General features: G+C 55.0%; 101 protein-coding genes and 3 tRNA genes (2 of these 104 only partly in view). 55 read left to right on the top strand and 49 right to left on the bottom strand.

What is annotated here, in order from left to right; all coding sequences use genetic code 11:
* A protein-coding gene (locus tag JRC49_04660) for a hypothetical protein (GenBank protein ID QTE72117.1) crosses the window boundary here: on the bottom strand, positions 1–794 show its start. It extends 1,885 nt beyond the left edge of the window; only the first 794 of its 2,679 coding nucleotides appear in the window; the start codon lies at positions 792–794; its stop codon lies beyond the left edge, outside the window.
* Between the two features lie 243 nt (positions 795–1,037).
* Here JRC49_04660 and JRC49_04655 point away from each other — a divergent pair, with 243 nt between their 5' ends.
* Complete coding sequence (locus tag JRC49_04655) at positions 1,038–2,393, top strand: polysaccharide deacetylase family protein (GenBank protein ID QTE72116.1); 1,356 nt, start codon at positions 1,038–1,040, stop codon at positions 2,391–2,393.
* On the opposite strand, the gene JRC49_04650 is transcribed toward JRC49_04655, so the two are convergent.
* Entirely contained in the window at positions 2,384–3,349 is a 966-nt protein-coding gene (locus JRC49_04650) for a hypothetical protein (protein QTE72115.1), read from the bottom strand. The two genes, JRC49_04655 and JRC49_04650, sit on opposite strands and share 10 nt — an antisense overlap.
* On the opposite strand from JRC49_04650, the gene JRC49_04645 reads away from it, so the two are divergent.
* A complete protein-coding gene (locus tag JRC49_04645; GenBank protein ID QTE72114.1) occupies positions 3,348–4,013 on the top strand; it encodes a hypothetical protein in 666 nt (221 codons plus the stop codon). The genes JRC49_04650 and JRC49_04645 overlap by 2 nt on opposite strands.
* A 92-nt stretch (positions 4,014–4,105) precedes the next feature.
* On the opposite strand, the gene JRC49_04640 is transcribed toward JRC49_04645, so the two are convergent.
* A complete protein-coding gene (locus JRC49_04640; protein ID QTE72113.1) occupies positions 4,106–4,816 on the bottom strand; it encodes an MgtC/SapB family protein in 711 nt (236 codons plus the stop codon).
* Positions 4,817–5,117: 301 nt separating this feature from the next.
* On the opposite strand from JRC49_04640, the gene JRC49_04635 reads away from it, so the two are divergent.
* Complete coding sequence (locus JRC49_04635) at positions 5,118–5,759, top strand: orotate phosphoribosyltransferase (GenBank protein QTE72112.1); 642 nt, start codon at positions 5,118–5,120, stop codon at positions 5,757–5,759.
* Between the two features lie 218 nt (positions 5,760–5,977).
* On the opposite strand, the gene JRC49_04630 is transcribed toward JRC49_04635, so the two are convergent.
* Positions 5,978–7,009 (bottom strand): LacI family DNA-binding transcriptional regulator, encoded by a 1,032-nt coding sequence (locus JRC49_04630; protein QTE72111.1) that lies wholly within the window; start codon positions 7,007–7,009, stop codon positions 5,978–5,980.
* Positions 7,010–7,409: 400 nt separating this feature from the next.
* Here JRC49_04630 and JRC49_04625 point away from each other — a divergent pair, with 400 nt between their 5' ends.
* From JRC49_04625 to JRC49_04595, 7 genes are all read left to right on the top strand, one after another.
* On the top strand, positions 7,410–8,273 hold the full coding sequence (locus JRC49_04625) for a sugar ABC transporter permease (GenBank protein ID QTE72793.1): 864 nt from the start codon (positions 7,410–7,412) through the stop codon (positions 8,271–8,273).
* A 14-nt stretch (positions 8,274–8,287) separates the two neighbouring features.
* Positions 8,288–9,205, top strand: coding sequence for a carbohydrate ABC transporter permease (locus JRC49_04620; protein ID QTE72110.1), 918 nt, complete (start codon positions 8,288–8,290; stop codon positions 9,203–9,205).
* A gap of 17 nt (positions 9,206–9,222) precedes the next feature.
* Positions 9,223–10,986 carry a hypothetical protein gene (locus JRC49_04615; GenBank protein ID QTE72109.1) on the top strand — a complete coding sequence of 588 codons (1,764 nt, stop codon included), beginning with the start codon at positions 9,223–9,225 and terminating at the stop codon, positions 10,984–10,986.
* 17 nt (positions 10,987–11,003) lie between these two features.
* A complete protein-coding gene (locus JRC49_04610; GenBank protein QTE72108.1) occupies positions 11,004–12,833 on the top strand; it encodes a hypothetical protein in 1,830 nt (609 codons plus the stop codon).
* 67 nt (positions 12,834–12,900) lie between these two features.
* Positions 12,901–14,481 (top strand): hypothetical protein, encoded by a 1,581-nt coding sequence (locus JRC49_04605; protein QTE72107.1) that lies wholly within the window; start codon positions 12,901–12,903, stop codon positions 14,479–14,481.
* 4 nt (positions 14,482–14,485) lie between these two features.
* A complete protein-coding gene (locus JRC49_04600; protein ID QTE72106.1) occupies positions 14,486–15,979 on the top strand; it encodes a glycoside hydrolase family 32 protein in 1,494 nt (497 codons plus the stop codon).
* A gap of 5 nt (positions 15,980–15,984) precedes the next feature.
* Positions 15,985–16,947: a carbohydrate kinase gene (locus JRC49_04595; protein ID QTE72105.1), complete on the top strand. Its 963-nt coding sequence runs from the start codon at positions 15,985–15,987 to the stop codon at positions 16,945–16,947.
* Positions 16,948–17,221: 274 nt separating this feature from the next.
* Here JRC49_04595 and guaA read toward each other — a convergent pair whose 3' ends face one another.
* A complete protein-coding gene (gene guaA / locus JRC49_04590; GenBank protein QTE72104.1) occupies positions 17,222–18,208 on the bottom strand; it encodes a glutamine-hydrolyzing GMP synthase in 987 nt (328 codons plus the stop codon).
* A 582-nt stretch (positions 18,209–18,790) separates the two neighbouring features.
* On the opposite strand from guaA, the gene JRC49_04585 reads away from it, so the two are divergent.
* From JRC49_04585 to JRC49_04575, 3 genes are all read left to right on the top strand, one after another.
* The gene (locus JRC49_04585; GenBank protein ID QTE72792.1) at positions 18,791–21,079 is read left to right on the top strand and encodes an AMP-binding protein; all 2,289 of its coding nucleotides are present in this window, start codon (positions 18,791–18,793) and stop codon (positions 21,077–21,079) included.
* Positions 21,076–21,549 carry an 8-oxo-dGTP diphosphatase gene (locus tag JRC49_04580; GenBank protein QTE72103.1) on the top strand — a complete coding sequence of 158 codons (474 nt, stop codon included), beginning with the start codon at positions 21,076–21,078 and terminating at the stop codon, positions 21,547–21,549. The genes JRC49_04585 and JRC49_04580 overlap by 4 nt, the downstream gene beginning before the upstream one ends.
* Positions 21,550–21,681: 132 nt before the next feature.
* Entirely contained in the window at positions 21,682–22,992 is a 1,311-nt protein-coding gene (locus JRC49_04575) for a glycosyltransferase family 2 protein (protein QTE72102.1), read from the top strand.
* A gap of 56 nt (positions 22,993–23,048) precedes the next feature.
* Here JRC49_04575 and JRC49_04570 read toward each other — a convergent pair whose 3' ends face one another.
* The 3 genes from JRC49_04570 to JRC49_04560 form a co-directional block, all read right to left on the bottom strand.
* Positions 23,049–23,759, bottom strand: coding sequence for a UMP kinase (locus tag JRC49_04570; protein QTE72101.1), 711 nt, complete (start codon positions 23,757–23,759; stop codon positions 23,049–23,051).
* An 85-nt stretch (positions 23,760–23,844) separates the two neighbouring features.
* The gene (locus tag JRC49_04565) at positions 23,845–24,345 is read right to left on the bottom strand and encodes an NUDIX hydrolase (GenBank protein QTE72100.1); all 501 of its coding nucleotides are present in this window, start codon (positions 24,343–24,345) and stop codon (positions 23,845–23,847) included.
* A 16-nt stretch (positions 24,346–24,361) separates the two neighbouring features.
* Entirely contained in the window at positions 24,362–25,132 is a 771-nt protein-coding gene (locus tag JRC49_04560) for a protein-ADP-ribose hydrolase (GenBank protein QTE72099.1), read from the bottom strand.
* 226 nt (positions 25,133–25,358) lie between these two features.
* Between JRC49_04560 and JRC49_04555 the strand changes: the two genes are divergently transcribed.
* The 8 genes from JRC49_04555 to typA all read left to right on the top strand — a co-directional run bounded on the left by JRC49_04555 (position 25,359) and on the right by typA (position 35,648).
* On the top strand, positions 25,359–25,673 hold the full coding sequence (locus JRC49_04555; protein QTE72098.1) for a TfoX/Sxy family protein: 315 nt from the start codon (positions 25,359–25,361) through the stop codon (positions 25,671–25,673).
* Positions 25,674–25,814: 141 nt separating this feature from the next.
* Positions 25,815–26,429: a helix-turn-helix domain-containing protein gene (locus JRC49_04550; GenBank protein ID QTE72097.1), complete on the top strand. Its 615-nt coding sequence runs from the start codon at positions 25,815–25,817 to the stop codon at positions 26,427–26,429.
* Positions 26,430–26,431: 2 nt separating this feature from the next.
* Positions 26,432–27,154 carry a GNAT family N-acetyltransferase gene (locus JRC49_04545; GenBank protein QTE72096.1) on the top strand — a complete coding sequence of 241 codons (723 nt, stop codon included), beginning with the start codon at positions 26,432–26,434 and terminating at the stop codon, positions 27,152–27,154.
* 41 nt (positions 27,155–27,195) lie between these two features.
* On the top strand, positions 27,196–27,726 hold the full coding sequence (locus JRC49_04540) for a GNAT family N-acetyltransferase (protein ID QTE72095.1): 531 nt from the start codon (positions 27,196–27,198) through the stop codon (positions 27,724–27,726).
* Between the two features lie 43 nt (positions 27,727–27,769).
* A complete protein-coding gene (locus tag JRC49_04535; GenBank protein QTE72094.1) occupies positions 27,770–29,317 on the top strand; it encodes a GNAT family N-acetyltransferase in 1,548 nt (515 codons plus the stop codon).
* A 310-nt stretch (positions 29,318–29,627) separates the two neighbouring features.
* Positions 29,628–31,952 (top strand): hypothetical protein, encoded by a 2,325-nt coding sequence (locus tag JRC49_04530; GenBank protein QTE72093.1) that lies wholly within the window; start codon positions 29,628–29,630, stop codon positions 31,950–31,952.
* 184 nt (positions 31,953–32,136) lie between these two features.
* Positions 32,137–33,753: a peptide chain release factor 3 gene (locus tag JRC49_04525; protein ID QTE72092.1), complete on the top strand. Its 1,617-nt coding sequence runs from the start codon at positions 32,137–32,139 to the stop codon at positions 33,751–33,753.
* 68 nt (positions 33,754–33,821) lie between these two features.
* Positions 33,822–35,648 carry a translational GTPase TypA gene (gene typA, locus JRC49_04520; protein ID QTE72091.1) on the top strand — a complete coding sequence of 609 codons (1,827 nt, stop codon included), beginning with the start codon at positions 33,822–33,824 and terminating at the stop codon, positions 35,646–35,648.
* 83 nt (positions 35,649–35,731) lie between these two features.
* Here the strand turns inward: typA and JRC49_04515 are convergent, their stop codons facing one another.
* From JRC49_04515 to JRC49_04490, 6 genes are all read right to left on the bottom strand, one after another.
* Positions 35,732–37,180, bottom strand: a complete 1,449-nt coding sequence (locus JRC49_04515) for a peptidylprolyl isomerase (protein QTE72090.1) — start codon at positions 37,178–37,180, stop codon at positions 35,732–35,734.
* A gap of 254 nt (positions 37,181–37,434) precedes the next feature.
* A complete protein-coding gene (locus tag JRC49_04510) occupies positions 37,435–38,106 on the bottom strand; it encodes a hypothetical protein (protein ID QTE72089.1) in 672 nt (223 codons plus the stop codon).
* Positions 38,107–38,339: 233 nt separating this feature from the next.
* Positions 38,340–38,412 (bottom strand) — tRNA-Glu (locus JRC49_04505).
* A gap of 14 nt (positions 38,413–38,426) precedes the next feature.
* Positions 38,427–38,497: transfer RNA gene (locus JRC49_04500), tRNA-Gln, on the bottom strand.
* Positions 38,498–38,661: 164 nt separating this feature from the next.
* A complete protein-coding gene (locus tag JRC49_04495; protein ID QTE72088.1) occupies positions 38,662–40,107 on the bottom strand; it encodes a glutamate--tRNA ligase in 1,446 nt (481 codons plus the stop codon).
* A gap of 77 nt (positions 40,108–40,184) precedes the next feature.
* Positions 40,185–41,873, bottom strand: a complete 1,689-nt coding sequence (locus JRC49_04490; protein ID QTE72087.1) for a glutamine--tRNA ligase/YqeY domain fusion protein — start codon at positions 41,871–41,873, stop codon at positions 40,185–40,187.
* A gap of 231 nt (positions 41,874–42,104) precedes the next feature.
* On the opposite strand from JRC49_04490, the gene JRC49_04485 reads away from it, so the two are divergent.
* The 3 genes from JRC49_04485 (at position 42,105) to mnmG (ending at position 46,446) form a co-directional block, all read left to right on the top strand.
* Positions 42,105–42,359: an IreB family regulatory phosphoprotein gene (locus tag JRC49_04485; GenBank protein QTE72086.1), complete on the top strand. Its 255-nt coding sequence runs from the start codon at positions 42,105–42,107 to the stop codon at positions 42,357–42,359.
* 145 nt (positions 42,360–42,504) lie between these two features.
* Positions 42,505–44,577: an Ig-like domain-containing protein gene (locus tag JRC49_04480; GenBank protein ID QTE72085.1), complete on the top strand. Its 2,073-nt coding sequence runs from the start codon at positions 42,505–42,507 to the stop codon at positions 44,575–44,577.
* 3 nt (positions 44,578–44,580) lie between these two features.
* Positions 44,581–46,446: a tRNA uridine-5-carboxymethylaminomethyl(34) synthesis enzyme MnmG gene (gene mnmG / locus JRC49_04475; protein QTE72084.1), complete on the top strand. Its 1,866-nt coding sequence runs from the start codon at positions 44,581–44,583 to the stop codon at positions 46,444–46,446.
* 54 nt (positions 46,447–46,500) lie between these two features.
* Here mnmG and JRC49_04470 read toward each other — a convergent pair whose 3' ends face one another.
* Positions 46,501–49,797 (bottom strand): aminotransferase class I/II-fold pyridoxal phosphate-dependent enzyme, encoded by a 3,297-nt coding sequence (locus JRC49_04470; GenBank protein QTE72083.1) that lies wholly within the window; start codon positions 49,795–49,797, stop codon positions 46,501–46,503.
* 327 nt (positions 49,798–50,124) lie between these two features.
* Here JRC49_04470 and JRC49_04465 point away from each other — a divergent pair, with 327 nt between their 5' ends.
* The 7 genes from JRC49_04465 (at position 50,125) to JRC49_04435 (ending at position 60,699) form a co-directional block, all read left to right on the top strand.
* A complete protein-coding gene (locus tag JRC49_04465; GenBank protein ID QTE72082.1) occupies positions 50,125–51,975 on the top strand; it encodes an alpha-amylase family protein in 1,851 nt (616 codons plus the stop codon).
* A 164-nt stretch (positions 51,976–52,139) separates the two neighbouring features.
* Entirely contained in the window at positions 52,140–53,408 is a 1,269-nt protein-coding gene (locus tag JRC49_04460) for a hypothetical protein (GenBank protein ID QTE72081.1), read from the top strand.
* A gap of 90 nt (positions 53,409–53,498) precedes the next feature.
* Complete coding sequence (locus JRC49_04455; GenBank protein ID QTE72080.1) at positions 53,499–54,191, top strand: hypothetical protein; 693 nt, start codon at positions 53,499–53,501, stop codon at positions 54,189–54,191.
* 200 nt (positions 54,192–54,391) lie between these two features.
* Entirely contained in the window at positions 54,392–56,758 is a 2,367-nt protein-coding gene (locus JRC49_04450; protein QTE72079.1) for a hypothetical protein, read from the top strand.
* Positions 56,724–57,530: a hypothetical protein gene (locus JRC49_04445; protein ID QTE72078.1), complete on the top strand. Its 807-nt coding sequence runs from the start codon at positions 56,724–56,726 to the stop codon at positions 57,528–57,530. The genes JRC49_04450 and JRC49_04445 overlap by 35 nt, the downstream gene beginning before the upstream one ends.
* Positions 57,531–57,548: 18 nt before the next feature.
* Positions 57,549–59,753: a DUF2142 domain-containing protein gene (locus tag JRC49_04440; GenBank protein ID QTE72077.1), complete on the top strand. Its 2,205-nt coding sequence runs from the start codon at positions 57,549–57,551 to the stop codon at positions 59,751–59,753.
* A gap of 142 nt (positions 59,754–59,895) precedes the next feature.
* Positions 59,896–60,699 carry a MerR family transcriptional regulator gene (locus JRC49_04435; protein QTE72076.1) on the top strand — a complete coding sequence of 268 codons (804 nt, stop codon included), beginning with the start codon at positions 59,896–59,898 and terminating at the stop codon, positions 60,697–60,699.
* 62 nt (positions 60,700–60,761) lie between these two features.
* Here JRC49_04435 and JRC49_04430 read toward each other — a convergent pair whose 3' ends face one another.
* Together JRC49_04430 and JRC49_04425 are read right to left on the bottom strand one after the other, a co-directional pair.
* Entirely contained in the window at positions 60,762–61,232 is a 471-nt protein-coding gene (locus tag JRC49_04430; protein ID QTE72075.1) for a YbaK/EbsC family protein, read from the bottom strand.
* Between the two features lie 26 nt (positions 61,233–61,258).
* Complete coding sequence (locus tag JRC49_04425) at positions 61,259–61,765, bottom strand: 2'-5' RNA ligase family protein (protein ID QTE72074.1); 507 nt, start codon at positions 61,763–61,765, stop codon at positions 61,259–61,261.
* 398 nt (positions 61,766–62,163) lie between these two features.
* Between JRC49_04425 and JRC49_04420 the strand changes: the two genes are divergently transcribed.
* The 6 genes from JRC49_04420 (at position 62,164) to JRC49_04395 (ending at position 68,460) form a co-directional block, all read left to right on the top strand.
* Positions 62,164–63,072, top strand: a complete 909-nt coding sequence (locus JRC49_04420) for a substrate-binding domain-containing protein (GenBank protein QTE72073.1) — start codon at positions 62,164–62,166, stop codon at positions 63,070–63,072.
* 174 nt (positions 63,073–63,246) lie between these two features.
* Positions 63,247–64,743, top strand: a complete 1,497-nt coding sequence (locus JRC49_04415) for a sugar ABC transporter ATP-binding protein (protein QTE72791.1) — start codon at positions 63,247–63,249, stop codon at positions 64,741–64,743.
* Complete coding sequence (locus JRC49_04410) at positions 64,740–65,696, top strand: ABC transporter permease (protein ID QTE72072.1); 957 nt, start codon at positions 64,740–64,742, stop codon at positions 65,694–65,696. Before JRC49_04415 ends, JRC49_04410 begins: the two co-directional genes overlap by 4 nt.
* Positions 65,697–65,791: 95 nt before the next feature.
* The gene (locus JRC49_04405) at positions 65,792–66,475 is read left to right on the top strand and encodes a D-lyxose/D-mannose family sugar isomerase (protein ID QTE72071.1); all 684 of its coding nucleotides are present in this window, start codon (positions 65,792–65,794) and stop codon (positions 66,473–66,475) included.
* A gap of 19 nt (positions 66,476–66,494) precedes the next feature.
* Positions 66,495–67,595 carry a carbohydrate kinase family protein gene (locus JRC49_04400; GenBank protein ID QTE72070.1) on the top strand — a complete coding sequence of 367 codons (1,101 nt, stop codon included), beginning with the start codon at positions 66,495–66,497 and terminating at the stop codon, positions 67,593–67,595.
* A gap of 13 nt (positions 67,596–67,608) precedes the next feature.
* Positions 67,609–68,460: a class II fructose-bisphosphate aldolase gene (locus tag JRC49_04395; protein QTE72069.1), complete on the top strand. Its 852-nt coding sequence runs from the start codon at positions 67,609–67,611 to the stop codon at positions 68,458–68,460.
* A 72-nt stretch (positions 68,461–68,532) separates the two neighbouring features.
* Here the strand turns inward: JRC49_04395 and JRC49_04390 are convergent, their stop codons facing one another.
* Entirely contained in the window at positions 68,533–70,995 is a 2,463-nt protein-coding gene (locus JRC49_04390) for a DUF4982 domain-containing protein (protein QTE72068.1), read from the bottom strand.
* A 191-nt stretch (positions 70,996–71,186) separates the two neighbouring features.
* Between JRC49_04390 and JRC49_04385 the strand changes: the two genes are divergently transcribed.
* Together JRC49_04385 and JRC49_04380 are read left to right on the top strand one after the other, a co-directional pair.
* Positions 71,187–71,263: transfer RNA gene (locus tag JRC49_04385), tRNA-Arg, on the top strand.
* A gap of 324 nt (positions 71,264–71,587) precedes the next feature.
* Positions 71,588–72,736 (top strand): DUF4317 domain-containing protein, encoded by a 1,149-nt coding sequence (locus tag JRC49_04380; protein QTE72067.1) that lies wholly within the window; start codon positions 71,588–71,590, stop codon positions 72,734–72,736.
* Between the two features lie 51 nt (positions 72,737–72,787).
* Here the strand turns inward: JRC49_04380 and JRC49_04375 are convergent, their stop codons facing one another.
* From JRC49_04375 to JRC49_04300, 16 genes are all read right to left on the bottom strand, one after another.
* Positions 72,788–73,537, bottom strand: coding sequence for a hypothetical protein (locus tag JRC49_04375; protein QTE72066.1), 750 nt, complete (start codon positions 73,535–73,537; stop codon positions 72,788–72,790).
* A gap of 2 nt (positions 73,538–73,539) precedes the next feature.
* A complete protein-coding gene (locus JRC49_04370) occupies positions 73,540–74,025 on the bottom strand; it encodes a GtrA family protein (GenBank protein QTE72065.1) in 486 nt (161 codons plus the stop codon).
* Between the two features lie 5 nt (positions 74,026–74,030).
* A complete protein-coding gene (locus JRC49_04365; GenBank protein QTE72064.1) occupies positions 74,031–75,203 on the bottom strand; it encodes a glycosyltransferase in 1,173 nt (390 codons plus the stop codon).
* The gene (locus tag JRC49_04360) at positions 75,196–76,245 is read right to left on the bottom strand and encodes a flippase-like domain-containing protein (GenBank protein QTE72063.1); all 1,050 of its coding nucleotides are present in this window, start codon (positions 76,243–76,245) and stop codon (positions 75,196–75,198) included. The genes JRC49_04365 and JRC49_04360 overlap by 8 nt, the downstream gene beginning before the upstream one ends.
* A gap of 10 nt (positions 76,246–76,255) precedes the next feature.
* On the bottom strand, positions 76,256–77,149 hold the full coding sequence (locus tag JRC49_04355) for a 2-oxo acid dehydrogenase subunit E2 (protein ID QTE72062.1): 894 nt from the start codon (positions 77,147–77,149) through the stop codon (positions 76,256–76,258).
* A gap of 217 nt (positions 77,150–77,366) precedes the next feature.
* Positions 77,367–78,536, bottom strand: a complete 1,170-nt coding sequence (locus tag JRC49_04350; GenBank protein ID QTE72061.1) for an aminotransferase class I/II-fold pyridoxal phosphate-dependent enzyme — start codon at positions 78,534–78,536, stop codon at positions 77,367–77,369.
* Positions 78,537–78,554: 18 nt separating this feature from the next.
* Positions 78,555–79,895 carry a phenylacetate--CoA ligase gene (locus tag JRC49_04345; GenBank protein ID QTE72060.1) on the bottom strand — a complete coding sequence of 447 codons (1,341 nt, stop codon included), beginning with the start codon at positions 79,893–79,895 and terminating at the stop codon, positions 78,555–78,557.
* Positions 79,896–79,897: 2 nt separating this feature from the next.
* A complete protein-coding gene (locus JRC49_04340) occupies positions 79,898–80,803 on the bottom strand; it encodes a pyruvate synthase subunit beta (protein ID QTE72059.1) in 906 nt (301 codons plus the stop codon).
* Entirely contained in the window at positions 80,800–81,969 is a 1,170-nt protein-coding gene (gene porA, locus JRC49_04335) for a pyruvate ferredoxin oxidoreductase (protein QTE72790.1), read from the bottom strand. Before porA ends, JRC49_04340 begins: the two co-directional genes overlap by 4 nt.
* Positions 81,966–82,256, bottom strand: coding sequence for a 4Fe-4S binding protein (locus tag JRC49_04330; GenBank protein QTE72058.1), 291 nt, complete (start codon positions 82,254–82,256; stop codon positions 81,966–81,968). Before JRC49_04330 ends, porA begins: the two co-directional genes overlap by 4 nt.
* On the bottom strand, positions 82,253–82,777 hold the full coding sequence (locus tag JRC49_04325; GenBank protein ID QTE72057.1) for a 2-oxoacid:acceptor oxidoreductase family protein: 525 nt from the start codon (positions 82,775–82,777) through the stop codon (positions 82,253–82,255). Before JRC49_04325 ends, JRC49_04330 begins: the two co-directional genes overlap by 4 nt.
* A gap of 11 nt (positions 82,778–82,788) precedes the next feature.
* Positions 82,789–83,709, bottom strand: a complete 921-nt coding sequence (locus tag JRC49_04320) for an ABC transporter permease subunit (protein ID QTE72056.1) — start codon at positions 83,707–83,709, stop codon at positions 82,789–82,791.
* Positions 83,709–84,521, bottom strand: a complete 813-nt coding sequence (locus tag JRC49_04315) for an ABC transporter ATP-binding protein (protein QTE72055.1) — start codon at positions 84,519–84,521, stop codon at positions 83,709–83,711. Before JRC49_04315 ends, JRC49_04320 begins: the two co-directional genes overlap by 1 nt.
* Positions 84,522–84,609: 88 nt before the next feature.
* On the bottom strand, positions 84,610–85,665 hold the full coding sequence (locus JRC49_04310; GenBank protein ID QTE72054.1) for an ABC transporter substrate-binding protein: 1,056 nt from the start codon (positions 85,663–85,665) through the stop codon (positions 84,610–84,612).
* A gap of 49 nt (positions 85,666–85,714) precedes the next feature.
* Positions 85,715–86,023 (bottom strand): hypothetical protein, encoded by a 309-nt coding sequence (locus JRC49_04305; GenBank protein ID QTE72053.1) that lies wholly within the window; start codon positions 86,021–86,023, stop codon positions 85,715–85,717.
* Between the two features lie 294 nt (positions 86,024–86,317).
* Complete coding sequence (locus tag JRC49_04300) at positions 86,318–87,262, bottom strand: LysR family transcriptional regulator (protein ID QTE72052.1); 945 nt, start codon at positions 87,260–87,262, stop codon at positions 86,318–86,320.
* An 85-nt stretch (positions 87,263–87,347) separates the two neighbouring features.
* On the opposite strand from JRC49_04300, the gene JRC49_04295 reads away from it, so the two are divergent.
* Positions 87,348–87,785, top strand: a complete 438-nt coding sequence (locus JRC49_04295; GenBank protein QTE72051.1) for an Rrf2 family transcriptional regulator — start codon at positions 87,348–87,350, stop codon at positions 87,783–87,785.
* A gap of 56 nt (positions 87,786–87,841) precedes the next feature.
* Here JRC49_04295 and JRC49_04290 read toward each other — a convergent pair whose 3' ends face one another.
* The 7 genes from JRC49_04290 to JRC49_04260 all read right to left on the bottom strand — a co-directional run bounded on the left by JRC49_04290 (position 87,842) and on the right by JRC49_04260 (position 94,336).
* Positions 87,842–88,753, bottom strand: coding sequence for a cysteine synthase family protein (locus tag JRC49_04290; protein ID QTE72050.1), 912 nt, complete (start codon positions 88,751–88,753; stop codon positions 87,842–87,844).
* Between the two features lie 2 nt (positions 88,754–88,755).
* Positions 88,756–89,913 (bottom strand): aminotransferase class V-fold PLP-dependent enzyme, encoded by a 1,158-nt coding sequence (locus tag JRC49_04285; GenBank protein QTE72049.1) that lies wholly within the window; start codon positions 89,911–89,913, stop codon positions 88,756–88,758.
* Between the two features lie 28 nt (positions 89,914–89,941).
* Positions 89,942–90,397 carry an S-ribosylhomocysteine lyase gene (locus JRC49_04280; GenBank protein QTE72048.1) on the bottom strand — a complete coding sequence of 152 codons (456 nt, stop codon included), beginning with the start codon at positions 90,395–90,397 and terminating at the stop codon, positions 89,942–89,944.
* A 48-nt stretch (positions 90,398–90,445) separates the two neighbouring features.
* Positions 90,446–91,381 (bottom strand): class I SAM-dependent methyltransferase, encoded by a 936-nt coding sequence (locus tag JRC49_04275; protein ID QTE72047.1) that lies wholly within the window; start codon positions 91,379–91,381, stop codon positions 90,446–90,448.
* A gap of 257 nt (positions 91,382–91,638) precedes the next feature.
* Entirely contained in the window at positions 91,639–92,568 is a 930-nt protein-coding gene (gene cysK / locus JRC49_04270; GenBank protein ID QTE72046.1) for a cysteine synthase A, read from the bottom strand.
* Positions 92,569–92,837: 269 nt separating this feature from the next.
* On the bottom strand, positions 92,838–93,728 hold the full coding sequence (locus tag JRC49_04265) for an AraC family transcriptional regulator (protein ID QTE72045.1): 891 nt from the start codon (positions 93,726–93,728) through the stop codon (positions 92,838–92,840).
* Between the two features lie 95 nt (positions 93,729–93,823).
* Positions 93,824–94,336: a GNAT family N-acetyltransferase gene (locus JRC49_04260; protein QTE72044.1), complete on the bottom strand. Its 513-nt coding sequence runs from the start codon at positions 94,334–94,336 to the stop codon at positions 93,824–93,826.
* Positions 94,337–94,551: 215 nt separating this feature from the next.
* Between JRC49_04260 and JRC49_04255 the strand changes: the two genes are divergently transcribed.
* The 5 genes from JRC49_04255 to JRC49_04235 all read left to right on the top strand — a co-directional run bounded on the left by JRC49_04255 (position 94,552) and on the right by JRC49_04235 (position 99,930).
* Complete coding sequence (locus JRC49_04255; protein ID QTE72043.1) at positions 94,552–95,538, top strand: ABC transporter substrate-binding protein; 987 nt, start codon at positions 94,552–94,554, stop codon at positions 95,536–95,538.
* A 109-nt stretch (positions 95,539–95,647) separates the two neighbouring features.
* A complete protein-coding gene (locus JRC49_04250; GenBank protein ID QTE72042.1) occupies positions 95,648–96,733 on the top strand; it encodes an ABC transporter ATP-binding protein in 1,086 nt (361 codons plus the stop codon).
* Positions 96,730–98,457 carry an iron ABC transporter permease gene (locus JRC49_04245; protein ID QTE72041.1) on the top strand — a complete coding sequence of 576 codons (1,728 nt, stop codon included), beginning with the start codon at positions 96,730–96,732 and terminating at the stop codon, positions 98,455–98,457. Before JRC49_04250 ends, JRC49_04245 begins: the two co-directional genes overlap by 4 nt.
* Before the next feature lie 57 nt (positions 98,458–98,514).
* Positions 98,515–99,573: an ABC transporter ATP-binding protein gene (locus JRC49_04240; GenBank protein QTE72789.1), complete on the top strand. Its 1,059-nt coding sequence runs from the start codon at positions 98,515–98,517 to the stop codon at positions 99,571–99,573.
* Between the two features lie 126 nt (positions 99,574–99,699).
* Positions 99,700–99,930, top strand: a complete 231-nt coding sequence (locus JRC49_04235) for a hypothetical protein (GenBank protein ID QTE72040.1) — start codon at positions 99,700–99,702, stop codon at positions 99,928–99,930.
* On the opposite strand, the gene JRC49_04230 is transcribed toward JRC49_04235, so the two are convergent.
* Positions 99,894–100,343, bottom strand: coding sequence for a VOC family protein (locus JRC49_04230; GenBank protein ID QTE72039.1), 450 nt, complete (start codon positions 100,341–100,343; stop codon positions 99,894–99,896). The genes JRC49_04235 and JRC49_04230 overlap by 37 nt on opposite strands.
* Before the next feature lie 15 nt (positions 100,344–100,358).
* A complete protein-coding gene (locus tag JRC49_04225; protein QTE72788.1) occupies positions 100,359–101,252 on the bottom strand; it encodes a ribokinase in 894 nt (297 codons plus the stop codon).
* A gap of 178 nt (positions 101,253–101,430) precedes the next feature.
* Here JRC49_04225 and JRC49_04220 point away from each other — a divergent pair, with 178 nt between their 5' ends.
* On the top strand, positions 101,431–103,596 hold the full coding sequence (locus JRC49_04220) for a family 78 glycoside hydrolase catalytic domain (GenBank protein ID QTE72038.1): 2,166 nt from the start codon (positions 101,431–101,433) through the stop codon (positions 103,594–103,596).
* A 31-nt stretch (positions 103,597–103,627) separates the two neighbouring features.
* Here the strand turns inward: JRC49_04220 and JRC49_04215 are convergent, their stop codons facing one another.
* Genes JRC49_04215 through JRC49_04205 form a run of 3 tightly spaced genes read right to left on the bottom strand, consistent with a single transcriptional unit; the run spans position 103,628 to position 106,230 of the window.
* The gene (locus JRC49_04215) at positions 103,628–104,260 is read right to left on the bottom strand and encodes a flavodoxin family protein (GenBank protein QTE72037.1); all 633 of its coding nucleotides are present in this window, start codon (positions 104,258–104,260) and stop codon (positions 103,628–103,630) included.
* Positions 104,261–104,282: 22 nt separating this feature from the next.
* On the bottom strand, positions 104,283–105,035 hold the full coding sequence (locus JRC49_04210) for an SDR family oxidoreductase (protein ID QTE72036.1): 753 nt from the start codon (positions 105,033–105,035) through the stop codon (positions 104,283–104,285).
* Positions 105,036–105,051: 16 nt separating this feature from the next.
* Entirely contained in the window at positions 105,052–106,230 is a 1,179-nt protein-coding gene (locus tag JRC49_04205) for an iron-containing alcohol dehydrogenase (GenBank protein QTE72035.1), read from the bottom strand.
* Positions 106,231–106,420: 190 nt separating this feature from the next.
* Between JRC49_04205 and JRC49_04200 the strand changes: the two genes are divergently transcribed.
* Genes JRC49_04200 through JRC49_04160 form a run of 9 tightly spaced genes read left to right on the top strand, consistent with a single transcriptional unit; the run spans position 106,421 to position 113,295 of the window.
* Complete coding sequence (locus tag JRC49_04200; protein ID QTE72034.1) at positions 106,421–107,407, top strand: histidinol-phosphate aminotransferase family protein; 987 nt, start codon at positions 106,421–106,423, stop codon at positions 107,405–107,407.
* A 7-nt stretch (positions 107,408–107,414) separates the two neighbouring features.
* Positions 107,415–108,905, top strand: a complete 1,491-nt coding sequence (locus tag JRC49_04195) for a cobyric acid synthase (GenBank protein ID QTE72033.1) — start codon at positions 107,415–107,417, stop codon at positions 108,903–108,905.
* Positions 108,902–109,843, top strand: coding sequence for a cobalamin biosynthesis protein CobD (gene cobD, locus JRC49_04190; protein ID QTE72032.1), 942 nt, complete (start codon positions 108,902–108,904; stop codon positions 109,841–109,843). Before JRC49_04195 ends, cobD begins: the two co-directional genes overlap by 4 nt.
* A gap of 10 nt (positions 109,844–109,853) precedes the next feature.
* Positions 109,854–110,138: a cysteine-rich small domain-containing protein gene (locus JRC49_04185; GenBank protein ID QTE72031.1), complete on the top strand. Its 285-nt coding sequence runs from the start codon at positions 109,854–109,856 to the stop codon at positions 110,136–110,138.
* Positions 110,135–111,154, top strand: a complete 1,020-nt coding sequence (gene cobT / locus JRC49_04180) for a nicotinate-nucleotide--dimethylbenzimidazole phosphoribosyltransferase (protein ID QTE72030.1) — start codon at positions 110,135–110,137, stop codon at positions 111,152–111,154. Before JRC49_04185 ends, cobT begins: the two co-directional genes overlap by 4 nt.
* Positions 111,151–111,666, top strand: a complete 516-nt coding sequence (locus JRC49_04175) for a bifunctional adenosylcobinamide kinase/adenosylcobinamide-phosphate guanylyltransferase (protein QTE72029.1) — start codon at positions 111,151–111,153, stop codon at positions 111,664–111,666. The genes cobT and JRC49_04175 overlap by 4 nt, the downstream gene beginning before the upstream one ends.
* Positions 111,657–112,418 (top strand): adenosylcobinamide-GDP ribazoletransferase, encoded by a 762-nt coding sequence (locus tag JRC49_04170; protein ID QTE72028.1) that lies wholly within the window; start codon positions 111,657–111,659, stop codon positions 112,416–112,418. Before JRC49_04175 ends, JRC49_04170 begins: the two co-directional genes overlap by 10 nt.
* On the top strand, positions 112,415–112,744 hold the full coding sequence (locus JRC49_04165; protein ID QTE72027.1) for a bifunctional adenosylcobinamide kinase/adenosylcobinamide-phosphate guanylyltransferase: 330 nt from the start codon (positions 112,415–112,417) through the stop codon (positions 112,742–112,744). Before JRC49_04170 ends, JRC49_04165 begins: the two co-directional genes overlap by 4 nt.
* Entirely contained in the window at positions 112,741–113,295 is a 555-nt protein-coding gene (locus tag JRC49_04160; GenBank protein ID QTE72026.1) for a histidine phosphatase family protein, read from the top strand. Before JRC49_04165 ends, JRC49_04160 begins: the two co-directional genes overlap by 4 nt.
* On the opposite strand, the gene JRC49_04155 is transcribed toward JRC49_04160, so the two are convergent.
* From JRC49_04155 to JRC49_04145, 3 genes are all read right to left on the bottom strand, one after another.
* Positions 113,272–114,054, bottom strand: a complete 783-nt coding sequence (locus JRC49_04155; GenBank protein QTE72025.1) for an ABC transporter ATP-binding protein — start codon at positions 114,052–114,054, stop codon at positions 113,272–113,274. The genes JRC49_04160 and JRC49_04155 overlap by 24 nt on opposite strands.
* A 5-nt stretch (positions 114,055–114,059) precedes the next feature.
* Positions 114,060–115,103 (bottom strand): iron ABC transporter permease, encoded by a 1,044-nt coding sequence (locus tag JRC49_04150; protein QTE72024.1) that lies wholly within the window; start codon positions 115,101–115,103, stop codon positions 114,060–114,062.
* Between the two features lie 62 nt (positions 115,104–115,165).
* Positions 115,166–115,343, bottom strand: the 3' portion of a protein-coding gene (locus tag JRC49_04145; GenBank protein QTE72023.1) for an ABC transporter substrate-binding protein. The gene runs 734 nt beyond the window's last position; 178 of the gene's 912 nt are visible here — the last part of the coding sequence; its start codon lies beyond the right edge, outside the window; it ends in the stop codon at positions 115,166–115,168.

Genomic DNA, 115,343 nt, shown 5'->3' with positions numbered 1-115,343 from the left:
CTCTCCAGTCCTTCTCCACTGACGGTCAGGGGATACAGGTTTCCTTCCTCCAGATCCCAGAAGCGGATCTCCGGGCGCAGCCGGGCAGTACATGCGACTTCAAAGGTTCCGACCCTGGACGGGAGAAGTATCTCCGGTTCTTCCTGCAGGGCCGGGGAGACGATATGAAGCGGGCCGTCCACGGGACGGGACAGGTTCAGCCCGATCCGGATGTCCACCCGGCCGTCCCCGGGATAAACACGGATTCCGGCAATATAATCCGGCTTCTCAATCCTCAGGCGGAGATACCCGGTGATGCCGTTCCAGTTTGTCTGGGTTTCATCTGAAGCGGCGGAAGCATATACGATGGCATCCCGGGGCCAGCCGGGATAGCTGTTGTCTGAAAGCAGGGTAAATTCATCCTCGCCTGTGACCAGGCCGGTTACTTCAAAAACAGCAGGGGCGGAAAGACAGACCGGCTCCACGGCAGGGACTTCCTGACCGTTGACGATGAGCCGCAGACGGCGGGCTCGTTCACATTCCAGAAAGACGCGGCAGTCAGCAGAGCAGCCCCAGGAGACTTTCCGGCTGAACTTTGCCTGGCCTTCGAAGGAATACCTGCGGGTCAGGCGCGTGACAATAGGATCGCCTTCCTGCCAGAAGCCAAGCTTTTTGACTTCCTCTGCCTGCCATTGTTTATGGGGATCATCCGGCAGGCCGAAGCCGCCCTCATCCAGTGTTCCGGGCAGACGGATTTCTCCGGACTGCCCCGGGATGGAGCATTCCCAGATACCCGACAGATCAACGGTTCTCATGGCCATTTACCTCAGATTTTTACTGCCCTTATCATACCCCGGACCGGCCGCTTCAGCAAGGCAATTTATCTGATATTGCCGATATCATAAGATGTTTTTGACGGCAATTCGGTATACTTCATATGATTTGTCAGTATTTTTTTGAAAAACGGGTACAAATTTGCGTTTTTCTGGTATAATCCTTGACAAAAGGCAATGAGACCCGGTTCTATAAGCTGATTGAGGAAGTAACGTGATATGCAAATGAAAAAGATCCGATGGCTTTTACTGTGCATTTTGGCTTTATCTGTTTTTGTATCCGCAGCCGCAGCAGAACGGACGATCCCGGATGTGCTGAAGGTGACGCAGGAGGTCAAAAGCTACAGGGCAAAGGGCTATCGGATCGTTACCTATTCAGAACTGCAGTCCGCCAGGGAAGACGTGAATGACGTGATCAATGGCAGGGTGGCGGCACTGAAAGAAGAAGCAGAAGCGATGGTACCGGAGGGACAGGATTTCAACAAGAGATGTGCCCATGCGGATATCTATACACAGATTACCCGGACCGGTGACCGCTGGCTGAGCTTCCATGTATGCGCACAGACCTCGGCAAAGAGCAACCAGAACTGGGTGAAATGTGAAGATTATACCTACGATATGGAATCCGGCCGGCTGATCCGGCTGGGAGATATTATCCGTGAGGAGGGCTGGGAGAAACTGCTGGATGAAATCCGGAAGCAGGTAGAGGAAAGCTTTCCTGAAGACAAACCAAATGAGAAAGCGCTGAACGCGATTTGCAGCCGTGAAAGCCTGACGGAGGCCGGGTTCATCGTGACTCCCGGGCATCTGGCACTGTTTTTCCCCGCGGCAGACGTGTATCCTGCCCATGCCGAGGCGCTCCTGCGGGTGGAAATCTATGTGCCGGAGCTGCGTGAAATCCTGACGGAAGAGGCACGGAAAGAAACAGACTGCACCGGCTACAAGCTGGTTGCACTGACCTATGACGACGGCCCCGGAAAGGGGACAACCAGGGGCGTGCTGAGTTCATCCGTCCGCCATCCCGGGCAGGTGACCTTCTTTACGACAGGGCACCGCCTGGAGGGCAATGCCGAGATGCTTCATATGGAGTTTGACGCCGGTCACAGCGTGCAAAGCCATACCTGGGCACATGCCACCAAAGGCGTGACAACGGAAAAGGTGACTGACTGGGAAACGCAGTATAACGAGACTATGGGCAGCATCATCGGCAGGCTCCCGATCATGATGCGTCCTCCGGGAGGAAACTGGAAGGGATACGTCAATTCAGGCACCGAGCTGGCCCAGATCCTGTGGGATACCAATTCCACGGATTCGTCCGCCGGTGAAGGAAAACAGGACATGCTGGGCTGCTGCGGCCGCGCCAGCATTGCCTGTGACGGAAGTATCGTGCTTTTCCACGATGTCAAAATCTATGCCGGGGATCTGGCGGAACGATCCATGCGGTTCTTTGAGCAGGAAAACATGCTGCTTGTGACCGTCAATGACCTGTGTGCGCTGCGCGGCGTTTCGCTGAAAGCCGGGACCGTATTGCAAAACTGCCCGCCGGAAGGAACGGAAGTAAGCATTCAGGCTCACCGGTAAGCGTACATACCGTCGCTTCCGACAATCAGGCCGCGGTACATCTCAATGGACAGGAGATGTTTTCCGCCGGGTGTTTCAAAAGAGTATATCCAGGTGCCGCCGGTGACAGAAGTGTCATCGGCTTTTTCCATGACCCTGCTGTTCATGGCGATGCAACGGACCCACTCTGCTTCTTCAGGAGAGACCTCTGCCAGCTCAGCACCTGTCTCGCAGTCTGTGAAATACGCTGTGATGACAGCGGTATCGAGACCGTCGCGCAGACCGTGACAGAACTTCCAGACCGGAGGCTGCTCTTCATCATTATCCGGGCCGTTTGGATAGGAGGCATGGGTGATGGAGACCAGGTTTCCGTTCTCGAAAATGCCGGAAGTGTTATAAGCATTGAAAGGGTTTTCATCCGCCTGCAGCGAATTAAGGAATTCTTCAGCGCTTAAAGGCATATCTTCTTCACCTGAAACGACGGGGGTGTACCTGAAACTGTCCGGCAGGGGAAGAAGAACCTTTGCAAAGCCCACAGACGTGACAGGAATCCAGTCGTTGACAACGGCGATAAAGGAGCCATCTTTGCAGGACTCGAAAACTATATAACCGTCGAAGACTTCTTCGGGACAGATTTCAAAGGCAGTGACGGAGCCTGGTGAATCCGGATCCGTATGCGGAATGATTTCCTTTACGGTCCAGGACCGGTCATTGACCAGAATCCGGTTTCCGGGCTTGAGTGTACGGATCTGTTTCGCATCGTAATGATCCTGCAGATACAGAACAGCAATGAAGTATCCGCCGTTACCGATCCGGTCTGTGCTCCGGAAGGAGAGCCGGAATTCGCCGTTGCCCTGGTCGAGACTGTCATGATCAACCGGGATGGGACGGATTTCCGCGGCACAGGCACAGGCGACGAAGCAGAGCGTGAGCAGCAGGACCAGCAGGATTGCGGTCAGGATCTGATTGCGTTTCATGGGGATTCCTCCTTACGGGTCGGTGGAGATGGTTTTCAGTGCTTTCACTCTGTATGACGCATGGGAGCAGGAAAAGTTCCACAAAAAGCAGTTGAAGAACGTGTATGTTTTATGGGTAAAAGGAGGATTCAGTTTGATACCGGAAAATGCTTTTTTCCACGGTACGGTAATCGGCGGACTGGACACGATCCTCGCCAACGCAAAATCCCATGTTGACGGGAGCAAAGTCGCGTACTTTACGACGGACAGGGTATACGCGCTTGTCTGCTGCAGAAGCAGGCAGGAGAACTTTGTCACCATGGGACTGAGGGATGGAATCCAAACTTATTTTGAACGGTTTCCCGATCAGCTGAAGGTCCTGTATGACGGAAAAGAAGGCTTTATTTACAGGCCTGTATCTGCGGAGACACTGAAAAACACCAGAGGTCATAGCTGGGAGAGCTCCGTGGACGTTCCGGTCGTCCTTCTGGAACATATCCACAACGTCTATGCAGAGATCCTGAAGGAGGAAGCGGCCGGGAATGTGATGATCCGCCGCTATGCCGATATTGATCCGGATGAACAGAAGGAAGTTGCCAACTGTTTCCGTGATGATCTGAACGATCCTCTTTTCGCTGAATACCGTGATTTCATCTATGAGCATTTTTCACCCTTGTGGGATTGATCTGCGTATATGAAAAGCCCGATCCTCGTTGTAAAAGGATCGGGCTTTTTGAACATTGCTGAAGCTGCGCATCTGTATGCGCCTGATTCCGTTTATACGTTCCGGGTTCTGACGGTTCTGATGTTCGGATGCTCGGACAGGATCGTAATCAAATCCTGGTATTCCGTTTTGCCGGGCATGGACAGCGTATATACGTTTGTATAAATATTCTGTCCATCCTGTGTATTTTCCGCGTGAAAATCCTGATCAAGGATTTTGACTTCCATCTGGTCAAACGTGTCCCGGATGTATTTCAGCGTTTCATTCCGATGAATAAACTGGATTTCAAGCCGCTTGTAGGTATTCACATGTACGATCTGCTGCATCATCTTCAGCACGGCCATGACCACCAGACAGGCTACCAGCGCCATGGTGGTGAATCCGGCACCGACAGCCAGGCCCAGGCAGGCGGCGCACCACAGGGAGGCCGCGGTGGTGAGGCCGGAGATCCGACGGTCGGCAATGATGATTGTTCCGGCACCCAGGAAACCGACGCCTGATACAATCTGTGCTGTCAGACGCCCTACGCTGACATTGATTTGAGATGCACCAAGCGCTACCACATGGGCAATGGTCTGCTGTTCCACCAGACCGATCAGCGCGGCACCCAGGCAGACCAGCACATGCGTCCGCATGCCTGCCGGCCTGTTTTTCATTTCCCGTTCGACACCGATAATGGCTCCGAAGATGACCGCGGCCACGATTCTGAGAACCATCTGCCAGAAAGAAAGCGGTTCTCCAAAAGTTACCCAGTCAAAAACCATACTATACCTCCGGTTGCTTCTGTGTAAGATTAACAGACGGATTTAATTGTCTGCTCTTGATACAACATATTACCACACCGGGCTGATTTCAGGCAATAAAAACCCGGCTGTTTTTTGCAGCCGGGCTTCCTTTTTTTGCCAAAATGTGATTATTCGAACCCGATGGTTGCGACGGGCGGTTTTTATCCAAACTGTTTTACCGTATGTCCGCCGGCCCACTTGCTCTCAAGAGGGAAATGGTTTATAGTAGATTCACAGAAATACCGTTTTACAGAATTTCATACAGGAGGAGGAACGAATCATGTCTATCCAGATTGTTGAGATTCCGAATCACCAGAACAAGGTACGTCTGCGCGTCGCCCATGGGCATTTCGCCACAAGCCACAGCCATATCAATTACTACATTGACCTGACTATGACCAAGCACCGGCTGTCAGAAGCCCGGATTGCCGCAGAAGAATTGTGCGGCATGTACAAGAATTCCACGATCGTGGACTCCATCCTCTGCCTGGACGGAACGGAGGTGCTGGGCGCCTGCATGGCTTCAGCACTGTCCGAGGCCGGGTTCCGGAGCATGAATGCACACCAGACGATTTACGTTGTGACTCCGGAACATACCTCCGGAAGCCAGCTGATCTTCCGGGACAATATTGCCCCGATGATTGTGGGCAAGCATGTGCTGGTGCTGGCAGCCTCCCTGGCCACCGGCTTTACCGCCCGCTCCGCCATCGAGGCTATCAGGTATTACAGCGGTGTTCCCGCAGGTGTTGCAGCCATCTTCTCCGCGATTGATGAATGTGAAGGCTTCCCGGTCAAGAGTGTTTTCACCGTAAAGGAGAACCTCCCCGATTATGTCAGCTGCTCCTCCCACAACTGCCCGATGTGCAAGGCAGGGGAAAAGCTGACGGGACTGGTCAACAGCCACGGCGTTTCTTCCTTCTGAGGACGCACTTTTTGGAAAAACGTAAGCCGGGCATCATGCCCGGCTTACGCTGTATTTCAATGCCATTTGTCTTACTGACCTGCCGCAAGATAAAAAATATCCCGGGGACCTTTGTAAATAAGGTCCCCGGGATATTGATATTATTCGAACTCGATGGTCGCCACGGGTTTCTCCGGGATGCCCGGAACTTCCCGCTGAAGAAAACGATACGCAAAGCGTCAGGTTTTACGGATGCTTTCCCGCCAGATCGGGGTTGATTTCACATGGGTCCAACTGTATGGGAAGGAAGGAATACGGATCCGGTTGAGCAGCGATTCAGCCGCCAGGCGTCCGATTTCCGTACCACAGATCTTGACCGTGGTCAACGGGGGATCGGTGAAGGCAGACTGCATTGTTCCGTCAAAACCGGTAATCATGATATCCTCCGGGATTGACAGGTCCTTTTTTTTCAGAGCCTGTATCAGTGAAATCGCCAGGTAATCGTTGGCACAGACAAAAGCATCGGGCAGAGACGGCATCTGATTGATCCTCGACAGCAGCCAGGCGGAATCATCATAGGGTGAGGAGTCGGGTTCACAGATACAGAATCGCTTATCGTACTGAAGTCCGTTTACCATCAGCCCCTGCTGATAGCCGTACCACCGTTCCCGGAAAGAGCCGCAGTGGTTATAATCCCCGACGAATCCGATCTGCCGGGCACCTGCCCTCACAAGACGCCGGATGACTGCCATAATTCCGGCAATGTTTTCCATAGTCACATAGTCGCACTCAATCAGCGAGGTGATTGTTTCAGCCGAACTGTCCGTCAGAACCATCGGAATGCCAAGATGACAGAGCGTGCTTACATAATCGGGATCAAAAAGCTCGATTCCGACGATCCCGGCAATCTGCTCCGGAACAAAATGAGGGGGAAGTTGCCTTTTTTCCAGCTCCTCCTGTGAAATTTCATAAATTTTCAGCGCATAGCCTTCCCGGCTGATCATATCTGTAAAAGAAGAAAGGAACAGGGTGCCAAAATGGAGCTGGCTGGGGAGGTGGCAGGTCAGCAGGGCGATATTCCCGACAGACGGGGGAGAAGCGAAGACTTTTTCCGCGGGGGACCCGTATCCCAGTTCCTTTGCTTTTTGTAAAACAAGATTCCGGGTGTTCTGGGGAACAGAACCGCGGCCATTGTAAACTTTGGAAACTGTATTTCGGGAAAGACCGCAGGCATCCGCGATGTCCTGCATAGTGATTCTTTTGGAAGGCATCGTTTCCGACCTTTCTGTTTTTTTGTGACATTATGCCTGTTTTGTTTACATATTGTAACACAACGGAACGATCAAAACAAGTTTACATAATGTAAACATATCACGTCCTGACATCGAAATAGATTGTTAAAAATGGCAATAAAACGAACATAATAAAATAAAAATATACAAACTGCACAAAAACAATTGACAATATGTAAATCAATGTGTAAAATACAATTGAAATCCGGGAAGCCGGATAACGGATGTTACAACTGCATAAACGACGCGACATTGCAAACTGGCGAGGAGGGGAAAAATGCAAGGCGTGAAGCAACTGCCTGCCGCTTCAAAGCGGCAGAAAAACGTGACCCCCGGATACCGGCTGCGGAATTTCAGGGAGAACTTTCCGTATCTCACGATGATTCTGCCGGCCGTTCTGGTGGTATTCCTGTTTAACTATCTTCCGATCTATGGCGTCCTGATTGCGTTCCAGGATTTTATGCCGGGAGATAAAATTCTCTCTGACACCACGATCTGGGTCGGCTTTGAAAACTTTGCGAGATTCTTCAACGATGTACAGTTCTGGCCGCTGATGAAGAACACATTCATCCTGTGTATTGTCGGATTTGTCATCGGTTTCCCGCTTCCGATCATCGTATCCCTCGCACTCAACGCGCTGAAACGGAAGAAGACGGGGAAGGTTTTCCAGACTATCTATACCGCTCCCCATTTTATCTCGCTGGTTGTTCTGGTCGGTATGCTGCAGCTGTTCTTCGGGCGTTACGGCCTGGTGAACAACATTGCCGCAAGCCTGGGCGCGGAGCGGGTATCCTATTTCCTGGAAAGCTCCGCCTTCCGCCCGCTGTATATCCTGTCCAGCAACTGGCAGGACTTCGGCTGGAGCGCGGTTATCTACATCGCCGCCCTGAGCAACGTGGATCCTGTACAGCATGAAGCGGCCATGATCGACGGCGCAAGCCGGTTCCAGCGGGTGCTCCATGTGGACATTCCCGCAATCATGCCGATGATCAGCGTGATGCTGATCATGTCCATCGGCGGCCTGATGGGCGTGGGTTATGAAAAGGCCCTGCTGATGCAGACCGACGGAAACCTGGCTGTCAGTGAACTGATCGCCACATACGTGTACAAACGCGGTCTGACAGGCGTTCCGGATCAGGCTTACGCAACGGCCATCGGTCTGTTCAACTCCGTGATCAACGTTGTGCTGCTGATCATTGCCAACACGACATCCAAACGGTTCTCCGAGAACTCGCTGTGGTAAGGAGGGGAACGAAGATGACTCAGAAAGCACCCGCAATCAATATCAGGAACAACGCACTGAAGGATACAAAGGGCGACAAGATATTCTTTGTGATCAACGCCTGTATCCTCGGCCTGCTTGCACTGATCATTCTGTATCCCCTTTACTTTATCGTGATTGCCTCCATCTCCGACCCGGACGCGGTGCTGGGCGGACAGGTGGTGCTGGCTCCCGTGAATATCACCTTTGAAGGCTATGAGAAAGTATTCCAGCGGGGTGATATCTGGAGGGGATACCTCAACACCATTATCTATACCGTGGTGACGGTAGTTCTTTCGCTGGTGGTGACGATTCCCGCCGGCTGGGGACTGAGCCGCAGAACCACCCCCGGGAAAAAGTTCTGGATGATTTACTTCATTATCCCGATGTTCTTCGGCGGCGGCCTGATCCCGTTCTATAACGTGATGAGCAGCCTGAAGCTGATCAACTCCGCCTGGTCGGTGATCCTTCCGGCAATCCTGAGCGTCTGGAACCTGTTCATGAGCAAGACGTTCTTTGAATCGTCCATTCCGGAGGGCATGCTGGAAGCAGCACGGATTGACGGCGCCGGAAAATTCCGGACCTTCTTCTCCATTGTGCTGCCGCTGTCCAAGGCAATCATTGCCGTTATGGCGCTATATTATGCGGTCGGACAGTGGAACAGCTACTTCAACGCCATGATTTTCCTGCAGGATGAAAACAAGTATCCGCTGCAGCTGGTGCTGAAGGAAATCCTGATTGCAAGTGAGAGCACCGTGGGCGGAAGCGGCGAAACGATTCTGCAGCAGTACCGCCTGGCAAACCAGCTGAAGTATGTATCCGTGATCGTCTCCAGCCTGCCGGTGCTGTGCCTGTATCCGTTTGTCCAGAAATACTTTGCACAAGGTGTCATGATTGGCTCCCTGAAGGGATAAAGAAGGAGGAAAACAACATGAAAAACCTGAAAAAATGGCTGCTTGTCCTGATGATGATCGTTCTGGCGGTTACACTGACTGCCTGCAGCGGCGGAGACAAGAAGGACGCCGCAGCACCGGCAGAAAAGAAGGAAGAAACCGCAGCAGCGCCGGCTGAAGAGAAGAAGGATGATACCGCTGCGGCACCCGCGACCGGCAACGCACTGACCGATACCTACGGATTCCAGTGGAAGGATCCTTCCGCCCCGATCCTGAATGAGCAGGGCGCAAAGGAGATTTCCTTCAAGGTGTATTCCTCCAAAAATGCCAGCGCGAAGGATTACAACGACATGAAGATCATGACTGACCTGTTCGCCCAGACGAACGTGCAGGTCAACTGGGAAAATGTATCCGAGTCTGTATATTCCCAGCAGAAAAACCTGATCTTCGGCAACAAGGACAACCGTCCGGATGCGATTTACCACGCTGGTATGGGCGCCGGAGAAATCATCAAATACGCCAAGCGCAAGGTGCTGGTGCCGATCAGCGATTACCTGGAGTATATGCCGAATTTCTCCAAATTGCTGGAAGAACGGCCTGACATCAAGAACCAGCTGCTGAACGTGGAAAACGGAAAGATTTATTCTCTCCCCCGCATTGAAGAAATGGGCCTGCTGCAGAGCCCGAACCTGCTGTTCCTGAATATTGCCTGGACGAAGGAAGCCATCGAAGCCGGCGCAGTCAGCGACCTGACGGCAGACCAGCTGAAGGACGGCCTGGCGCTGAAGAGCAGCCAGATGGAAGAAATCCTGACCTATTTCCGGGATCATGACATGAACGGAAACGGCAAGACTGACGATGAGCGGCCCCTGAGCTTCGTTTACAACAACTGGCAGGGCAACCAGTGCGATCTGTACGGCATGTTCGGCCTGAACGACAACCTGGAGCACCGGGTGATTGTGGACGGCAAAGCCACTTACACGATTCAGGACGACCGCTTCAAGGAAGCGACGAACTTCATTGCCAAGTGGGTGGACGCGGGCCTGATCGACAAGGTCAGCTTTGAACAGAGCCAGGACAACTTCCTGGCCAACGGCAAGGGCCTGGAGACCTACGGCGCCTTCTACTGGTGGGAAAGCGAAACGGTGGTTTCCAATCCCGAAAACTATATTGTGTGCAGTCCGCTGATCGGACCGAACGGGGATCAGACCATCTGCGTTTCCAACAATCCGGAGGTCAGCACCGGCGAAGTGATCCTGTTCTCCGACTGCAAGTATCCTGAGATCCTGCTTGCTTATTTTGACCGGTATTACGATCCCGTGATTTCCGCCCAGATCAACTACGGCCCCATCGGCATCGTCTATGAGGAAGAGCGGGATGAGAAGGGCATGCTGATGCAGAAGCCGCTGCCGGAAGGCGTGACCACGGACGAGCTGCGGCTGCAGAATGCACCGCTGGGTATCATTTATCTGGGCGAATACGCCTGGAACAATGTGGTTCATATGGAACCCCGCGCCCAGCTGCGCCTGGAACGCCTGCAGCAGTGCGCCAAGCCCTTCGTACCGGAAAATGTGATTCCGTTCCCGAACCTCCAGTTTACCCTGGAAGAACTGAACACGCTGAGCAACTATGAGACGAACCTGAATGACTATATCCGGACCAACCTGATCAGCTGGCTGATGAAGGGCGGCGTGAGCGACGATGCCTGGACAGCATTCCAGAACGACCTGAACGGTAAGGTCAACCTGGCCGGCATCCAGAAAGTATACCAGGACGCCTATGACCGCTTTGCCGCGAAATAATGAAGGAGGATATTATAATGAGGAACAGGCTGCATATCATTCTTTCCCTGCTGCTGGCTGTATGCATGCTGGCCGCGGCCGGACCTGCTTTCGCGGACGGCGCGCCGACGCTGGACGGGGTGCATGACCAGAGCGTGATGGCCGGAACTGAGTTTGATGCCCTGGCAGGCGTTACCGCAACCGACGGCGCGGGCGGCGATCTGACGGATCTGATCGAGATAGACGCCATGCCGGCTCTGGATTTCAGAAACGGAAAAGCAACCCCTGAAAATCCGGGTGACTATGAACTGACTTATACCGTAACAGACGCGAACGGCGAGACAGCTGAGGATTACGCGACCCTGACGGTTACCAAGAAAACCAGCGAAGAGACGGTTTACAAAACCTTTGATTTCAGCACTGCCGCTGTGACGGACAACCGCGGCTGGGAAGCAAAGATCAATACCGAGGTTGCCGAAGCCACAGCAGAGCTGAAAGAAGGCGCTTACGTTATTGAAATCAAGAATCCGGGTGACGGAGACGGCGCCGTGCAGCTGGCCAAGGCGGGATATCCGCTGAAAGCGGCGGACTACAGGATTAAGATCTGGGCGAAATCCACCAAGAAGACCTATGCGCATATCCTTGCCCGGAACGAACAGGCGGAGGGCTGGGAAACCTTCGGCGGCGCGTTCAATGTGGAGATCGGTCCGGAGATCGCTCCGCTGGAGCTGAACTTCACTTCTCCCGGCGAAGGCAGCGCAGAACTGCTGTTCAACCTGGGCAAGATTACCCCGAATCCGGACAACGCGGAAGATACCACACCGGAAGATTTCAAAGTGACGATTGATAAGATCGAACTGTATGAGATTTCCGGTGAAGAGACCCAGGTTCCGGTCTACACATCCGAATTCGCTGCCGGCGAAGGCGTGGCAGTTACAACCAGTGAAGAAGCAACGGGAAGCGTCGGCTTCGCGGACGGCAAAGCGACGGTGACCATCGACACCTATCCCAACGCGGACGGCGGCGTATGGAGCGTCAAGGCAGACATCCTGCTGGGCGACACGAAGGTCGAGAAGGGCAAGAAGTACTTCTACAGCTTCAAGATGACGGCGGCCAACGGCCAGGGCGGTGAAGCACTGGTGGAAAGCGCGGAAAAAGGATGGGAAAACCGGGCAAACTTCAACGGCATCAGTGCCGGTGCCGGGGAAGAAACTGTCGTCTCCAGCGTCTTCACCGCGGAAGCGGATGTGGATGATCCCGTGATCCGCCTGCAGATTGGCAATCCTCCGGAAGGCGTGACGTCCAACAGCATTGTGATCAGCGACGTCGTCTTCGGCAATGTGGAAGGAGACAAGGAAACCCACAAGACGATTGACGCGTTCATGCCATTCGGATCGAATACGGCCAATGCGACAAATCCAGACTGCCCGTGGGCAACCTTCAACGGAACGGATGAAGACAACGAGCGCGGCGTCGGCACCATCTGGGCGCAGGACGGCAGCTTCTTCTACCGGATTGACAACGGTGGCACCGTCGACTGGCACAACAAGCTGATCTGCGGTATCGGCGGCAATCCCCTGACGCTGGCTTCCGACAGCTACTATACCGTGGAAATCACCGCGAGAGCGACGCAGCCGGTATCCTGCGGCGTGTTCCTGAACCCGATGGGAGGCTGGGATCCCCGCTTCTCTGAAGGCATGGACCTGACGACGGAATTCCAGACCTTCCGTTTCTCCACAAAGGATACGTTTGTGGTGGACATGGATTTCGAACTGCTGTTCCAGTTCGGCTCGGAAGCCCTGTCCAAGATGGGTGAGGTCACGATAGAGTTCCAGAATATGACAATTTACCAGATGACCGTCCAGTAAACAGCAGACGAACCGCAGGGAGGATGGATCAGTTCATCCTCCCTGTCCTTCTGTCAGGAGGTTAATGATGAACAAGAAAAGACTGGCCCTTCTCCTGGCCCTTCTCCTGGCCTGCGCGATGCTGCTGGCCGGATGCCAGAACAACGGGAACACACAGAACACTGTGACAGAGGCTCCTGCAGCAGCTGCCCCGATAGCTCCGGAAAGCGGGGAACCGTTTGCCGCTGTTGAGAATGACAAGGATTTTTCCGCACTGCGGACACCGGGAAGCCAGGAGGAAGCCTATGAGTACAGAACCTTTTTCAGGCCGGCCATTGACGGCATCAACCAGCCCTATGTGGGCGACACGATGCCTTATTATGAGGACGGCACCTGGTATATCTATTACCTGAAAGAGGGCGGCGATTCCTACAACCACTCTATTTACCTGGCGACAACAAAGGACTTCGTAACCTATACCGAATACGACAATCCCATCCTGGAGAGCAGCCGCAGCGGCGGACAGGACGGATGGGCAGGCACGGGTTCTGTTGTAAAAGTAAAGGATACCTATTATTTCTTCTACACCGGCCATGCTTCTTACGATATCTATGAGTATATGGAAAAAATCATGGTAGCGAAGGGAACTGCTCCGGATCAGTTTGAGAAGGTGGAAGGCTGGGAAATCACACCGCCGGCCGAACTGGGACAGAAACGGGATTTCCGGGATCCGCAGGCGTATTACGACGCGGAAAACGACGTGATCCATATGACTGTGACCGCTGCACAGGACGGTAAGGCCAGGATCCTCAAATATACCCTGAGCGGAGACCTGCAGAAGGCTGATTACGACGGGATCATTTTTACAAATACAGCGAAGGAAAACTTCTGGAACCTGGAATGCAGCGACACTTTCCGGATCGGGGACAGGTATTACCTGACGTATTCCGCCCAGGACGATACCCTCTGGTACGCAATGTCAGATACTCCGTATGGCCCCTACGGGGAAGCAAAACGGCTGGACGGCAAGCTTTTCTATGCTGCAAAGCATGTGGAAAACCAGGACGGTTCCTATATGGTCGGCTGGGCGCGCCGGAGCGAATCCCCCTCCTCCACCTCGGAGGTTTCCGGCTGGGCCGGCAATCTGGCAGTACAGCAGCTGGCGCAGAAAGAAAACGGCGAGCTGGCGCTGATTCCGGTAAAAGCGGTTGAGGCCCAGTTTGACAAACGGCGGGAGCTGCTGATTGAACAGGATCAGATTGAAATCCGCGCAGGATCCCGTTACAGTTATACGGATGCTTTTACCGCCTATGAGAGTTTCATGCTGAAGGGAAAAGTGACGTATACGGGGAAAGGAAGCTTCGGGCTGGCTTTTGACTATAACGGACAGGATGAAAAAACAAAGATTATCTGCCTGAATCCGAAAGAACAGAAGCTGCAGCTGACATTCAATGAGGGCGGTACCCTGATTACTGAAACAGCCGCGGCGCTGGAAGCCGGAAAGGAATACAGCTTTACCTATATCCAGGAAGGTTCCGCCGGAATCTTCTGGCTGGGAGACGAGGCATCCCTGACCGTGCGGCTGTACGGCGTCAGCGGGAAGCCTATCCGCCTGTTCACGGAGAGCAATACGGTTACATGGACTGACCTGAGAGAGTATACGAGGTAAAACGATGAAGAAAACGGTAAACCACAGCCTGCTGTTTGCCAGGGCGTATGAGCAGGCTGAAGGCGGAAAAATCCCGCGGGAAAGCCGTCCGGTTTTCCACCTGACGCCTTTGACCGGATGGATGAACGATCCCAACGGTTTCTGCTATTACCACGGCCAGTATCACCTGTTCTACCAGTACAATCCGTATGATACGGAATGGGATGCCATGCACTGGGGACATGCAGTCAGCCATGACCTGCTTCACTGGACTTATCTGCCTGCCGCATTGGCTCCGGACGCTCCGTATGATTCCTTCGGATGCTTTTCGGGCAGCGCGACGGAATTGCCGGACGGCAGGCAACTGCTGATGTATACGGGCGTGCGGCAGGAGGGCGGGGATAAGTCCAGAGAGTTTCAGACCCAGTGCATTGCAGTCGGCGACGGAACAGATTACCAAAAGTATGAAAAGAACCCGGTTCTCGGCAGCAATGCACTTCCGGAAGACCTGAGTCCCTACGATTTCAGGGATCCGAAGATCTGGCGGACAGAGAACGGGGCATACCGCTGCGTGGTGGGTGCACGCCGGGAGGACAAACGGGGCGTTCTGCTCCAGTATGAAAGCCGGGACGGATTTGAATGGCGGTATGTCGGAGTACTGGCAGAGAATGACGGACGGTTCGGCCTCATGTGGGAATGCCCTGATTTCTTCCCACTGGACGGAAAACATGTACTGTTTGTCAGCCCGCAGGATATGCTTCCGGAAGACTTTGAATACCATAACGGTAACGGTACCGTCTGCCTCACAGGGCGAATGGACGGAGACCGGTTCGTCGAGGAGAATAACCAGGCGATCGATTACGGGATTGACTTTTACGCTCCGCAGACCATTCTGACTCCTGACGGAAGGCGTGTGATGATCGGCTGGATGCAAAACTGGGACACCTGCAAAACAACCGGTTATGAAGAACGGCCCTGGTTTGGCCAGATGAGCCTGCCGCGGGAACTGTTCTTCAGGAATGGCCGTCTTTACCAGCAGCCGGTCCGGGAATTGGCGCAGTACAGAAGCGGGAAAGTGGAGTATCGGGATGTCCTTTTGGACGGAGAAAAGAGCCTGGAAGGAATCGAAGGGCGGGTTGTTGAACTGGATATCCATCTGCGATGCGCTGATCCGGATACCCCCTACCAGAAGTTCATCATGAAGTTTGCCCAGAATGAGAAATACCATTCAGTTCTCAGCTACCGGCCTTATGAGTCATGGCTGCAGATTGACCGCAAATTCTCAGGATCCAGGCGAGCATATATCCATCAGCGCCGATGCCTGGTATCCGATCAGCGGGGTGAAATCCGGCTGCATGTGATTCTGGACCGCTTCAGTATGGAGGTTTTTATCAATGACGGGGAACAGGTGATGACCGCCACCATCCTCACAGGGTCCGATGCACGGAAGATCTCGTTTGAAGCCGATGGCCAAGTGATGATGGATGTCACAAAATACTCGCTGATTGAAAAGGAATGACACGGATGAAACATTATGACGTGGTTGCGCTCGGTGAACTGCTGATCGATTTTGCCCCACATTCCGTCAATGAGGCAGGATACCCGGTCCTGTCCGCCAACCCGGGCGGAGCGCCGGGCAATTTCCTGGCAGCGCTGACAAAGTACGGCTGCAGGACTGCCATGATCGGAAAAGTCGGCGATGACGCCTTCGGGAAAGCGCTGGTGAAAACACTGGAGGATGCCGGGATAGATGCCCGGGGGATCCGGATTGACCCGAACATTTTTACAACGCTGGCCTTTGTTTCCCTGGACGCGTCCGGGAACCGGGATTTCAGCTTCGCTCGTAAACCGGGCGCCGATACCTGTCTGACCCCGGAAGAAGTGGATGAAGAGCTCATCGCGGACGCGAAAGTTTTCCACTTCGGCACGCTCTCTCTGACGGATGAGCCTGCCGCCGGGGCTACCCGACATGCCATTGAACTGGCAAAGCGCCACGGTGCGCTGATCAGCCTGGATCCCAATCTGCGCAAGCCACTGTGGAAGCGGGAGGAGGATGCCAGGGAAGCGATTGAGTGGAGCCTGCATCAGGCGGATATTGTCAAGATCAGTGATGAGGAGATTGACTGGCTGTGGGGCTTTTCCCCGGAAGAAGGCGCTGAAAAGCTGCTGCGGGAATACGGCGTCTCACTGGTGTATGCCACGCTGGGACCCAAGGGCTGCTATGCTGCAAATGGCACGAATCGCGTGACAGTGCAAAGTCCGTCCGGTATTCATGTTGTCGACACAACCGGCGCCGGCGATATATTCGGCGGCAGCGCAATGAGTCAGTTTATCAGGTGCAAAAAAACGCCGGCAGATCTGACAGAAACAGAACTCCGCCGGATTGTCAGTTTTGCCTGTACCGCTGCAAGCCTTTCAACGCAGACGCACGGTGGAATCGCAAGCGTTCCGGAGTATTCGGATGTTACCCGGAAAATGGAAGAGTGACCGCTTCTGAGGTGCGGGATGACAATGGATGTCTCTCACAGTAAGGAAAAAGTACTGAAATGAACGATATATGCTTTCCCGGGAATTCATCCCGGGATTTTTTAATTCGAGAAGGGCGGTTGTCTTTCCGTATAGAGTGCCGATAAAAGAAGGACGGTTCATTGTTTCCGGAATGAGCACTTTGCCCGGGAAAAAGGACGCAGCAAAGTTGTCCGGAATACAAAAAAATACCCGGGCACCTTGAAGAACAAGGATACCCGGGAAGATTATGCGCTTATTCGAACTCGATGGTGGCGACGGGCTTTTCGCTGATATCCCACAGAACGCGGTTGACACCGTCGACGGTGGAGATGATCCGGTCACGCATGGTGCACAGCACGCTGAAGGGAATCTCCGGCACGGTGGCGGTGACGGCGTCCACGGTGTTGACTGCGCGGATGATCACTGCCCAGCCCATGTAGCGCTGGCCCTTGCCGTCCACATACTTGATACCGGTGGACTGGAAATCGGGAATGGTGCAGAAGTACTGCCACGGAACCTCGGGCAGCTTGCCGATCTCCTCACGGACGATGGCATCGGCTTCACGGAGCGCTTCCAGGCGGTCACGGGTGATGGCGCCGACGCAGCGCACGCCCAGGCCGGGGCCGGGGAAGGGCTGACGGTAAACCATGCCGTCCGGCAGTCCCAGTTCTTTACCGACAACGCGGACTTCGTCCTTGTAGAGCAGTTTGACGGGCTCGACCAGTTCAAACTGGAGGTCGTCCGGCAGGCCGCCGACATTGTGGTGAGCCTTGACGCCGACGCTCTCTGTAATATCAGGATAGATGGTACCCTGTGCCAGGAAAGCGATGCCATCCTGTTTGCGGGCTTCTTCCTCAAAGACACGGATAAACTCGGCACCGATGATCTTGCGCTTCTGTTCGGGATCGCTGACGCCAGCCAGCTTGTCCAGGAAGCGGTCGACTGCATCCACGTACACCAGGTTGGCTTTCATCTGGTTGCGGAAAACTTCGATAACCTGTTCGGGTTCACCTTTGCGGAGCAGGCCATGATTGACATGCACGCATACCAGCTGCTGGCCGATGGCCTTGATCAGCAGGGCAGCGACAACGGAGCTGTCCACACCGCCGGAAAGAGCCAGCAGAACCTTTTTGTCACCCACCTGTTTGCGGACTGCTTCCACCTGCTCGGCAATGAATGCCTGTGCGAGGGCGGGAGTCGTAATCCGTTCCATGCTTTCGGGCCGTTTGTTGCTATCCATTTCTTATCCTCCAATCGATCCGTTTATTCCATAGGGGAATACATGCACAAGCATAGGAAAAGAGAGGAGAAGTGTCAATCGGAAAACATGACAAAAGCATGAAGCAATTCTTATAAAAGAATGATTTTTTTCGGGGAATGCCATTGACAGAAGGCAAAAAGGTCCTGAAGACATGCTTTTTTTGCCTGAAAGACGAACTTTTTTGACGGGGAAACAGAAGACGTACATTATTTTTTGTTGACAAGACAGGGGGAAGAGCGTAAACTTCCGATAAAGGCCTTGAAGGAGAGGGCAACGGGTATCGGCTTTCAGAGACACGGCGGTTGGTGCAAGCCGTGGGAAGAGCCCGCGAGCTGTAGCTCCAGAGCCGGAAGGAAGAAAGCGAAGGCGCAAGTAGAACCTTCCCGTGACTGCCGCGTAAGGGCATAGAACCTGTTGGGGTTCAAGAGTGGCGGTGATGAGCCGCAATTTGAGTGGTACCGCGGGCTATTCAAGCTCGTCTCAAAGTCTAAACTTTGGGACGGGCTTTTTCATTATCTTCACTTTGTTCAGGATGACACGGGAGGTAAGATCATGGCACAGATGACGGGACTGAATTACAAGATTCAGGAGATGGCTCACCGGATCCGGGAGCTGCGGGAAATTGAAAACTTCACGATTGCTGAAATGGCAATGAAGACCGGCGTGACCGAGCAGGAGTATATCGACTGCGAACTGGGCCGCTCCGACCTGAACTTTGCGTTTCTGTATCGCTGCGCGCTTGCCTTCGGCGTCGACGTCGGAGACATTATCGAAGGTTCCAGCCCGAACCTGAACTCCTTTACCGTGACCCGGCGGGGCGAAGGCCAGCGGATTGAGGAAGCCCATGACATGATTTACTACAACATGGCGGCTTCCTTCCGGAACAGGATTGCTGAGCCGCTGTACGTGCAGGCCGCCTATAGCGCGGAAGCCGAAAAGGAAGACATCAAGCTGACCACCCATGAAGGCCAGGAGTGCGATATCGTCATCGAAGGCCAGCTGAAGGTGCAGGTGGGCGAGCATATCAGCGTGCTGAATCCCGGCGATTCCATCTACTACGATTCCGGTACGCCTCACGGTATGATTGCCGTGGGCGGCCAGGACTGCCTCTTCTATGCCATCGTCCTGAATCCCACCGGCGCCCCGATTCCGGAACTGACGCCGGAAAAGGCTGTGCCCGGTACCGCCCTGCAGGAGTTCCCGGCGGAAAACGGCCGTACCCGTGTGTGGCACCGCTATGCGGACGTGGAAAAGGACGAGAACGGTACGCCCGTGAAGATTGCCTTCAAGAACACCGAAAAGTTCAACTTCGCCTTTGACGTGATCGACGCCATTGCGGACGAAGTGCCGAACAAGCTGGCGATGCTTCACCTGGACAAGGATAAGAACGAGCACCGCTTCACCTTCAACGACCTGAAGCGCGCTTCCAACCGTTGCGCGAACTATTTCAAATCCCTGGGTATCAAAAAGGGTGACCGGGTGCTGCTGGTGCTGAAGCGGCACTACCAGTTCTGGTTCTCGATCCTGGCCCTGGAGAAGATCGGCGCCATCGGTATTCCGGCGGTGGCCCAGCTCCAGGAGCATGATTTTGAATACCGGTTCAACGCGGCCGGCATCAAGGCCATCATCTGCACCGCGGACGGGGATACCGCCCACCAGGCAGACCTGGCCGCCAAGAACGCGCCGAGCCTGGAGCTGAAGCTGATCGTGAACGGAACACGGGAAGGCTGGCATAACTTTGACGAAGAATACCAGATGTATTCCACCCACTTCCACCGTACGGACGATACGCCCTGCGGCGACGACCTGATGCTGATGTACTTCACCTCCGGCACCACCGGCTATCCGAAGATTGCCGCCCACAGCTACAAGCATCCCCTGGGACATCTGCATACCGCCAAGTACTGGCACTGTGTGAACCCGAACGGCCTGCACCTGACGATCTCCGATACAGGCTGGGCAAAGGCCGGCTGGGGCAAAATCTACGGCCAGTGGCTGTGCGAGGCTGCCATCTTCGTGTATGACTTTGACCGCTTTGACGCAGCGGATATCCTGCCGCTGTTTGCGAAGTACCATATCACTACTTTCTGCGCGCCGCCCACCATGTGGCGGATGCTGATCAAGCAGGACCTGAGCAAGTATGACCTGTCCTCTGTGACGCATGCGTCCAGCGCCGGTGAAGCGCTGAACCCGGAAGTGTTCCGGCAGATTGAGAAGCAGACGGGCCTGCAGGTTATGGAGGGCTTCGGCCAGACGGAGAGCACGATGATCATCGGCAACCTGGCGGGTGCGGATCACAAGCTGGGTTCCATGGGCAAGGTGGTGCCGATCTACAAGGTGGCGCTGCTGGATCCGGAAGGAAAAGAAGTCCCCGTCGGTACCTCCGGCGAGATCTGTGTGGATATCTCCAACGGCATTCCGATCGGCCTGTTCCGGGAGTATTACCGGGACGAGGAAAAGACCAAGGAAGTTATGCACGACGGCTGGTACCATACCGGTGACGTGGCATGGTGCGATGAAGACGGCTTCTACTGGTATGTGGGCCGCGCGGACGACGTGATCAAGTCCAGCGGCTACCGCATCGGACCGTTCGAAATCGAGAGCGTGATCATGGAACTGCCTTACGTGCTGGAGTGCGGCGTCAGCGCTGCGCCTGACGAAGTCCGCGGCCAGGTAGTCAAGGCCAGCATCGTGCTGACCAAGGGTACTGAGCCCACGGAAGAACTGAAAAAGGAAATCCAGAACTACGTCAAGCAGCATACCGCTCCCTACAAGTATCCCCGGATTGTTGTGTTCCGTGATGAACTGCCCAAGACGGTTTCCGGAAAGATCCAGAGGGCACTGCTGTGATTGATTCCACGCTGTGCTATCTTTACCGCGGGGATGAGGTGCTGATGATGCACCGGACGCGGAAAAAGAATGATATGAACCACGACAAGTGGGTTGCCATCGGCGGCCGCTTTGAGGACAAGGAAAGCCCGGAGGACTGCGCTCTCCGCGAGGTGTGGGAGGAGACCGGGCTGACCATGACCTCCTGGCGCTACCGGGGGATCGTGACCTTCGTCAGCGATCAGTATGAAACGGAACGGATGCATCTGTTTACTTCCGATGAATACACGGGCGAACTGACGGACTGCGACGAGGGCGAGCTGGTCTGGATGAAGAAGAAGGACCTGGATGCCCTGCCCCAGTGGGAAGGCGACCGGATCTTTCACAGGCTGCTGGATGAAGAGATCCCGTTTTTCTCCCTGAAACTTGTATACAACGGCGAGAAACTGCTGTCCGCAGTGCTGAACGGGAAACAAAATCTGTACAAATAATACAGGCACTTCTAACCTGATAAAAGATTGCAAGGCTTGACAAATAACGGATTGTGATGTTAAATTAGCCCGTTACGTGTTTTTGTGTGTGACAGGGCCGGTGCCCTGTGGGTTTGTAGGAGGAAAAGGAAAGTGGAGTTCATCAGGATACTCCTTGAAACACTGGCGGGGGTATGCAGCTTCTTTCTGACATTCATCATGGTCTATCAGATCGTGATTGGTTTTTTCGGTTTCAAAAAAGCAAAGAAAGATTATGCTGATCATGATCCGGAATCCCGGTTCCTGGTTTTGGTTCCCGCTCATAATGAGGAGAAAGTCATCGGGGATATCATCCAGAATCTGAATGATATGGACTACCCCAAAGAATTGTACGATTTTTATATTATTGCCGATAACTGCACGGATAACACAGCCGAAGTGGCCCGGAATCTCGGTGCGAACGTGATCGAGACCTGCAAGGAATCCCCGGACGCTCCGACCGGTAAGCCTATTGCCCTGAAGAAGGCGCTGCAGGCTATCGGCGACTATCAGGACCGCTATGATCTGATGATGATCTTTGACGCGGACAACCTGATGGATACCAATATGTTCCGTGAAGTGAACAGCCAGTACCTGGACAAGGGTAAGCCGGATTTCATCCAGTGCTACCTGGGCGCCAAGAACAAGAAGGGCGTCGTGGCCTGGTTCTACTACACCGGATATACGCTGACCAACCGCTTCTTCGACCTGGCCAAATACCGGCTGGGCCTGAACTGCGCCATCGGCGGTACGGGATTTGCGATGACCACGTCCTACCTGTATAAGCGGGGCGGCTGGACCACCATGTCCCTGACAGAGGACTTTGAAATCCAGGTGGAAGCGACGCTGGAAGGCCGCCGGATCCTGTGGAACCATCATACCCGGGTGTATGACGAAAAGCCCACCTCCCTGCTGGCCTCCATCCGGCAGAAGATCCGCTGGGGACAGGGTCACTGGTATGTGGCGCTGCACAACACCGGCAAGACGTTCCGTGCGCTTTCTGACGGAAGAATCAGCTTCTGGGAGTTCCTGAGTCTGCTGACCTATATGTACAGCATCGCGGCTTACGTGGTGGCGGCTGTGCAGCTGGTGGTGACCACCGCGCTTTGCCTGGTGGTGCCCGGTAGACCATTCTTCGATATTTCCCTGAGCGGCCTGATGGTTGGCGGCCTCCTTTTCGGCTATACCTACCTGTTCCTGTTCTATGTGGCCGACTGGATGGATAACAAGATTCCCTTCAGCATCCGGACTATTCCGGTAATGATCGGCGGTTTCTTCGCCAACCTGATCGTGGGTATCTTCAATGAGATTGTGGGCCTGATCCGCTGCGGCGATCAGCAGCACTGGGTGAAGACCGAGCATGCCATCGAAGCGAAGACCGTGGAAGAGCGGCAGCAGATCCAGCTGCGCGGCAAGGCTGCATAAGAAAGACATCATAAAACCGGGATGCGAATGCATCCCGGTTTTTGTATGCGGTTGAATCAGGGATGAACGAAGGTGCCGATATCGCTGCCTTCCAGGACCCTGAGCAGGTTTTCCGGATCATCCAGGCCGAAGACCCGAACCATGGGGACCTTGTTCTCCGCGCAGAGCGCGAAGGCGGAAGCATCCATGACCTTGAGGCCTTTAGCCAGGGCGTCGGTGTAGGTGATGTCCTTGATCAGGGTGGCGGTGGGATCCTTCATCGGGTCGGCGGTGTAGACACCGTCGATATTCTTGGCCATCAGGACCGCGTCCACTTCCATTTCAATGGCACGGAGCGCCACGCCGGAGTCGGTGGAGAAGAAGGGGTTGCCGGTACCGCAGGCGAAGAGCACCACCCGGCCTTCGGACAGGTGACGGCGGGCAGCCATGGCATTGAAGGGCTCGGCAAAGCGGTTCATATCCACGGCGGACTGCACGATGGCATCCAGGCCGGCTTTGCGCAGTGCGTCCGCCACGCACAGGCAGTTGATGACCGTGCCCAGCATACCCATCTGATCGGCGGTTACCGCGTCCATATTTGCCGCGGGGCCCTGACGGCCGCGCCAGATGTTGCCGGCGCCGATGACGATGCCGACTTCCACACCCATATCATGCATCCTGCGAACGATGGATGCGACTTCGTTAACTTTTTCAAAATCAAAGAGATCGGAGCCGGATTTGAGCGCTTCACCGCTGAGCTTCAGCAGGATCCGGTGATATACAGCCATATAATGCCTCCCAAATGTATTTTTAACAGTATAACATGATTTCGGCCCCGGGAAAAGAGGCGAATGCCACGGATCATCCAGGGGGTCAGACCCATTCTTCCGTATTGCTTGCTTCTGTGATGCCATACCGGCGGTATATCACTTCTTTTGCCTTCATGACCTGGCTGTATCCCACATCGCCCCAGTTCAGGAGGGCGGCGGCTTTTTCCGGGGCAACCAGCAGGCGGTCGTAGGTTTTGCCGTTATCAGGATCCGGCTGCTTTTTGCCGATCTTCCGGATCAATGCCGCCATCCTGACCTGGGCATATGCGGGTGTGCCGTTTCCTTCGTTCACCAGCTGGTAACCGATATATACGGGCGTTTCGATCTCTGTATTCACTTCTTCCAGAAGCTCGCGGCGGCAGGTGCCTTCTATTCCGTTATCATAGACCTCGGGACGGCCGCCGGCCAGCGAGTATTTGATTCTGTCCGGTTTCTTTTCAACACGCAGCATGACGCGGCCTTTCCGGTCCAGCATGATGCAGTATACCTGCCGGACTGCCATTTCCGCCGGTACAGCTTCCGCGACCCAGTCGATTTTTGTCATGCGTACTTCTTCTCCCTTACGCGAGCAGATCCTGCCATACAGCCAGGCTGCTGCCTTTCGGCACAGTAAAGATGACCCGCCGGATACAGGTTTCCTTCTGCAGGAATGCAGCCGCCGTCCGAAAGGTAATTTCAGCTGCGCGATCCTGCGGAAAACGGGAACCGTCGGAGAGACTGCAGAAGGCAATGGAGTGCAGATCATTGTTTTCAGCAAGCTCCAGGCAGGAGCGACAGCAGGAGGCCAGCAAGGCTTCTGCTTCTGCAGTAATATCGCCCTCAATAACCGGTGCAACTGTATGCAGCACATATCTGGCGGGAAGATTGAAGCCGGGAGTGATTTCTGCCCGTCCTGCAGGCTCTTCCCGGTCCTGCATCAGCTCATGACAGGCCAGGCGCAGCTGAACACCGCTCATGGTATGGATGATATTGTCAATGCAGTCGTGGCAGGGCTGAAAGCATCCCAGAAGCCGGCTGCTGGCCGCATTGACGATGGCGTCGCATCTGAGGGCTGTGATATCTCCCTGCCAGAGGACAAGCCGGCTGTCTTTCGCACAGGGCAGCAGGCTTTCCGCCTCCACAATCCCTTTTTCTTCTGTCATTTCCCGCAGGAAAGCGTCCTGAACCTGAAGGAATTCCTCTGTAACAGGTACCGGCGGGCGGACATTCATCAGGCTGCGTAAAAGCCGCCACTGGCGATCCGGCGTATAAGGAAACACAGGGTACTGATACTGCGGCATTTCCTCCAGCAGCGCACGGATCAGCCAGACCCGTCTTTGCTTCTGATTCATTCGCTTTCACGCACCCTTTGCAGATGTTTTGATGAACACTCCATTCATATTAGCATGTTACCCGGGACAGGACAAGAATCCGGCAGAAGATTGGCGGATCACATACTGTATATATCAGTCGTATCCGGCTTTTTTCATACTTTCGGTAGGTTCCTGTTCTCCTGAGTTTATGATATGATGAAATATAACTGATTCAGCGCATGAAAGTGAACAGGGGAGACATGATATGGCATCGAGCAGGGAATACCTGGATTTTATCCTGGAGCAGCTTTCGGGTCTGGAGAATGTGACCTGGAAGACAATGATGGGGGAGTACATCATTTACTGGCGTGGAAAGATCGTCGGGGGGATCTATGACGACCGGTTCCTGGTGAAGCCCACAAAATCCGCCGTCGCGATGATGCCGGACGCTGAACGGGAGCTTCCCTATGAGGGGGCAAAAGAAATGCTGCTGGCAGACGTGGACAACCGGGAGTTCCTGGAAGAACTGCTGGAAGCCATGTATGATGAGCTTCCGGCACCGAAACAAAAGAAGAAGTGAACCCAGGGGAGGAGAGCAAAAAGAAACCGCATAAATCGACTCTACGGATCGTGGATTCCGCCATTTCCACCAGATTCTACGATTCGTGGGTGTAAATGAGAGAAAGACAGCAGGATAATCAATCCCGGAAGGAGGAAGATCATGGACCAGGTCAGAAGCGGACGCTTTATTGCCGAAGAACGGAAAAAGAAAGGCTATACCCAGAAACAGCTGGCAGAGAAGCTGAATATCAGCGACAAGACAATTTCCAAATGGGAGTGCGGCAACGGATTCCCGGAAGTATCCCTGCTGCTTCCGCTGTGCGGGGAGCTGGGTATTACCGTTAATGATCTGCTGTCCGGAGAACTTGTTTCGGGAGAAGATTATCAGAAAAAGGCGGAGGATAATATGGTGGAAATGATCAAGGAAAGAGAAGCAAACAAAAAACAGTTTGTGTTAACGCTTATCCTGGGCGGCGTATCGCTGGTTTCCTTCATTACGCTGCTGATTGTGGTGTGCGTGTATACGAATGTGATCCCACTGAACGTAAAACTGATTCTGATTGCCATTGCGTGCGTGATCTTTGCGGTTGGCTGCGTGGCCGTTATGGAAGGACAGCGGAAGATCGGGTATTATCAGTGCGCAAAATGCGGGGAGGCCTTTGTGCCTAAGTTCTGGGCGCACATGTCCGGATTCAACATGATTTCAAAGAGGCACCTGAAGTGTCCGCACTGCGGGGAAAAGTCCTGGTGCCGTAAAGTGATGGGAAGAGAGTAAAGATGGCAACTGAACCGAAGACAGAGATCTGGAACAAAACCGGCAGCGGCGTGCTGACGGAAATACCGCTTTTACTGACAGCCTGCATGGAAGGAAAATTCGGCACTGCCTTTTCCTATCCGGGCGGATGCGTGTATCAAGCCCTGTTTACCTACCTGACCGGGAAACCGGACGAAGGTTTTTTCTCAGCACATCCGGAGCTGTTTTATGGAAGCTGGCTGGTGTGCTTGAGCGCTGAATGGGAAAACTATCTCCGGAAGCTGCCGATGCAGGCCGTATTCCGGCGGGAAGTGATGGAGCCGCTTTGTGCGGAATCTGTAAAGCCTTTGAAGCCGCTGCCGGAAGGATACATCTTAACTCCGTTTACCCCGGCCATTTTTGAAGCGCATCCCTTTGGCCACGGGGGAAACTATGCCGGTTTTGAAGACTTTTCGGAACGGGGCGCAGGAGCAGCCGTGCTGTACAACGGACAGGTCGTTGCAGCCGCGTCAAGTTTTCTGACGTTTGAAGACCAGGCGGAGCTGGATATCTGTACTGATCCCGGACACCGGAAGCGGGGGCTTGCGGATCATTGCACGACGGAAATAATGAGCCAGTGCAGCAGGAAGGGACTGACCATCCACTGGGACGCACAGAACAGGATATCGGCAGAGCTGGCAAAAGGCCATGGCTTCCGGTCCCTGACTGAATATGCTGTTTATTGTTTACGGGATATGGCTGAGTGAGCCAACGAACGGAATGATCAATATGAATCAGGGAGAAAAGTATGATTTATTATAAAGATGACGGACTGGTTATCCGCAATATGGAAGAGGCAGACGGGCAGGTTTTTGTAGAAGAATTTACTGCCCAGGGCTGGCATCCGGATATTGCCGTATACCAGAAGAGAATACAGGATCAGGCAGAAGGCAGATGCGTTGCGCTGACAGCTGAGTATCAGGGGCAACCTGCCGGCTCAGTGTATGTTTACCTGACCCCGCATAATGGTCCTTTCAAAGAAAAAGGCTGGCCGGAAATCCATGATTTCAGTGTGCTGCAGAAATACCAGAGAAAAGGAATCGGCAGCAAACTGATGGACGCGGCGGAACAGATTGCGGGACTGTATGCGGACACCGTATGTCTGGCTGTGGGACTGCATGACGGATATGGCGCTGCCCAGCGGATGTATATCAAGCGCGGATATATTCCGGACGGAACCGGCGTATGGTATCAGGGTAAACAATGTGAACAGTATGAAACGGTCTGCACCGTTGACGACGATCTCGTCCTGTTCCTGTCCAAGAAGCTGCGCGGCTGAGTGCTTCAGCCGCCGGTTTCTGAACTAAAAGGAAGTGGTAAAGATGAAAGAACTGGAAATCAGGAACCAGAAGATTATTGACGCTGTCATTGAAAAAGAACAAGCATTGTGCCCGGGTTCGGTAGCATTGATCGGAATATACGGATCCTTTCAGACGGGGGATATTCACCCGCTGTCGGACCTGGATCTGCTGATCCTCATCAATGACGACCGGGGCTGGCAGCTTGGAAAAGCCTTTATCCAGGATGACCTGGGCGTAGGGCATGACATTTACTGCACGAACTGGGAAGGATTGCGGCAGGACGCCCGTTATGAACATCCCCATATCGGCAAGCTGATGGATTCCCGGATTGTATACTGTGCTGACGAAAAGTACAGGGTGGAACTGGAGAAGCTGCGGGATGAAGTGCGGAAGACGATGTCGGAGCCCTTTGGGGAGGCAGACTGCGAAAAGGCGGAAAAAGAACTGAAAGAGGCACAGTGCTGCTTCGCAGAAGCCATGACTGAGGAAGGCCTGAACGAGGTGCGCAGACGGGCAGGCGGCGCGATCTATTACGCGGAAAACGCGGTTGCCCTGCTGAACAAAACATATTTCCGGCTGGGCGTCAAACGGCGCTATGAAGAACTGAATGCCATGAAAAAAAGGCCGGAAAACCTGTGCGGCATGATCGAGGATATTCTGGCAGCGGAAACCGCGGGCAGTGTGAAAGAACGGCTGACATGGCTGATGAAAGAGCTGACAGCCTGTTTCCGGACGGCGAGGCAGTCTCTTCAGCCGGAGAAAAAACCCGCCTGCGCGGATACACTGTCCGGAACCTATGAGGAGATGTTCTCCAACTGGCACGGAAAGATGGTGCAGGCTGCCGAGAACGGTGACCGCCATCTGGCTTTTATGAGCCTTGAAAGCCTGAACGAAATGCTGGCCGATATCAGCAATGCGGTCGAAATCGGAACACATGACGTACTCCAGACTTATGATCCGAATGACCTGAAGAAGACCGCGGCAGGTTTTGACAAAGTGCTGGAACAGTATCTGCAGGAATATGAAAAAGCCGGGATGAAAGCAGAACACTATGCGGATATTGACGCTTTTACCGCTGCATACCTGAACAAAGGGAAAACCGAATCGGGGAAGGCAGCCTGCCGGATCAGGACGGCCGTTCCGGAAGACGCGGAAAAAATAGACGCACTGTTCCGGGAAATGCTGCAGACCATCTATCATAAAGATGATGTGAAGGGATATGAAGCCGGTTATCTGGATTCATTCTGGAACGGCGGAGAAAACCGGATCTATGTCGCGGAAGATGATGCCGTCAGAGCGTTCCTGTCCATTGAAGTGTATCGTGAAGAGCAGGCCTATCTCTATCTTGACGATTTCTCGGTGACGGCCGCTTACAGAGGCAGCGGAATCGGAACGAAGCTGATGGAGACAGCTGAGGCTTACGCGATGGAGATCGGTATTCCGGCCATTGTCCTGCACGTTGAAAAGAGCAATGAATCCGCTTTCCGCTTCTATGAAAGGCTGGGTTATACAATCTTCAGGGACGACGGGGACCGTTACCTGCTGAGCAAGGAACTTGACCGGGACTGAGGAAAATGCAGAGTTCTCCCGGATGCAGGGAAGAAAGAACGGGCAAGGATCGTTCTATCAGTATCACAGAGAAGGAGTATGCAACCGGGAATGAAGAAGTTTTCCGTGATCATCCTGCCATGCGGACGGTACTTTTTGACATGGCGGAAAAAATGAATCAGAAATCAGGAAAGGCATCATACAATCTGCCCGTTAAGGGTACGCTGCGGCGTACCCTTTTTTGCGGGAAAATGACCGATTCCGGTCAGTTGTCAGCGGCGGAGACCTGTGGTAACATAATTGACCGTACGATTGAAAGGGGGAGCAGCACGTGAAAATATGGACAATGCTGGGGACACTGACGGTGAAACCCGTGCAGCTGCTCCTTGAAGTGCTCTGCTCCCTTTTTACCCGGATGTCCATGAGCCCGGGTATGGCAATCATCTGCCTGAGCCTGGTATTCTGCCTGATCACCTCCCCGCTGAAACCGAAGCATAAGCCGGATTTCCGGAAGGAAGCCGGAAGAACGATCATGCTCTGGGGCGTCCAGCTGCTGTGCCTGTATGCCACCTACCGCTGGTTTACCGGACTGCGGGCTTTCCGCGGCGCATCCTTCGGTCCCATCAAAGACCTGGGACAATACGGCGGACTGATTCTGTTCTGGATCGGATACGCTGTGTTCGCCCTGCTGCGGCAGCTGACGAAGCTGGGATACCAGCCCATGGAACTGAACAAACGGCAGCGGAAAACGGATAAGAACAATAAAATCCTGCTGATCCTCTGCTGCCTGTATATGGCCATCCTGACGGGTGTGTTTGTTCCTTCCGCCCTGATCGGGGCATCCCCGGCAGAGTTTGTGGATGCCCATTACTACCAGAACCCGGCCCAGTACCTGCTTTCTTCCTCCCTGCTGGCGGCGGGCACATTCCTGTTCTGGGGAATCCTGTACGGTATGCTGCTTGCGCCCAAGGCGCGTAAGCGGTTTACGCTGTTTATGGCGATCTGCGCGGTTTCCGCGGCAGTGAACTATATGTTCTTCGGCAAAGACTACGGATTCATCTCGTCCGCATTGCAGTATGAGACAAATATCTCCAACCAGCTCTGGAAAGTGCTGCTGAACACGGGCTGTGTGCTTGCCGCAATTGCGGGAGTATGCCTTCTGCGCAGGAAGCATTCTGTGATCCTGCGGATTGTGAGCCTGTATGGCTGTATTGCCCTGGTGGTGATGTCCGTGATCAACATCAACGGCATGGAGAAAAAAGCAGTGGAGGTCCGGGATATTACTGCCAGGATCAAGGCGGAGGACGTTACCTTCCGGCTGGACAGGGAAGGCAAAAATGTGGTCGTGATCATGGTTGACCGGGCTATCAGCGGATTTGTTCCCTATCTTCTGAATGAAAAGCCTGAACTGAAGGAACAGTTTGACGGCTTCACATATTATCCGAATACGCTTTCCTACGGCTATCATACCAATATAGCGTCCCCGGCACTCTTCGGGGGATATGAGTATACCCCGGATGGCCTGGAGGAACGGGATGAGCTTTCCCTGAAGGACAAGCAGAACGAGGCGCTGAAGATCATGCCGGTCAACTTTATGAACGCGGGTTATGAAGTGACGGTATGTGACGCGCCCTATGCCAATTACCAGTGGATTTCGGATATGAGCATCTACGATGAGTATCCGGAAATCCGCACCTATAACACCATCGGCATGTTTGACGAATACAAGGTGCAGATGCTGGAGAACCTGGACCGGAACCGCAACCGGAATATCTTCTTCTACAGCCTGTTCCGCTCTGCCCCCCTGGTGCTCCAGGAGACCCTGTATGACCAGGGCCGGTACCTGGAGATGGACGTGAAAGCGGATGAAGGAGAAGGGTCCGAACTGATCGGCGTATCCCCGGACTTCCTGAACAACTATATGGTGATGAAGAACCTCCACACCATGACCCGGGTGACGGATGAGGGAACCAACACCTTCCTGATGCTGACCAATGAAATGACCCATGACGTTATCGAACTGCAGGAGCCGGATTATACGCCAACCAACAGTGTTGACAACACCGCCTATGAAGCGGAGCATGGCATCCGCCGTACCGAAGACGGAAAGGAACTGGACCTGACCCAGGCGGATGAGAACGTGCGGATCCATTATCAGTCCGACATGGCCGCGTTTATCCAGCTTGGCAGCTGGTTTGACGAGCTGCGGGAACAGGGTGTGTATGACAATACCCGGATCATTGTGGTATCCGACCATGGCTGTTACCTGGGACTGACCGGGATAGATTTGCGGGACCGCCTGACGAACGAAGGAACCGCAGGTCGGTACCTGGCGGACGAATGGGCGGACACCACCTGCTATAATCCGCTGCTGATGGTCAAGGACTTCGGGGCACAGGGCTTCACCACGGATACAACTTTCATGACCAACGCGGAAACACCTGCCCTGGCCTTCGAGAATACCGTTACGGATCCTGTGAATCCGTTTACCGGCAAGGCAGTGAAGAGCGAGGTTCAGACGATCCCGGAACACCATATCGTGGAATCCGACTGGCATATTGTGACCAATTGCGGCAACACCTTCTCAGATCCGCTGAAGATTACCTTCCGTAATCAGGATATCTTCAACGCGGAGAACTGGAGCGTAGAAGAATAATTCAGAATTATGAATTCAGAATTCAGAATTACATGGTTTAACATCGATAAGATTTCAGGATTGCTGTGAGCGGCATCCCTTGACAATTCAAGCCTACAAGGTATAAAATACAGTGTTTTGTGCCACGCGGGCCGGAAGGTCCGTGCTGGTTACCTTTTTTCAGTCTGTTCAGGGGGAGAAAGTTATGCTGCCAGAGAGAGATTCCCGGGAGTTCCGGACGCTTCTGCACGAAGAGGTGGAGAAGCGGCGTACCTTTGCCATTATCTCCCATCCTGACGCGGGTAAAACCACGCTGACTGAAAAGCTGCTGCTGTACGGCGGAGCAATTCGCAGCGCGGGCAGCGTTAAAGCCCGGAAGACGGACAAGCACGCCACTTCGGACTGGATGGAGATTGAGAAGCAGCGCGGTATTTCCGTGACAAGCTCCGCCATGCAGTTCGTGTATGACGGATACAGGATCAACATCCTGGACACCCCCGGCCACCAGGACTTCTCGGAAGATACCTACCGGGTACTGGTTGCCGCGGACGCAGCGGTTATGCTGCTGGACGCCGCAAAGGGCGTCGAAGCACAGACCATCAAGCTGTTCAAGGTCTGCCGGATGCGGAACATCCCGATTTTCACCTTTGTAAACAAGATGGACCGGGCCGCGAAGGATCCCTTCTCCCTGATGGAAGAGCTGGAGCAGGTGCTGGGCATCCGTTCCTGCCCCATCAACTGGCCCATCGGCGTAGACGGAGACTTCCAGGGCGTATATCACCGGGATACCCGGATGGTGGAACTGTACACCGGCGGTGATCACGGTAAAAAGATGGTTGAAAAGACGGACATCAGCATTGATGATCCGGAACTGGAAAAGGTGCTGGAGAAGCATTACCGCGACCGGCTGGCGGAGGAAGTGGAACTGCTGGATGAAGCAGGAGACTCCTTTGACCTGGAAAAGGTGCGGGCGGGCGAACTGACGCCCATGTTCTTTGGTTCCGCTGTTACCAACTTCGGTGTGGAGCCGTTCCTGGACAGGTTCCTGTCCTTCACGCCCCCGCCGCTGCCCCGGGAAAGCGACACCGGAATCATCGGGCCGGAAGAACCGTATTTTTCCGGTTTCATCTTCAAGATCCAGGCGAACATGAACCCGGCTCACCGGGATCGGCTCGCCTTTATGCGGATTGTTTCCGGTGCCTTTGAAAAGGGCATGGAAGTGTGGCATTCCGGCACTAACAAGATCGTGGCGCTCAAGCAGCCCCAGCAGTTCATGGCGGATGAGCGTGAAGCGGTGGAGGAGGCATGGGCAGGCGACATCATCGGCCTGTTTGACCCCGGGATATACCGGCTGGGAGACACGCTTTCCACCGGACCGAAAATGCACTATGCCAACATTCCGGTGTTCGCGCCTGAGTTCTTCAATCGGGTGCGCCCGATGGACAGCATGAAGCGCAAACAGTTCCAGAAAGGCATCAGCCAGCTGGCCGAGGAAGGCGCCATCCAGACCTTCATCCGGACGGAAACGGGCCTGGAAGAGTTCATGGTCGGCGTAGTCGGCGTGCTGCAGTTTGAAGTACTGGAGCACCGCCTGCGGACCGAATACCAGACGGAGATCGTGATGGAGGGTATGCCCTTCCGCCACGTCCGGTGGGTCATCAAGACCCCGAAGCCTGTGGAGGATCTGAAGCTGACCTCCACCTCCGGCCGGGCCAAAGACAGCCATGGACGGGACGTGCTGCTGTTTGAAAACGAGTGGAGCATCCGCCTGGCCGTGGAAAACAATGAAGGCCTGGAACTGAAGGAGACAGCAGAGAGATAATTCACAATTCACAATTCATAATTCAGAATTATGAGTCGGTGCCAACAGATAAGAAGGAAAGGGAATATATGATTCGGGAAGATATCAGAAATATAGCAATTATCGCGCACGTTGACCACGGCAAGACAACCCTGGTTGACCAGATGCTCAAGCAGGGCGGCGTATACCGCGAGAACCAGCAGACCGTGGACCGCGTTATGGACTCCAACGATCTGGAACGTGAACGCGGCATTACCATCCTGAGCAAAAACACTGCGGTACACTACCGCGGCCATAAGATCAATATCGTCGACACGCCCGGCCACGCCGACTTCGGCGGCGAAGTGGAGCGCGTGCTGAAGATGGTGGACGGCGTGCTGCTGCTGATCGACAGCTTTGAAGGTCCGATGCCCCAGACCCGTTTCGTGCTGAAAAAGGCACTGGAACTGAAGCTGAAGGTCCTGATCGTGATCAACAAGATTGACCGTCCGGACGCGAGATGCGACGAAGTGGTCAACGAGATCCTGGATCTGCTGATTGACCTGGAAGCGGATGAAAGCACCATCGAGAATCCGATCCTGTATGTTTCCGCCCGGAAGGGTACGGCGACGCTGGACCTGGAACAGCCCGGCACCGATCTGCAGCCCCTGTTTGACGCGATCCTGAAGTATATTCCCGCTCCGGAAGGCGACGCGGAAGGCCCCGCGCAGGTGCTGATCTCCACCGTTGACTACAGCGAGTATGTGGGTCGTATCGGTGTCGGCCGCATTGTCCGCGGTACCTTTACCGAAGGTATGAACGTTGTGCACACGAACCTGGAAACCGGTGTGACCAGCCCCATGTGGCGCCTGGGCGGTCTGTTCCTGTATGACGGCCTGAAGCGGGTGAACGCCGCTGAAGCCAGCATGGGTGATATTGTTGCCCTGTATGGCGCGGAGGACATCTCCATCGGTGATACGGTCTGCGATCCTTCCTGCGTGGAAGGCCTGCCCTTCGTGAAGATTTCCGAGCCTACCGTGACCATGACCTTCTCCGTCAACGACAGCCCCTTTGCCGGCCGTGAAGGCCAGTTCGTGACCAGCCGCCACCTGCGTGCCCGCCTGATGAAGGAACTGCAGACCGATGTTTCCCTGCGGGTAAACGATACAGAGACCACAGACTCCTTTGAGGTGTGCGGCCGCGGTGAGCTTCACCTGTCCATCCTGATCGAGAATATGCGCCGCCAGGGCTATGAATTTGCCGTGAGCAAGCCCAAGGTCATCTACAAGGAGATTGACGGAGTCAAGTGCGAGCCCATTGAGCGCCTGATCGTGGATACGCCCCAGGCGTCCGCCGGTGCGGTTATTGAAAAGATCGGCCGCCGCCGCGGCACCCTGGAGCATATGAGCGGCCTGGACCGGGTACGCCTGGAGTTCCTGGTACCCTCCCGCGGCCTGTTCGGCTACCGCAGCGAGTTCATGACCGACACCCGCGGCGAAGGCATCATGTCCTCCGTGTTTGAGCGTTACGAGCCCGTGAAGGGTGATATTCCGCACCGCAATGCCGGTGCCCTGATCTGCTTTGAAACCGGTGTTTCCACCAGCTACGGCCTGTTCTACACGCAGGAACGCGGCACGCTGTTCATCGGCGCCGGTGAGAACGTCTATGCCGGTATGATCTGCGGCCAGAATGCCCGCCCGGGCGACCTGGTGTGCAACGTCTGCAAGGCAAAGCACGTGACCAATATGCGCAACGCTTCCGCTTCCGAAGATGCCATGCGCCTGATCTCCGTGCATCCGCTGACCCTGGAAGAGTGCCTGGAGTTCATTGACGATGATGAACTGCTGGAGATCACTCCCAAGAGCCTGCGCATGCGGAAACGCCAGCTGGATCACGCCCTGCGGGCCAAAGCACGCAGCCGGGGCGAGGGAACCTGATATACATAAGGTATAAATGATTATTCTCAATAAAGAAGAGCTGTGAGATTGAACTCACAGCTCTTCTTTGATATGCAGGATGCTTATTCGGCCGGGGTTTCGGCGGCTTCCTCGGCGGGAGCTTCAGCAGCTTCCTCAGCATCGCCTTCATCATCCACGGGCGCCTTCCAGGGCTCGCCGGCTTCAGTGTAGACGATTTCGGCTTCTTCCATCCACTGGTCCACAGCACTGTGCACCGTCTCCGTAATCATTTCCTGCAGGATGGTTGCACGGAACTCATCCTTCATTTCATCGGTCAGTTCCACAGCACCGCTGGGAACGTCACGCAGGTACTGCAGGATATGCACGCCATACTGGCCGACCACGGGATCACTGATGTCGCCGACTTTTTCAAGCGCCATGGCGGCATCCTTGAAGGCAGGATCGTACAGGATGCTGTCATTGTGTACGGGATAACCTTCCGCAAGAGTGGCAGCGTCTTCCATACCGGGATCCGTGCCGTATTCCTTGATCAGGTCCTCGAAGGTGGCACCGCCGTCCAGCTTGGCCTTGATCTCATCGACTGTGGCCTTAACGCTGTCCAGAATGGCCTGTTTTGCGTTGCTGACCATTTCTTCGGTGACAGGTTCTTCGGTGGGCTCGGGTTCAGCTGTCGGCTCTGCATCCGCAGCAGGAGTCGCTTCGGCGGCTTCTTCAGCCGCGGACTTCTGCTCTTCCAGCCGCGCGCTCAGATCCTTCCAGGTGTTCAGCAGCTCATCATCCACCTTCAGCAGGATGTGAGTGATGCCGCGGTAACCTGCGGGCATGTAGTAGGAAGGCTGGCCGTAATACCGGGTGTAGAACTCGTAAGATCCGGCGTCGTTTTCATAGATTTCCTGATCGTCTTTCACGAGATCATCGAAGTAAGTCTGGATGTCCTCATCGGTCACCTTAAGATCTTTGGAAAGATGATCGGTCACACGCTGATAGATTGTGTTATTGACAGCCTGATCGCCGTATTCCTTGATGTAGCGGGCTTCGTCATAACCATAGTCAGACAGCAGCTGGGCTTCCGCATCGGCGCGGGCAGCAGCCTTGTCCTCATCAGAGGAATCTTCGGTGTTTGCTTCGTTGGCAGAAACAAAGCTGTTGACGATTTCTTCCCACTGCTCTTTTGCGGTTGCAGCAAAAGCGGCTTTGTCATCATCAGTAAACTGATCCAGTCCCAGTTCCTTGCCCTTCTGCAGGACCAGGAAGTATCCGATGGTGTCATACAGAGACTGCTGGTTGACAGCGGTGATCAGGGAAGCATCGCTGGTGTCGTAACCGCTGGAAGAGGCCCAGTTCAGATAATTGGACTGCATATAGAGCAGGTAATCATTGTCAGACTGGATTTCCTGGCCGTTAACGGTGACCAGCAGAACCGGTTCATCAGAAATAACTTCCGCGGTCTCGGCCTCTGCAGCGGCATCCGCAGTATCTTCTGCCAGCGCGAAAGATACGCTCATCAGCATAACCAGCGACAGCAGGATACAGAAAAGACGTTTCATCATGATTGTTATTCCTCCGTGAAAAAGAGTGAAGGGCATAACCCGACGATAATATTATACACAAAAGAAAAAAGAGGATCAATGCGGTTATGTGAACATGGTGTAAACAATGAAGCCGATGAGCGTGCCAGGGAAAAGGCTTTCATTGACGAAAATTTACACCGAACCGGCAACAGACCAGCAGACGCTGATCAGAAGGATACCCGCTGCCAAACGGCAGCGGGCTTTTTGTCAATCATAAGTGTTCAGCCTGCGGATCAGATGCCCCAGGCCTTGGGGGAGAACATCATCTCGGACAGGGAGATGCCCTTAATGGTCAGGTCGTCATAGTTGTTCTTCTCTTTGTGTTCCTGGTATTCGTCCCAGGATTCGTTGATAATCACCTGGTATTCATAATATCCGTTGGTCAGGGTGCAGTTGATTTCTGCGGGCGCTTCGTCATATCTGGTGGCAACAAACTGATATCCGGATTTTTTCGCGTCCGCCACGGTTTTGCCAACCAGCTGATCCAGCACTGCCTGGTCAAAGGGCTGATCGGTAAACTCGCCGTCATACTTCACGGGCAGCGTGCTGGCATAATCAATGAATTCCTGGTCCGGCCAGACCTGGTCAGGGGTCAGTTCCTCCTGGCCTTCCTTCCAGAGCTTCTTGGCCTTGTTGTCATACTTTGCCACAAAGCGGTAGTAGATTCCGTCGGATTCCACCATCGTGATGCAGGATTTATCAGTATATGTGCATACATCAGCGGGGTTCGCCTTCAGGGCTTCCCCGAAGTTGTTGAATGAGGGCCTCTGTACCGTATCCCGGGCGGAAGGCCTCAGGTTGGTCGGCGTTGCGCCTATATCGGTCGGGGTCGCATAGTCCTGTGCCAGCGCCGCCGAGGTCAGCAGAATCATTACGATTGACAAAATTGCAACGAGTTTCTTCATAGGTATCCCTCCTTTATCTGAACAGGACCTTCAGCAGGTCCTATGTCTATATAACGATGCACATGTTGTTTTTGTTCCGCTAGGGAAGACCAGAAGGGACATCCGCACCTGCAGATGTCCCTTCTTCCCCTTTGATTTCAAGCCTGTCAGGGGTCTGTGTTTTTTTGGTGAAAATGTGTTTTTGAGCAAAAAAATAACCTTGCACCCACTCATGTGCAAGACCATAAAAAAAGCAGCTCCGACGGGATTCGAACCCGTGTTTCAGCCTTGAGAGGGCCGCGTCCTAGGCCTCTAGACAACGGAGCCAAGAAAAAGAAAAGCTGGGGAACTAGGATTCGAACCTAGACAATACGAGTCAGAGTCGTAGGTGCTGCCGTTACACCATTCCCCATCGGCTTTAGCCGCAAGCGGTATTATAGCAGAGAGAACAGGGCGTGTCAACAAGAAAATTCAGAATAAATCGTACATCCTTATGAATAACCTTCTGCGCTTTGAAAAATAAGCCCCTGCCGGTTTTTGACGCGGGCAGGGGCTCTTGCTTTTGTGTGAGTTTCGTCAGCCAAGTTTGGCCAGGGAAGCTTTCATGCGGCGAATGGTCTCATCCTTGCCGAGGAGATACGCAATCTCGAAGGCGCCGCCGGGTGTGGACTCCTGACCGGAGATGGAAATACGCATGGGCCAGAGGACTGAACCGGTTTTACGCTCCCAGGCCTGGATCTTTTCCATGACGACATCGTGGATGTTTGCTTCGGTCCAGTCGGTGATTCCCTCCAGAACGGGAATCAGCAGGGGAAGGACCTCTTTCGCAACGGCCTCATCGCTCTTCTGCTTCTTGTTGAAGAAGATGGCGGTGTCATAGTCAGGCATTTCCGCCAGGAAAGCGATCTTCTCGGGAATGCGGGAGAAGATATCCGTGCGGCTCTGCATCAGCTCGGCCAGACGGCGGTAATCGATGTTCTTTCCGGCAAGGACCTTGTCAAACCACGGGGTTGCCATCTGGAGGTACTTCTCCGGATCCATCTTTGCCACATACTGGCTGTTCATCCACTCCAGCTTGTTGACGTCAAAGATTCCGGGAGAGTTGTTGATCCGCTTGATATCGAAGGCTTTGACCAGCTCCGGCAGGGTGAAGAATTCCTGATCCGTGCCGGGATTCCAGCCGACCAGGGCCAGATAGTTGATCAGCGCCTCAGTCAGGAAGCCCTTCTCGATATAGTCGGAATAATAGGCGTCGCCATCCCGCTTGGACAGCTTATGGGTGGCGTCCCGCATGACGGTGGGCAGATGCACATAGGTGGGGATGTCCCAGCCGAACGCGTTGTATAGATAGTTGTAGCGCGGGGTGGAAGACAGGTACTCCATGCCGCGGACCACGTGGGTGATGTTCATCAGGTGGTCATCGATGACGTTGGCGAAGTTGTAGGTGGGCATGCCGTCCTGCTTGATGAGGACCATGTCATCCATGGCTTCAGAGTTCTGGAAGGTCATATCGCCAAAGACCATGTCATGGTAGCTGGTCTCACCTTCGGTGGGAGCGTTCATGCGGATGGTCCACGGGATGCCGGCATCCAGCTTCTGCTGCACTTCCTCTTTGGAAAGGTGCATGCAGTGCTTGTCATATTTCCAGGTGCCGCCGGCGGCTTCCACCGCGGCGCGGCGCTCATCGATCTCTTCCTTGGAGCAGAAGCAGTAATAGGCATGGCCGGATTCCACCAGCTGCTTCGCGTAGGGCAGGTAGGTGGCCTTCCGCTCGGACTGGATATAGGGACCGTAGTCACCGCCGATGTCCGGACCTTCGTCCCAGTTCAGGCCGCAGGCGCGCAGGGTGTCATAGATGACCTCTGTGGCACCGGGCACAAAACGCTCCTGGTCGGTATCCTCAATGCGCAGGATAAAGGTGCCGTTGTTCTGTTTTGCGATCAGGTACTCATAAAGGGCGGTACGGACGCCGCCGAGATGCATAAAGCCCGTAGGACTGGGCGCGAAACGAGTGCGAACCATCGTTTTTTTCCTCCGAAAAAAAGTATGAATAACAGATAATAAAGACTTAAAGCGGATAAACATAGCCGGACCGGCGATTATTTGGTCTGCTTGGCGAAGGTGTCACGGAGACCGACGGTGCGGTTGTAAACCGGCAGTTCAGCGGTGGAATCCGGATCCTTGCAGAAGTAGCCGGTGCGCAGGAACTGGAAGGAAGTGCCGGTTTCCGCTTCGGCGATCACTTTTTCAGCAAAGCCGCGGCAGACCTTCAGGCTTTCAGGATTCAGGCGGGAGATGAAGTCCTTCTTATCGACTTCCTCGTCCTCTTCTTCGGCCACGTCATCATTGAGCAGCGGCTCGTACAGCCGGGCTTCGAAGGGGATGCAGTCATCCACGGGCACCCAGTGGAGGGTCTTGCCCTTGATCTTCCGGTCGGCGCCGGCGCTGCCGGAGAAGGAATCCATATCCACGGTGCAGTGCACCTCGATCACATTGCCTTCCGCATCCTTGACACAGTCGTCGCAGCGGACAATGTAGGCGCCCTTCAGGCGGACTTCATTGCCGGGGAACATCCGCTGATACTTCTTGACCGGGACTTCCATGAAGTCTTCCTGTTCGATATACAGTTCCCGGCCGAAGGAGAGGGTGCGTTCACCCATTTCCGGATGATCCGGATGGTTTTCCAGGGTGACAGTCTTGGTTTCGCCTTCCGGCCAGTTGGTCAGAACCACCTTCAGGGGATTGAGGACGGCCATGGCGCGGAGGGAGGATTCTCCCAGCACGTCACGGACGCAGTGCTCCAGCACGGCGTAGTCCACGGTGGAGTCCGCCTTGCTCATGCCGATGGTATCCACGAAGTTGCGGATGGCCATGGCGGGATAGCCGCGGCGGCGCATGGCGGACAGGGTGGGCATCCGGGGATCATCCCAGCCGGCCACGTAGTGACCTTCCACCAGCTGGCGGAGATAACGCTTGGACATGACTGTGCCGGTCATATTCAGGCGGGAGAACTCGATCTGACGGGGACGTGCGGGCAGCATGTCCGCGCTCTTTTCCACCACCCAGTCATAGAGGGGACGGTGAATCTCATACTCCAGGGAGCACATGGAGTGGCTGATGCCTTCCAGCGCGTCGCCGATGGGATGGGAGAAGTCATACATGGGATAAATGCACCACTTGTTGCCGGTGCGCCAGTGCTCCTTGTACAGGATGCGGTACATGGCAGGATCCCGCATGACGATGTTCGGTGAGGACATGTCAATCTTCATCCGAAGGGTCTTGCTGCCTTCCGGGAACTCGCCGGCTTTCATGCGGCGGAAGAGATCCAGACTTTCCTCAGCGGGACGGTCGCGCCAGGGGCTGTTTTTGCCGGGCTCGGTCAGAGTGCCGCGGTATTCCCGCATTTCGTCCTTGCTCAGCTCATCCACGTAGGCGAGGCCGCGGCGGATCCACTCCTCAGCGATCTCATAACATTTATCGTAATAGTCCGAAGCATAGAATTCACCGCCGGTCCAGTGGAAGCCCAGCCAGTGAATATCCCGCTTGATGGCTTCGACATACTCGGTGTCTTCCTTGGCGGGATTGGTATCGTCAAAGCGCAGGTTGCACTTGCCGCCGTATTTTTCAGCGGTAAGGAAATCCATGATCAGCGCCTTGCAGTGACCAATGTGCATATAACCGTTGGGTTCGGGAGGGAAACGGGTATGGACTTCCGTATACCGTTTGTCCTCCAGATCCTTATCGATTGCATCCCAGATAAAATTGCCGCGAGCGTTTGTCTCTTCCATCGTGAAGACTCCTTCTAAACAATTCAGAATTCAGAGTTAAGAATTAAGAATTATAGGTCTGAAACATCTTCAGACTGACGTTCGCCGAACCTGAAGATGTACGTTACATTATACAATTAATGGCACAGGAGAAGCAAGAAAAAGTTAGTTACATAATAAAGGAAAGTATTGTCTTTAGCATACTGTATGTTGTATAATACTAAAAACAGCCCAGATGAAGGAGGATTCAGGATGGAAGAACTGTTCAACACCCATAAAATGGATCCGATTGTGGGAACCGGAAATGAAGCGCATGACATCCTCATGTATGTATATAAGGCCCTGCAGACAAAGGGGTATGACCCGATCACCCAGCTTGTGGGTTATCTGGTGACCGGTGAGCCGACCTACATCACCAGTTACAATTCCGCCAGAAGTCTGATCTGCCGCCTGGAAAGAGACGAAATACTGGAGGAACTGGTCCGGTCCTATCTGGACACGCATTAATCCGGTGCTGCACGGTGTCGTATAACGGCACCGTTTTCAAATGGAAACCGAAACCGGAAGGTTGAGCAAAGGCCTTTCGTTTTATTGTCAGCCGGTCAATACGGCAACAGGAAACCATGAACGCTTGGATGAGAGGGGATTCAGAATGAAAAAGGCATTGACCTGTCTGCTCGTGATGCTGCTGTGCGCAGGACTTGTGATCCCTGCAATGGCGGCCAATGTTTTTCTTTTTACGACAAAATCCGTGCAGCTGTTTGAAGGACAAACCTATCAGACGGAATTACGCCGGGAAGGCAACTACGACGGAGAGGGCGAGGTTGTCTACAAAGCTACAAAGACAAACGTGGCGACTGTTTCCGAAGACGGAATCATCACCGCGGTGGGCAAGGGCGCGACGGAAGTGACCGCTTCCCTGATGCGGAACGGAAAGCGCGTCGGCCAGACCAAAGTGACAGTGACGGTGCTGCGCGCCGTGCAGAAGGTCACGCTGAATACCGTGAAACTGTCTGTTTATGATCCGGATCATCCGGCGGTGGCTTCCCTGCTGAAGGCGCCTACGGAGAACCAGGTGCTGGTGATTCCGGCTGGTACAGCGGTGCCGCTGGCAGCGACCTGCACCCCTGAAGATGCCTCGAGCAAAAAAATAACATATACCACCACAGACGCCGGCGTCGCCCGGATTTCGAGCACCAGCCTGAAAGCCGTGCAGCGGGGCGAATGTGACCTGATCGTGCAGAGTGCCCAGAATCCCGAGGTGACCGAAACCTTCCGGGTGCTGGTGATTCAGCCGGTCAAGAAGATTACGATTGACGCGGGTGACAAGAAGGTTGCTGCAGGTTCCAGAATGGAACTGGACGCGATCTGCTCCCCGGATAACGCTTCGATCACGGATGTGACCTGGAGCTCCAAGAACCCGGCCATCGCGACCGTAGATGAGGGCGGTATGGTGACGGGTGTGAAGAAGGGCACTGCAACCATCGTCGCAACGGCGGCGGACGGTTCCAAGGCAACCGGAACGGTCATGATTACCGTGACGCAGCCGGTGACTTCCATCAACATTACCCAGGCGGATATTCCGGTTGTGGTCGGCCGGACCGCACAGGCAAAAATCCAGGTGCTGCCTGCGGACGCCAATGACAAGACCGTGACCTGGTCCACTTCCGATACAGCCATCGCTACAGTACGCAACGGACAGATCACCGGCGTGAAGGCGGGCGTATGTACCGTGACCTGCACAAGCAATTCCAATCCGGATGTGTCCGCCTCCGCAACCGTGACGGTGAGCCAGCCGGTAACGAAGATTGTGAACGTGAATGATCCGTCGGAACTGACGCTGAAGACCGGTGAAAGCGGCCAGCTGAGGTGGAGCGTGGAACCGGATGACGCCACCAACAAGGGACTGACCTTCAAGAGCCAGGCACCCAAAGTGGCTACAGTAGACGCCAACGGTATGGTGACTGCTGTTGGCCGCGGTGTAGCCAACATTATTGCGACAGCACAGGATGGGTCCAAGAAACAGGGAACCGTTAAGGTGACCGTGATCCAGCCTGTAACCGGCGTGACGATGCAGCGGGATCTGTACTATGTGCAGCGGGGCGGCGCGTCCAACGTACGGGCGGTGGTCCAGCCGAAGAACGCCAATAACCAGAAGGTGATCTGGTCTTCCGCGGATGACAGCATCGCCTCGGTTCGTTCCAACGGAACCATCACGGGCATGGTCAGCGGTATTACCCCCGGCATGACGACGGTGTACGCCTATACGGATGACGGCGGTTATACGGCTTCCACCCAGATCCGGGTCGGGAATTTCAACGAAGCGGTGATGGTGGAATCACTGGAGGTTACCGCCAACAACGAAATCCGGATTATCCTGCGGAACATGAGCCAGGAGATCGTCCTGGAGAACGTGCACTATAAAATCGAGTGCTTCGATACGGACGGCAATCCCATGATCTGCAATACAGACGGGGAGAATGTGTTCTTTGAAGGAGATTATCCGTTCGTGCTGAATCCGTATGAGAGATCCATGCACGGAGGCTTCCACTTCAGGAATTATCAGATTGACCAGCCGCTTGGTTCGGTGGTGCTGACGATCCTCAGCTGGAAGGATTCGGACGAATACACCTGGTACATTCCGGAAGCCGATCAGGTCCGGACCCAGTGGACAAGGTACAACTACAATTACAATTACAATAATCCCGAACAGGGCGTGGGGTAATCAATGGCAGATCTGGTAGTGATAGGCGCGGGGCATGCGGGCTGTGAAGCAGCGCTTGCCGCCGCGCGGATGGGAATTGATACACTTCTCTTAACACTGAATATGGACGGCGTAGCGCTGATGGCCTGTAACCCGGTCATCGGCGGCTCCGCCAAGGGGCATCTGGTTCGTGAACTGGATGCCCTTGGCGGGGAAATGGGCCTCGCGATTGACGACACCTTCCTGCAGAGCCGTATGCTGAACACCGGCAAGGGCCCGGCGGTTCATTCCCTGCGTGCGCAGGCGGACAAGCAGGCTTACCAGAATCGGATGCGACGGGCGCTAATGACCACGGACCGGCTGACGGTACGGCAGGGAGAAGCGGCCTCCATTGAGACGGAAAACGGCCGGGTCACGGCGGTGACCACGGTCACCGGCGCACGGATCCCGTGCCGGGCAGTGGTGGTAGCCACCGGCGTGTACCTGAAGGGCAGCATTATCATCGGCGAGCACCGTCATGACGGCGGCCCCCAGGGACTGATGAACGCCTCGGAACTTTCCGCCAGCCTGACGGAACTGGGCTTTGAGCTGCGCCGGTACAAAACCGGCACCCCGGCCCGGGTGGATGTGCGGACCATCGACTTTGACGAGATGCAGGAGCAGAAAGGTGACGATCCGGTGGTGCCGTTCTCCTTCCTGACAGACCGGAAACTGGAGAACACCTACAGCTGCTATCTGACCTGGACCACGCCGGAAACGCATAAAATCATTCTGGACAACCTGCACCGGGCTCCGCTGTACAGCGGGAAGATCCACGGCATCGGCCCCCGGTACTGCCCGAGTATTGAGGATAAGGTGGTCCGGTTTGCCGACAAGGACCGACACCAGATCTTCCTGGAGCCGGAAGGCAAGGAAAGCCGGGAATGGTATGTGCAGGGTATGAGTACCTCCATGCCGGAGGATGTGCAGTGGCAGATGTACCGGACGATTCCAGGACTGCGGCACTGTGATTTTACCCGGCTGGGCTACGCCATTGAATATGACTGCATTGACTCGCTGGAGCTGCGCCCGACGCTGGAAAGCCTGCGGATCAGCGGGCTGTTTTTTGCCGGACAGATCAACGGCACCAGCGGATATGAGGAAGCGGCCTGCCAGGGGCTGCTGGCCGGCATGAACGCCGCCCTGGAACTGCAGGGAAGGGAACAGATCATCCTGACCCGGGATATGGCATATATCGGCGTGCTGACGGACGACCTGACCACCAAGGGAACGGACGAACCTTACCGGATGATGACTTCCCGGGCGGAACACCGGCTGTACCTGCGGCAGGACAACGCGGATCTGCGGCTCACGGAGATCGGCTACAAGGCCGGCCTGGCGTCTGAAGAACGGCTGGAGCGGACGAAGAAAAAGAAAGAGGGAACAGAGGAACTGCTCCGGCAGCTTTCAACCACCCGCTTTGCTCCGGGCGAAAAGCTGAACAGCCTGCTGAAGGAAAAGGGTCAGCCGGAAGTGACCGGATCCCTGAAAGCAGAGGAACTGCTGAAACGGCCGGAGATCAGGCTGCAGGATCTGACAACACTCCAGCCTGAGTGGGCAGAGATTTCACCCGCCGTGGCGGAACAGGCGGAAATATCCGTGAAGTATGCTGGCTACCTGGAAAAGGAAGCCCATATGATCAAGCAAGCCCGGCAGATTGAGGAAACCCTGCTGCCGAAGGACATCTGCTATGCGGAGATTGAGCATCTGCGGCTGGAAGCCAGGCAGAAGCTGGACAAGCAGAAACCGGTATCCCTGGGTGCGGCGGGCCGGATCCCCGGCGTGAACCCGGCAGATGTGGCTGTGCTGGCAGTATGGCTGCATAAGCAGAATATGAAAAGTGAAGGATAAAAAGTGACATTAAAACGAGGCTGCCGGATGGCAGCCTCGTTTAATGTTCTGGGATTACAGGACCGGAGTCGGATCTTCTGCCTTGTCGTAGTTACGGCGGGGAAGCTCGATGCCGTATTCACGGGCAGTGGCTTCCAGGATATCCAGCGCCTTTTCAATCTGCTCGGGCTTATGCTCGCTGATCACGCAGAAGCGCAGCCGGGCTTTGCCCTTGGGAACGGCGGGATACATGGCGGGCGGAACGCTGACGCCCCGCTTTTTCAGCTCGTTGGACAGGAACCAGGCGTCCTCGTCCTTGCCGACCAGCACCGGCAGAACCGCGGTTTCACCGGCCAGGCAGATATCCAGGTGACGGCGCCGCGCACTGTCCGCAAAGGCCTTGATGGCGGTACGCAGGTGCTCCATGATCTCCGGATGGGACCGCAGGGTGCGGATGGCTTCCAGGGAACCGGCCGCCAGCGCGGGGGAAATACCAACGCTGAAGACGAAACCGGGCATGTTGTACCGCAGATAGTCGATCAGGCACTTCTTGCCGGCCAGATAGCCGCCGCAGGTGCCCAGGCCCTTGGACAGGGTACCGTACTTGATGTCGATATCATCGCCGTTCAGGCCGAAGTACTCATCCACGCCGCCGCCGGTCTTGCCGATGACGCAGGCGCTGTGGGCTTCGTCCACCATGAGGAAGCAGCCGTATTCCTTCTTGATCCGCACAAACTCCGGCACGGGGGCGATGTCGCCGTCCATGCTGTAAGCGCCTTCGATGACGATCAGGACCTTCTCGTAGTAGGCACGCTGGCTCTTCAGGATGGTTTCCAGGGCAGCGGTGTCACTGTGGGGGAAGGGACGGGACGTTGCATCGGACAGCTTGCAGCCCTGCTCAATGGAATTGTGGGCCAGGGCGTCGTACAGGATCAGGTCGTTCTTGCCGCAGAAGTTACCGACGAAGGTTACGTTGGTGGAGTGACCGCCGACGCAGACGATGGCGTCCTCGGTGTGCTTCCAGTCGGCAATTTCCTTTTCCAGGTCCTTGTGGATCTGCTTTTCGCCGGCCAGCAGGCGGCTGCCGCTGGCGCTGGTGCCGTACTTGTCAATGGCGGCCTTGGCGGCGTCCTTGACTTCCTTCCGGCCGCTCATACCGACGTAGTTGTAGCTGCCGAACTCCAGGACTTCCTTGCCGTCGATGATGCCGGTATCCAGCAGGGGAGATTCATGGGCGACGAAGTAGGGGTTATCACCCTTGCCGACCAGGGCTTCCTGACGCTCCAGGAAGTGCTTGTATTCCGGCGTGTCCTCAAAGCGGGTGATGGGCCGGACGGGAACGCGTTCCTTGGGCTTGTCGCTTTCGGCAGGGCCTTCCAGCAGGGCTTCCACCACCTGGGCCATACCGGCGACGGTGGCGCAGGAGCCGTATTCTTCCGCGGGAATGGTGATGCCCCATTCCTCTTCAGCCTTCAGCGCGATGGACAGCACCTGCAGGCTGTCGCCCTGGAGGTCTTCGATGAAGTTGGCGTTATCGGTGATTTCGCTCTCGGAGATTTCAAGCGCTTCCGCGTACATGGTGCGAACCTTCTTCAGGATCTCATCATGCTTGGCACTCTTGGTCTCCAGGCGGGCGGCGGCAGCCACTTCGGTGCCGACGTTCTGGCCGTGAAGATCCAGCTCACGGTAGGTGAGTTCGCCTTCCTCATACATGCGCTTGAGCTCGATCCGCTTGACCTTGATGCCGCTGACCAGGGGCAGCTTGTTGGGCGTAACGAGGGCACGGTTCAGCTGGGTGTAGATGGGCAGGCGGCGGTTGGCGTCAGCCACCTTTGCAGCCAGCTTATCCAGGTACTGATCATCGGTGTAGTTTTCACCGACGTTCATGACCAGGACGATGTCTTCGTTGTTGTCCCGGCGGTTGCGGCGGAAGCCGACCACGCAGGACTGCTCCACGCCATTGATGGAGGCGAAGGCGTCTTCCATGTCATCAGGATAGACGTTCTCGCCGGATTCGTTAATGATGACGTCCTTCAGGCGGCCGCGGATATACAGCCGGCCGGTGGCGTCCAGCTGGGCAATATCACCGGTGGGCAGCCAGCCGTCATCGACTGTGTCGGGCGGGAGGATCTGGCCGTTGATGACCCGGCCGGAGTGGATTCCGGAACCGCGGACCTGCAGTTCGCCGGTTTTGCTGCCTTCCTTGTCCGGGACAATCCGGTATTCAGCGGAGGGCAGGGGCTTACCGACGGAGCCGTTCAGCCGGTACTTGAGGGACATTTCCCTTTCGAAACCGTTGATGGCGGTTTCCGTCATGCCGTAGCCGGTGACGGTATAGTAACCCAGGGCATTCAGGGTGCGCAGGGTTTCAGTCGGTGTATGGCTGCCGCCGAAGATGACCACATCCACCTCGGTGCCGATGAGTTTCTCATTCAGCGCGGCAAAGGCGGACTTTTCTGCCCAGTTAAGGCCGGCTTCAGGAGAAATGGCCTGGCGGGCGAGGGAGAGGGCCTTCAGGGTCTTAAAGGCGCTCTGCTTGGCCTTGTTCTCTTTCTTCAGTCCCTTTTCCACGGAACGAACCAGGCTGTTGCCTACCAGGGGCACCATGATCAGCAGGTTCGGCGGGAAATGGTGGCAGGTGTTCAGGATGGAGTTGGGCGTCCGATCCTGCAGGAACACGTTGGCGGTGCCCATGAACATGGAAAGGATCATGTTACCCATGAATCCCAGCACATGATGGAAGGGCAGGAAGGCCAGGGTTTTACGCCCGGTGTTCACAGGGTGGATAATCCGGGGGTTGACCTTAAAAAGATCATAGGCGTTCAGCGCCTGGGCGCAAATTGCCTTGCTGTTGTAGGCAAAGATGCGGCTGGTGCCGGTGGTGCCGCTGGTGCACATGGCGGTATATTCGCCCCAGACAGGGGTGAAACCGATGGTGCGCGGAGCTTCCCGGATGGTTTTAAAGTCGATCTGGCGGACGTTGCCGGACAGGGCCCTGGGTTTCAGGGAAATAACCTGGCGGCAGTGCGCTTCATCCAGCAGGCCCTGAATGACGTTGTCGGGCGCGGACGCGTCCAGCAGCAGGGCGTTATGTCCGGAGCGCATGATGCCCCAGTACAGAGACGGCCAGTCGTGGCAGGTGTCCACGGCAACGCCGATCCAGCCTTCTTCAAGATCGAGGGAGTTAAGGCAGGCGGCATAGTCGTCCGCCCGGAGGGTCATTTCCGCATAGGAGCGGGTTCTTTCCTGTTCACCTTCCAGCCAGTAGGCAGCGGGGGCCTCACCATAGTCCCGGAGGATGTCGAACAGGGTGGCCAGCGTTTGGTCAGCTTCCAGTCTGCTGCAAACAGACTGCGCGTCAAGATTGCTCATGAAAGCCTCCTTCCATTCCGGTTCAAGAGCGATATTCTGACACGGCGGCAGGGAAGGAAAAAATAATAACGTATAAGAAAAATCAAATCTTCCCGATGCCGAAATCCGCATCATCTCATTATATCATGAAAAGCCGGTTGTGCATACAATTTCTTTCGGCTGTTTCACGAAGTGAAGCAACCGAAAGAGAAATGAAGAATTATATAGTGTTTACGTGAATGCACGTTGTCTTGTACGGGAATGTAAAGTGTGCTATAAATAAAGCAGAATGGTAAAAGAAGAATACAGAATATATACAGTGAAAACAGAAAAACGAGAGGGTAACAGATGAGCAATCAGGAGTGGAATAAAGAATTTGCCGCACGGTTTGAGCGTCACGCGGATGAACTGAAGTGGCTGTATATGGAACTGTATCACGGGGACAAAAAAGCGTGGGAATACTTTACCGGAATGCTGTACCGCATGTGGGAAAGCAGGCCGGAGAATCTCCGGAAGATCGACCGGGAACGGGAAGCCTGTCCGGCCTGGTACAGGGGACACAGCATGGTCGGCATGCTGATGTACGTGAAGGCTTTTGCCGGAACGCTGCAGGGTGTCCGGAAACGGCTGGACTATGTGCAGGACTGCGGTGTGAACTACCTGCACCTGATGCCGCTGCTGGAAAGCCCGGAAGGACGGAGCGACGGCGGATACGCGGTGAGCGATTTCCGGAAGGTTCAGCCGGAACTGGGCACCATGGAAGACCTGGCGGAACTGGCGGAGGACTGCCACGGGAAGGGCATCTCCCTGTGCCTGGACTTTGTAATGAACCATACGAGCGAGGACCACGAATGGGCCCGGCGGGCAAAGGCGGGAGAAGCGGACTACCAGAGCCGCTATTTCTTCTATGACACCTGGGATATTCCCAACTGGTATGAACAGACCGTGCCTCAGGTATTCCCGACGACTGCACCGGGCAATTTCACCTGGTGCGAGGAAGCCGGGAAGATCGTGATGACCACGTTCTATCCCTATCAGTGGGACCTGAACTACGCCAATCCGGTAGTCTTCAACGATATGACGGAGAACATGCTGAACCTGTGCAACTACGGCGTGGACATTATCCGGCTGGACGCGGTGCCCTATATCTGGAAGGCGCCGGGAACTACCTGCCGGAACCTGCCGCAGGTACACACGCTGGTGAGAATGATGCGGATGGTCTGTGAGATCGTCTGCCCGGGTACGCTGCTGCTGGGCGAAGTGGTGATGGAACCCAGCCGGGTGGTGCCTTACTTCGGCACGGTGCAGAAACCGGAATGCCACCTGTTGTACAACGTGACCACGATGGCTTCCCTGTGGCACACGGTGGCCACGCGGAACGTGAAACTGCTGGGACATCAGCTGGGACAGGTGTTCGCGCTGCCGAGACAGTATACCTTCCTCAATTACCTGCGCTGCCATGACGACATCGGCTGGGGCCTGGATTTTGATTACCTGCGCTGGAATTTTGCCTGGGAGCAGGTGCCCCATAAGCGGTACCTGAACGACTATTTTACCGGAAAGTATCCGGGAAGCCGGGCACGGGGAGAACTGTACAACGACGATCCGCGGCTGGGGGATGCACGCCTTTGCGGAACAACGGCCTCCCTGTGCGGGATTGAAAGCGCACGGAAGGACAACAACGAAAAAGAACTGACGGAAGCCATCCGCCTGGACGGCATGCTGCACGCGCTTATGTTCACCCTGAGCGGGGTACCGGTGCTGTACAGCGGGGATGAGATTGCCCAGGAGAATGACAACGCTTATCACGATGATCCGCTGAAGGCGGAAGACAGCCGGTATCTGCACCGGGGAGATATGGACTGGCAGAAAGCGGAAAAGCGGAAGGATCCGGATACCACGGAAGGCAGGATCTTTGCGGAAATCAAACGCCAGGAGCAGCTCCGGCAGCAGTACGGCGTCTTTGACGACGGGGCGGACGTCTGGATTGTGAATACCGGCAACGATCAGGTGCTCGGCATCGGCCGGTATTACCTGGGAGAGAAACTGCTGGCGGTGTTCAACTTCTCCCAGGAGCCGCAGGTCGCGTGGATTCATGACGAGACCATGTATACCGACCTGGAAACCGGACGCCGATGCAAGGCGGGATCTGTCAAGGTTCCGGCAGGCGGATTCAGATGGCTTTATAAACGGTTTTGAACCGTTTATAAAGCCATCAATGAACAATGAATAATGAACAATTAACAATGCTATAGTGTTTCTTTTCCCTGGTTTGACGGGAAAAGTGCATCGTGATATCATCCCCAAGTGTATGCAATATGTGAAAAGACAGCTTTTTCACGACCTGTATACCGGAGGAAGTAATGAAGAAGCAATGGTACCGGCTGGACAATGCCGCCTTGATATTTCCGGCGATTATCCGGAAAAACTGGAACAATGTTTTCCGGGTTTCCGCCACGCTGAAGGAGCCTGTGGATCCAGAGGTGCTGGACCGGGCAATAGAAGCACTGAAACCCCGGTTTCCAACCTATTTTGTTCGCCTGAGAAGAGGCTTTTTCTGGTATTACCTGGAGACGATCCTGAAGGCACCGAAGAGCCAGAAGGACTTTGCCTATCCCCTCACACATATGACGCGCAGGGAACTGAGAACCTGCTGTGTGCGCTTTCTGTATTACAACAACCGCATCGCCGTGGAAGTGTTCCATTCCGTGACCGACGGAACGGGCGGACTGATCCTGCTCAAAAACCTCACAGCCCGTTACCTGGCGCTGAAGTACGGCACGGAGATTCCGCCGGAAGGGCATATTGTGGATATCAACGACAAGCCGAAGGCGGAGGAGACCCGGGACTGCTTCCAGTCCTGCGGCGCGTCCCGGGGCCTGTCCCGGGCGGAGGATACCGCCTACCGCCTGAGCGGAACGCCGGAGGCAGACCGCTTCCGGCATATCATCACCGGCATTGTGCCGGCGGATAAGCTGAAGGAAAAGGCGCATGAACAGGGCGTGACCGTCACGGCGTTCCTGGCCGCGGTGCTGGCGGAGGCCATCGAGAAGCGTCAGCTGGCAGAGGGCCGCACGGGAAAGAGAGCCAGACCGGTGAAGATCACTATTCCCGTGAATCTGCGTAAAACCTTCGGGATGAATACTTTCCGGAATTTTACCCTGGCGGTGAACATCGGGTTTGACCCGCGGCTGGGAGAATATACCCACGAACAGATTTGTTCCCTCATGGGACACCAGCTGGCGGCGGAAACCATTCCCCAGCGGATGGCAGGACGGGTGGCCAAGAACGTGGACCAGCAGCGGAACCTGCTGCTGCGGCTGATCCCGCTGCCGATCAAGACACTCTGCATGCGCAGCGTGTATATGCTCAGCGGGGAAAACAAAGGCTGCCTGAACCTGTCCAACATGGGTGTTGTGACGGTGCCGGAGGCCATGCAGCCGCTGGTGGATCGGTTTGAGTTCGTCATCGGCGTCCAGTACACCTATCCCAACAACTGCTCCGTGGCGACCTACAACGGCAAAACGTATATCAGCATGATCCGGGGCATCCGGGAATCGGAGCTGGAGCGGCTGGTGTTCTCACGGCTGGTGGAGCTGGGGGTACCGGTGGAGATTGAAAGCAATTCATAAATGAATTGCTTTCGATCAATTAACAATTAACAATGAACAATTAACAATTATTTGTGTCCTGATCTGAAGATCAGGAAAGGATGTGAAGATATGTATTGTGTATATTGCGGGGTGAAGCTGCAGGACGGGGTAAAGGAATGCCCGCTGTGCCGTACGCCGGTGATGATTGCGCAGGAGACGGCGGCTGGGGACCGGTCATCCTATTCGGACCGCCTGCCGGAGAAGGAAAAAACCGGCAGGGGGCTGCTGGTCTGGATGCTCACGGCGGTGATGATCGCCGCGGGCCTGAGCAGCCTGATTGTCTGCCTGAACACGGCCGGGGAGGCCTCCTGGTCCGGCTATGTGCTCATGGGCGGGGCGCTGGCCTGGATTGTGGTGCTGTTCCCGCTGCTGTTTCCCCGGTTTCGGCCGATGATTTTCCTGCCGATTGACTTTGTCTGCCTGGCAGGCTTCCTGCTGTATGTATGCCTGAAGAACGGAGAGAACTGGTTCCTGTCCTTCGCGTTCCCGGTGACGGGTATTGCCTGTATCCTTACGCTGCTGGGCGTGACGATTTTCCGGTATATCCGGAAGGGGCGGCTGCGGCTGCTGGGCCTGTACCTGGTACTGATCGGCTGCAGCTTCATGCTGGTTGAGTTTTTCCAGAGCATCACTTTCCAGACTCCCATGTGGGTATGGTCCCTCTACTGCGTATGCGGATTCGGAGCACTGGGACTTTTCCTGTTCATCGCCACCCTGATTCCGCCGCTGCACGCGCACCTGCGGAAGACCTTCTTCTTCTGATCCGCATCAGACAACAAAAAAACACAGACAGAAACAAAGCCCGTCCTTTACCAGACCGCGGAAGGACGGGCTTGTTCATTATCCGTCAGGGATATGATGATGTTTGTATGGTGTGGATTTTATGAGCAAAATAGATTATGATAAACATGGAACAGATCAAATCGATCCGCAAGGATCAATCTGAAATGCGTTGTGATAGTATGAATTACGAACTGCTGAATGCGTATGTGCAGGCGCTGCGCCCTGAACGGGAGCGGTATCTGTATCAGCATGCGTTGAATAAGGTGCGGGTCATTACCCGAAGCATGAAACCTGCAGAAAAGGAAGCTTATCTGCAAAGCGAAGCATTTCTGAATACATTAAGACAACTCCAGCGACGGGACAGGATCTGGCAGGGCCTGCTCCGGGGAGAACTTGTGCTGGTCGGTGACCAGGCGGAATATGAGCGGCTGGCTGGGCTGATTGCCACGGAACTGCATGACGGACATAAAATAGATCTGGCATTCCTGCGTACAGTTGAAAAGAGCAAGGTATCACTGGAAAAGGCATATGAGGCGCTGCGGATTATCCGGGAGGGAGATCTGCGGCGCTGGTTTGACGATGGCATGGGGCAGATGACCACCCGGGCGGAAAACCGGGTGGTATTGTGGCTGCGGACCGGGGATCACGGTGCGCGGCTGAAGGAAGACGATGAGGAGCGTTCCGTTGTCCGCCGCGTGATGGATAAGTATTTTCCAGGCGGCCTGACCCCCAAGGCGGTGGACCGGGCTTTCCAGCCGGGCTCGCTTGCGGGATACCTGCGGGCGGAAGCCGGAAAAGCCTTCCCGGAACTGAATGCCTGCCGGAACGTCCGGCTGCCCTCCGGGGAAACGGTGGCATCAGCCGTACGGCGGGAAGCGGACCGGGGTGCGAGGCTGCTGATCAACGCGCTGGACAAGAAATTTACCAAAGACCGTCTTCGTCGGCTGCTGGAAAAGAATGCGGCGCTGATCCGCCTGCAGAAGAAAGCGGACGCTGTCTATGAACGGGAGAAACGGATCCGGGCGGCACTGCTGGACGCGATTCCCGAGCACTACCGGGATCTGTATCCGCTGGCCCGGCAGATGCGCAGGCACTTCTTTCTGCACCTGGGGCCTACCAATTCCGGAAAGACCTATGAAGGTATCCAGCGGCTGCAGGCGGCCAGCTGCAGCCTTTATCTCGGTCCGCTGAGGCTGCTGGCCGCGGAACAGTTTGAGGCACTGAACCTGGCGGACGTACCCTGCTCGCTGGTGACAGGCGAGGAACAGATCCGGGTACCCTTCAGCCGGGTGCAGTCCTCCACGGTGGAAATGGCGGATCTCCAGACACATTATGACGTGGCGGTGATCGATGAGTGCCAGATGATTGCCGACAGGGACCGTGGCGGCGCCTGGACGGCGGCGATCCTGGGACTGTGCGCGGATGAAATTCATGCCTGTGCTTCCCCGGACGCGGAAGCACTGCTGACACGGATTATCGAAGACTGCGGGGATGAGCTGACCATCATCCGCCATGAGCGGATGACTCCGCTGGAAGTGGAAAAGGAAGGCTTCCAGTTCCCTGCATCCGTCCGGCCGGGAGACGCACTGATCGTTTTCTCCAAGGCACGGGTACACGCGGTGGCTGCGGAACTGAAGACGCGGGGATACAAGGTATCCCTGATTTACGGTGCCCTTCCGCCGGACGTGCGGCGCAACCAGGCAGACCGGTTCCACCGGGGCGATACCGAGGTTGTGGTATCCACGGATGCCATTGCCATGGGTATGAACCTGCCGATTCAGCGGGTGGTTTTCCTGGAATCGGAAAAGTATGACGGCGATATTACCCGGCTGCTGACGGATTCGGAAATCAAACAGATTGCCGGCCGCGCCGGCCGGTACGGGAAATATGAGATCGGTTATGTGAACGCCTTCGGCTTCCGCCAGGAAGTGGCACGGGCGATGGCCCGGCCGCTGCTGCCGTTGACGGAAGGCGTAATCGGCTTCCCGGAATCCCTGCTGGGTATTCCTCTGCCGCTGACCGGTATCCTGGATCAGTGGATCCGCATGCAGGACAAGGGATGCTTCTCCAAGGCATCCACGGTCCGGATGGCGGAACTGGCCGCGATGATGGAAACGCCCAAGACGGATCGGCGGCTGCTGTACAGGTTCATCTGCATTCCCTTTGATGAAAAGGATCCGGACCTGCTGTTCCGCTGGAAGGCAATGTACCATGCGGAGTGCCGCGGGGAACATGTTGACGTGATGCCGGAGATGCCGGAAATTGTGGAACCCGAAAGCTGCACGATCCGGATGCTGGACGGACTGGAGGCGGATTACCGCCGCTGCGACCTGTACTACAACTACACCCGCCTGTTCCTGCCGGAGCCGGATAATCTCCTGTCGGAGATTCAGCGCCGCAAGGACCTGATTTCCCAGGGAATCGTACACATCCTGTCCACCCAGAAGTTGCAGCAGCGGACCTGTCCTTCCTGCAAGCGGCATCTGCCGTGGAACTGGCCATATCGCATCTGTGACAGCTGCTACGGGCGGGGACGCCGGTGGTAAGAATGGACTGAATACTGACGGAGAAGACAAAGGAGAAAACATGGATACCATTGCCGGTGAATGGATTATGAAAGGCTGCAGGCGCACGGACAAGGATTGTCTGCGTTCTCCGGAAGACCTGCTGGAGCTGGTTTTGAAAATCGGCTTTCTTCCTTTGTTCTCCAATGATATCCCCGGTTTTTCCGTGGAGGAACATACACCGGCGGAAGACTGGTGGATAGGGGATCCCGCGAAGGATCCCTGGGCCTGGCGGCAGGTTCTGGCTCCCAATGCCTTTGTAGCCTACGGAAAGTTTTTCGACAGGAAAGCAGGCTTTGTTTCCAAAGAGTGGTTCGCCCGTTTCGCGAATTACCGCCGGGACGGGTACGACTATGAGGGCTTGTATGAAGACGGCAAGATGACCAGCCGCTGCAAGCGGATCCTGGACATCCTGGAGCCGGATGAGAACGCTGTCGGGCTGGAACTGCTGACCTGCGAGATCAAAAGACGGGCTGCGCTGGAAAAAGGCTTTGAGGGAGCCATGACAGAACTGCAGATGAAGACCTTCCTGATCATGAGCGACTTCCGGCAGAGACGGAACAAACGCGGGGAAGCGTACGGATGGCATGTGGCGGAACTGATGACTCCGGAAACAAAATGGGGCTATGACGCGGTGAATGACTGCAATGAATCCCCGGAAGCATCCTGGAAGCAGATTATGGAGCAGATCCGGAAGTTTTATCCGGCCACAGATGACCGGACAATACAGAAAGTCATGGGGATTCGAAAATAAACAGGGGAGATCACAGGAATGATATCAGGATGTATCAACTGGATCAAAAAGCATATTGTCAGGATCGGATTACTCCTGCTGGCCAGTGTTTTACTGGCTGTATTGCTGGAGTTTCTTCAGATACGAACCCAGCCGCCGATCTATGAGAATGAGCCGAGGGTGGTTAAGGAAGCAGAATACCTGGATTTTTCCCAGGCAGAGCTGGTTAACGCCACACTGGACGGGGACAGCCTGAAAACCGGCGGAGAAGGAACTGTTGTCACAATTCGTTTCCAGCCGGCTAAGCATCTTTCTTTTTTACAGGTTGAGTCTAAAAAGCATATCCGTTCTGCTTTCCCTATTCGTGTATATTGGTCCAAAGACGGTGAAAAGTTTTCCGAAACAGACGTGACTGAAATACAGGCTGTTCCGGAATCCGTGATCTGGACCGGTACGATTCCTGAGGATGATTATGCTGCCCTGAAAATTGAACTGGATAACAAAATGACGATTCGCTCCGTGAAATGCCAGGCGGAAGTCACAGAAAGGGTTCCTGTTCCGGAACAAATGCGCCTGTGGAGAATCAGCATTCTGATTCCGGTACTGTTTTTTATCCTGTCAGTGTTATGCTGGTTCCATGCCGGCAGCCGTCTGGCGGCATCTTATCGGCAGGCTGTTTCTTTTCTCAGGGAAGAACGCTGGAAGATCCTGCTCAGGATATGCAGGTTCCTGCTGATAAGCTTTGTAGCTTATGCTTTGATCAGGTGGCTTGTGTCCGGTGCGTTTTTCGGAATGGTTAACATTCCAAAGCATCTTTTCTGCGTCCTGGCGGGATTGGCTGCCGGCGCCCTCCTGTCTTTTCCGAAAACGCTTGCGGCAAAACCTGAACGGCTGTTTGTGCTGTTCTGCCTGCTTTCCGGATGGATGATCCTGTTCCTATTCCCCAATGATTTATCTGTTAACTGGGACATGGAATATCATTTTGAACAAACTCATCTGTATTCCTATTTGGGGGAAGAACGTCTCACGAATCCGGACGCGATGATTATCTTTATGGAGGGTAATCATGATTCCTTTGTCTGGGACGAACGGGTATACTCCCAGGAATTGCAGAACCAGCAGTATGATCTGGGCGTTGTGATGACAGAGAATAAGGGATTGATGCTCAACAGTATCTATGAGATATTTCCCGCAGCCGGTATGTATCTGGGCCGCTTGATGCATCTTTCATGGCCCTGGACCATGTATTTTGCCAAGCTGTTTAATCTGCTGACCGCTGCCATATGTGGTTTCTTTGCTGTCCGCCGGCTCAAGAGCGGCAAAATGATCCTGGCCTGCGTACTGCTGATCCCTACAAACGTCTTCCTGGCGTCGGTTTTTTCCTATGATCACGGTGTTATATCCTTTGTGTCTCTGGGCTTAAGCTATTACTTTGCTGAATGGCAGGAGCCTGAGAAGAAGCTGACTTACCGAAAGGCTTTTGTTATCCTGGGAAGCATGACCATTGCCCTCCTGACGAAAGCATTTTATGCTCCGGTTTTATTGCTGACAGCCATTATGCCTAAAGGCAAATGGGCGGAAGATGTGGAGGAACGCCGGCAATACATTTCAAGGAAAAGGTACCTTCTTCTTTCAGACGTTGTTTTGCTGATCAGCCTGGTACCCTATATCCTGCCAATGCTTCAGGGCAATATTGTAACGGATATGAGGGGCGGCTCCTCAGGAGAACCTATGGAACAGATCCGTTTTATCCTGGCAAATCCGCTGCGTTACCTCCAGATTATGCTTAGCACCCTGAAGGAGTATTTTAACCCGGCCAACAGTGCAGGGATGCTGACAACCTTTGGTTATGAGGGGACGGGTTCCGGGTGGACAATTCTTTGCGCCTTGCTGGTCATCCTGGCCTTGACCGACAAGAAACCATGTGACCGTCCACTGGAAAGAAAGCCCCATATCCGTATCCTGGGGTTATTCCTGTTATTCATCAGCACCTGCATCATAGCCTTCTGCTTGTATATAACCTTTACAGATGTCGGCCTGAACTTTGTCAATGGTATTCAGCACAGGTATTTCCTGCCCTTTATATTCCCTGTGCTGATGTTTGCCGGATCGGGTTACCTTGCGCAGATCCTGAAGATTGACAAGGAATGGAAGCAGCGGCTCTATAACGGAAGCGCCTTCCTTGTTTCCCTGATCATTCTTTTTAATGTGATCTATACAACCTGTATCAGCCGTTTTACCTGATTGATATCATAAACAGAAATCTGAACAGGAGGGAACTGTTCAGACTGCAAAAAAAAATTTTTCGGGGCTATTGACTCTCACACTGTGTGAGAGATTAGAGTAGTGGCGAGCTCAGAAATACCATCCATGGAGGGTAAACCCAATGCTTAAAATCGGAGATTTTTCAAAACTGTCCAGAGTAAGCATCAGAATGCTCCGCCACTATGACGATATCGGACTGCTGAAGCCCGCCGAGATTGATCACTTTACCGGATACCGGTATTACCGTGAGGAACAGCTGTTCACCATCGGAAGGATCAATGCCCTGAAGGACATGGGTTTCGCACTGGCAGATATTATCCGGATGCTGGAGGTTCACGACGATCCGGAGAAAATGGACGCGTTCCTGGCTGCGAGGGAAAAGGAATTGTCCGAACTCTCAAAGGAGACGGAGTATAAACTGATGCTTCTGGAAACAGCCCGGAAAAGGCTGAGAAAGGAGCAGACTATGAAATATGACGTTACAATCAAAACCATTCCGGAAAGATACGCGGCCACGGTGCAGATGGTGGTTCCCCATTATGAGGACGAGGGCATGCTCTGGGGCATGATGGCGGAGTGCAAAACGCCGCTGGTCCCCGCTGACCCCTGCCTGGCAGCGGCTGAGTTCCTGGATAAGGAATACAAGGAAGAAAATGTGGAGATTAAGGTCTGGATGACCGTGAAGGGGAAATATGAGGATACGGAACACGTAAAGTTCAAAACCCTTCCGGCAGTCAAGGTGGCCAGCTGTATCATCAAGGGAAGCTATGAACAGATGGGAGACGCAATGGCCACGGTTGCGTCCTGGATCAATGAGAACGGGTATGAAGCGAACGGCCCTATGTTCAATATTTATCATGTGAGCCCGGCCCAGACGCAAAACCCGGAAGAATATGTGACAGAGGTTTGCCTGCCGATCGGATAAACGGAAAAGCGCCAGGGTGCTTGCGAGCTCCCGGCGCTTTTTCTGTGCCTGATATTCTGTTACTATTCCGGCTGCTTGCAGACATCCACCCATTCCAGGAAGCCGCTGCACTTTTCCAGTTCCGGAATGGTCAGCTTTATGCCGCTGTGATCATTGCCCACGGCAGGATAGACTATTTCATGCCGACGCAGGCTTTCATCCAGATAGACGCTGACGCCCTCATTGGCACCAAAGGGGCAGACTCCGCCGATTGCGTGACCGACGAGGGCCTCCACCTGATCGCCCGGGATCATTCTTGCCTTGCATCCGAAACGATCCTTATACTTCCGGTTATCAATGCGGGCGGTGCCGTCCGCCAGGATCAGCACGGGCCGGTCTTCCTGCAGGAAGGAAAGGGTTTTCGCGATCATCGCTTCCTCGCAGCCGATGGCTTGCGCTGCTTCCGCGACGGTGGCGCTGCTGTGCTCCGTTACAATGATTTTGTCTCCCAGGCCGAAGCCTTCCAGGTATGCTTTCGCTTTCTCAAATGCCATGATCCATCAGTCCCGTTCATTTTGTATCAGTCTGCAAGCCGTACGGAAAGGATATGCCTCGTTGGCCAGAATTCGTATAAATGCAGGACTGCAACCTTTCCGCTGAAGGATGTGAATTCCTTCAGCACAGACTGGGTTGCTTCCTGAATGACAGCCGGTTTATCGATCAGCAAGGTGGTATGGGGAGACCAGTTGAACTGATCCCTGTTATCGCTGAATTCATCCTTCAGGGCCAGCATCTCCCTGCTGACTTCCGGGGCGACAAACAGGACGTCGTTTTCCGGCAGACGGAAGAGTCCGACGTGATTAAACGCTGTATCGAAAGTCCTGTGCGTTTCCGCAATTTTTCCCAGACGGTTTTTCAGTTCCTCTTCCTGTTCGACCGCATAGGAACCCATGGTGAAATGCATAGGAATATCCTTGGTCTGCAGGCCGGAAAAGCCCTGATCATACAGTTTGTTCCGGAGGCCGGACAGGATTTCTTCGGTCCGGTCATCATACCCTGCGAGTATATACAATGCCTTCTCTGCCATTGTGTTATCCTCAGCCTTTTTCAATCCAGCCTGATCCTTCAGACTTAACAGTATTCAGGATACAATCTTATCACGAACGGCTGAAAACACAAGGAAAAAGAAAACAAAAACAGCCCCGAAATATTGGATACAGTATTCTTTGTGAACGATAATCCAACTGCGGAGTGCCCGAACAGTGCCAATGGCGGGAGGTGAGGACGGTCAAGATCAATCCGATCAAGGGATCCGACGGATTCAGCAGGGAACAGGGTATACGTTTTTTATACCTTCTGTCAGGAGGGCGATTTCGTTGACATTGTTTTCCAGGATGCTTACAATAATAATCAGAAGCGGACCAGTATATCCGCAAACAAATTTATATCAGGCAGAAAGCATCTGCCCCAGAAGGAGGTTTCTTTATGAAGAAACTGGTTGCCCTGATTTTGGCCCTCGCCCTGACGCTGGGCTGTGCCGCCGCTATGGCCGATAAGGTCGGCTATACCTGTATGGATGGTACGAATCCTTTCTTCGTTGCCCTGGAAGCCGCTATCCGTGAGGTTGTGGAAGCCAACGGCGATGAACTGATTTCCCTGGATCCCCAGAACAGCAATGAAAAACAGATTGCCCAGATCGAAGATATGATCTCCAACGGTGTTGTGGCTATGTTCGTCAACCCCGTTGACAAAGACGGCATCATCGCCGGCCTGGATAAGCTGAAGGAAGCCAACATCCCCATGTTCGGTTTTGATACCGAAGTGGCTGATATGTCCTACCTGGTAACCTACGCCGGATCCGACAACTACAACGCCGGTAAGGTCTGCGGTGAAGACCTGGTGGCCAAGCTGCCCGACGGCGGCCCCATCATCGTGCTGGATTCTCCCACAATGCAGTCTGTTGTGGACCGCACCAACGGCTTCCTCGAAGCCATTGACGGCAAGGGCTTTGAAGTGGTCTTCCAGAAGGACTGCATGGGCAACCAGGAACAGGGCAACCTGAACGGTACCGACGCCCTGATCGCCCATCCGGACGCTGTCGCCATCTTCGGCGGAAATGACCCCACCGCTCTGGGTGCTGCCGCTGCTGCGGAAGCTGCTCAGTCCAAGGCCCTGATCTACGGCGTTGACGGTTCTCCCGACATCAAGGCCCTGATCGCGGAAGGCAAAGTCACCGGTACCGGTGCTCAGTCCCCGATCTCCATCGGCAAGACCATCGCTGAACTGTACTACAAGTGGAAGGCCGGCGAAACTGTGGAAGCCCGTTATCCGATCGCGACCTTCATGATTAACTCTGACAATATCGCTGAATACAACAACGGCGGATGGCAGTAAGCCAGTAAAGCCGATCCTTTGAGTCAGCCTCTTTTCTGAAGGGGAAGACCCGGCGATAAACGAAGGGCTTTGTTCCATCTGAGCAAAGCCCTTTTCCGGATGTATCCGGGTCTTTCCCTCAGAACATCCTAAGCAAAACGGTGGTGAGACTTTGTGAGCGAATACCTGCTCGAGATGAAAGGAATCTATAAATCCTTTCCGGGCGTCAAGGCACTGCAGAATGTGGAGTTTCAGCTGAAAGCCGGAGAGATCCACGCGCTGCTGGGTGAGAACGGTGCGGGCAAATCCACGCTGATCAAGGTGCTGGGCGGCATCTATATCGCGGAGGAAGGCGAGATCCGCATCGACGGAAAGAAGGTTGTTATTGACGGCGTAAATGCTGCCCGTGACAACGGCATTTCCATTATCCACCAGGAACTGGTGTTGGTGCCGCATATGACCGTGGCGGAGAATATCTTCCTCGGCCGGGAACCCATGGGAAAGTTCGGCGTGGACTATAAGCGGATGGCAGCGTCCGCACAGGAAATGCTGGACAAGTTTGACCTGGGAATCAACGCAACAGATGAAATCTTTGATCTTTCCATCGCGCAGCAGCAGATGGTGGAAATTGTCAAAGCTATTTCCTTTAACTGCCGCATCCTGGTCATGGATGAGCCTACTTCCTCCATTTCCGACCGTGAGGTTACGCAGCTGTTTGAAATCATGCGTAATCTGGCGGCCCAGGGCGTGGGTATCATCTACATCAGTCACAAGATGAGTGAACTGAACGAGGTCTGCGACCGGGTGACAGTACTGCGTGACGGCATGTACGTGGGCACACGCGTGGTTGCGGATACTCCCCGGGATGAACTGATCACCATGATGGTCGGCCGGGAGCTGGACCAGTATTATACCCGCGACCACGTCAAGAATACGCCGGTCTTCTTCAAGTGTGAGCATATCGATGACGGCAAAAAGCACCACAAGCGGGTGAATGACGTTTCATTCGAGGTGCGGGAAGGTGAGATCGTCGGCTTCGCGGGACTGGTGGGTGCCGGACGCAGCGAGACGATGCAGTGCATCTTCGGCCTGACAAATACAGCTACTGGAACCATTACCCTGGAAGGGAAAAAGCTGAATATCTCCAGTGCGGTGGACGCAATGAAGTACGGTATTGCCATGGTGCCGGAAAACCGGAAACTGGAAGGGCTTTACCATATTCAGTCCGTGAGTTTCAACACCACCATTGAGGTGCTCCATGAAATCATCAATCACCTGCGCGTGAACGAGAAACGGGAACACGAGATCACCCAGGAGTTCATTGATAAAATGCAGACGAAGACCCCCTCCCATGAGCAGCGGGTCTCCAACCTGTCCGGCGGAAACCAGCAGAAGGTCATGATCGGACGCTGGCTTGCCACGAAACCGAAGGTGCTGATCCTGGATGAGCCGACCCGCGGCGTGGACGTCGGTGCCAAGGCGGAAATCTATGAGATTATGAATGAACTGACCAAACAGGGTGTGGCCATTATTATGGTTTCTTCGGAACTGCCGGAGATCATCAATATGGCAGACCGGGTCTATGTGATGTACGACGGCCGGATCACCGGCTGCATCGATTATGAAAACGTCAGCCAGGAAGCGATCATGCATCTCGCGACCCTGGAGACAGCAGGAGGGGCCAAAGCATGAAAGGCATTAAGAAGTATCTGAAGGACAACCTGGGAATTATCCTGGCCCTGGTCGCCATGATCCTGTTCCTGTATGTTTATCCGAAAACCCATAACACGTTCCTGACTACCAACAATATCTTCAACGTGCTGCGACAGAGCGCCACCAACCTGATGCTGGCCTGCGGCATGACGATGGTCATCATCCTGGGCGGCATTGACCTTTCCGTGGGTTCCATCATCGCCATGTCCGGCGTGCTGGGTGCGGCGGCGGTTGTATGGCACGGGCTGCCGGAAATTGTGGGCATCCTGATTGCCATCCTGTCCGGCCTGCTGTTCGGCCTGCTGAACGGCACGATCATCGCCCGGACAAAGATCCCGCCCTTTATCGTGACCCTGGCATCCATGAACATCGCGAAGGGTATTGCCTACGTGTATTCGGGCGGCAAGCCGATCCGCTGTATGACAGACGCCTGGAAGTTCCTGGGCGCCGGCAACGTGGCGGGCATCCCGACGCCGGTGATCACGATGTTCATTGTGTTTGTCGTCGCGGTGCTGTTCCTGAACCGGTCCCGGATCGGAAGGCACATTTATGCGGTGGGCGGCAACGATACAGCAGCAAAATTCTCCGCGATCAACACCGCCAAGGTTAAACTGATTGTTTACTCCTTCAGCGGCCTGATGGCCGGCTTGGCCGGTATCACCATCGCATCCCGGCTGTACTCCGGAACCTGTACCTCCGGTGACGGCGCGGAAATGGACGCCATAGCGGCTGTGGTCGTGGGTGGTACCTCCATGTCCGGCGGATCCGGCAAGCTGGGCGGAACCTTGATCGGTGTGCTGATCATCGGTATCCTGAACAACGGCCTGAACCTGATGGGCGTCAATTCCGACTGGCAGTACATCATCAAGGGCGCCGTTATCCTGTCGGCTGTGTATATGGACTTCCTGCGCAACCGCAAGAAGGCATCCTGAGTATATCGTACATCTGACAAAAGCCGTCCTGTCCTGCAGGCGGCTTTTGCCGTCTCAGGAAGACAGGAGCATCCGAGTGAAAGGATGTGAACCGGATGAAACGCTCCGAGATCAATGCCCATATCAGGGAGTTTGAAGCTGTTCTGCAGGAACACTGTTTTATGCTGCCGCCGTTTTTGTCATTTACCCCGGAGGAGTGGCTGACAAAAGGCAGTGAGTATGACGAAATACGGGACAACGCTCTTGGATGGGACCTGACGGATTTCGGCAGCGGGGATTTCTTTTCCCGCGGGCTTTACCTGATCACACTCCGTAACGGGAACGCACATGAGGACAGATATCCGAAGCCCTATGCGGAGAAGATCATGATGCTGCGGGGCGGGCAGACCTGCCCCTGCCATTTCCACTGGCATAAAATGGAGGATATTATCAACCGGGGCGGAGGAAATGTGATATTCCGGTTATGGAACGCCGGAGCAGACGAACTGCCGGACCGCAGGGCTCCTGTGACCGTGCACCGGGATGGGAGAATATATACAGTTCCAGCAGGGGAGGAAATTGTGATTGCACCGGGGGAGAGCCTGACGCTGCATCCTGGCTGCTATCATGAATTCACCGTCGGGAAAGCAGATGACTATGCCCTGATCGGCGAGGTTTCCATGTGCAATGACGATGAAACGGATAACCGCTTTGAAACACCGGTAGGACGATTTCCTGCCATTGAGGAGGATGAACCGCCCTATCGCCTGTTGTGCAATGAGTATCCGCCCGCACGCTGACGGGAAGCGGAGGTAAAAGATGAGAAAGGTGATTGCCGCAGGTCATATCTGCCTGGATATTACGCCGGTCTTTCCGGCAGGGAAACAGTATGACAGCCTGTCATCCCTGCTGGTTCCCGGCAAGCTGATCCAGACGGAGGCGGCAGACGTACATACCGGCGGCAGTGTGGCCAATACAGGCCTGGCGCTGAAAATGCTGGGATGTGACGTGACGCTGATGGGCAAGGTTGGAGATGATTCCTTCGGGACGATGATCCGGAGTATCCTGGCCCAATACGGAGCAGGGGGACTGCTGGTTGACCCGGAAAGCTCCACATCCTATTCTGTTGTACTGGCTGTGCCCGGTCAGGACCGGGTTTTCCTGCACAGCCCGGGAGCAAATGATACCTTTACCGGCGCGGATATTCCGGAGGAAGCCCTGGAGGACGCAGCACTGTTTCACTTCGGCTATCCGCCGCTGATGCGCCGAACCTGGGAAAACGACGGGGCGGAATTGATTGCCCTGTTCCGGCGGATAAAAGATAAAGGGATTGCTACCAGCCTGGATCTGGCAGCTGTGGATCCAAGCACTCCGGCAGGGCAGGCGGACTGGGAGCAGATCCTGTCCGGCGTGCTGCCGTATGTTGACTTCTTTGTCCCGAGCTTTGAAGAGCTTTGCTGGATGCTGGACAGGGAACGGTATGACCGGCTGGCTGCCGGGGGCAGGGATATGACAGAGGGCCTGGACCTGGAAACGGAAGTCCTGCCTTTGGCGGAAAAAGTGCTTTCGATGGGATGCCGGGCAGCTATGATCAAATGCGGAACAAGCGGTATGCTACTCCGGACTGCCGACAGGACATGCATGGAAAGGGTTGGATCGCGGCTGGAACTGGACGTGGAAGCGTGGGGCAGCCGGACTGTGCTCCAACCCTGTTTCAAAGCGGATATTGTACGAAGCGGCGCCGGTGCGGGAGACACCAGCATTGCGGCGTTCCTGGCGGCGGTACTCAGCGGGAGGAAACCGGCGGAGTGCGTGGCGCTGGCCTGTGCGGAGGGCGCCTGTTGTGTGACAACCTATGATACGCTCAGCGGACTAAAACCGCTGGATGAACTGGAAGAGAGAATCCGGAAAGGCTGGTAAGGAGGGAAAACGGATGCTGGTAAATATGAACGACGTGCTGATTCCGGCAAAAGAGGGGAAATATGCTGTCGGATTCTTCAATGCAGTGAACGTGGAGATGGCCCGGGCTATCATTGAAACCGCAGAGGAACTACGGGCTCCGGTGATGGTCGGGACTGCGGAGATCCTTCTGCCGGCCATGCCCCTGGAACGGGTAGCGGAATACCTGATTCCCATGGCCCGGAAGGCATCTGTTCCGGTCTGTGTCCACTATGACCACGGCCTGACATTTGAAAAATGTATGGAGGCACTGGAACTGGGATTTACTTCCGTAATGTATGACTGCTCAACGGAGGCGTATGAAGTCAACATTGATAAGGTCGCGGAAATGGTTCGGATCTGTCATGCCAAAGGGGTTACCGTGGAGGGTGAACTCGGCCATGTAGGGGATAACGAAGGAACCGGAAAGCTGGAAAATCCGGAGGATTACTTCACCAATCCGGATACCGCGGCGGATTTTGTCAGCCGGACCGGGATCGATTCCCTGGCTGTTGCGGTCGGCAATGCCCACGGAGATTACAAGTTCCCGCCGAAACTGGATTTTGACCGCATTGAAACGATTGCCGGAAAGACCGGGCTGCCCCTTGTGCTGCATGGCGGAAGCGGCCTGTCTGATTCTGATTTCTGGACAGCTGTGCAGAGAGGTATATGCAAGGTCAATATCTTTACAGATATCGACAAAGCCGGAAAGGCTGGTATTGAGGAAGGCCTGGCTGCAGGCGCAACATCCATGATGGGACTGATCCCCTATGAGATTGAAGCCATGAAGAAGGTCGTGAGGAACAAGATGGAGCTGTTTGGCTCCGTGGGGCGCTGCACCTGCTGACCCGGATCTCCTGATACGGATAAAGAAACAGCCTGCGAATTTAATCGCAGGCTGTTCTGTTTCCCAAGGGGATTATTCTTCCACGCGGAGACTGATCCGCTCTTCCGGCAGATCCCTTGCCGAAACCGTGAGGGTCAATTCACCGCTTTCATAGCCGGAACGGAGCACGGCTAAGGCCCGTCCGTGCCAGCTCACGGTCATTTTATCCGTATAGTCTTCCGCCGTCACAGGATTACCGGTGCCGAATCCGGCCATCCAGCCCTGACCTGAGATGCTTGTGGAAAGGCCGATCTGCGCATCCGGCACAACGCGTCCTTCCTGATCCAGAAGTTCAATTTCCACAAAGGCCAGATCGTGGCCGTCCGGGCGCAGCGCTTTTTGATCCGTAGTCAGACGGATCCGTGCCGGCCTTCCCGTCGTTTCCAGCACGGCGCGGCTGACTTCTTTACCACCGGTGTAGCTGACGGCTTCCAGCCTGCCGGGCTGATACGCTGTTTCAAAGTTGACGCTGCGGGGCATTGTCCCCTCCTGCGGAACAGCCTTCCGGCCGACGGACTGGCCGTTCAGGAACAGCTCCACTTCCTCCGCGGCGGAAAAAACGGAGATTTCCACGGGCTTTCCTTCAGAACCGGTATAGTTCCAGCTGGAGAACAGTCCCGGGAAGCCCCAGGGGGTGATCAGTTCATCCTTGCCGAAATCCTCCGGCAGCCGGGAATAGAGGAAGGTTTCCGGGCAGCCCCATACCACGCTGCGGTAGGCGCCCTGGGGCAGCATGACGCCGGTGATGTCGAAATCCGCGTCATTGGCTGTCCGCCAGGGGAAGGGGGAGGCGTCCGGGGGCATCAGAGACCAGCAGCCTTCCTTCATCTTCGGGTCATCGGCGGGCAGGCGGACTGCTTTCCCGATACCGGCTTCACCCAGGTAGTCCCAGGCGGTCCAGGTAAATTCGCCGATGACATAGGGCAGCTTCTCCACCAGGGGCCAGTGGAAGCCGATTTCCTTCGGGAAGTTTTCGGAGCCGAGGATGACCCTTTCCGGGAACAGCTCATGATCCTGCTCGTAGAGGCTTTCCATGTAGTTATATCCGACAACGTCCAGATTGCTTGCAAAGGGTTCGGTGACCTTTTCCCACAGGAGCTCCCGCTCGTCCCCGGCGTTCTGCGCCTGGTTCTGGCCTTCCGCCAGCCTGTCATCCAGTCCGCTCCACAGGGAACAGATGCCGTTACTGACCGGCCGGGTACCGTCCAGCCGGCGGATGGTTTCCGCCAGGCGGGCTGCCAGCAGGTATCCGTTGTTCAGTCCGCCCCGCTCCGGAATTTCATTGCCTGTGGACCAGAGGATCACGCTGGGGTGGGAACGGTCCCGCCGTACAAAGGCCGTCAGGTCCTTTTCCCAGCAGTCCGCGAAGAACTGGCTGTAATCGCCTCCGCGCTTCGCGATTCCCCAGGCGTCAAACGCTTCGTCAAACACATACATGCCCAGCCGGTCGCAGGCTTCAATCAGCGCCGCGGAGGGCGGGTTATGAGCGGTACGGATGGCGTTGAAGCCCACTTCCTTCAGCTTCCGAATCTTCCGGGCTTCCGCTTCATAGAGGGAGACCGAACCCAGGAGGCCGTTGTCATGATGGACGCAGCCGCCCCTGAGCTTTACTGTTTTTCCGTTGATCTGTAGTCCGCGGCGGGCGTCCGCGGTGATCGTCCGGATGCCAAAGAGGACGCTGCCTTCGTCCACAGAAGGATCCGGATTCTTTTCCAGGTGTGTGCGGAAGATGCCCAGATCCCGGACCAGCACTTTGATCCGGTACAGGTTGGGGGTTTCCGCATCCCAGAGCTTCGGATTTTCCACAGTGAAACGGATCCGGGCGGTTTCGGCTCCTCCGGCGTTGACCTGGATCACCTGCTTTGCCCCGGCAACACGTTTTCCGGTGGCTTCCTCCAGCAGGACGGCTTCGGCTTCTGCCAGACGGTTTTCACCTGCGGCGTTCACGATCTCCGCCTGAACCTCCAGGAAGGCCAGACCATCCGCCACTTCACGGGTGAAGGCGTAGATGCCGTCGGGAGCGAGGTGCACCTTCGGTCCATGGAGCAGTTTCACGCCGCGGTACAACCCGGAACCGGTGTACCAGCGGGAATTGGGCTGCATGCTTGTGTTCACGTTGACTGTGATCCGGTTTTCCGCACCGTATTCCACCAGCCCGGTCAGATCCACATAAAACGGAACGTAGCCGTAATGCTGCAGAGCGGCTTTGCAGCCGTTGACCTCCACAGAAGCGTTCAGCATCGCACCGTCAATCAGCAGGCCGACGCAGCCGCTTTCCCATTCCCGGAGAATGGAAACATACTTGGTATAGCTGCTCAGTCCGCCGGTAAAATAACCCATATCCGACCGGGCGGGAGCGTCCGGCGTCACCGGTGTGCCGATCATGCCGTCATGGGGCAGGTTAACCACTTTTCCCGGATCTGATTTCAGCTGACTGACAGAATCCAGCAGCCCCTTCCGGAATGTCCACTCCCGATCAAGATTCATACTGTTCATTTGCTATCCTCCGGTTCCTGTTTAAGAATATCCAGGGAATCTGTATCTTTCCGTATTTGCTGACATTGTAACAGAAAAGAATGTGAATGAAAATCATGATTTATTGTATACCTGCATTCCCGGATGCCTGTAATGACAGTCAGGAGGAGATTGACAAAAGCGGCTCGGAAGCTTATACTTTTCAAGGTCTTGCCCACGTAGCTCAGTCGGATAGAGCGGCCGCCTCCTAAGCGGCAGGCCAGAGGTTCGAATCCTCCCGTGGGTGCCACCAAAAGCCGGTTCCCATAAAGGGGACCGGCTTCTGATTGATCTGCGAGGCAGATCAGAACCTCTGGGCCAGAGGCTCGAGTTCCGCAACCTCAATAGTCGTTCAAAGCTCTTGGAGCGAGCTTTGCCCTCCTTTTCGGTTGACTCGTTCACCTCGTTTCTGTCTTCGACAGACAGCCCACAGGGCTGACACTCGGATCACTCCCCTCCCATGGGTGCAACCCAAAGAAGGGGACCGGCTTCTGATTGATCTGCCAAGCAGAAAGAACCTCCGGGCGGGAGGTCGGGTTTCATAACCATAATACTTTCAGGAAGGACACAATTCATGAATCAAAGAGACCTGGCTGAAATCAAAAGAAGGCTGAATCCGGACAAGCGCCACCCTTCCCTGATCTGCGGCTGCTATGTTGACTATATCGGAAACCCGATCACGAGTTTTGCCGTTCCTGTGGCAACCCTGTATGAGAATGAAAATATCAAATTCATGTCCATCTTCAAGAAGGTGCTTTCCGGTCAGCTTGGACAGGCACTGAATCCGATCGCCATGCCGTCTGAAAGCATCAGCCTCCTGATGAAGGTCCGGGATACTGGTATGAAAGACGATGCCGTAATGCAGGAGCTCTTCACCAAAATGATCGCGGGCATCCGGGCGGAACATCCTGACATGCAGTCTGTGGAAGACGCGCAGAATGCTGAGAACTGGCTGATCCTGATGCTTCACGACGATCTGGACGTCCGGAAACGGGACGTGAACGATGAGATTGATTATGAGAACTCCGACCGTTCTTTCAGCTACTGCCTCTGCGCGGTCTGTCCTGTAAAGCGGGATAAACCGGCGCTGCGGTACGTTCCCTCGGACGGAATGTTCCATGAGCGGGCACCGGAGTGGCTGGCCAGCACGCCGGTGATGGGATTCCTCTTCCCACTGTACGAAGGCGGATCCGCGGACGTAAATACCATGCTTTTCTTCAGCAAGGACTGCAAAGAGGCCCATGAGGCATTCCTGAAAGCTTCCTTCAATGCTGACGCAGTGATGCCTGCCGCAGAGCAGACGGAGAACTTCCAGTCTCTCCTGGCGCAGACGCTAGGGACGGAGTGCTCCCTGGACGTGGTTCAGGAGATGCATGAAGTAGTTTCCACCCTGATTGAAGAGCAGGACAAGGACGCTGAGCCGCTGCTGCTTTCCAAGCAGGACGTTGCCAAGGTTCTTACTGACGGCGGCGTATCTCCGGAACGGGTTGAAGCCTTCCAGGACGGATTTGATAAAACCTTCGGCACCGGTGCGGCGCTTCCTGCCGTGAATGTGATTGCCCCCAAACAGTTCAAGGTGGACCTGCCCAGCGTATCCATCAAGGTGGATCCCAAACAGGCGGATATCCTTGAAACGCGGGTGATTGACGGCCGCAGCTATCTGCTGATTCCGATCGAGGGCGACATCGCTGTGAACGGACAGCCCGTTTTCCCCAAAAAGTGAATGATCCTGTATAACCACAAACCCCAGCCGGATCCGGCTGGGGTTTGTGATTCAGAAGTTTCGGTCTGTATTCAGGGGATACTGTTTCTTCGGAATGTTGACGTAGGGGATGACGGTATGCTGCGGCAGCGCGGACGCCAGATCGGAGATGGATTCCTGCATGGCCCGGCAGATGCGGAGACGTTCCTCCGCGGCATCAGCCTCAGGATTATACCGGACAGGTTCACCGAAGCGGATGCTGCTGAGCCTCGGCGCGGTATACATCGGCACAAAACAGACGGCTGTTCCGGTTCTGCGATAATACAGCTTAGCCAGATCCGCAAAGTGCTCCTGGAACTGCCAGAGGATTCCGTTATACGGTTCATTCTTTTCGGGGAAGAGGACAACATCCGCGCCTTCCTTCAGGCGGTCCACCGACTGGCGGAAGGTGGTCATGACCCGGGTGTCATGATATACCGGAATCGTATGGGCATGGTTGAAAATATAATCCGCAAGCGGCGCAATCAGGTGGCTGAGCAGGCGGTAGAACCAATGCCACCGGCGGGGCTTCATGGACCAGAAATCCTGGAAAGCGTATGCCGGAACTTCCTTCCGGTTCATCATTTCCCCGATGCACCAGATATAATGCGGCCGGGTCAGATGAAGCTCGGCAGCGATGGGGCCGTACATCTGACAATGGTTGCCGACGATTATACAGGGCTCAGGCGGAAGATTTTCCGTGCCGTAAAGCTTGTATTTGGGGGATAACAGCCATATCACCCGGCGAATCAGGCGATACAGCAGGGGGGACTGTGACGGCATGATCATTCATTTCCTTCCGACTTTGATTGTGCCTGCGCCTGCGCACGGCTGTTTGTATCAATGGACTTCCCGAAGACAACAAACCGGTCATACAGGTATTCCGTGACGAAGTTGAGCAGCATGTTCATGATCGTGACGAGCATACCGTTCCAGCCGCAGGTGCCTTCGAGGTAGTTGCCCAGGATCGTGGTCACGGGGGTAAAGACCGCGTAATAGGCCGCGACCTTCAGCATGGCGATGGGAACGTTGTTGGCGGAACGGAAAGTGAACTCGCGGTTCAGGGTAAAGTTCCAGACCACGGAGAGAACAAGCGCGATGAGATAGGCTACCCAGTATTCCCAGTGCAGCAGCTCATAAAGAACGGTGAATACGCCGATCTCAATGACACCGGCAGAGATGGAAAACAACACAAATTTGATTGTGCGGATCAGTTCACTCCGGTCCTTTGGCTGCTTTTCCTGTTCCGGATTCCTGGTTTCTTCTGTCATGATCCTCACCTTGTCCTTTCATACCGGTCGATGACCGTCTGATACCGGTCGAGCACCATCGGGATGAGCTTTTCCCAGGAAAGGGGAATGGTTTCCCGGGCATTCTGACCGATCTTTTTAACGTCCTCTTCGGTAAAGATCCGGACCAGCTCGTCGTGCATGGCCTGCGGATCGGCGGCGGCAGTGAAGCCGCTGAAATTCTTCCGGATTGCCCCGGCAGCATTGGAACCCTCGGTCGCCAGCGTTGGAACGGCCAGGACCGCGGCTTCCCGCAGAACGAGGGGCGCGTTGTCGAACACGGAGGGGAAGAACAGCAGATCCGCGTTCAGGTAGATGCCCCTGAGCAGATCCCGGTCCTTCACCTGGCCGGTGAAACGGATATGATCCGTCAGGTTCAGGGAAGCAGCGTAGCGCTCTATATCCTGTTCATCCTTTCCGGTACCGACCATGACCAGGAACCAATCGTTGCTCTGATCACAGAGGAGCCGGAAAGTATCCAGGATCAGGCGCTGGTTTTTATACCAGATCTGCTGGCCGACAAACAACAGGACATGTTTGTCCTGCGGCAGCTGAAAACGGGAAGCGGCTTTTTCTTTCAGCTCCTGCGCGTTTTCGGGAACGGATACGTCCGTTCCGTTAGGCATAACATGATAGGGTTTGGTATAACCATAGGAGCGGAGCGTTTCACCGGTTTCCTCCGAACAGGCCCAGACCTCGTCACAGCTTTCAAAAACCTTCACGATCTGGTTCGTGACCATTTTCGCGATGGCCCGGCTCTTTGTGAATTCCAGGATCGCGTCATAATACTTGGAATGGAAGGTTGCCACAACGGGAATCTTCTTTTTCTTTCCCAGGGAAACCGCATACTTGCCAAGCAGGGAAGGACTGTGGATATGGAAGATATCCGGATTTGCTTTCGCGATTCCCGCCTCCAGCTCACGGTCCATCTTCGGAACCGCACTGGCATAGCGGGAAAAGGGAACCCGGAAGGTCATGGACGTGAGCAGCGGATAAGGGAAACTGTGCTTTTCCAGGTAATGGCTTTCCATAGCCGGGCAGACCACGGTGGCGTTCTCCATATGCCGGGCATATTCATGGACGGTTTCCGTCACACCGTCGATCACCGGGAAATAGTTATCAATAAACTCCACCGGGCGCAGCGCCTGAAGATCATTCATCCTTTTTTCCTCCCCGGGCCCGTCTTCCGCGGATCGCGTTGACCCCGTAAATTCCGGCACCGATGACAATAAAGGAATAATAGCAGAAAATCCGCCAGATCAGCATGGCCCAGAACACACCGTCAGATCCCATGGCGGAGAAGACAAGATAGAATGCGCCTTCCGCCGCGCCTGCATTGCCCGGTGTGGGCACCAGGCAGATTGCGGCATAAATATAGATGGTGGAGGCAAAAATATGGAGGAAACTGACAGAGGCACCGAACATTTTCAGCACAAAGTAGGGCATACTGCAAAGGGCAATCCGGTAGATCAGGGACAGGACCAGCAGGAGGCACAGCATGACCTTGTTCTTTGCAATCACCGAGAAGCTGGTGTGATAACTGTCCAGCATGCCCAGGACCTGCTGCGTGGATTCCTCCGGCTTTTTGACCAGACGCAGCCGGCCGCACAGGCGGATGACGGCGGTGATGATGCGTCTGACGGTCTTCGGCATGAAGGAAAACGAAGCCAGCAGGCAGGGAATGAGGGAAAAGAGCAGCAAGCCGAAATAAGCCGTATAGCGGATGGCGTCCAGCTCCACGGAACGGTGGGAGATGAAGACGCCCAGCGCCAGCAGAATGAAACCGGCCTGCATGGTGATATAGGCGCTGATTGTCATTGCGGAGGAAGCCCCGTCTGAATATCCGTGCCTGTGGAGCCAGAGAATCTGGAAGGGCTGTCCGCCGGCCCCGGAAGGCGTGATGCAGTCATAGTATTTTCCGAGGGCGGCCGTCTCAAACGCGATGCGGACAGAAACCGGTTCCCCGAGGGACTTCATCATCAGCAGATACTTCAGGGTTTCCGCACACAGCAGCACAACCAGGCAAAGCCCGGTACACCCCAGGAAGAAAAGGGCCCGCTTCGTGAAGCCAAACTGAAAAGTTCCGGCAGTGGTCCCTGAAAACTCATTGACCGCGGTGGCGGCGATGACCGCTATATTGATCAGGACAAACAACGCTGTCCAGACTGTCTTCTTTTTCCTTTCCTGTCGGTTTTCGTTCACAATCAATGTCTCATTTCTGTTCTGAAATCTTTGGTACGTGATACTCCACGCCCTGCTCAAAGCGCACTTCCTGCGGCGGGGTTTCCAGTTCTTCCGGATTGTCCAGCAGGCGGATCACCTCAGCGAAGAAGGCGGCGTAATGCGCGCCGGAGCAGACCCGCTCATCGGCGGTGATGCCCAGCGGCAGCCAGCGGCGCATCCTGGTCTTTCCGTCCGGCTCCACAAAGGCTTCCTTCTGGACGCTGCCCATGCCGATGAAAAGACTCACGTCACCGAAATTATAGATGTGATGCAGGGGATGATGCAAGCCGATGGATCCGTTATTGGTGATAAACATGCCGCTGTAGAAGGGCAGCTCCCGGATCAGCACGGGCGGCGCGATCCCGTATTTGTCCAGCAGTTTCACGAGGCCGACAACCAGCGTGGCAAGGCCGGGAATGGACAGGAGCGCACTGGCCAGCCGGATCACGAAATCCCCGTCCTCTGTGGCACGGCTCTGTTCCACCGCGGCATTCATCCGGTCACGGACATCAAAGACCGTATCCGTCAGGTCAAAGAGAATGCGCACGGTGGTCTCGTTGCTGTTGTGATCCTGGGGATCCTTCAGCACGGTATAGGAGACGGAACAGTTGTTCCGGATATAATACTGCTTGTTGAAAATGAACCGGTTCACTTCCGGATTTTTGCTGATCGCCCGGACATAGGCGGCCACCAGGATCTGCATGAAGGTGATCTTCTGCCCCTCCCTGGCTTTGTCCACGATATACCGGCTCAGCTTCTCAAAGTCTGCCTTGTGCTCCAGAAACACCTGCGCGTCACAGCGCATCGGCATCAGATAAGGGGTCATCTGCACAATAGGGTCCTGTTTCTTCAGGCGTCTTCCATCCGGTCTGCGTCCAAACATAAATGATACCTCCTCATTATTCTGCGCATCTTCCCGGGGACGGGATTCATGCATTCAATACTATTGCCTTGAAGTGATAATTCGAATTTTACCATGTAAATCATTGCTTCTCAACAACCGGCATTGTTTTCTTTCGGTGAAAAGGTTTGCAACGGATACCGGCCGGTGAATCCGGAAAAGTGTGCAATAAAAAAGGCACGCCGAGCGTGCCTTTTCATTATCGCCTTACGGGGATTTTTTTCCTCAGGTCTTCCAGGCGGTTCAACGCGTCATACAGCGTTTCATCACGCTTGGCAAAGTGCAGGCGGATCAGGTGATTGACCGGTTCCCGGAAGAAGCTGGATCCGGGAACGGCGCCGACCCCTACATCCCTTGCCAGGACCTCGCAGAATTCCAGGTCGCTTTCAAAACCGAATTCAGAGATATCCAGCAGGATGTAATAGGCGCCCTGCGGAACCGTATGCGCGATGTGCAGGTCATCCAGTCCCTTGAGGAACAGATTGCGCTTGGCTGTATATTTCGCAGCCAGATCGGCATAGTATTCGTCGCCAAAACGAAGACCGGTCACGGCGGCTTCCTGCAGCGGTGCTGCCGCACCGACGGTCAGGAAGTCATGGACTTTCCGGGCCACGTCGATGATTTCCGGCGGGGCGATGATGTATCCCAGACGCCATCCGGTAATCGAATAGGTCTTGGAAAGGGAAGAGCAGGAGATTGTCCGTTCCCACATTCCCGGCAGTGAAGCAAAATAGACATGTTTGCTGGGCGCATAGACGATATGCTCATATACTTCGTCCGTGATGACAAAGGTGTCGTATTTTGCCGCCAGGTCCGCGATGAGCTTCAGTTCCTCATAGGTGAACACCTTGCCGCAGGGATTGGAAGGATTGCAGAGGATCAGTGCCTTTGGTTTCTGGCGGAAGGCTGCTTCCAGTTCGTCCGCTTTGAAACCGAAATCCGGAGGATACAGCGGCACATAGATCGGCTCGGCACCGGAGAGAATTGCGTCCGCACCGTAGTTCTCATAGAACGGGGAGAAGACGATGACCTTATCTCCCGGATTGGCAATCGTCATCATGGCTGCCATCATGGCTTCCGTACTGCCGCAGGTGACGACGATTTCGCTGTTCGGATCGATCGTCCTGCCCATCAGCCTCGACTGTTTTTCCGCCAGGGCTTCCCGGAAGTTCTGGGCACCCCAGGTGATGGAATACTGATGGAAATCCTCCCGGGAGACTTCTGCAAGGCGGTCCAGGATTTCCCTGGGCGGCTCAAAATCCGGGAACCCCTGGGACAGATTCACCGCACCGTATTTCAGGGATACCCGCGTCATACGGCGGATGACTGAGTCAGTAAAGGTTTCCGTTCTTCTTGACAGCTGCGGCATAATGGTTATTCCTCCCGGTCAGATATCATAGCTCAGGTTGCGTTCGTCGATGATACGCTTGGATTTGTGTTCGCTGCGTGTATTCAGGCCGCCGTCCGGATGGACAACCACCTGGGCGGGTTTCACGCCGATGCGCGCCTTCAGCGCGGCGGATACTTCAGCCGCGACGGCGTCATCGGACGCGGGATTGTCAGAATTCTTTTCAATTTCCACGGAGTACTTGCAGGTGAAGTCCTTCTCGAATACACGGATCAGGTATTCACCGGTGATGCCGTGCAGGTCGCGGATGACCGCTTCGATATCGCTCGGGAAGACATTGACGGCGGAAACGATGAACATGTCATCCTTCCGGCCGTTGATGTGGATCCGGCCATGCGTTCTGCCGCAGGAGCAGGGCGTGGTGTCGATCCAGCCGATATCACCGGTGCGGAAACGGATCAGGGGACGGGCATGCTTGCGCAGCGTGGTGAAAACAAGTTCGCCGACCTGGCCGGGCTCCAGCACTTCGCCGGTATGGATATCAACTGTCTCCACCAGGATATGGTTTTCTGCAATGTGCAGGCCGTTCTTGGCTTCGCACATGGCTGCGCAGGCACCGAAGATGTCAGAGAGGCCGTAGAAGTCATAAACCTCAGCACCCCAGAGTTCCTCAATGGCATGGCGCGTCGCTTCAATGGAGCCGCCAAGCTCACCGGCCACAATGATCTTCTTGATGTTCAGGTCCTTCTTGGGATCAATGCCGCTCTTGAGCGCCTTTTCACCCAGTTGCCAGGCATAGGAAGGACTGGTCCAGATAACGGTGGGCTGATAGGTTTTCAGCACGTAGAGCAGGCGTTCGCTGGGCAGCGTGCCGCCCCAGATGCACAGCGCACCGAGGTTCTGGGCGCCGATGACGTCCGGGCCGCCGACATACAGGGAGAAGTTCAGCGCATGGACATAGCGGTCGCTGGGACGCATACCCACCTGCCAGAACCAGCGGCTTTCCGTTTCCTGGAACTCATCAAAGTCCTTCTTGGTGAAGGGACTCATGGTCGGAACACCGGTGGAGCCGGAGGAGGTGGAAATGAAGACTACGTCTTCTTCCGGTACGGCGCACAGTTCACCAAGGAAGGAACCGACGCCCTGGGTGTCACGCTGGGTCCGCTTGTCGATGAAGGGGAACTTCTGAATGTCCTTTAAGGTTTTGATGTCGGAGGGCTTCACTCCTGCCGCATCAAAGGATCTTTTGTAGTAGGGGGCATGATCGTAGGCGAACTGCACAATCTCCTTCAGATCCTCCAGCTGCTTCTTTTCAAGCTCCTCACGGGGCATGGTTTCCAGTTCCTTATCCCAGTACTTGTTATTCACATCTCTGCTCATGGTTATTTTTCCTCCTGTATGTTTTTATAGTTTTTTCTGATTTGTTCCCATTTCAGGTCCCTGGACTGCCGGATGAGTTCAATATCCTCTTCCGTCAGGTGCCTGAACCTGGCCTGCCGCTTCAGGTAATCCGCGGGATCGGCCAGCTGCTTCGGCTGATGCGTCAGCGTAAAGTTTCCGTTCTCATACTCGGCCAGGTACCACAGGCCGCAGTCCACCACCTGGCGGGCCACCTCCACGGTTTCATCCGTGGTAATTCCCCAGCCGGTGGGACACGGAGCGATAATGTGGATGTATTTCGTTCCGCGGATCTTCGAGGCTTTTTCCACCTTGGCGATGAAGTCGTTCAGGTATCCGATGCTTGCCGTGGCCGCATAGGGGATTCCGTGGGCGGCTACGATTTCAAACATGTTTTTCTTCGGGCGGAGGTTTCCGCGGATGTTTTTTCCTGCCGGCGTTGTGGTCGTCCTGGCTCCGAAGGGGGTCAGGGAGCTTTTCTGGATGCCGGTGTTCATGTAGGCTTCGTTGTCGTAGCAGATGTACAGGATGTCATCGTTCCTGTCGATCGCCCCGGACAGGGCCTGGATACCGATATCCGCGGTACCGCCGTCACCGGCAAAACCGACCGCGTGATAATTGGTTTCCCCTCTGGCCCGGAGTCCCGCTTCAATACCCGTGAGCATGGACGCGGTTCCGGCAAAGGTGGAGATGATCGCGTTATTGCCGAAGCACAGCTGCGGAAAATTGAATCCGACTGCTGACATACATCCCGCCGGCAGCACGGCAATGGACCGTTCTCCCAGCACCTTGAGCGCTATGCGGACGGCCAGGCTTCCGCCGCAGCCGGCACAGGCTTTGTGACCGTAGAAGAATTCCTCTTCATTCAGTGTTCTTGCATTCAGGCTCAATCCGCTTCACCTCCGGTTCCGACAAAATGCAGTCCCTGCTGCCCCTGTGACAGATCCTCAAAGATCTGCCGGATATCCTCCGCGGAGATATTCTTTCCGCCGAGTCCTCCCACATAGTTGGCTGTGGGAATGGCAATCCCCGCCTTGTGGAGCGCGGAAACCACATTGGTATAAACCGTTCCCTCATTGCCGAAGGAGATGTCTTTTTCCAGCACGGCCAGCGCTTTTGCGTTTGCCGCAGCGGAGGCAATTTCCTGATTGGGGAAGGGGCGCAGGTACCGGAGCCGCAGCAGGCCGACTTTCTTTCCGTTGGCTCTCAGCGCATCCACGGTTTCACGGACCAGGCCTGCAATACTGCCGAGCGTGATCAGGATGTAATCCGCATCTTCCGTCCGGTAGCTTTCCGTAAGCCCGGTATACTGCCTGCCGAAGATAGCCGCGAAGCGGTCTTCCGCTTCCGCCACAACCTCCCGGACTTTCAGCAGCCCTGCATGCTCCTTCATCTTGAACTGGGTGTTATAGTCCGGACCGGCGGAGAATCCAAGATTGCGCGGATGCTCCAGATCCAGGCGGTTATCCGTTTCAAAAGGAGGCAGGAAGGCATCCGCCTGCTCCCGGGTCGGCACATCCACCACCTCATAGGTGTGCGTAAGGACAAAGCCGTCCAGATTGGCCATATACGGGGTGGATACTTCTTTCTTTTCCGCAATGTAATAGCCCAGCAGCGCCAGATCCAGCGCTTCCTGCGCATTCTCCGCGTAAGCCTGAATCCATCCGCTGTCCAGGAGGGAAATGGAATCCCGCTGATCGCCGTAGATGTTCCAGGGAAGGGCCGTGGACCGGTTGGCGTTCATCATCAGGATCGGGAAGCGGCCGCCGGACGCGTAGGTCAGGCATTCCGCCATATACAGCAGACCCTGGGACGAGGTGGCGGTAAATGCCCGGGCGCCGACCGATGAGGCACCCATGGCACAGGACAGGGCTGAATGCTCTGATTCCACGTGGATGAACTCAGACTTCAGGCTGCCGTCCTCCACCATTTCCGAGAGCTTTTCCACGACAATGGTCTGGGGTGTGATGGGGTAGGCGGAGATGACCTGGGGCCGGGCGAGCCGGACGCCTTCGGCGAAGGCCTCGTTGCCGGAAAGAAACTTCTTTGCCATTATTTTTCCGCCTCCATCCTGATTGCCCCCGGCCGGCATTCCTTCAGACAGATGCCGCAGCCCTTGCAGAAATCATAGTCAATGGCTACCTTGCCATCCTTCCTGAAAATGACGCCGTCAGGACAGTGAAGATAGCACTGCAGGCAGCCGACGCATCGGTCTGTGTCAATGACGGGACGAACACTGCGCCATCCGGCATTTTTCGAAACCAGGTAACCCGCTTCATACGACGTTGTATCGGGGATTTCTGAAAATGCCTGCGGAATATGCTCTCTCAGATACGGTTTCATCCGGCCACCTCCCTGATCGCCGCGTTGATGGCGGCAATATTCCGGATTTGCAGTTTTTCCGGCATATTCTCCTGGATGGCCTGCTCTACAGCGCCGGCGGAGACAATTCCGGAAACCGCCGCGAAGGCGCCCAGCATGATGGTGTTGGTGATCGGCATATGCAGGATCTCCTGCGCGATCGCGGTTCCATCCAGGGTGATGACCCGTTCATCATCAACTTTCCGCCGGGTGTTCAGGATGATTTTTCCGTTTTCCTTCAGCTCATCAAAAGCAGCGTCTGTGAAAAGCGTATCATCCAGGTAGATGCTGTAATCCGCCCTGACCACCTGGCTCCGGTCTCCGACAGGAGAATCGCTGAGCTTGGTAAACGCCCGGATCGGTGCGCCCCGCCGTTCAGGACCGAAGGAGGGAAACGCCAGCGCGTAAAAGCCGTCGCTTTCCGCAACATAAGCCGCACCCAGCAGCCTGGCGGCAGTGAAGGCCCCCTGGCCGCCTCTTCCGTGCCATAAGATCTCTGTCATAAGTCCTCCTCTTATTTCTTCCACCGAAGCAGGTGCTGCTGCAGCTTATTGAAAAGGAATGAGATTGCGACAACCACGATACCGATGACAATGATTCCGAGAATGGTTCTCGTATAGTCACCGAAATCGGAGTAATTCTTGACGTAATATCCCAGACCGTCCCGGGCGCCGATCATTTCGGCTGAGGTCAGCAGAATGAAGGAAACCGTCAGGCCCTGGTTGCAGCCGATGAAGATCTGCGGCAGGGAAGCGGGAAGAATCACGGAAAACAGCATTGTGAAGGGATTCACATTCAGTACCCGGGCTGAATCGATGATCTTCTGTTCTACATTCAGCACCCCGCTCATTGTGCTGGCCAGCACCGGCCAGAAGGTGGCGAGAAAGATTACCATGACGGAAACGGAACGGAAGGTGGGCAGGAGCGCAATACCGTAAGGAATGTAGACAATCGGCGGAATGGCGCTCAGAAACTTGGAAATATAAGTGGCGGCATTGCCTACCCGCGCTTTCCAGCCGAGGAGCAGCCCCAGCGGAATGGAAACGAGCGCGGCCAGCAGGTAACCCTGGATGATGATGGAAAGCGAACTCTGGATATTCACCATGATCTTCGGGAAATCAGTGATGAACTGGGCGAAAACCCTGCCGGGCGGCGGAAAGAGCGTTTCCTTCAGCCACATCAGCTTTGCGGAAGCCAGGGTCCACAGGATCAGGAAGACATACACAAAGCCGATGATGTCGAGAAACAGCGCCAGGCCTTCCGGCTTCTTGATCAGCGCGGACACAATCAGCACAAGGATTTCCAGCCCTATGGCGAACCAGAGCACGTTGAGGCATTCAGCCGGCTTGGCGGTCCTGTCCGGCAGGAACTGCACGGCAACCAGGATCAGGAACAGGAGATTCGTGACCCTGAGGAAGCGTTTCCCCAAACTCATTACAACACCACCTCATCTCCGCCGATTTTGTCCCCGATATCCCCATAGAAGAGGGAAAGCAGCCTGTTACGGAAGGCACTGTACTCCGGCGTCTGGACCAGTTCAGAGCGATTCCGGGGCCGGGAGAAGGGCACGATGATCTCCTTATACACGCGGCCCGGGCTTGCTGACATCATGACAATACGGTCTGACAGCAGAATGGCCTCATCAATATCATGGGTGACAAACAGGACGGTTTTCTTTGCCGTTTTTCCGTCGCCTTCCCACAGCTTGAGCAGAAGCTCCTGGAGAATGGTCCGGTTTTTGGCGTCAATCGCGCCGAAGGGTTCATCCATGAGCAGGATGTCCGTATCCATGGCCAGGGCCCGGGCAATCGCCACGCGCTGCTGCATGCCGCCGGAAAGCTGGGAAGGATACTTGCCCTTGAAGGCATCCAGGCCGACCCGGTCCAGGAATTCATCCGCCACCCTGAAGCGCTCTGCTTTGGAAAGCTTCGGCCGGGCCTGCTTTACCCCGAAAGCCACGTTCTTTCTGGCGGTCATCCAGGGGAAAAGGGAATAGTTCTGGAAGACCACACCGCGGTCATTCCCTGTGCCCCTGACCGGCTCTCCGTCGATCAGGATGGAACCTTCGGAAGGATGCCTGATGCCTTCCAGGATGCTGAGCAGGGTGCTTTTTCCGCAACCGCTGGATCCGATCACACTGACGAATTCGCCGTTTTCCACAGAGAAGGATACGTCATTCAGTGCCGTAAAGTGCTTATTCTTTTCTGTGTAATCCACGGACAAATGGCTGATCTCGATCTTACTCATGTGTTTCACCTCACAGTTCGTTTTCCGCTGGTGTGTTACAGAGAGACGGGACGGAAGAGCGTTTCTCCCGTCCCGTGAAATGAACGGATTACTCGTACAGATCAAAGTGCTCCTTCAGGGACTGGTAAACAGGATCGTCGGGGAACTCTGCCAGGATGCTGGCAAGAGCCTTGTCATAGACCGCCGTGTTGTAGAGGGGATCTATGTCATAGTCCTGAATGTAACCCAGTTCAACAATGGAAGCCTTGAGCGCGACCGTTCCCTGTTTGTCCGGATCGGGAACGGAAGTGCCGTATCCGCCGTAGACCTCAGTTCTGATATAGTCTTCATCAATGTCGATGTATTGCTTGATATCCCGGATGGATTCATCCTGATGGTCCTGAGAGAACTTGTAAGCCTTGATCAGGGCACGCTCGAACGCGTTATAGGCGTTGGGGTAATCCGCCAGCGCTGCGGTCGGCGCGACCTGACGGCAGCAGGGCTGGTTCTTCAGGGCCTCCTCCTCGGAGCAGCGATACACAATTTCATATCCCAGGCCCTTGGCCAGTGAGGCGTAGGGAGAATAAACGGAAGCTGCGTCGATAGAGCCGTTCTGCAGGGCGTTGAAGGCATCCTTCTGGCTGTCGAAGTAGATGATGTGCACCTGGCCTTCGCCCTCGCCGATTTCAATGCCGGCGTTTTTCAGGAGGATCTGCAGTTCAGCGTCCTGGACACTGTTTTTGACGGAAGCCACATTGCGGTCTTTCAAGATGGAAACATCCCAGTCTTCCAGGCCCTCCGTATATTCGGGCTTGATCACATATCCGTGGCCGTTTGTCATTGCGCCGCCGAAGATGGAAAGATCCTGGCCCTGGCTCTGGAAGGAGAGGATCGGAACGGAACCGATGAACGCGACATCCAGTTTGCCGGAGATCAGGCCGGTGGCCAGTTCGGACGCACTGGAGAACTGCGTCAGGGTAACGTTCAGGCCTTCTTCCTCAAAGTAGCCCTCCTCTTTGGCGATGAAGCCGAGCAGGTGAGCGGTGGAGTTCAGGTAGCCCAGGCCGAAATCAGCCTTTTCAACAGCGGCGTTTTCCGCACCGGCCGGAACGGCCAGCGTAAGCACCAGCGCCAGAAGCGCGGCAATTGCAACAATCTTTTTCATGGAAAATCATCCTTTCAATCTTTTTCAGTCTGCCTGTAAGCCGGTGTGATCAGGTTCCGCAGCAGTCAGGAATATTATCCGGAAGGCTCTTTTCATGGCTTTCCTCCTGACAGCAGCTTTCTGTTTCCCGGTTTTCCTGGCTGCAACAGTCGGGAGCGTTTTCCGAAGTGTTTTCCTTCGCCGCTTCCGGAATGCAGCAGTCCGGAGTTTTTTCTGAAACAGTCTCTTTCACGGCTTCCTGCTGACAGCAGCTGTTCGTTCCTTCCCGGCCGCAGCAATCACCGGGTTCTGCACTCCGGATGCTTCCGGCAAAGAAGAGGAAGATGAAGCTGAGAACGAGACTAAGGAATTGAATCAATCGAGTGCCCTCCAAACCGTAAAATGAGTATAAAAAATGGAAGTCTTACACATACTTCCAGCGTTCCGCTTATCTGAACCTTTTTGTTGAGCTGTCACATTCGGGACGTGCAACATCGGCCGATCCGGGAAACGCTGAACCGCATCGTACATAAACACATGCCCATTCGTGTGCCAGTCTGCTTCAGTGACATGCCCCGTTCCTCCCTTCAAAAGTATGACCGTATTGTACATGACGTTCACACATTTGTCTAATATCATATAGGAATAATAGGTAATAGCCTCCGGCTATAACTCACTTGTGCTGCTTTTCACTCTGTGACTTGTTTTCCAAGTATTTGCGAAGCTTTTCAATATACAGCTGACCCATCCGGCTCAGGATCATGTTTTCCTTTACGATAAACCCGATTTCCATTCTGCTTCCGGCCGGATCTCCGTCTGTTTCAAAGGGGACAGCGATATGATCGGAACCGTTCAGCTCCTCGCAGATGATGCCGGAACAGAGCGTATACCCGTTCAGTCCGACCATGAGATTCAGCATTGTTGCCCGGTCGTTGACTTTGATTGTCCGGGGATACTCGTTGGTGCTCAGAATTTCCTCCGCGTAGTAGAAGGAGCCATTTGCTCCCTGCTCAAAGGAAAGGCACGGATAATCCACGAGATCTCCGAACCGGATGGATTTCCTGCCGGCAAGCGGGTGGCCTTTCCATAAATAGACATAAGCATTGCAGTCGATCAGATGATGAAACTCCAGACTGTTGGTCCGCAGGATTTTCTGGATAGCCTTTCGGTTGAAATCACTCAGGTAGAGGATACCGATTTCGCTTCTTCCGGTGGAGACATCATCAATGACCTCACTGGTTTTTGTTTCCCGGATCGCGAATTCATATTCTTCCGTATCGAATTCCTTCACCATTTCCACAAAGCTTTTGACTGCGAAGGAATAATGCTGTGCGGAGATGCCGAATTTCTTTTTCAGCTTTCCGTCCTTGCCGTATTTCTCCAGCAGGCGCTCATATTGCTGTGCCACCTGTTTCGCATAATGGACAAATTCAACGCCGTCATTCGTCAGGGATACGCCCCGGCCGCCGCGGTTGAAGATGGTAATGCCCAGGTCCTTCTCCAGCTCCCGGACGGAATTGGTCAGCGTCGGCTGTGAAAGGTACAGCAGATCCGCAGCCTTGTTGTAAGAACCGGCTTCCGAGATGGCGATCACATATTTCAGTTGCTGTATTGTCATCTGTTTCTCCTTGCTTTTGCTTCCACTATTGAATTCCTACAAAATAGATGGTAATATGGGGTTATAAGATTGTGAGGTAATGACGATGAAGATTTCCACAAAAGGCCGTTATGCACTTCGTTTTCTTCTTGACCTTGCAGAGCACCAGCAGGCAGGATATATTTCCCTGAATGAAATTGCGAAGCGCCAGAACATTTCCAAAAAGTACCTGGAACAGATTATTCCGATCTTCAACAAGACGGATATTCTCAGGGCGAATCGCGGATCCCAGGGCGGATATATGCTGGCCAAGTCACCGGACAAGTATACCGTCGGTGATATCCTGCGCTGCACGGAGGGATCGCTGGCACCTGTGGATTGTGCTGACCAGGATCCTGTTGAGTGTGAACGCAGCGCATACTGTGTGATACTTCCGGTCTGGCAGGGACTGTCCAGGGTCATCAATGAATATCTCGACAGTATCACCCTGCAGGATATCCTGGACCGGCAGCGTGACCGGTACGCAAACGACTATGTAATCTGAATTGTTATACCGCGGGAAGTAAACGGCGCGTCTGAATCATCAGGCGCGCCTGATTTTTATGCATACAGGTTTTTGCTGAAATAGCGGTCGCCCCTGTCGGGAAAGATGACCACGATATTGCCCCGGGCTCCTGAGTCAATGAGCTTCTTCGCCGCGCTCAGTGCAGCACCGGAGGAGGAGCCGCCGAAGATGCCCTCTTTTCTGGCCAGTTCCCGGGCACCGGTAAAGGCATCATTATCATCCACCTTGACCACTTTATCCACGAGGGACATATCCATGGTATCAGCGACGAAATCATTGCCGATCCCTTCGATGTTATAATCCCCGTGCTCTCCGCCGCCCATGGTGGAACCGACCGGGTCGGCCAGGATCCCTTTGATGGCCGGATTCTGCTCCTTCAGATAGCGAACGACGCCGGAATAAGTGCCGCCGCTGCCGGCACCGGCCACCAGGTAGTCAATTTTTCCCTCCAGGTCACGCCAGATTTCCGGACCGGTTGTTTCATAATGTGCTTTGGGGTTGGCAAGGTTTTTGAACTGCCGCAGGGTTACGGCGCCGGGAATGGAGGCGCGCAGTTCCTCTGCCTTTGCTTCCGCACCGAGCATTCCTTCCTCCCGGGGGGTATTGATGATTTCCGCACCCAGTGCGCGCATGAGGGTCTGTTTTTCCACGGAGAACTTGGTCGGCACGACAAAGATGACCCGGTAGCCCCGGTTCAGCGCCGCAAAAGCGATTCCGAGGCCGGTGTTTCCGGCGGTGCCTTCGACAATGGTTCCGCCGGGCTTCAGCAGGCCTTTTTCCTCGGCATCCTCAAGCATGGACCTGCCGATCCGGTCTTTGACACTGCCGCCCGGATTATACAGTTCCAGTTTCGCAAACAGATTGACCCCTTCAGGCAGGTTCAGGTGGGAAAGCTTCACGATCGGCGTATTGCCGATCAGATCCTGGGTTGATTCAAAATAGCTCATTTTTACTCCTCGCTTTCCGCAATGGCCTGCTCAAGGTCTGCAAGCAGGTCCTCAATATCCTCAATACCGATGGACAGGCGAATCAGTCCGTCCGTAATGCCGACCCGGTCCCGCACTTCCTTCGGGATGGAGGCATGGGTCATACTTGCGGGATGGCAGACAAGGCTTTCCACACCGCCGAGGCTTTCGGCCAGGGCAATGAGTTTCAGCGCTTTAAAGAATTTACGGATGTTATGACGTTCATTCAGTTCGAAGGAAATCATTGCACCGCCGTTTTTAGCCTGCCGTTTATTGATTTCATACCCCTGCGCGTCTGGCAGTCCCGGATAATAAACTTTTTTCACTGCTTTGTGATTCTTGAGGAACGCCGCGGCTTTTTCCGCATTCTCCACATGACGGTCCAGCCGGACACCCAGCGTCTTGATGCCGCGGATCAGCAGGAAAGAATCGAAGGGCCCGAGTACGCCGCCTGTGGCATTCTGGATAAAGGCGAGGCGCTCAGCCAGAGCGGCGTCATTCACTACCACCAGGCCTGCCACAAGATCACTGTGCCCGCCGAGGTATTTTGTGGCGCTGTGAACGACGATGTCCACACCCAGCCGAATCGGCTGCTGGAGATAAGGCGTCATGAAGGTATTGTCCACGATGGACAGGATTCCGTGATTTTTCGCGATCTTTGCCACGGCGCCCAGGTCGGTGACAGTCAGGAGAGGATTGGCCGGGCTTTCCACGAGGATTGCTTTGACATCCGGCGAAATGCTTTTTTCCAGCAGCGCCAGATCTGAGGTATCGACAATCTCGTAACTGAGGTTGAAGTTTTTGAACACCTTATCCAGCACGCGGAAAGTTCCGCCGTAAACGTTGGATGAAATGATCACTTTATCACCGGTTTTAAACAGCGTCAGGACGGCTGTGATTGCCGCCATGCCGGAGCCGAAGGCAAAACCCGCCGTTCCGCCTTCCAGCTCTGCAATCAGCGCTTCCAGCGCGGCGCGGGTCGGATTGCCTGTGCGGGAATATTCCCAGCCGGTGTTTTCTCCCAGGCCATGCTGTTCATAGGTGGAAGTCTGATAAATGGGCGTATTGACCGCCCCGGTTACCTTGTCTCCGTAAATACCGCCGTGGATCAGCGCGGTGCCTGTTTTTTTGTAGTGAGCCATAATCCTTTTCCTCCCTGTTGTGTATGATTCAGTACGCAAGTTTTTCCGTGTTCCAATTTTCCAGGACAGCAAGCATGTCCGCCGCTGTCCGCCGTGCTCCAGCCAGATCGTGCTCCAGCCAGTTTCCACATTCCTGACGCTTTGCGCCGGGAATTTCGCCCTCAAACTCCGAGATAAAGCTGAATGACTGCCTGACAAGATCGATGGCATCCCGGCTGCTGACCGTATCCCGAAGCAACAGGTAGAAACCTGTGCGGCATCCCATGGGACCGACATAAACCACACTGTCTTTGTAAGCACTGTTCCGCGCGTAAGTGGCGAACAGATGTTCAAAGGTGTGAAGCTCGGCATAGCCGAGGTAATCCCCGCCATTGGGCTTTTTCATCCGGATATCATAGGTGACAACGTCACCGTCCACGCGGGATATATACATTCCTTTTTCCAGCAGGTCATGATTGACCGAAAAACTGGCGATCCTGTCCATGATTGTCTCTCCTTTACGTAATCATCCTGTTTCTCCGATAAGGGAGAATCAGATATACAGATAATAGCTTTCGTTGAAGCGGTCTCCCTTTTTCGCCAGGATAAAGTGGATGTTTTCATAAGCCTTCTGGCCATCGGACCGGCCGTCGAAGAAACGCTTCTGGATTTTCTCCGGTGAATTATGCTCATCCAGCAGGAAACCATGCCGTTCCAACGCTTCCGAAACCTCTGACAGCGCATAGCCATGCTGCATTTCCTCACCGAGGGAACGGGTGATTTCCGACAGGCGGTGCACCCGTTCTGCCGTATCCGGGGAGAAGGTGGTGTCATCCGGGAAATCAAAAACGAGTTTGCTGCCAAAGGAAGAGATAGCGCCGATCCGCTCCAGGGTTTCTTCAAAGACCGGCAGCGTCAGGTAGTAAGTGACGCCGAGAATCGCGAAGAAAGACGGCGCAGCGGGATCATATCCGGCTTTTTTCAGTTCTGCGGCCATATCGTCCTTTGCGAAATCCACAGCAACATAGTGGACATTGGACGGAATATTCCATTCCAGCTGCCGGATTTTCTCAAGCTTGTAGCGCTGGGTATCGGGATGGTCGATTTCAAAAACCTGGATATTGGGATTGTCATTCCGGAAGGCAAAGGTATCCATGCCGGCTCCGCAGATCACGTACTGGCATTTTCCCCGCTGCCAGGTGAACCGGGTGAGCTCCCGCTCGGCAAAGGCGGCGCGGGAGAGCGGAATAGGGGAGATATACCGGTTCAGTTTGTCGCGGATTCTTTTTCCGCTGAAGGTATAGGCCAGATCAAACCGGTTTTTGTCGTATTCATGCTCGATCAGCTGGCCGATTTCATCATATTCTTCCTTGCCCATCAGGTCATAGGCAAGATAATCATCAAAAATCTTATTCTTCTCATGGTTGGAATGGTAAGCGCGGGCGAAAGAGCAAAGCTTCGCTGTGATGCTTTCCATATCATCGATCATAAAACCACCTCTTTATACAGTCTCAAAATACAGAAATCCCGCCGTGTTCTTTTTCCGCAGGAGTGCGAAACGGAACAGGCGGGATTCAGTGGGGGTGATTGCTTATGCTTTATCTGCCGCCTGTGCCTTTATGACAACACAGACAGCGACACATGCCCGCGGAAGCAGCAAAACCGGCGGGGCGACGGATGATCGCTCCGGTATCCAGGCTGTTCAGGGGGCGTGCGGCAAATTTCATCATTTTATTCCTCTTCTGATTAATCGGAGAACATGGGAGTGGACAGATAGCGCTCACCGGTATCCGGCAGCAGGGCAACGATGATTTTGCCCTTGTTTTCCGGACGCTTTGCCAGTTCAGTTGCGGCCCAGACCGCGGCGCCGGAAGAGATACCGACCAGCAGGCCTTCCTTCCTGGCCAGGGTTCTGCCGGTTTCAAAAGCATCCTCGTTTTCTACCGTGATGATTTCATCATAGACTCCGGTATCGAGGGTGTCCGGTACAAAGCCTGCGCCGATTCCCTGAATCTTGTGCGGTCCGGAGGCTCCCTTGGAAAGCACCGGCGAACCTGCGGGCTCAACCGCGACAACTTTGACATTGGGATTCTGTTCCTTCAGGTACTGGCCGACACCGGAAATGGTACCGCCCGTACCGATTCCTGCGACGAAGATATCGACCTTGCCGTCTGTATCTTCCCAGATTTCCGGACCGGTTGTATCATAGTGCGCCTTCGGGTTGGCGATGTTTGTAAACTGGCTGGGGATGAAGCTGTGCGGTGTTTCGGCTGCGATTTCGTGGGCTTTTTCAATTGCGCCCTTCATTCCCTTGGCACCCTCTGTCAGCACAAGCTCGGCACCGTATGCCTTCAGAAGATTGCGGCGCTCAATGCTCATGGTTTCAGGCATGGTCAGGATAATCCGGTAACCGCGGGCCGACGCGACAGCAGCCAGGCCAATGCCGGTGTTCCCGCTGGTGGGCTCAATGATAACGGAATCGGGCTTAAGAATCCCCTTGGTTTCCGCATCGTCGATCATTGCTTTCGCAATCCGGTCTTTTACGCTGCCGGCGGGATTGAAGTATTCCAGCTTTCCGTAGACCGTTGCGCCGAGTGAATTCAGCCGGTTATAGTTCGTAAGCTTTAAAAGCGGGGTTCCCCCGATCAGGTCGGTAATTCTGTCGTAGGTATTCATGATGTTTATACTCCTCTCAATCTGCTGCATTTCAGTGCTTCATATGGCCTGCCTGCCGGGTCAACATCGCTTACTGAGGAGGAATTTCATTTCACTTCATCTCCAAATCACAGATAACCTATCTGATTTATAGGCAATATTATAGCACGCATTTATTTTCCTGTCAACACCGGAAATCAGATTCTTTGATCCTGTACACTGAAAATGCAGAAGATAACCTGAAAGAAGAAACAGGGCGCCGCAGCGCCCTGCCTAAAAGGAATTATATGTTACTTTTTCTTTACCGGGATCCACAGCTCACAGAAGAGGCCGGGCCTGCCTTTTTCATAATAGATTTCATAATCAGTTTCTTCGGAGGATTCATAGCCCATCTGGGGCAGGAATTCCTTGTAGAATTTTGACCAGGTTTCGGTGATGCAGTCTCCGTCCTCTCCGATGCAGTCAAAGACCACATAGGTTCCCGGCTTCACATCCCAGAGGCTATATCCCGCTTTTTCCATTTCCGCAAGGTCAAACGGAGCCGTCTCCTTGTCGAGCAGGACGCCGATTCCATACTCAAACGTATCCTTGCCTTCTTTTGTCGGGGTGCAGAGGCCGTACAGGTCCCGTTTGCCATCCGGACGCAGGCCGCACATCGGGCCGATCAGGTTCTTCTGATTGCATTCTTCCCAGAAATCAGCAACATCGTGGTTGTCATCGTCATTGATGATCTCAATCGGGAAACTCCGAACCATGGCAATAAACTTCTGCTGCTCTGTCTGAACGATTCTGTAGTCCATACTTTTACCGCCTTCCACTGTCAATTTGATTGTCAGAGGGTTGAAAAGTACGAGCTTTGCGGATTTCTGCCTGGCAAAACTGGGAGCTATTCCATGGAACCTTGCAAAGGCTTTGGTGAAGCTTTCCGGCGTTTCGTATCCGTATTTCAGTGCAATGTCTGTGATGGAAGCATTGGTTTCAACGATTTCACGAGCTGCCAGGGACAACCTGCGGTTACGGATATACGCGTTGGCAGTGATTCCAGTCAGGAAGCTGAAAGCCCTATGAAACTCATAACACGAAGTGTGCACATGCTTCGCCACGTCTTCATAGTTGATTTCTTCCAGCAGATGCTCTTCCATGTAAGTGATTGCCTGCTGCATTGCCGCGATCCACTCCATACGTTTCCCTCCTGTCGAGACATACTATACAGGCAATCTGAAAAGCTGACATTTCCGGGTTTGCGAAGATTTGTCAGGTCACTTTCCGCCGGGGTTCAGGATCTTTTCCAGAGGCTCCGGAATACCTCCCGCTGTTCCCCCTGGTAGTCGCTGACGCCTTCAAACACCGGCTCGAATCCGCATTTTTTCAGGACGTGCTTTGAGGCGATATTGTCACTGAGGCAGATTCCATACACATTATCAATACCGATCAATTCAACAATGACGGGCAGGAAAGCGTTGACAGCTTCTGTGGCATAACCGTTGCCGGTATACTGCTTCGCGATGTGATAGCCGATTTCCCAGATCCCGTCTCCGACGGGGGCCATCTGGACATATCCGATGTTTTTAACGCCGACTATTGTCAGGACCGGGTATACCAGGGGGCCGTCAGTCCGGCCATACTGCCCCATGAGGAATTCAATGGTTTCACGGGCTTCCTCAACAGTTTCAAACACTTCATCCGGAACGAATCTCCGGTTGTCTTCGTCAAGGGAGTTTTCATGGACAGCCTGTGCCATGTCCGGGGTGAATTCGGTAATGATCAGTCTTTCCGTTTCAATTCTCATATGTATGCCGCCTTATTAATCTGATTAATGGTTCTGTATGATTCTAACACAGATTACAGAATCCTGAAAAGAAATGCCGGACATGATAATCATCAAACCTGGAAAATATTGTAAATAATCCGGTCAAATACAATCAGATTGTCCATTGACAAAAAGAAACTGCGTTTGCATAATATGGTTATAAAAAAGCCAAAATTGAAAGGGAGGACTCTCACATGAAGAAAATCGTCGCTCTACTGCTTGCCCTGACTGTGCTTGCTATGGCTTCCATGGCGATGGCAGAAGGAAAGGTTATGCTCTATTCTTCCATGCAGGAAGCGCAGCTGCAGGCCATTGAACAGGCATTTGAAGCCAAATATCCCGATGTGGATATGGAATACTATTATGCCGGCGGCGGTAAGCTGGTTACCAAGATGACCACTGAAGCCCAGGATAACGGCCAGATTGCCAGCGACCTCGTGTGGCTGGGCGACCCGTCCGACTATGAAGCTTTCAAGGCCAATGGCTGGCTGCAGCCCTACGTATCTCCTGAAACGGATCACATTGCCAAGGAATATATGGATCCCGATGGATACTACACCGCCGGCCGTCTTGTGACCATGGGCGTGGCCTGGAATATCGGCCTGGTGGATGAAGCGGATGCTCCCCAGACCTGGAATGATTTCCTGGATCCCAAGTGGCAGGGCCAGATTATCATGACCGACCCGTCTCAGGCTTCCACCACCAAGTACTGGATGGCTGCCATGATGCAGAATCCCAAGTACGGTGAAGATTACTTTAAAGCCTTGAAGGCCAACGGCGTGGAACTGGAGAGCGGCACTACCGCCACTCACAACCGCGTGGCTGATGCTTCCTACGAAGTGGGTATCTGCCTGGACTATGTGTCCGCAAACCTGATTGCTGAAGGTTCTCCCATGGCATTCCACTACACCACAGAAGACGTTATCACCATGACCAGCCCCATTGCTATGATCAAGGGCTGCGCAAACGAGGATAACGCCAAACTGCTGATGGACTTTATCCTTTCCAAGGAAGGACAGGAAGTGCTGGTAGCCAACAACCTGGTTTCTGTCCGTGACGACGTGGAGATGCAAGTGGATACTTCCGCTATTGCCGCCATTAACATGGAAGTTGATTACAACGACCTGGGAGCAAACCTGCAGACTTACCTGGACAACTTCAACAAGATCTTCGATAAGTAATCCTTCTGTTTCCTCTGGGCATGCGCGTCCGTTCACCGGGGAGCATGCCCGCTTTTTTCTATCGAAAAAAGCAGCAAAGGGGAAAGAAAGAACACAAGGAGAATGATAGATGGCAAACGTCAAATTTGACAATATCACTTTCCGCTACGGCACGAACACGGTACTGGAAAACTTTTCACTGGAAGTGGAAAGCGGAACAATCGTGTGCTTGGTAGGACCGTCCGGATGCGGTAAAACAACACTGGTGCGTGCCCTGTTGGGATTGAACAAACCGGAAACGGGCTCGATCACCGTGGGCGACCGGGTGCTGTTTGACGCGAAGAAACGCGTGAATGTGCCGGCGGAAAAACGAAATATCGGCATTGTGTTCCAGGACTACGCCGTGTGGCCCCACATGACGGTACTGGAAAACGTAAGCTATCCCCTGAAAAAGCAGCGCAGGCCCAAGGATGAAATCCGCCAGCGGGCCATGAAAGCATTGGAACAGGTGCATATGACGGAATACGCCAATCACTTGCCGAACCAGCTTTCAGGCGGACAGCAGCAACGCGTGGCAATCGCCCGTGCCCTTGTCATTGACAGTGACTTGCTGGTTATGGATGAACCCATTACCAACCTGGACGCCAAGCTGCGGGAAGAAATGCTGCTGGAAATCCGGATGATCCAGAAGAGGCTGAATGCTACGATCCTGTATATCACCCACGATCAACAGTCCGCGCTGCAGCTGTGCGACAAGATGGCGATTATGGAGCAGGACGGCACCCTCTGTCAGTACGGAACAGACGAGGAGATCATCTTGCGTCCGGCCAACCGTTTCACCTTTGAGTTCATCGGTGTTTCCAATTTCCTGCCCCTGGAGAAGGAGGGAGACAGCCTGTTCCTGAACTGTGGCGAAAAGATTCCCTATCCCCTGGAGGTACCTGAAGAGGCAGCGAACGGCGGATACGAAATCGGCGTACGGCCTAACGATATCGTCTTTGATTCTCAGTCACCGCTGAAGGCCAAAGTGGATTCCAGGGTGTTCCTGGGCAGTGAATATAACTACTTCCTTTCCCTGGGACAGAAACAGATCCGTGTGCAGCAGTCCATGCTGGACGCCCGGACAACGGGCGTGGCCAATGAAGGGGAAACCGTGGGAATCCGGTTCCTGAACACCCGCTGCTATCCCGCAAAGAAAGGAGGCGCATCCGCATGAGACGCTACGGCAGTCATGTCAGCGCAGAGCTGGCAGCCGTGGACGGACGGAAACGGCTGAACATGGATAAGGTCATGACGGTGGTCTGCTTTATCCTGCTGCTCATCATCGTGGTGATTCCCATTGTGATGATTATCTACAACGCCTTTTTCAACGAGGGAAAGCCGGAAATCGACATGTTCGTGGAACAGGTGACGGACGGCAAGAACCTGGAGGCTATGTGGAACACCCTGAAGATCGCTGTGTTCGCGACCATCCTGGGAACCATTATGGGTGTGTTCTATGCCTGGCTCCTTGGCCGAAGCGATATTCCGGCCAAGGGCCTGATGCGGGCGCTGTTCAACATTCCGTACATGTTCCCGCCGTTTTTGGGAGCCATGGCCTGGGACATGATGTTCAACGGCCGCTCCGGCTACATCAACAAATGGCTCAGGGACCTGTTCCATCTGAGCGGTATGCCCATCAACATCAACTCCGTCTGGGGTATCGTGTTTGTTGAAGTCAGTTACTATTTCCCCTTTGTGTTCATGCAGGTGGTATCTGCACTGGAACGCATGGATCCCACGCTGGAGGAATCCGCGCGCATTGCCGGCGCGAAGCAGCGCCAGGTGATCTGGAAGATCACCCTGCCGTTGGTGAAACCCGCTATTTCCGCCGGCGCATTGCTGATCCTGACCACCTCCCTGGCCCATTTTGGCGTACCTTCCATCCTGGGCTATGCCAAGGGCATATATACCCTGCCGACCCGGATTTACGCCGTGATCTACAACTCCGGCGGATCCTTTGACGGTATCCGCCAGGGCGCGGCGCTCTCTGTCATGCTGGTGGTGGTTGTAGCCATTGCCCTGATCCTGCAGAACAAGATCCTATCCTCGGGCAACTACGACATCATCAAGGGTAAATCCATGCGCCCCACGCTGATCAAGCTGCGTGGCGCGAAGGTTCCCCTGTTCCTGCTGGCAATCCTGACACTGATCCTGATCGTGATCGTGCCGCTGGTGATGATTGTGCTGGTTTCCTTCCTAAAAGCCTACGGTTTGCCGATTGCCTTCGAGAACTTTACGTTCGCGCAGTACGTCAAGGTGTTCACGGCCAACGGTACCATTGCCGCTATCCGGAACTCCCTGTTCGTTTCCATCACGGCCGGTATCATCTGTATGTTCCTGGGTACGCTGGTGGCCTATGTGGTGCAGAAGATCAGGCCCAAGGGAAAAGGTATCCTGGAGGTCACCTCCATGCTGCCCTACGCCATTCCCGGCACGGTGCTGTCCATCGGTGTGATCCTGGCCTGGAGCGGACGCATCGCAGGCATCAACCTGTACAACACTATCTGGATTATCCTGGTGGCTTACCTGGCACGGTATCTGAGCTTCAGCATGAAGACCTCATCGGCAGCCCTGCTGCAGGTGCACTCTTCCCTGGAAGAGGCGGCCCGCGTCTGCGGCGCCAGCCATACCGAGGGACTGGCGGATATTACCCTGCCCCTGATCCGCCCGGCCATGGTGAGCGGCTTCTTCCTGATTTTCCTGCCGGCCATGCGCGAGGTTACGACATCCATCCTGCTGTACGGCCCCTATACCCGCACGCTGGGCGTACAGATCTACTCCCTGCGCGACGCGGGCATGATTCCCCAGGCAGCTGCACTGGCAACGGTGGCGATTGGTATTATCATTATCCTGAATACCATCGTAACCAAGATTACCAAGGACAGGAAGGGGGTGTAATCCGTGGGAGATCAGATTATCCTGGATCATGTTACCAAAGTATTCACGACAAAAACGCTGGGCAATATCGTGGCTGTGGATGATTTCAACCTGCGGGTGCACGAAGGTGAATGCTTCTCCTTCCTGGGCCCCTCCGGCTGCGGCAAATCAACCACCCTGCGCATGATTGCCGGATTTGAGGATCTGACAGAAGGTGAGATCGAACTGTGCGGCAGGTTGGTATCTTCCAGCAAAAAGAATCTGTATGTTCCACCGGAAGAACGGGGACTAGGTATGGTATTCCAGGCCTTTGCGGTCTGGCCGCATATGAATGTTTTTGAGAACGTAGCCTTTCCACTGCGCATCCAGAAACTGAACAAGACGGATATCGTCCGCCGGGTGAATGAAGCGCTGCATCATACCAGCCTGACGGGGCTGGAAAAAGCTTGGCCGGGCGACCTGTCCGGCGGCCAGCAGCAGCGTATCGCCCTAGCCCGGGCGATTGTCACAAATCCCAAGGTTATGTTGCTGGATGAGCCCCTGTCGAATCTGGACCCCAAACTGCGGGAAACCATGCGCTTTGAAATCAAAGCCCTGCAGCGGAAGTTCAACTTCACCATTATCTTCGTAACCCACGACCAGTCTGAAGCCATGGCGATCTCGGACCGGATGATGGTGTGTGATATGGGTAAAATCATGCAGATTGATACTCCGGAAAACCTGTACAATAAACCCTGCAACCGATTCGTTCATAACTTCCTGGGTGAGAGTACCTTTATCAATGTGGTTATCCAGGACGGCAAGGCTTATCCTAAAGGCCATATGGATCAGCCCCTGAATCTTACCGTGCCTGCTGATGCGGCCGAGGAAATGGTGGTGGCCACTCGTCCCAATGAGATTGCCCTGACAGGTCCGGATGATGACGGTTTTGCGACCCATGTTGAAAAACGTATTTTCCTGACAGACCGCACGGAATACCTTGTGCCTGTGGGCGACCAGCTGCTGAAGGTACAGACACCCCATCGCGTTACCTTTGCCCAGGGCGAGGCATGCAGCGTCCATCTGGTGGAGCCTATGTGGTATCCGGCGGATGACGAAGCCGCGGAAAAGGAACGTGCCCGTAGACAGCTTGTGTAAAAAAACAGACAGACAATCAGAATGGCGGCCCCCGTGAAGGCGGGGGCCGCTGTGCTGTGCAATCCTTGTAAAGGCTGTGAAAAAATGATAGAATCCTCCTGCGCCATACGAAGGGAGATGATTACTATGGCCAGATTTGTTCCTAAGGACAAAATGAGCAAGAAAGCTCAGAAGGAACTCAACCGTCAGCGGCGTGTTACCTGGGAATTCAGCCCGGTCACGAAAACCGTGGACAGCAGGAAGATTTATTCACGTAAAAGGAAAGCTCAGAATCGTGGTGATTACGATCTGAGCTTTTTTTGTGCGTTTTTTGACTTGAGTTACTCCTTTGAACCGGAAAGACGTTTGTCCGCCTGAGCCTGGAGGGATTCCGGCGGCATCTCCATAATTTCGATCTGTGTACCGTCCGGATCATGGGTCCAGAACATCAGACACCGGGACAGGCCGCGGCGGATCTCCGAATCCAATGGCCCGCCCTTTGCCCGGACGGTTTCATAGGAACGCTGGATATCATGGGTCATCAGGCATAGATGGCAAAAGCCGATTGACTCCGAATCAGCTGCTGTTTCTTTCCGCCCGTTGGCGAACAGCTCCAGATACTGCCCGGGCGCCAGGAAAATATATACCGTAGCCAGGGAACCGTCTTCCCCGTGCATGCGGAAGGCTTCCGGCAGACCGAGCGTCTCCGTGTAATACCGGACGCTTTCCAGGATATCGCGGGTGCGGATCGCAATATGGGACAGGCCCTCTACCGCCTGTTTCTGACTCATTTTCGGCTCTCTCCTTTATCTGTTTTCGTTCAGTTCCTTTTTCCAGGGAATGGATTCCGCCGCGCCGGGACGGGTGACGGATATCGCCGCGGCCCGGCTGGCCCGCTTCATGCATTCCTGCAGGGGCAGGCCCTCCGCCAGCCCGGCCAGAAAATATCCCGTATAGGTATCGCCGGCGGCGGTGGTGTCCACTGCCCGGACGCTGACGGCGGCTTCCCGGTGGGTTTCAACTGTACCGTCTTTGACCCGCCAGGCCATGCTGCCCTCTTTTCCAAGGGTGAGCAGCAGCGACAGGCGGCCGTACTGCCGGTGAAGCGTTTCCCAGACCTTTTCCGGTTCCGTTTCCCCGGTAATCTGTTCCGCTTCAATTTCATTTACCAGCAGCCAGTCCAGCACCCCGAAGTCCACCCTGTCCAGCGCCCGGTTGTACGGCGAAGGATTCAGCACGATCTGCAGGCCCCGCGCGGAGGCAAGCTCCACGATCAGGGGAAGATCGTTGATTTCATTCTGCAGGACCAGCCAGTCTCCCCGGCTGAAGGAGCCGAGAACCCGGCGGATATGCTCTTCCGGTATACACCGGTTGGACCCGCCGTAAAGCAGGATGCAGTTTTCCCCCTCCGGACTGACCTGGATGACGGTATGCCCCTGGGCTTCCGGAACCGGAAGCAGGAACGCCGTATCCACCCCGTTTTCCTCCAGCAGGTCTTTCAGCACCGCGCCGTCCGCGCCGTAACAGCCGGCATGGCAGACCGCGGCGCCGGCCCGGGACAGGGCGACGGACTGGTTCAGGCCTTTTCCGCCGGCCTTGACCGCCCGGGACAGGGCGGACAGGGTTTCGCCGGGCTGCACAAAATGATCCACCTGATATACGTAGTCCAGGTTCAGGGAACCGAAGTTCAGGATTCTCATCTTTTTTCCTCTTCCCGCTTTCTTGCCGAAGCTCTTTCCATCATGATAAATCATTTCCCGGGCGTTTCGTCAAGTGTTTTCTGCGGGAAAAGGCCCCTTGACTTAGAGCTTGCTTTAACCTGTAAAATCATGGACAGAAGAAAATGAATATCCTATGCAGGACAACAGGGGGATCATTATGCTGATTCAGAACGCATCCTGGATTACCATGAAAGACGCGGCGTCCACCGTGGTGCCGGTGTTCCGCAGACGTTTTTCCTGCGGCCGGCCCATCTGCTCCGCAACGCTGGAAGTGACCTGTGACGGCGTCTATGAGGCTGTGCTGAACGGGAAACGGGTGGGGAACTTCATCCTGGCGCCCGGCTGGACGGAATACCGCAAGCGCCTGCAGGTCCAGGCCTATGATATCCGGGATCTGCTGGCGCGGGAAAACACGCTGGAGATCACCGTGGCCAACGGCTGGTACCGCCGGACAAACGCGCCCTGGACCGGGACGCACAATCCGGATGAGTTCCTTCCGGCCATGCTGATCGCCGCCCTGCGGGTGGTGACGGAGGACGGCGAGGAGACCGTTATCCTCACCGACGAGGCATGGGAGGTTTCCGAAAGTACCGTCACGCTCAGCGGCATCTTCATCGGCGAAGATGTTGATATGACCCGTGTGCCGGCGTTCCGCCCCGCGCAGGTCTGCGATTATCCGAAATCCATCCTGATTCCGCAGGAGGGGCCGGAGGTTCATGAGCAGGAGATTGTGTATCCCCGCTCCTCTTTCCGGACGCCGAAGGGAGAATGGGTCATTGACTTCGGCCAGAATCTGACCGGGTATATGGCCTTTGAGCTGGACGCCCGTGCCGGGGAAAAACTGTCTATATCCACGGCGGAGGTGCTGGACAGGGACGGCAATTTCTATACCGCCAATTACCGTTCCGCCCGCAGCCAGCTGCATTATATCTGCCGGGAAGGATACCAGAGCTATAAACCCCGGTTTACCTTCTTCGGCTTCCGGTATCTGCGGATTGATGAAGCCCCGGAAGGGTTTGACGCCGATCAGATCCATGCGGTGGTGCTTCACTCGGAAATGAAGCGTACCGGCTGGCTGGACAGCAGCGACCCGACGCTGAACCAGCTGTTCAGCAATATCCTCTGGAGCCAGAAGGGCAATTACCTGGATATCCCGACGGACTGTCCCCAGCGGGACGAACGGTACGGCTGGACAGGCGACAGCCAGATTTTCTGCCGGGCGGCCACCCTGCAGTATGACGTGCGGCAGTTCTTCCGCAAATGGCTGGCGGACGTGCGGGCCGCGCAGCATGAGAACGGGTGGGTGCCGGACGTGGTGCCCAGCCTGACGGCCTACAAGCCCGGCGGCAGCGCCTGGTCCGACGCGGTGACCATTATTCCCTGGCAGCTGTACCAGACCTACGGGGAGGTTTCCTTCCTGGCGGATATGTATAACGCCATGGAAAAATGGATTGCCTATATCCCCACGGTTTCCACCGCCAAAGACCTGTGTACCGGCGTCTGGACCTACGGCGACTGGCTGGCGCTGGACGCGCCGGAGGATTACCAGCCCAAGGATATGGAGGATTCCAAACGCGGCTACAGCGACGACGACCTGGTCTGCAGCGCGTTCTATGCCAACTCGGTGGCTATCGTCATCCGGACCGGCCGGCTGCTGGGGCGGGACGTGAGCGAATATGAGGAGCTGCATGAACAGATTGTCCGCGCATACCGGGAACGGTTCGGCGGCCGCCTGAACACCCAGACGGAAAAGGTGCTCACGTTGCATTTCAACCTGGCGGAGGATCCGCAGGCGCTCTCGGACAGCCTGGCGGAGCAGGTCAGGGACTGCGGCATGAAGCTGCAGACCGGCCTGGTCGGCACCCCGTACCTGCTGCATGAGCTGAGCCGGTACGGCCATGCGGATATCGCCTGGTCCCTGCTCCTGCGCAAGGAGTATCCCGGCTGGCTTTATCCCATCTCAAAGGGCGCCACGACCATGTGGGAACACTGGGACGGCATCAAGCCGGACGGTTCCTTCTGGTCGGATGATATGAACTCCTATAACCATTATGCCTACGGTTCCGTGGCCGACTGGGTGTTCGGGGTGGCCTGCGGCATCCAGCCGGCGGAGCCGGGGTATGCCCGGGCCCGGATCGCGCCGCAGCCGGATCCGCGGCTGAACAGCCTTTGCGCGGTGCTGGACACCGTGCACGGCCGGATCCGCTCCGCCTGGAAACATACGGAACAGGGGATCAGATACGAGATAGATACCCCGGTTCCGACGGAAATCATCCTGAACGGAAAGTCCAGAACGGTCGGAAAAGGACGCTACCTGTTCTGATCCCCTGCTGCTGAAAAAGCCTTTCTATTGTTTAACGGAAAAAGTTGGTCCAGACCCTTTGCTCCTCGGAACCGGGAACGAGCAGTTCCTGTTTTCCGAGGGCAATGCTTTTCATGAGGAAAACCATGTTGCGGGCCAGCACCCGCATCACCTGGCGGCCTTCCGCGTCCGCCTTGCCTTCGCCGGGTTCCCAGCCGTAGATGTTGTTCCAGTACTGGCTGGTGGCCACCGGCATATTGGCCAGCGTGAAGAACTTGTTCAGCTCGTCAAAGGTGGCGGTGCAGCCGGAACGCCGGGCGCTGACCACGCTGGCGCCGACCTTCAGGCTTTTGTCGAAGGAGGTGCTGTAGAACAGCCGTTGCAGCGCGGACATCAGGGTGCCGTTGGCGGAACCGAAGTACACCGGGGAACCGATGACCAGCCCGTCCGCGGCTTCGAACTTTTCGGCCAGCTTGTTGACAATATCGTCAAAGACGCATTTGTGGGTTTTCCGGCAGGATTCGCAGGCGATGCAGCCCCGGATGACCTGCTTGCCCAGCTGGATGTTTTCCACGCCGATGCCGTTCTCCCGGAACACCTGCTCCATCTCCTGAAAGGCCAGGGCGATATTGCCGTTCGTCCGCGGGCTTCCGTTGAGCATCAGCACATTCATTCTGCTTTCCATTCCGTTTTCTCCTCTGTCAGGCTTATTTTCCGTAAGGACTGTCGAATTCAGCCTCGGCTTTTTTCACCGCGTCTTCCAGCGTCATGCCGGCAAAGTGCTGGGCGCCGAGATGCCGGCCGGATTTGCCGTCGTTGACAAAGACGCCGGTTACAATGCCCGGGATGGCGCTTTCCGGCGCGTTCGGTGCCTGCGGTCCGCCCAGGTCCGTCCGGCACCAGCCGGGATCGGTCAGATTGATCAGGACGTCGGTGCCTTCAACCTTTGATCCCAGGTCGACGGTGATCTTATCCAGGGCTGCTTTACTGGCAGAATAGCCGGCCTGACAGACATCCAGGGCGATTCCGCTGGTGGTGTTCAGGATGCGGCCGGTTCCCCTGCTGATCATTCTGGGCAGGAAGTGATAACAGATTAATGCGGGAGCAATCGTATTTACACGGAAACTGATTTCATAGTCTTCCGCCGGTGTGGCACAGTAATCAGTCCGGTAAGCGATCTGGAGACCGGCGTTATTCAGCACAATGTCCACATCCACGCCGAGACCGTCGATTTCATCCAGCATCCTTCTGACAGCACTGAGGTCGTTGAGATCTGCGGCAACAGAATACGCGGAAACACCGCATGCCCGGACTTCATCCAGGATTTTTTCCGTATGGGCGAGATTCCGGCTGTGCAGGATCAGATTGCAACCCTGTTCCGCCATGAATCTGGCTGTCAGATAACCAATCCCACGGGCGGCTCCGGTTATCAGCGCCCACTTTCCTTTAACCTGATACACGTCTGTCTTCCTTTCATTATCTGCTGGCTTTGAAGATTTCCAGCATGTCTTTTTCATAAAGCAGCCGGGCGGAACCCATGGAGCCGCCTACACCCACGGCGCACTTATGAGCCATTTCGACCAGATCCTCGTCCGTAGCGTTGACACCGAGTTCACGCAGGTTGGTGGGCATATGAATCCGGCGGTAAAAGTCTTCCATGGCTTCAATACCCTTCAGCGCGATCTCCTCATCTGAACCGACAGGTTCGACGCCCATGACATTGACGGCAAACTGCTTAAACCGGGGCAGGCAGTTTCCGCAGACGTACCGGGCCCAGCTTCCCCAGATGGCAGCCAGTCCGGCACCGTGGGCCACGTCATACAGGCCGCCCAGCTCATGCTCCAGTTTATGTGTCATCCAGTCGCCGCCGTCATTGCCGCAGCCAGTGAGTCCGTTATGGGACAGGCTTCCGGCCCACATGACCTCAGCGCGGGCATCATAATTCTTCGGATCCTTAACAAGGATTTCCGCGTTCTTCATTACGGTGCGGATCAGACCTTCGGCCAGGGCGTCAGTGATTTCCATGTTTCCGCCGTTGGTGAAATAGCGTTCCATGGTGTGCATCATGATATCGGTGCAGCCACAGGCGGTCTGGTAGTCCGGAAGGGTCATGGTCAGTTCCGGGTTCATGATCGCAAATTTCGGACGGCAGTAATCGCTGCTGTAGCCGCGCTTGACCAGGCCTTCTTCCTTAGTGATGACAGAGGAGTCGCTCATTTCGCTGCCGGTGGCGGCGAGGGTCAGGATGACGCCCAGCGGCAGACAGGCTGTTGCTTTCCGCTTGTAATCATAGAAGTCCCAGACGTCCCCTTCGTTGGTGACACCGTAACCGATGGCTTTGGCAGAGTCGATGGTGCTTCCGCCGCCTACGGCCAGCAGGAAATCAACGCCTTCTTTTTTGCACAGGTCAATGCCTTCGTATACCAGAGAGAGGCGGGGATTCGGTACGGCACCGCCGAGCATGACATAGGGGATTCCGGCCGCGTCAAGCGAATCTGTTACTTTCTTCATCAGGCCTGAACGGATCACACTGCCGCCGCCGTAATGAATCAGGACCTTTTTTCCGCCAAATTCCTTAATCAGGGAAGCAACCTGTGTCTCCGTTTCTTTACCGAAGACTACTTTGGTGGGGGTGTAGTAGTTGAATCCAAACATCGTATTCCCTCCAGACTGTATATATGATCAATATGGTTCAGGATCTCACTGAAATCATGATAGAACTTAGAGTAAGCTTTAAGTCAAGGGTTTTCTGTCGCGGCAGATCAGTACGGCAAATTGACGTGCCTGTTTATCCATTGTAAAATACTGACATAATCCGATCATATACAATAAAGGGGGACGGGCAGTGAATCACGGAGGCAATGTGTGGGTCACTGAGAACCCGTCTGAATGGCTTGATTTTTCCGCAAACCTGAGGCCGGAAGGCCCGGCAGAATGGATTCCGGGAGTAATTCGGCAATCCCTTGACAATATACGATACTACCCGGATCCTGAAATGAAGCGGGCATGCAAGGGGATCGCTCTTTTTCTGGGCGTACCTGATGAATGTGTCCTGCCCGTTACCGGCGGAGCAGCGGCCATCGATCTGGTTGTACAGTTGACAGACGGCCGGGTTTTAACACAGCCTCCGACCTTCGGAGAATACACCGCGCGGGCAGCAATCCATGGGCGAAAGACGGCTGTGTGGGAGGGCGCCTGTGAACCGGGGGATACATTGATTGTGTGCAATCCCAATAACCCCACAGGCGAGATCCGGACAAAGGAAACACTGCTGGCGCTGCTGGCAGAAACGGAAGCGGGCGGCGGAAGCCTGGCTGTGGATGAAGCATTTATTGAATACTGTCCGGAATACAGCCTGCGCAGGGACCTGCGTCCGGGATTGATTATCCTGGGATCCTTTTCCAAGATTCTCGGTACTCCCGGCATACGTCTCGGCTATCTTTGCGCGGAACCGGAAACCATTGACAAATTCCGGCAGAAGATGCTTCCCTGGACACCGGACGCGGCGGCAACTGAAATCGCCGCAGTGCTTCCCGGACACAGGGAACAGATTGCGGCGGAGTGCGAGCTGAATCGGAAAAGAAGAAGCCTGTTCAGAGAACAGCTGGAGAAGCTTGGCGCGGAAGTTTATCCTTCGGAAGGAAATTTCCTGCTGGCTGATTTTCAACGGGACATGACGGCCGCGGCAGAGAAACTGAAGGAAAAGAAGATCCTGGTCCGCACCTGCGGATCCTTCGGACTGCCGGGAAGCTTCTGGAGGCTGGCGGTGAAAACAGAGGAAGACAACACACGGCTGATTGCCGGACTGGAGGAAATACTGCATGTACGGTAAATGCCTGATGATCCAAGGAACAGCTTCCTCGGTCGGGAAAAGCGTGCTTTGCAGCGCGCTGCTCCGGATCCTGAAGCAGGACGGATGGAAAGCGGCTCCCTTTAAAGCACAGAATATGTCCCTGAATTCCTTTGTGACAAAAAAAGGCCTGGAAATGGGCCGGGCACAAGTGACACAGGCGCAGGCCGCCGGCATGGAACCGGACGCGCGGATGAATCCTGTGCTGCTGAAACCAACCAGCGACCGGCGCAGCCAGGTGATCGTTGAAGGAAAAGCCATCGGTACCATGACAGCGATGGAATATCATGAATACAAGCCCGCGCTCCGCAAGAGAATCAAGGAAATCTATGATTCGCTGGAGGCGGAAAACGATTATGTGATTATCGAGGGTGCGGGAAGCCCGGCAGAGATTAACCTGCGGGAAGGCGATATTGTCAACATGAGCATGGCGGAGGCTGCCGACGCTCCCGTAATTCTGGTAGGAGATATTGACCTGGGAGGCGTATTCGCTTCCCTGCTGGGAACAGTGATGCTGCTGACAGAAGAGGAAAGGAAACGCGTCAGGGGAATCATCATCAACAAGTTCCGGGGTGACGTCAAAATCCTGGAGCCGGGCCTCCGTATGCTGGAGGACAGGATCCATGTTCCCGTGATCGGTGTCGTGCCGTGGATGAATGTGGAACTGGAAGACGAAGACAGCGTTACGGAACGCTTCCGCAGGCAGAGCGGCGAAGGTGACATTGACGTGGCCGTGGTGAAACTGCGGCATATTTCCAACTTTACGGATTTCCAGTCCCTGGCACTGCAGCCGGGCTGCAGGCTGCGCTATGCGGAAAGCGCCGCAGACCTGGAAAAGGCAGACCTGGTTGTGCTTCCGGGTACGAAGAATACCATTGAGGACCTGATTGACATGCGCAACCGGGGAATGGACCAGGCGATTATCCGGCATGCGCGCCGCGGGGGAATGGTGTTCGGCATCTGTGGCGGATACCAGATGCTCGGAAACCAGCTGAAAGATCCGGAACATACGGAATCCGGAGTACCGGAGGCATCCGGACTCGGACTGCTGGACATGGACGTCATTTTTGAAAAAGAAAAACAGACAACACAGGCGGTCGGCACAGTGGAGTGTGCATCCGGCTGGCTGGAGAAGTACAACGGAACCTCCATGGACGGCTATGAAATCCACGCGGGACAGAATATCCTTGGGAAAGGTGCGCAACCCTGGCTGCGGACAGCGGAGGGAACGGACGGCATCATGAATGCGGGCGGTAATGTGCTGGGCAGTTATCTGCACGGCGTATTTGACGATGGAAAGCTTTTTGCCGCCATGGCCGCACGGATCCGTGAAGCGCGGGGAGAAACCGATAAAGAAAGCATTCCGGTCAGCTTTGAGGAATTCCGGGAAAAGGAATTTGAACGGATTGCCGCCATTGTGCGGAGCAGTGTGGATATGGAAAAGGTCTATGCTATCATGCGCGGGGAGGACAGAGAATGAAACTGGGTATTGCTGCGCTGATTGCCGGTTATCTGCTGGATCTGCTGCTGGGTGATCCGGAATGGCTTTATCATCCGGTACGGCTGATTGGGAAATACATATCCTTTGCGGAAAAACGTCTCCGGGAAAGGGGCGGAAACCTGCGGATCAGCGCCCTGATCCTGACAGTTTCCACCACATTGCTGACCATGGCGGCAGCTGCCCTGATCCTGTGGCTGCTTAAGCTGGGGGGAGACGTTCCGCTGTTTATCGGCATGGCGCTGATGGACTGGATGGGTATTGCGGTTACCTGCATGGCAAAGGAAGCCAGGGGAGTCGGAAAAGCCCTGAAACTGGGGGTCGGTCCGGCCAGAAAACAGGTGGCCCGCATTGTCGGAAGAGATACGGAGGGCCTGAACGAGGAAGAGATTATCAAAGCTACGGTTGAAACGGTGGCTGAGAATACTACGGACGGGGTCATTTCACCGATCCTGTACGCGCTGATAGGCGGACCGGTGCTGCTGTGGGGATATAAAGCGGTGAATACACTGGATTCCATGGTGGGATATATGGATGAGAAATACCGGGATATCGGCTGGAGCAGCGCAAAACTGGATGACGTCCTGAACTATCTCCCGGCCCGGCTGACCGCCCTGCTGATGGCTCTTGCCGCGCGGCTGACCGGCCTGGATGCGAAAAACGCCCTGCGCATCGTCCACAGGGATCACGCCAATCACAAGAGCCCCAACAGTGCCTGGAGCGAAGCCGCGGCGGCGGGCGCCCTGCATATTCAGCTGGGCGGAACGCATCTCTACTTCGGCAAACCGGTGGAGAAGCCGACGATCGGCGATGATGACCGGCCGGCGGAGGAAGAGGATATCGGAAAGGTTAACCGCCTTCTCTATGTGACCAGCGGACTGATGATGCTGATTGCTGCAGTGACCGGATTAGTGAAATAGGAGACTGAAGATGGAAAAGACCCAAAACAGCAGCAACTTTTTCCAGAACAGGGAATGCCGGTATTTTCCTTGCCATAAGGGAGTGCCGGAAGAAGAATTCAACTGCCTGTTCTGCTACTGTCCCCTGTATACGCTGGGCAGGAAGTGTGGGGGAAACTATGTTTACACGGACAAAAACATCAAAAGCTGTATCAACTGTGTCTTCCCGCATATCAGGGATAATTACGGGAAGGTGACAGCCCGGTTTGATGAAATCAAAGAAGTGGTCCGGATGATGGACGGAGAGAATCTATGAACGTACAGGAAGAAGCCCGCAGGCGCTGGGACAGTGTGGCAAAGCCGCTGCATTCCCTGGGACTCCTGGAGGATCTGGTTGTCCGGATCGCGGGCATCCAGGGAACGGAAAACGTGTGTATCGACCACCGGTGCGCGCTGGTTTTCTGCGGGGATCACGGAGTGGTCCGGCAGGGCGTCAGCCAGACGGACAGCAGCGTAACGGCACTGGTGGCTAAAGCGATCGGAGAAGGAACCGGGAACATCAACCTGATGGCAGCAGAGGCTCATACGGACGTGCTGGCTGTAGACATGGGCATGCTGAAACCTGTGCCGGGCACTGTGGACCGGCATGCCGGCCGGGGAACCGCTGACATGACGGAAGGGCCGGCCATGACCCGGGCACAGGCGGAGGAAGCAATCCGGGCCGGTATGGAGCAGATGAAAGAGCTTCATGAGCAGGGATATCAGATTGCCGTTATCGGTGAAATGGGCATCGGCAATACAACTGCGGCCAGCGCGGTTTCTGCCGTGCTGCTGGGAATGGATCCCGAAGAAGTGACAGGCCGCGGCGCCGGACTATCCGATGCCGGACTGAAAAGGAAAATCAGCGCGATCCGGAAGGCCATTCAGGTAAACAGGCCTGACGCGGATGACCCGGTGGACGTGCTGGCCAAGGTAGGCGGATTTGAACTGGCAGGTATGGCCGGCGCCTATCTGGGCGGATTGAAATATCATATTCCGACGATACCGGACGGCATGATCCCGGCAGCGTCTGCCCTGGCAGCCGCGCGGATGAATCCCGACGTTATACGGTCCATCCTGCCGGGAACGATGAGCAAGGAGCCGGCGGACAGGCTGATTATGGAAACCCTGGATATGAAACCGGTGATCCATGCGCAGACAGCCCTGGGAGAAGGAACAGGAGGCGTGATGCTGCTACCGCTGCTGGATATGGCGCTGCGGGTATATAACGGGCCCCATACCTTCAGCAACCTGGGAATGGAAGCTTATACGCCGCAGGAGGGAAAAGCATGATTGTTCTGGTAACCGGCGGCAGCGGCTGCGGGAAATCCACCTGGGCGGAAAAACTGATCCAGACCTTGACGGAAGAGAAACGCGTATACATCGCGACCATGCAGGTATACGACAGGGAGTCGGAACTTCGTGTGGAACGGCACAGGAAGCAGCGGGCAGACAAAGGATTCCGGACAGTTGAGTGTGAAAAGGACCTGGCTGGAGCTCCGATTGAAGACGGCGGCACCGTCCTGCTGGAAGACCTGGTGAATTTGACAGCCAATGAGATGTTTGACGGAGGTGATCCGGAACGGATTGCTCCGGCACTCCGGATGCTGGCTGCGCGGTCCCGTCATCTGGTGATGGTCACCAACGACCTGTTTTCGGACGGCGCGGAGTATTCACCTTCCGTACAGGAATACCTGCGGTGCCTGGCAGAGATTAACCGGCAGGCGGCGGAAATGGCCGACTGCGTGGTTGAAGTGGTTTATTCCATTCCTGTTTCCCTGAAAGGAGAATTACCATGCGTTTGATCCGATCCCTGCTGATCGCTTTCTCCACCTATTCACGGATTCCGGTTCCGCAGGTGGAATGGACAGAGGAAAACCGGCGGTACAGTATGTGTTTCTTTCCCCTGGTCGGGCTGGTGACAGGCCTGGTGCTGTGGGGATGGCTGGCATTGTGTGATCATTTCGAAATAGATCTGTTTCTCCGGGGCGCGGTGGCAGCGCTTGTGCCGCTGGTGATTACCGGGGGCATCCATATGGACGGCTTTATGGATACCGTGGACGCGCTGGCGTCCTGGCAACCGGCGGAAAAGCGCCTGGAGATCCTGAAAGACAGCCATACGGGAGCTTTCGCAGTGATGGCCTGCGCAGGTTATCTGCTGCTTTCGGCTGCCCTGTACAGTGAGGTATTCGCATCGGCGGGCCCCGGCCTGATCTGTGTCTTTGTTCTGTCCAGGGCGCTCAGCGCATGGGCGCTGGCTGTGATGAAGGGCGCCAGGGAACAGGGAATGCTGGACGATTTTTCCAGGGTTACCCGAATCAGGATGGTGTCGGTCAGCGGCGGGATATATGCCCTGATCTGCCTGGTTATCTGGGCGCTGACGGGCGGCTGGATCGCAGTGTTTTGCGCGGCTGCGGCGGTGCTTTGTGTCCTGGGGTACAGGCGCATGGCTTACCGGCAGTTCGGCGGCGTGACGGGCGATCTGGCAGGATGGTTCCTGCAGGTGACAGAACTGGTGCTGACTGCCGTGATTGTGATTGGAGGAAGGCTGCTTTGAAACTGTATATAGGCGGAGCATACCAGGGACAGGATGAACTGGCCCGGCAGGAGAATCCTGACGTTCAGATCTTTGAAAGGTTTCATGAAACCATCCGGGAAGCGGTTCTGAAAAAAGGAGAAGAAGCATTGGCGTTCGCAGAACAGTTCTGCAGGGAACATCCAGAGGCAGTGGTTGTTTCCGATGAAGTGGGATCCGGCGTGGTACCCATGGCGGCAGAAGACCGGACTTTCCGGGAAGCTGTGGGGCGTGTCCTGTGCGTGATTGCCCGGAACGCGGAACAGGTTACCAGGTGCATATGCGGAATCGGGGTGCGGATCAAATGAACTGGATCCTGATCAGACATGGGATGACACAGGGAAATACGGAAAGACGCTACGTGGGCTGCCGGACGGATGAACCGCTTTGCGAGGCGGGCATCGCTAAGCTGAAAGAGGGAACGTATCCCGATGTTCAGAAGGTCTATACCAGTCCTATGCGCCGGTGCCTGGAGACGGCGGCGATTCTTTATCCCACAATAAAAGCCGAAATCATTCCGGATTTCCGGGAATGCGATTTCGGCGAATTTGAGTATAAGAACTATGAAGAACTGAACGGACGGGCAGATTACCAGGCCTGGATTGATTCCGGCGGGGAACTGCCTTTTCCGGATGGTGAAAGCAGGGCAGAGTTTGCAGCCCGCAGCTTTGCGGCTTTTCAGTCCATCCGGCAGGACGCGGGCGATGAAGACTGTGCCCTGATTGTGCACGGGGGCACGATCATGTCCATTATGGAAGCGATGGGGAAGCCTCGGGGAAACTACTATGATTTCCAGGTCAAAAACGGCTGCGGCTATATCCTGAAAGAAGACGGATCATATACCGGCATCGGGCTGTGAGGGTTCCTGCCACTGGGACAGCATTTCCCGCATCCAGGCATAGACGTCCATCCCGTATACCTGCTTGAGGTTTTCGGGGGTCATGACGTCGGCGATCAGCCCCTGTGACACAGTTTTCCCGTGATCCAGCAGGACAGCGTGGGTGCCGTAGCGGCGGGCCAGGCTCAGGTCATGAACGACGGACAGGACAGCCCGTCCGGGTTTCTTCAGCCACTCCCGGATCAGGGAAAAGATATGCTGCTGGTATTTCAGGTCCAGGTGATTGGCGGGCTCATCCAGGATCAGCACCTGCGGATTCTGGGCAAATACCTGGGCAAGGAAGACGCGCTGCATCTCGCCGCCGGAAAGCGTCAGCATGCTGGCGTGACGGAGCTCTGAGAGCCCTGTGATTTCCAGTGCTTTTTCCACCTCGGCTTTTCCGTCGTCATCCCGGCCGGAAAACAGGCCGGATTTGTAGGCATAACGGCCCAGACCGACAACTTCCTCGACAGTGTAGGCATAGCCTACATTGTTTTTTTGTGCCAGTACGCCGATTTTCTGTGCCAGTTCTGACGGCTTCAGGCTGCGGATATCCTCACCCTTCCACCGGATGGATCCGGTGTAGGGAGCGCCCTGGGCGATGGTCTCGATCAGGGTGGATTTGCCGGCACCGTTCGGTCCGGCCAGCATGAGCCACTGCCCTTCTTCCAGGCGGAAGGAAAGATCCTCGACAACCGTGAAGCTGCCGTAGCGGACGGTGATATGTTCTCCCTGCAGCATTCCGGTCACCTGGCCTTTCTTGTCTTATTGAATATGATTACAAACGCGACGGCTCCGACCATGGACGTGACCACACCGATGGACAGCTCAATGGGACTGAGCAGGGTGCGGGCGACCAGATCCGCCAGAAGCAGGAAAATGGCACCGGAGAAAAGGGAAGCCGGAAGCAGGCGCTTATGATTCGGCCCGACCAGCATCCGGGCAATATGCGGCATAACCAGACCGACGAAGCTGACGGTTCCGGAAATGGACACACAAACACCGATGAGTACGGAAACAGTGATCATGATAATCAGTTTCACCCGCTTCACGTTCACACCGATATGCCGCGCATTGTCTTCGCTGATGGCAAAGGCATTCAGCTCCGGACTGAAACGGAACAGGACTCCGCCGCACAGGAGCAATGCCAGGAACAGCAGTTTGACCTGGTCGTAGTTTACCCCGGAAAAGGAACCGAGCGTCCAGTAGCTCAGGGAGCGGGTGTGATCACTGCAGAAGGTAATCAGCAGCGAAATAATGCTGGAAATGAACATGGTAAAGATGACGCCGATCAGGATGATGCTGCTGGTGCTCAGCGACCGGTCCAGGGCATAAGCAAGGGAAAGAATCAGGATCAGTGAGCCAAAGGCAAAAGCCATAGCCATGATCATAGTGCCACCGTAGGCGGAGCCGGGAATGGTGAATCCGATGACAATGGCGATGATTGCCCCGAGGGCCGCACCGGAGGAGACACCCATGGTGGATCCATCCGCAAGGGGATTGCGCAGCAACCCCTGCATGGCGGCACCGCATATGGATAAAGACGCCCCGGCCAGCGTAACGCACAGCACGCGGGGCAGTCGGACATTCAGTATGATGTTTTTGGCGATGTTCTGGGGAATCGGCAGCCCCCAGACGGCATTCCATACCGCTGTAACGGTATCGGAAAAAGTGATCCTGACACTGCCGACGCAGATACACAGAACCATGGTCAGGAACAGCACTATGGACAGGAACAGATAGGTGACGGGTGAGAAACGCTCCCGCAGGAGCAGCCGCGATTTCTGCATAGCAACCTCATTAACAGGAAAGGGGAACCGGAAACGGTCCGGTTCCCCCGGAATAAGCGGAATTAAGCAGCCGGAACTTCTTCGGCTTCATCACCATAGACAAAATTATACAGTTCGATGACAGCGTCCTTCAGGCGCGGGCCGGGACGGGTCATCATGCTGGTTCCATCGTAATAGATGTTCTTGTCCTTGATGGCGGTGATGTCTCCCCAGCCGTCACGGGCAATGATCTCATCGATG

The organism is Clostridiales bacterium FE2011 (genome assembly GCA_017569305.1).
In the GTDB taxonomy this organism is placed as follows: Bacteria; Bacillota; Clostridia; order Christensenellales; family Aristaeellaceae; genus Aristaeella.
The sequence above is the reverse complement of the archived record's forward strand: the minus strand, read 5'-3'. Positions and strand labels throughout refer to the sequence as shown.

What these genes read in the sequence shown, in the direction of transcription:
- JRC49_04195 (QTE72033.1), top strand. Translation starts at nt 107,415, where the DNA reads ATGATCCAAGGAACAGCTTCCTCGGTCGGGAAAAGCGTGCTTTGCAGC.
- JRC49_04620 (QTE72110.1), top strand. Translation starts at nt 8,288, where the DNA reads ATGACTCAGAAAGCACCCGCAATCAATATCAGGAACAACGCACTGAAG.
- JRC49_04245 (QTE72041.1), top strand. Translation starts at nt 96,730, where the DNA reads ATGAGACGCTACGGCAGTCATGTCAGCGCAGAGCTGGCAGCCGTGGAC.
- JRC49_04215 (QTE72037.1), bottom strand. Translation starts at nt 104,260, where the DNA reads ATGGAAAGCAGAATGAATGTGCTGATGCTCAACGGAAGCCCGCGGACG.
- JRC49_04260 (QTE72044.1), bottom strand. Translation starts at nt 94,336, where the DNA reads ATGAGAATTGAAACGGAAAGACTGATCATTACCGAATTCACCCCGGAC.
- JRC49_04615 (QTE72109.1), top strand. Translation starts at nt 9,223, where the DNA reads ATGAAAAACCTGAAAAAATGGCTGCTTGTCCTGATGATGATCGTTCTG.
- JRC49_04150 (QTE72024.1), bottom strand. Translation starts at nt 115,103, where the DNA reads ATGCAGAAATCGCGGCTGCTCCTGCGGGAGCGTTTCTCACCCGTCACC.
- JRC49_04420 (QTE72073.1), top strand. Translation starts at nt 62,164, where the DNA reads ATGAAGAAACTGGTTGCCCTGATTTTGGCCCTCGCCCTGACGCTGGGC.
- JRC49_04605 (QTE72107.1), top strand. Translation starts at nt 12,901, where the DNA reads ATGAACAAGAAAAGACTGGCCCTTCTCCTGGCCCTTCTCCTGGCCTGC.
- JRC49_04540 (QTE72095.1), top strand. Translation starts at nt 27,196, where the DNA reads ATGATTTATTATAAAGATGACGGACTGGTTATCCGCAATATGGAAGAG.
- JRC49_04230 (QTE72039.1), bottom strand. Translation starts at nt 100,343, where the DNA reads ATGAGTCAGAAACAGGCGGTAGAGGGCCTGTCCCATATTGCGATCCGC.
- JRC49_04355 (QTE72062.1), bottom strand. Translation starts at nt 77,149, where the DNA reads ATGTTTGGACGCAGACCGGATGGAAGACGCCTGAAGAAACAGGACCCT.
- JRC49_04170 (QTE72028.1), top strand. Translation starts at nt 111,657, where the DNA reads ATGCGTTTGATCCGATCCCTGCTGATCGCTTTCTCCACCTATTCACGG.
- JRC49_04290 (QTE72050.1), bottom strand. Translation starts at nt 88,753, where the DNA reads ATGAGCTATTTTGAATCAACCCAGGATCTGATCGGCAATACGCCGATC.
- JRC49_04565 (QTE72100.1), bottom strand. Translation starts at nt 24,345, where the DNA reads ATGACAAAAATCGACTGGGTCGCGGAAGCTGTACCGGCGGAAATGGCA.
- JRC49_04175 (QTE72029.1), top strand. Translation starts at nt 111,151, where the DNA reads ATGATTGTTCTGGTAACCGGCGGCAGCGGCTGCGGGAAATCCACCTGG.
- JRC49_04490 (QTE72087.1), bottom strand. Translation starts at nt 41,873, where the DNA reads ATGGAAGAGACAAACGCTCGCGGCAATTTTATCTGGGATGCAATCGAT.
- JRC49_04495 (QTE72088.1), bottom strand. Translation starts at nt 40,107, where the DNA reads ATGGTTCGCACTCGTTTCGCGCCCAGTCCTACGGGCTTTATGCATCTC.
- JRC49_04280 (QTE72048.1), bottom strand. Translation starts at nt 90,397, where the DNA reads ATGGACAGGATCGCCAGTTTTTCGGTCAATCATGACCTGCTGGAAAAA.
- JRC49_04220 (QTE72038.1), top strand. Translation starts at nt 101,431, where the DNA reads ATGCTGATTCAGAACGCATCCTGGATTACCATGAAAGACGCGGCGTCC.
- JRC49_04250 (QTE72042.1), top strand. Translation starts at nt 95,648, where the DNA reads ATGGCAAACGTCAAATTTGACAATATCACTTTCCGCTACGGCACGAAC.
- JRC49_04350 (QTE72061.1), bottom strand. Translation starts at nt 78,536, where the DNA reads ATGCCGCAGCTGTCAAGAAGAACGGAAACCTTTACTGACTCAGTCATC.
- JRC49_04555 (QTE72098.1), top strand. Translation starts at nt 25,359, where the DNA reads ATGGCATCGAGCAGGGAATACCTGGATTTTATCCTGGAGCAGCTTTCG.
- JRC49_04435 (QTE72076.1), top strand. Translation starts at nt 59,896, where the DNA reads ATGCTTAAAATCGGAGATTTTTCAAAACTGTCCAGAGTAAGCATCAGA.
- JRC49_04470 (QTE72083.1), bottom strand. Translation starts at nt 49,797, where the DNA reads ATGAGCAATCTTGACGCGCAGTCTGTTTGCAGCAGACTGGAAGCTGAC.
- JRC49_04390 (QTE72068.1), bottom strand. Translation starts at nt 70,995, where the DNA reads ATGAACAGTATGAATCTTGATCGGGAGTGGACATTCCGGAAGGGGCTG.
- JRC49_04275 (QTE72047.1), bottom strand. Translation starts at nt 91,381, where the DNA reads ATGATCGATGATATGGAAAGCATCACAGCGAAGCTTTGCTCTTTCGCC.
- JRC49_04630 (QTE72111.1), bottom strand. Translation starts at nt 7,009, where the DNA reads ATGCCTTCCAAAAGAATCACTATGCAGGACATCGCGGATGCCTGCGGT.
- JRC49_04600 (QTE72106.1), top strand. Translation starts at nt 14,486, where the DNA reads ATGAAGAAAACGGTAAACCACAGCCTGCTGTTTGCCAGGGCGTATGAG.
- JRC49_04450 (QTE72079.1), top strand. Translation starts at nt 54,392, where the DNA reads ATGAATTACGAACTGCTGAATGCGTATGTGCAGGCGCTGCGCCCTGAA.
- JRC49_04330 (QTE72058.1), bottom strand. Translation starts at nt 82,256, where the DNA reads ATGAAACCGTATCTGAGAGAGCATATTCCGCAGGCATTTTCAGAAATC.
- JRC49_04225 (QTE72788.1), bottom strand. Translation starts at nt 101,252, where the DNA reads ATGAGAATCCTGAACTTCGGTTCCCTGAACCTGGACTACGTATATCAG.
- JRC49_04300 (QTE72052.1), bottom strand. Translation starts at nt 87,262, where the DNA reads ATGACAATACAGCAACTGAAATATGTGATCGCCATCTCGGAAGCCGGT.
- guaA (QTE72104.1), bottom strand. Translation starts at nt 18,208, where the DNA reads ATGGATAGCAACAAACGGCCCGAAAGCATGGAACGGATTACGACTCCC.
- JRC49_04480 (QTE72085.1), top strand. Translation starts at nt 42,505, where the DNA reads ATGAAAAAGGCATTGACCTGTCTGCTCGTGATGCTGCTGTGCGCAGGA.
- JRC49_04405 (QTE72071.1), top strand. Translation starts at nt 65,792, where the DNA reads ATGAAACGCTCCGAGATCAATGCCCATATCAGGGAGTTTGAAGCTGTT.
- JRC49_04375 (QTE72066.1), bottom strand. Translation starts at nt 73,537, where the DNA reads ATGCCGTCACAGTCCCCCCTGCTGTATCGCCTGATTCGCCGGGTGATA.
- JRC49_04185 (QTE72031.1), top strand. Translation starts at nt 109,854, where the DNA reads ATGGAAAAGACCCAAAACAGCAGCAACTTTTTCCAGAACAGGGAATGC.
- JRC49_04635 (QTE72112.1), top strand. Translation starts at nt 5,118, where the DNA reads ATGTCTATCCAGATTGTTGAGATTCCGAATCACCAGAACAAGGTACGT.
- JRC49_04395 (QTE72069.1), top strand. Translation starts at nt 67,609, where the DNA reads ATGCTGGTAAATATGAACGACGTGCTGATTCCGGCAAAAGAGGGGAAA.
- JRC49_04455 (QTE72080.1), top strand. Translation starts at nt 53,499, where the DNA reads ATGTATTGTGTATATTGCGGGGTGAAGCTGCAGGACGGGGTAAAGGAA.
- cobT (QTE72030.1), top strand. Translation starts at nt 110,135, where the DNA reads ATGAACGTACAGGAAGAAGCCCGCAGGCGCTGGGACAGTGTGGCAAAG.
- JRC49_04595 (QTE72105.1), top strand. Translation starts at nt 15,985, where the DNA reads ATGAAACATTATGACGTGGTTGCGCTCGGTGAACTGCTGATCGATTTT.
- cysK (QTE72046.1), bottom strand. Translation starts at nt 92,568, where the DNA reads ATGAATACCTACGACAGAATTACCGACCTGATCGGGGGAACCCCGCTT.
- JRC49_04410 (QTE72072.1), top strand. Translation starts at nt 64,740, where the DNA reads ATGAAAGGCATTAAGAAGTATCTGAAGGACAACCTGGGAATTATCCTG.
- JRC49_04285 (QTE72049.1), bottom strand. Translation starts at nt 89,913, where the DNA reads ATGGCTCACTACAAAAAAACAGGCACCGCGCTGATCCACGGCGGTATT.
- JRC49_04265 (QTE72045.1), bottom strand. Translation starts at nt 93,728, where the DNA reads ATGGAGTGGATCGCGGCAATGCAGCAGGCAATCACTTACATGGAAGAG.
- JRC49_04610 (QTE72108.1), top strand. Translation starts at nt 11,004, where the DNA reads ATGAGGAACAGGCTGCATATCATTCTTTCCCTGCTGCTGGCTGTATGC.
- JRC49_04515 (QTE72090.1), bottom strand. Translation starts at nt 37,180, where the DNA reads ATGATGAAACGTCTTTTCTGTATCCTGCTGTCGCTGGTTATGCTGATG.
- JRC49_04570 (QTE72101.1), bottom strand. Translation starts at nt 23,759, where the DNA reads ATGGCTGTATATCACCGGATCCTGCTGAAGCTCAGCGGTGAAGCGCTC.
- JRC49_04295 (QTE72051.1), top strand. Translation starts at nt 87,348, where the DNA reads ATGAAGATTTCCACAAAAGGCCGTTATGCACTTCGTTTTCTTCTTGAC.
- JRC49_04310 (QTE72054.1), bottom strand. Translation starts at nt 85,665, where the DNA reads ATGAAAAAGATTGTTGCAATTGCCGCGCTTCTGGCGCTGGTGCTTACG.
- JRC49_04320 (QTE72056.1), bottom strand. Translation starts at nt 83,709, where the DNA reads ATGAGTTTGGGGAAACGCTTCCTCAGGGTCACGAATCTCCTGTTCCTG.
- JRC49_04160 (QTE72026.1), top strand. Translation starts at nt 112,741, where the DNA reads ATGAACTGGATCCTGATCAGACATGGGATGACACAGGGAAATACGGAA.
- JRC49_04205 (QTE72035.1), bottom strand. Translation starts at nt 106,230, where the DNA reads ATGTTTGGATTCAACTACTACACCCCCACCAAAGTAGTCTTCGGTAAA.
- JRC49_04315 (QTE72055.1), bottom strand. Translation starts at nt 84,521, where the DNA reads ATGAGTAAGATCGAGATCAGCCATTTGTCCGTGGATTACACAGAAAAG.
- JRC49_04415 (QTE72791.1), top strand. Translation starts at nt 63,247, where the DNA reads ATGAAAGGAATCTATAAATCCTTTCCGGGCGTCAAGGCACTGCAGAAT.
- JRC49_04650 (QTE72115.1), bottom strand. Translation starts at nt 3,349, where the DNA reads ATGAAACGCAATCAGATCCTGACCGCAATCCTGCTGGTCCTGCTGCTC.
- JRC49_04325 (QTE72057.1), bottom strand. Translation starts at nt 82,777, where the DNA reads ATGACAGAGATCTTATGGCACGGAAGAGGCGGCCAGGGGGCCTTCACT.
- JRC49_04365 (QTE72064.1), bottom strand. Translation starts at nt 75,203, where the DNA reads ATGAATGATCTTCAGGCGCTGCGCCCGGTGGAGTTTATTGATAACTAT.
- JRC49_04380 (QTE72067.1), top strand. Translation starts at nt 71,588, where the DNA reads ATGAATCAAAGAGACCTGGCTGAAATCAAAAGAAGGCTGAATCCGGAC.
- JRC49_04625 (QTE72793.1), top strand. Translation starts at nt 7,410, where the DNA reads ATGATTCTGCCGGCCGTTCTGGTGGTATTCCTGTTTAACTATCTTCCG.
- mnmG (QTE72084.1), top strand. Translation starts at nt 44,581, where the DNA reads ATGGCAGATCTGGTAGTGATAGGCGCGGGGCATGCGGGCTGTGAAGCA.
- JRC49_04465 (QTE72082.1), top strand. Translation starts at nt 50,125, where the DNA reads ATGAGCAATCAGGAGTGGAATAAAGAATTTGCCGCACGGTTTGAGCGT.
- JRC49_04235 (QTE72040.1), top strand. Translation starts at nt 99,700, where the DNA reads ATGGCCAGATTTGTTCCTAAGGACAAAATGAGCAAGAAAGCTCAGAAG.
- JRC49_04535 (QTE72094.1), top strand. Translation starts at nt 27,770, where the DNA reads ATGAAAGAACTGGAAATCAGGAACCAGAAGATTATTGACGCTGTCATT.
- JRC49_04255 (QTE72043.1), top strand. Translation starts at nt 94,552, where the DNA reads ATGAAGAAAATCGTCGCTCTACTGCTTGCCCTGACTGTGCTTGCTATG.
- JRC49_04545 (QTE72096.1), top strand. Translation starts at nt 26,432, where the DNA reads ATGGCAACTGAACCGAAGACAGAGATCTGGAACAAAACCGGCAGCGGC.
- JRC49_04440 (QTE72077.1), top strand. Translation starts at nt 57,549, where the DNA reads ATGATATCAGGATGTATCAACTGGATCAAAAAGCATATTGTCAGGATC.
- JRC49_04430 (QTE72075.1), bottom strand. Translation starts at nt 61,232, where the DNA reads ATGGCATTTGAGAAAGCGAAAGCATACCTGGAAGGCTTCGGCCTGGGA.
- JRC49_04345 (QTE72060.1), bottom strand. Translation starts at nt 79,895, where the DNA reads ATGAGCAGAGATGTGAATAACAAGTACTGGGATAAGGAACTGGAAACC.
- JRC49_04560 (QTE72099.1), bottom strand. Translation starts at nt 25,132, where the DNA reads ATGAATCAGAAGCAAAGACGGGTCTGGCTGATCCGTGCGCTGCTGGAG.
- cobD (QTE72032.1), top strand. Translation starts at nt 108,902, where the DNA reads ATGAAACTGGGTATTGCTGCGCTGATTGCCGGTTATCTGCTGGATCTG.
- JRC49_04525 (QTE72092.1), top strand. Translation starts at nt 32,137, where the DNA reads ATGCTGCCAGAGAGAGATTCCCGGGAGTTCCGGACGCTTCTGCACGAA.
- JRC49_04645 (QTE72114.1), top strand. Translation starts at nt 3,348, where the DNA reads ATGGGGATTCCTCCTTACGGGTCGGTGGAGATGGTTTTCAGTGCTTTC.
- JRC49_04640 (QTE72113.1), bottom strand. Translation starts at nt 4,816, where the DNA reads ATGGTTTTTGACTGGGTAACTTTTGGAGAACCGCTTTCTTTCTGGCAG.
- JRC49_04550 (QTE72097.1), top strand. Translation starts at nt 25,815, where the DNA reads ATGGACCAGGTCAGAAGCGGACGCTTTATTGCCGAAGAACGGAAAAAG.
- JRC49_04400 (QTE72070.1), top strand. Translation starts at nt 66,495, where the DNA reads ATGAGAAAGGTGATTGCCGCAGGTCATATCTGCCTGGATATTACGCCG.
- JRC49_04155 (QTE72025.1), bottom strand. Translation starts at nt 114,054, where the DNA reads ATGCTGCAGGGAGAACATATCACCGTCCGCTACGGCAGCTTCACGGTT.
- JRC49_04425 (QTE72074.1), bottom strand. Translation starts at nt 61,765, where the DNA reads ATGGCAGAGAAGGCATTGTATATACTCGCAGGGTATGATGACCGGACC.
- typA (QTE72091.1), top strand. Translation starts at nt 33,822, where the DNA reads ATGATTCGGGAAGATATCAGAAATATAGCAATTATCGCGCACGTTGAC.
- JRC49_04370 (QTE72065.1), bottom strand. Translation starts at nt 74,025, where the DNA reads ATGACAGAAGAAACCAGGAATCCGGAACAGGAAAAGCAGCCAAAGGAC.
- JRC49_04655 (QTE72116.1), top strand. Translation starts at nt 1,038, where the DNA reads ATGAAAAAGATCCGATGGCTTTTACTGTGCATTTTGGCTTTATCTGTT.
- JRC49_04460 (QTE72081.1), top strand. Translation starts at nt 52,140, where the DNA reads ATGAAGAAGCAATGGTACCGGCTGGACAATGCCGCCTTGATATTTCCG.
- JRC49_04510 (QTE72089.1), bottom strand. Translation starts at nt 38,106, where the DNA reads ATGAAGAAACTCGTTGCAATTTTGTCAATCGTAATGATTCTGCTGACC.
- JRC49_04585 (QTE72792.1), top strand. Translation starts at nt 18,791, where the DNA reads ATGACGGGACTGAATTACAAGATTCAGGAGATGGCTCACCGGATCCGG.
- JRC49_04485 (QTE72086.1), top strand. Translation starts at nt 42,105, where the DNA reads ATGGAAGAACTGTTCAACACCCATAAAATGGATCCGATTGTGGGAACC.